The organism is Paraburkholderia tropica (assembly GCF_900109265.1).
Lineage (GTDB): Bacteria > Pseudomonadota > Gammaproteobacteria > Burkholderiales > Burkholderiaceae > Paraburkholderia > Paraburkholderia tropica.
Genome location: NZ_FNZM01000012.1, coordinates 171,283 through 286,625, shown reverse-complemented (window position 1 = coordinate 286,625; position 115,343 = coordinate 171,283). Strand labels below are relative to the sequence as shown.

Below are 115,343 nucleotides of genomic sequence, written 5' to 3'. Positions count from 1 at the left end.
TGGCCGGGCAGACCCTTGGCGCGCGCGGTGCGGATAAAGTTGCCGGATAGCACTTCGATCAGGCTGCCGCGCATCACGCGCGCGATCGACGCCATGTTGACGACCACCAGCAGCGCGATGGGCAGCACGCGGTAATGCCACTCGCCGTCGCCCCAGCCGCCGGCGGGCAGCAAGCCGACGCCGTCGTGCGATTTGATCAGGATGGCGAAACACAGCACGAGCACCGGACCGAGCACGAACGGCGGCACCACGTTGCCGAGATTGCCGAGCAGCATCACCGCATGGTCGATCAGGCTGTTGCGGCGCACGGCGGCCAGCGCGCCCAGCGCCACGCCGAACAGCACGGCGAGCGGAATCGACACGCCGCCGATGCCGAGGCTGATCGGCAGCGCCTTGCGCACGAGTTCGTTCACGGACCAGTCGGCGTACCGGAACGAGCTGCCGAGATCGCCGTGCAGCAGCGCGCCCAGATAGCGCAGATACTGCTGCCAGAGCGGTTCGTCGAGGTGGTAGCGCGCGTTGAGATTCGCGAGCGCCGCCGCCGAGAGCGGCTTGTCGGTGTCGAACGGGCCGCCGGGCGTGCAATGCAGCAGCAGGAAGCAGGCGGTCACGACCGCGAGCACGGTGGGGATCGCCCAGAGCAGGCGGCGCAAGGTATAGGCGAACATGGCGAGGCGCGGATCAGTGCTTGAGGATGTACATGTCCTGCGTGGCGCGCTGGTCGATGTAGTTCGTCAGCGAATAGCCCGCGACATAGGACTTCACGAGACGCGCGCTCGCGTACTGAAACAGCGGCAGCAGCGGCGTGTCGGCCATCGCGCGATTGAACGCCTCGGTGAGCATCGCTTCGCGTTTCGTCTCGTCGGTCTGGCGATTCGCCTGTGCGACGTCGGCATCCACTTTCTGATTGCAGTAACGCTGATCGTTCTGCGGGCTGCCGCATTGAATCAAGCCGAAGTACGACATCGCGTCGTTGTAGTCGACATACCAGCCGTCGCGCGCGATCTGATATGCCGCGTCGTGACGTTGCTTGAGCAGCACCTTGAATTCGAGGTTCTCGATCGTCGCGTTCACGCCGAGCTTCGTGCGCCACTCGCTCGTTGCGAACAGCGCGACCTTCTTGTGCATCTCGTTGGTGTTGTAGATCAGCTTGAAACTCAGCGGCTTCGCATCGGAATAACCGGCCGCTTTCAGCAGACCGCGCGCGGCTTCCACGCGTTTCGCCATCGGCCACGCGGCCCAGTCGGGCGCATACGGATGCGCGCCTTTCGTGCCGTTCACGATCAGGCCATAGGCGGGACGCTCGCCGTTCTGCGTGATCTTCGCGGTGAGCAGGTCGCGGTCGAGCACCATCGACAGCGCCTGACGCACACGCGCGTCGCGCAGCGCGGGATCGGTGTTGTTGAGCGCGTAGTAGTACGTGCCGATCTGCGTGCCGGCGCGCAGATCGGGACCGAACTGCTTCTGGATCTGCGCGTACTGGCCGGACGGCAGTTGATACGTCATGTCGATCTGGCCGGACTGGAACATGCGCATGGCGGTTTCGTCGCTCTCGATCGGCAGATACGTGACCTTCGAAATGGCGACGCGCGCGGCGTTCCAGTACTGCGGATTCTTCATCAGCACGATGCGGTTGTTCGGCTGCCAGTCGGCGAGCACGTACGGACCGTTGCTGACGAGATTGCCGGGACGCGTCCAGCTCGCGCCATACTTCGCGACGGTCGCGCGGTCGATGGGCGCCATGCTCGCACTGGCCGTCAGTTCGGGGAAGAAGGGCGCGGGCGCTTCGGTCTTGACTTCGAGCGTGGTCGCGTCGATCGCGCGCGCGCCCAGACTCGTCGCGGGCGACTTGCCCGCGATGACGGCCTTCGCGTTCTGGAGGAATTCGATCGCGACGGTATAGACCGAGGCCGTCTTCGGATCGGCCATGCGCTGCCATGCGTAGACGAAATCGGCGGCGGTCACCGGATGGCCGTCGCTCCATTTCGCCTCGCGGCGCAGCTTGAAGATCCACGTATCGGGCGTGGGATGCGTCCACGATTCGGCCACGCCCGGCACCACGTTGCCCGCCGCGTCGATGCGCGTGAGCCCTTCATACACGTCGATGCCCACGAGATTCGCGCCAACCGATTCGATGCGTGCGGGATCGAGCGACTCGATTTCGGCGAGCAGTTGCCGCGTGATCTCCTGCTTCTGCGCGAGCGCGGTGCCAGCCGGAATCGTGACGGCGAACACGCCGCCGCTTTGCGCGACGCTGAACGTGGTGATCGCGGCGAACGCAGCGGCGCGGAGTAAAAGTCGGGTACGGTAGCTCATTCGTGATCCTGATTAACTGTTCTTTGACATTGACGTGCCGGTCGTCCGCTTGTCGTTCGATGACGCGAGGCGATTAACGCGCGCTGCCGCGTGAAAATTCGAGAATTAGCCTGCTCTGGCGAGCCGGGGGCGATTATTGAAACCGCGCCAGGGCTTGTCAATCCGGAGGGATGCGCCGCAAGAATCGGAGTTATCTGATAGTGGGGCGTTGGCGGCGTGTGCGCGCTTCGAGCGTGCGTGATGCACGCGAATGCGTAAGCCGTTGATATTGAGTGACTTATTTTGCGCGATGTCGGCGGCGATCCGGGCGATGCCGCGCGCGCTTTGCGCAATGGGTTACACGAGCGCGCCGCGCGATGTTTCGCGCCGTGACGGCGCGTTGCGTTTAATCAATCGCGCAAGCGCTCACATCGCGGCGGCGATCTGCTCGCGCAGCCAGCGATGCGCCGGATCGCGATGCACGCGCTCGTGCCACAGCATGCACATCTCATAACCGGGCACCTCGACGGGCGCTTCGACAAGCCGCAGCGCCGGATTGCCGCGCACGAGCCGCCACGGCAGCATCGCGACCAGATCGGTCTGCGAGATCGCGGCGATCACGAACAGAAAATGCGGCACCGAGAGCACCACGCGGCGCGCGAGTCCCGCTTGCGCGAGCGCTTCGTCGGTGACGCCGCGAAAGCCGCCGCCGTCCGGCGAAACGATTACGTGTTCGAGTTCGCAGAACTGCTTCGCGTTCGGACGGCGCTTCAGGCGCGGATGTCCGGCGCGCCCGGCCAGCACGTAACGCTCCTTGAACAGCAGTTTCTGGCGCAGCGTGTCGGGCGCGCCGCTGACGATATGCATCGCGAGATCGATCTCGCCCTGTTCGGCGGCCCTGGCGAGATTCGCGGGCGGCAGTTCGATCACGGCGAGGCGCGTATGCGGCGCGGTCGCGCGCAGCGCGTTGAGCGCGGGCAGCACGATGGTCGATTCGCCGTAGTCGGTGGCGGACACGCGCCAGGTGTGTTGCGCCGCCGACGGATCGAACGGGCCTTCGGGCGCGACCGCACGCTCCAGCGCGTCGAGCGCTTCATGCAGCGGTTCGCGCAAGGACTCGGCGCGCGCCGTCGGCCGCATGCCGCGCGGGCCGGGCAGCAGCAGCGGGTCGCCGAGCAGGTCGCGCAGACGCGCCAGTTGCACGCTCACGGCGGGCTGCGAAAAGGCGAGCCGTTCGGCCGCACGCGTGACGTTGAGTTCGTCGAGCAGCACGTCGAGCGTGACCAGCAGATTCAGATCGAGACGACGGAGATTATTCACGGTAATACCTGCCATTGCCGATATTCATTTCCACTATAGCAGAGCGGCCACTAAGCTCGACCTCACTTACCCAAACGGAGTGTCGTCATGAACGTGCTGCTGGTCTATGCCCATCCCGAACCGCGCTCGCTGAACGGTTCGCTCAAGAACTTCACCGTCGAGCGTCTCGAACGCGCGGGCCATACGGTGCAGGTCTCGGATCTCTACGCGATGAACTGGAAAGCCACGCTCGACGCCGACGACGCGCCCGCGCGCGATCTCGCCGAGCCGTTTCGTCCGTCCGCCGATTCGCGCCACGCATTCGAAGGCGGCACGCAACCCGCGGATATCGCCGCCGAGCAGGAAAAACTGCGCTGGGCCGACGCCGTGATCCTGCAATTTCCGCTCTGGTGGTTCACGATGCCTGCGATCCTGAAGGGCTGGGTGGAGCGCGTGTATGCCTACGGTTTCGCGTACGGCGTGGGCGAGCATTCGGATCAGCGCTGGGGCAGCCGTTACGGCGAAGGCACGCTGGCCGGCAAGCGCGCGATGCTGATCGTGACCACGGGCGGCTGGGAGTCGCATTACGGTCCGCGCGGCATCAACGGGCCGATCGACGACATACTGTTTCCGATCCAGCACGGCGTGCTGTATTACCCCGGTTTCGACGTGCTGCCGCCGTTCGTGGTCTATCGCACGAGCCGCATGGACGACGCGCGTTTTGCGCAGACGCGTGCGGCGCTCGGCGAGCGGCTCGACCATTTGTGGGAGACGGCGCCCATCGCATTTCGTCAGCAGAATGCGGGGGCTTACGAGATTCCCGCGTTGACCTTGCGCGACGAGATCGCGCCCGGGCGCACGGGTTTTGCCGCGCATGTCGATGGCGCGGGCGCGGCTTCCTGAGCGTGTGGATCAGTCGTCGCGCGGCAGCACGAGTTCGGCGTCCAGACCGGCGATGCGGCCCTGTTCGATGCGATTTACGAGCGTGAGGGTGCCGCCGTGCGCGGCGGCCACGCTGCGCGCGATGGTGAGTCCGAGGCCCGTGCCGCCTGCCTGCGCTTCGCCTTCGCCGCCGTCATCGCGCCGCAGCGAGGCAATGCGGAAATACGGCTCGAACACGCGTTCGCGCAACGCGTCGTCGGCGATACCGGGGCCGTTGTCGCTCACGGTCACGTGCACGCTGTCGCCATCGTCGCGCACCGCGATGTGCGCCGCGCCGCCGTAGCGGATCGCGTTGTCCACGAGATTTTGCAGACCGCGCTTGAGATTGCGCGCAAAGCCGCGCACGGGCGCACGCGTCGCGCCGGTCACGCTGACGGCCTGACCGGCCTCGCGCGCGTCGGCGGCGAGGCCTTCGAGCATCGAGTCGAGATCGATTTTCTGATGCGCCTCCGTGACTTCCACGCCTTGCACGACGTCGAGCGTCGCGCGCACCATCGCTTCCATTTCATCGAGGTCGCCGCGCAGCCGCTCGCGCCACGCGGGATCGGGCAGCATTTCCGCGCGCAGCCGCAAGCGCGTGAGCGGCGAGCGCAGATCGTGCGAAACCGCCGCGAGAAAGCGCGCGCGCTGCGCGAAGCTGTCGATCAATTGCTGCTGCATCGCGTTGAATGAATGCGCCGCGCTGCGCACTTCCTGCGGCCCGGTTTCGGGCAGCGGTGCCCGATGGATGTTGCGGCCGAGCGCCTGCGCCGCACGCGTGAGTTGACGCAACGGCGCGAGCGCGAAACGCACGCCGACGAACGCAATCGCGCAGACCGCCGCGAAGCGCAGCAGATAAATCCGCAGCAAATAATCGAACACGAGTTCGCCGCGTTCCGAATGCATGCCGGCCTGGCCTTCCTTCGATTGAATCTCGAGCCAGCCTTGCTGCGGAATATTCAGGAGTACGTGGAAATCGCCCGTCGGCATGCGCGAGTCGAACAGGCTGAGGATGCCGCGATGACGGCCGTCGTCGTCGCGCAGATGCGCATCGAGCAGACGCACTTCGATGAGCGTGCCGAGGCGTTTGCGGATCACGCCTTCGATCAGCCCGCCCGTCGCGCGCAACGTGAGCGAGGGCGCGGGCGGCGCGGCGGGCGGCGTGCCCTGCACCCAATGCAACTGGTAGCGGTCGTCGCCGAGTGCGCTCAGCACGCTCGCGCGCGCGGCGGCGTCGGGCGCGCGTTCGAGCAGGCGCACGGTATCGGCGAGGCGGCTCGCGAACAGGCGCGCGGGGATTTCGAGCGTGCGGTTGTCGTGCGTGTCGAACCAGATCGTGCTGGTGAGCAACTGGCCCGCGAACATGCCCGCCGCGAGGATCAGCACGAGACGGCCGAACAGCGTGTCGGGCCAGAAGGCGCGCTTCACGCGCTGCCATCCGCGTTGCAGACCCCGTTGCAAGCCACACGTCGGGGCGTCCGGCGTCGTCACGCTTCGTGGCTCACATCGGCGACCAGCATGTAGCCCTCGTTGCGCACCGTGCGGATCAGCGCGGCATTGCGCGCCGAATCCTTGAGGTGATGGCGCAGACGGCTCACGCACACGTCGATCGAACGGTCGAGCGGCGTGTGGTCCTTGTCGAACACCTGTTCGAGCAGAAATTCTCGCGACAGCGGCCGGTTCGGATGATCGAGCAGCGTGCGCAGCGTGCGGTAATCGGAGCCGCCAAGCGAGACCACCACGCCGTCGGGCGAGAGCATCTGCTTCATGCGTGTGTCCAGACGCCAGCCCGCGAAACTCACGAACGCGCTGGCGTCGCCGTGGCGTCCGTGCTGGGCGTGCGGCGCAGGGTGCGCATGCGCCGCGTGGGGCGAACCCGAACCCGGCACGACGCGCGCACGGCGCAGCACGACCTTGATCTTCGCGACCAGTTCGCGCGGATCGAAGGGCTTGGGCAGATAGTCGTCGGCGCCCATTTCGAGGCCGAGAATGCGGTCGAGCAGGCCGCCGCGCGCCGACAGCATGATGATCGGCACCGCGTTTTCGCGGCGCAATTCGCGCGTGAGATCGAGGCCGTCCTCGCCGTCGAGCATGAGGTCGAGCACGATCAGGTCGATCTTTTGCTGGCGCAGCGTCTGCTTCATCTGCGCGCCATTGGTGGCCGCGCTCGCTTCGTAGCCCATGTCGCGCAGATAGTCGCGCAGGAGCGTGCGGATATTGGGGTCGTCGTCGACGACGAGTATGTGGTCCATCGCTGTTCTTTTTCCGCTGCGGGCGGCGCCAACACATTCCATTACAAAAGCGCCGCTTCTCAACACATTGCCATTACATCGCGCCGCTAAAGTGTGGCCTGCAAATAGCAATCGTTCTCATTTATGAACTATATCACGCCCGTTTCCCGCGCCGCGATTGCGTCGCACGCCGAACCTTTCGCCCGCCTTGCACGCACGGCCGCCGCCGCGGCCACGCTGGCGATGGGGCTGTGCCTGAGCGCCTCGCAGGTGTGGGCCGCCACGCCTGCTGCACCCGCCACGTCGAGCGCGGCCGCCACGGTCAATGCCGCGGCCGCGCCCGCCGCGCAGACCGTCACCGACCTCGCCGGCCGCACGGTGAAGATTCCCGCCAATCCGCACCGCATCCTGCTCGGCGAAAGCCGTCTGCTGTCGGCGCTCGCGCTGCTCGAAGGCCAGCAGCCGCTCGCGCGCATCGTCGGCTGGCAGGGCGATCTGCCCGCGATGGACCCGCAGACCTTCGACGCCTACGCGCGCAAGTTCCCGCAGATCCGCACGATTGCGCTGATCGGCAAGGCGACCGAGGACAGCATCAGCGACGAAAAGGCGCTCGCGCTCAAGCCCGACGTGGCGATTTTCAGCGTCGCCGGTCACGGCCCGAGCCGCTACAACGCGCTCGTGAAGCAACTGGAAGCGACCGGCACGACGGTGGTGTTCATCGACTTCCGCGTGCACCCGATGCAGAACACGCTGCCGAGCATCAAGCTGCTCGGCCAGGTGCTGCACCGCGAGCAGCAGGCCGATGCGTATATCGCGTTCTACCGGCAGCATCTCGCGGCGGTCGAGAACGTCGTCGACAAGATTCCGGAGAACCAGCGTCCGAAGGTGTTCGTCGACATGCTCGCGGGCGTGTGGGACGCGGGCTGCTGCCACACGGCGGGCAAGGGCAATTTCGGCGAGTTCGTGCAGGCCGCGGGCGGCCGCAATATCGCGGCGGATCTGCTGCCGGGCGTGCTCGGCGACATCAGCATGGAGCAGGTGATCGCCTCGAAGCCCGATGTCTATATCGCCACCGGCAGCCGCACCAAGCCGGGCCTCGCGTCGCTGCGCGTGGGCGCGGAAACGAGCGAGCACGATGCGCAGGCGAGCCTCGCGCAACTGGTGGCGCGTCCGGGCTTCGACACCATCAAGGCGATTCACGATGGCCGCGTGCACGGCATCTCGCACAACTACTACGACTCGCCGTACAACATTCTGGCGATCGAGGCGTTCGCGAAGTGGTTCTATCCGCAGCAGTTCAAATCGCTCGACGTGAAGACGACGCAGGAGGAGTTGTATCGACGCTTCCTGGCCGTGCCGGTGAGCGGCACCGATTGGGTCGATGCGCCGCTGCAAACCCAGGCCGGCGCGCAGAACGAGGCCGCGCGATGAGCGACGCGCGCCTGCCGGCCGGTTCGGGCTGGCGCGCGCACCCCGAAGCCGACGCCGATGCTGATGCCGAAGCGAGGCGCGCTGCGCAAGGCGAGGAGGCCGCGCGGCAGTTGCGCGCCTACACGCGGCTCACGCGCCGGCGCGCGCTCCTGCTGGTGGCGGTCGCGCTGCTGATCGCGGCGTCGCTGCTCGTCGATCTCAGTTCCGGGCCGTCGGGCCTGCCGCTCGCGACGCTGCTGCGCACGCTGTTCGAACGCGCGTCCGCCGATCCGGCCAACGCCGTGATCGTCTGGCAGATCCGCTTGCCTTACGCGGTGATGGCGCTCGCGGTCGGCGCGGCGCTCGGCCTCTCGGGCGCGGAGATGCAGACCATCCTCAACAATCCGCTCGCGAGTCCGTACACGCTGGGCGTGTCGGCGGCGGCGGCGTTCGGCGCGTCGCTGGCCATCGTGCTCGATCTCGCGATTCCGGGCGTGGCGCAGACGTGGATCGTCTCCGCCAATGCGTTCGTGTTCGCGTTCGCCTCGGCGCTCGTGCTCGATCTGGTCGCGCGCTGGCGCGGCATGAGCACGGCGGGCGTGGTGCTGATGGGCATCGCACTGGTGTTCTCGTTTCATGCGCTCGTCGAGCTGATGCAGTTCATCGCGTCCGCCGACGCGCTCCAGGGTCTCGTGTTCTGGACGCTCGGCTCGCTCGCGCGCGCGGACTGGCCGAAGATCGGCGTGCTCGCGGCGGCGCTCGCGATCGCCTTGCCGCTCTCGATGAAAAACGCGTGGGCGCTGACCGCGCTGCGTCTCGGCGAAGACCGCGCGGCGAGCTTCGGCATCGATGTGAAGCGGCTGCGTCTGGGCACGCTGCTGCGCGTGGCGGTGCTCTCGGCGCTCGCGGTGTCGTTCGTCGGCACCATCGGTTTTGTCGGGCTGATCGCGCCGCACGTCGCGCGCGCGCTGTTCGGCGAGGACCATCGCTTCTATCTGCCGGGCAGCCTGTTGCTCGGCGCGCTGATGCTGTCGATGGCGTCGATCGCCTCGAAGCTGCTGATTCCGGGCGTGCTGATTCCGGTCGGCATCGTCACGGCGCTGGTGGGCATTCCGCTGTTCCTCGGCATCGTGGTGCGCTCGCAGGGAGGCTCGGCATGAACGGTCTCGCGATTCACGACCTGAGCGTGCGGTATGGCCGCCGCGACGTGCTGCGCGGCCTGAGCGCCGGGCCGCTGCCGCGCGGCGAGATCACGGCGCTGCTCGGGCCGAATGGCAGCGGCAAGTCCACGCTGCTGCGCACGCTCGCGGGCCTTGCGAAACCGGCGGCGGGTTCGCTCACGCTCGATGGCGCGCCGCTCGCGCTCACGGCGGCGAGCGCGCGTTCGCACAGCGTGGTCTATCTGCCGCAGGCCTTGCCGGCGGGCGTGCGGCTGCAGGTGCTGGAGTCGGTGCTGGTGGCCGCGCGCGCGGGCCGCGATCCGGCCTTGCGCGAGCGCACCGGAACCGCCGCGCAGCGCGATCTCGCGACGGCGCACGCGACGCTCGAACGGCTCGACATCGCGACGCTCGCGAACCGCTCGCTCGACGAACTCTCGGGCGGCCAGCGCCAGCTCGTCGGCATTGCGCAGGCGCTGGTGCGCGAGCCGCAGGTGCTGCTGCTCGACGAGCCGCTCTCGGCGCTCGATCTCAATCACCAGTATCAGGTGATGGCGGTACTGCGCGACGTCACGCGCGAGCGCGGCATCGCCACCGTAGTCGTTCTACACGACATCAACGCGGCGTTGCGCGCCTGTGATCGCGCGATGCTGCTGCACGACGGGCACATCGCGCACTTCGGCCCGAGCGCCGAAGTCGTCACGCCCGCCAGTCTTGCGCAGGTTTTCGGAGTCCGCGCACGCATCGAGCCTTGCTCGCGCGGTCTTCATCAAGTGCTGATCGACGGCATCGCCGATCGCCAGGGCATCGCCAGTCGCCACACGCGTTAAGCGTGCCGCGCGGCCCAGCCAGCCCACCCTCCATCCGTTTGTTCCGCTGTGCCGATGGCGCGTCGTTTCGCGACGCCGCGCCATCGCGCGCACGCGCGCGCATCGGACAGGCACGCGGCCACGCCGCGAACGACAACTCGAACCAACACGACATACAACAGGGCATTATGAAAAAGACATTCCTGGTCGCCGCGTGCGCGGCGGCATGGACCTGCGCGGCGCATGCGCAGGACAGCGTGACGCTGTACGGCATCATCGACGCCGGTCTTTCGTTCAACAGCAACTCGGGCGGGCACAACGTCGTGGCGGCGGGCAGCGGCAACGTGACCGGCAGCCACTGGGGCTTCAAGGGGCGCGAGGATCTGGGCGGCGGCACGGCCGCGATCTTCCAGCTCGAAAGCGGCTTCTCGGTGATGAACGGCACGCTGCGCCAGGGCGGCCGCATGTTCGGCTTCCAGTCGTACGTCGGGCTCGAAAACGCGCGCTACGGCGCGCTGACACTCGGCCGCCAGTACGACTCGGTAGTCGATTACCTCGCGCCGCTGAGCTTCACGGGCCAGCACCCCGGCGGCAACAACCTGAGCGCGCACCCGTACGACAACGACAACCTCAACAACTCGTTCCGCGTGAACAATGCCGTCAAGTACGCGAGCGCGAACTACGGCGGCGTGAAGTTCGGCGCGCTCTACGGTTTCTCGAACGAAGCGGGCGGCTTCGACGACAACCGCGTCTACAGCCTCGGCGCGTCGTACGACACGGGTTCGCTGCTGTTCGCGGCAGGCTATCTCCAGGCGAACAACGGCGGCAGCAGCAACACGAATGGCGCGATCACGCTGACCGAGCGCACCTTCATCGCCGCGCAGCAGCGCATTTACGGCGCGGGCGTGAACTGGCTCGCGGGCAACGCGCGCGTGGGTTTCGTGTGGACGCGCACGCAACTCGGCGGACTCGATACGATCAACGGCGCGAACAGCCTCGGCATCGCGGCGAACGGCGAGGGCGCGAACTTCTCGAACTACGAGCTGAACGCGGTCTATCACTTCACGCCCTCGTTCAGCCTGGGCGGCGAGTACACGTATACGCAGGCGACGATGTCGAGCGCGAGCGGCCAGCATCATCCGCGCTGGCATGAAGTGTCGGTGGAAGCCGATTACTACCTCTCGAAGCGCACCGATCTGTATACGCAGGTGAGCTGGCAGCATATTGCCGCCGACGGCTCGGGCCTGGGCGCGGACGTGAGCGGCCAGTCGGCGTCGAGCAGCGATCAGCAGACGGTCGTGGGCGTGGGCATCCGGCACCGGTTCTGAGCGCGCGGCCGCGCGCCCGCCGATGGTGCGCCGCGTCGTGGCGGTGCACCAGCAGCATTCATCGCAGGCACACGAATGCGGCGCTGCGTCATGCACGCGGCCCGCGCATGGTTTCCCCGCCTGAAACGGGGTCTCTTGCCAAAGCCTTACGCCATCGGCGTTTTCGCGCGCATCATGCGGTCGGGCACGCAGTTGGCATACGTATTGCTAAATAGGCTCGGGGCCAACGATGGCTCCAATGAATTGACGTGACTCCCGCATGAGCGGGGGTGAATCCGGCAGGCGGGGCAACGGCGTCCCGAAGCGATAACCCGACACGCGGCTCGGCTCAGGCCACGCGCGTGAAGGCAACGCTTCGGGACGCTTTTTTATTGGTGCTCGCGCCTGGTGACTGTTCGAGCCGCATCGCTCGTCAATCACGCTTGTTATCCATTCTGTACTCCTGACGATGAAGCACGAAACCAGCGAAGCGGTATCCGGAGAAGTGGTGGGCGAGCTGATCAACCTCTCGGGGCGTCAGCGCATGCTCTCGCAGCGCATCGTGCTGTACGTGCTGCTCGCGACGCAGGACGGCGCGCAAGGGCAGGAAGCGCTCGGCGTCGCGCGCGGCTGCCTTGCCTCGTTCGCCGACGCGCACGCGCAACTCGTCGAAGGCGACGGCCATTTTCCGGGCGTATTCTCGGACGCGCTGCGTCAGCTTTACTTCGGCTCGCGCCGCGCCGACGAGCGCATTCGCGCGTTCATGAAGCTCGCAGGCGACGCGATCGCGCAGCTCGAACGCGGCGGTATCGACAAGCGCGGCGGTGCGACCAGCACGAACGCCACGAACGTTGCGAACGCCACGACTGGCATCCACGCCATCGACGCGCTCGCGAAACTCACCGCGGAAGCCACGCCGCTGCTCGATCTGCTGCAGACGCTCACGCTCGCGTATCAGGACGCGATGCGCGGCGTCGAGGCCCAGACGCAGCGCCGCGAAGCCGAAGTCGCCGACCAGCTCGCCACTATTTCGATGCGCGCCAACATCGTCGCGCTCAATGCACGCGTGGCGGCGGCGCGCGCGGGCCAGTACGGACGCGAATTCGCCGTGATCACCGCCGAGCTGGCCAATGTGATCGGCGAAATGGACCGGCTGATTCAGGGCGTGGTCGGCGCGCGCGGCGGGCTCGATACGCGTGCGGGCAGCCCGGCGCGCAGCGGCGCCGGACAGAACATCGGAGTACGAAATCATCGGATTCACGCGCCGCTGGCGTGCTGACCGTTTTTACCTGGGGAGAGCCTCGTGAAAGACCTGCTGAACTCGCTGAAGAGCGGTAACTGGCGCGCGCTGGTCGCGTGTTTTCTGTACTTCGACACCGGCTTCACGGTGTGGGTGATGTTGGGGCCGCTCGCGCCGTTCATCCAGAAGGACATCAAGATGACGCCGGGCGAACTCGGCCTGCTGGTCGCGGTGCCGGTGCTCGGCGCGGCGATCCTGCGCGTCACGCTCGGCAATCTCTATCAGGCCTGCGACGGCCGCAAGGTCGCGCTGATGGGCATTGCGCTGTCGGCGATTCCGGCGCTCGTGCTGCTGCTGATGCCGGGCACGCCGTCGTACACGCTGCTGCTGGTGCTGGGCGTGCTGCTCGGCGTGGGCGGCGCGAGTTTCGCGGTGGCGCTGCCGATGGCGGGCAGCAACTATCCGCCGAAGGTGCAGGGTCTCGTGCTCGGTCTCGCGGCGGCCGGCAACATCGGCGCGGTGCTCGACGGCTTCCTGTTCCCCGGTCTCGCCAACAGCTTCGGCTGGGCGCGCGCGACGGGCGCGGCGCTGCCGTTGCTGGCGCTCGCGGCGCTCGCCGTGTGCTTCTGGGCGCGCGATCTCGGCCCGAAATCGGGCAGCGCGCCGAAAGCGATGCGCGCGTTCTTCATCACGCTCGCCGGTCTGATCGCGCTGGTGCTGGCCGTGCACGACGGCGTGTTCGGCGCGGGCAAGACCGGCGTGCTGCTGCTGCCGGTGCTCGGCGCGCTGCTCGCGATCGCGGTGCTGCCGCGTCACTATCGCGGCGTGCTCGCGGAAGGCGATACGTGGGTCGTGATGCTCGTGTACAGCATCACGTTCGGCGGTTTCGTCGGCATGTCCTCGTATGTGACGACGCTGCTGATCTCGCTCTATCAGGTGCCGAAGCTCGAAGCGGGCGTGATCATGTCGCTGCTGGCGCTGACGGGCGCGATGGTGCGTCCGCTCGGCGGCCTGATCGCCGATCGCATCTCCGGCGTGCGCGCGCTCGTGCTGCTGCTCGCCGCGATCTCGCTGTGCGACTTCGCATTCGCCGCGTGGATGCCGCCGTTCGCCGCGGGCATCGCGCTGCTGCTGTTCACGTATGTCTGCTTCGGTCTCGGCAACGGCGCGACCTTCCAGCTCGTGCCGCGCCGCTGGACCGGCCGCACGGGTCTGATGTCGGGTATCGTGGGCGCCGCGGGCGGCATCGGCGGCTTCTATCTGCCGGTCATCATGGGCATTGCGAAGGAAAGCACGGGCAGCTATCAGATGGGTTTTGCGACGTTCGGCGCGATCGCGGCGCTGGCCTTCATGCTGGTGGTGGCGCATCGCGCGCGCTGGCTCGAATGGGCGCTGCCGCAGGAAAGCGTCATGCCGCAAGCGGCTGTGCAGACTGTCGAGGTGCGTGCGGGCAACTGAGTTCCGTCACTGCGTCACGCGTAAAAAACGCGCTCCGGTTTCAGGCCGGAGCGCGTTTTTGCTTTCTCGATGACGGCGCGTATGCCGATCCCTGCGCGCGAACGCTACGCGCCCATCAACTTCAACCCCGCGGGCAGCGCTTCGCCGAACACGCGGCCCGTATCGGCGTTATCGAGCGTGACGACTTCGCGCACCATCTCGATCCACGCGGGCGGCGCATTGCCGTGTTCGAGCCGACGCAGCACCGTGTCGCGCACGCCAGGATCGAGATCGCGCGAGCGGTCGCCGGTCATACGCGCGATTTGCGTGGCGGCGAACATTGCCGGTTCGACCTTCTTCCAGTCGAGCGCGAGGATCGCGTCGAGCCAGCGCGTGGCGACCTCGGGCGGCACGACGCCGTGCGCGCTGCCATAGAAGGGCAGCCGCGCGCCGATACGCCCGACGGCCCACCAGCTCTGATGATTCTCCGCAGGCTTCTGCAGCCGCGCCAGCAGCCGCTCGCCAATCTCGATCTTGCGATCCGCGCCGATCCGTTCGAGCGACGCGTAAAGCCGCGTCATATCGGCGTTGCCGAGGCGCGCGGGATCGAACGGCAGCTTGTGCTGCTTCGAACTGGCCGCGTCTTCGAGCCAGCGCATCGCTTCGAGCACCTGCTCCTGCGCGGCCTCGTCGAGACCGCCGGCCGCGCGCCGCCAGAGCGTCCACCATTCGGACCAGACCTGGCTGTCGTTGATGTGCTGGATGCCGTCGTCGAACAGCGTCCACAGTTGTCCGACGCGCCATTCGTCGAGCGGATAGCCGAACCCGGGCCGCACGCAATAACCGGCGAGATTGAGCCACAGGCGCTCGTGGTCGGGCGAGCGGCGGCGGCGCGCGGCGCGTTCCCAGAGCGCGCCGAACAGTTCGCGCAGCAGCGGGCTGTCCCAGTTCTGGCGCGCTCCGAGCGTGTGTTCGAGCTGCGCGCGCAGCCGCTTCACTTCCTTCGGATCGACCTTCGACGACTTCGCGCCGAACACGCGCTCGATCAGTTCGATGGCGTGATCGAGCGAAGCATGGCGGACGTCGTCGCCGGTGTTCGCGGCGTGAGCGGCTTCGTCGCGGCGCAACTGGAATTCGAGCAGCCAGCGCTGCGACGCGTCCTCGGTCGCGATACAGCGCACTTCAAGCGTGCCGACTTCGGTCAGTTGCGCCGTGAGCCGCACGGGCCTTTCGTCGCGCTCGTTGCGCGCCTTGTTCGCGCCGCGCTCGCGCGCGACCACGGTCGCGAGCGGAGGCAGACGCACGAAGTCGGCGGCGTCCTGATCGAGATCGACGATCTCGCCCGGCTGCCACGCCGTTTCCGCGACCGTCGAGACCAGATGGAACTGCACGGGATGGCCCAGACGCAGCGCGAACACGCGCTCGTCGAGCTGCACTTCGTGGCCTTCCTCGGTGCCGCGCGGCAGCAGGCAGATGCCGCGCCGCGCGTCGCCGCCCTCGTCGAGCACCAGAAAATAGCTGCGCGGCGAGCCGCCGCCGATACGCGGCGCGTGACCCGCGCGCGCCAATGCGAACGCGACCGCGCCGCGCGCGACGGCCACGTCGGGCTGATCGTTTTGCAGCACGGTGAGCGGCGCTTGCCGCCAGTTGCCCAGCGTCTCGCGCAGACGCGCCGACAGCGCGGGCGCGCGGAACACGCCGCCGTTGAGCAGCAGCGTGTCGGGCATCGGCGGGGCGGCGGATTCACCGTTCGAAACGGCATCGGCATGATGGGCGGACACACCGAGCGCCTCGCGCGACTGCGCGGCGAAGCGTTGCAGGAAGGACGCGATGTGACGCGTGATGCCCGCATCGGCCGCATAGGGCAGACCGAATTCGACGATCGCCGCACGCGAGCGGCGCGGCAGATCGCGCGGGCCGACCGCCGGAAAGAACCCGTCGACGACGATGCGCTCGGCCTCGTCGCGGCCCAGTTGCGTCGAACGCGCGCCGCCGATCAGCCGCGCGCCCGCACCGAGCAGCGTGATGCCGACCGACTCGGGCGCGGCGTCGCCGAGCAGTTGCTCCTTGGCGACGCGGCAGCGCTCGACGAGCTGCGACAGGCTGGCGGCCGAGAGCCGCGCGTCCTGCGTCGCGAGCCGGCTTTCGGCCAGGTGGGCGAGCGCGAGGTCCATGTTGTCGCCGCCCAGCATCAGATGGTTGCCCACGCCGATGCGCGTCAACTGCGGCTCGCCGTCCTCGAAATGGACCTTGATGAGCGTGAGGTCGGTCGTGCCGCCGCCCACGTCGCAGACGAGCACGAGACGCGTCTGCGCGAGTTCGGCTTGCAGCGCGTCGCGATGATGGAACAGCCAGTCGTAGAACGCGGCCTGCGGTTCTTCGAGCAGGCGCAGCGTGGGCAGTTGCGCGCGCCGCGCGGCTTCGAGCGTGAGCGCGCGCGCGCCGTCGTCGAACGAGGCGGGTACGGTGAGCACCACGTCCTGATGTTCGAGCGGCGCGTGCGGAAAACGGTGATGCCAGGCTGCGCGGACGTGCGCGAGATAACTGGCGCTCGCGTCGACGGGCGAGACCTTCGCGACCTCGTCGGGCGCGCCCCAGGGCAGGATCGGCGCGAGCCGGTCGACCGAGGCGTGCGAGAGCCAGCTTTTCGCGCTGGCCACGAGCCGCCCCGGCACCTGCGCGCCGAGCGTGCGCGCGAGCTTGCCGATGACGGGCGCGGGCGTGTCGGCCGTGGAGGCGGCGGACGAAGCGGCAGACGAAGCCGTGGCGTCGGGCCACGGCAAACGCAGCGCGTCGGCAGCGAGTTCGCCGGGCGCGGGGTGATAGCGCGCCGAAGGCAGCAACGGCTGCGCGCTCACTTCGCCGAGCCCCGTCAGTTGCTCGATTTCGAACACGCCGATGTTGCCCGCAGCGGCCCCGCTCGCGCCGGCTTCGGCCCAGGCCACGACCGTGTTGCTCGTTCCCAGGTCGATGCCGACGACGTATTGCTTCATCGCGTTCTCAGGCGGATCGGACTTCAAGCGTGCGCTCAGAAGCTCGCGCCCTGGCCCGCGCCTTCGCCCGCGCCGCCGCGCACGTCGAACTCGACTTTCCAGCGCTCGTCGCTACCCGACGGCACGGCTTCGAGTTCGAGCGTGCCCGCTTCGGTCACGCGCGCATGCAGCCGGACCGCGACGACTTCGCCCACGGTACGGCCCGCGCTGGGCAGCGTGGCCTGAATTGATTCGAGTTCCTGTAGTTCCTCGGGCGACCAGAAGTCGAGCATCGTGCCGACCTGATCCTGACGGCGCACCGACGAGCCGAAGAAGCGGAATTGCACCGGCTCGCCCACGACGAGGCCGAATTCCTGCGGCGGCAAGGCGGCGTCGCTGCCTTCTTCCATGCCGAAGGGCGCGACGCAGAGCGCCGAAATCGGCGGTTCGAGGCCCGGCACCGCGGGCATGGCCGACTCGATCGCCACGTAGTACGCGCGCGCCGTGCCGCCGCGAATGCGCACGCCCTTGCCGCGCTTCACATAGCCGTAATAGGCCGCGCCGCGCGCGACCGCGAGATCGAGGTCCGCGCCGCCGAGCAGACGCGCGGGGGCCGCGCCTTCCGCCGACAGCCAGCCGTTGATGATCTCGAGCACACGTCCGGCGAGCAGCGACGACTTGAACACGCCGCCGTTGAACAGCACGGCGGTGGGATGCAGGAAGCTCGTGCCCTCGGCGGGCGCGCCGAAGCCTTCGACTTCCGCGAGCGCCGCGACCTGGCGGCCGAGGAAGGCCGCGAGATGGCGCGTGACGCCCGCGTCCTGCGCGTAGGGCAGGCCGAGTTGCGTCAGGCCGGCACGGGTGCGCACGACCGGACGCGCCGCGGCGTCCACGCGCGGGAAGAAGCCTTCGAGGATCGTGGCCGTGAGTTCAGCGCGCGTGAGTTCGGTGCGGATCGAGCCGCCGATCAGCTTCGAGCCGCGGCTCGGCACCACCAGCGGCACCGCTTCGAGGCCGGCGTCGGAGAGCAGTTGCTCCTTGGCCGAACGGCAGGCGTAGGTGAGCGCGCGCAACTGCCACGGATCGGCCTGCGTGCCTTGCTGGGCGAGCTTGCGCGCGACCACGTGCGCGAGCGCGAGGTCCATGTTGTCGCCGCCGAGCAGGATGTGTTCGCCCACGGCCACGCGCAGCAGTTCGAGATTGCCTTCGCGCTCGACCACGGCGATCAGCGAGAGGTCGGTGGTGCCGCCGCCCACGTCCACGACGAGGATGATGTCGCCGACCTTCACGTCCTTGCGCCACGCGCCGCCGCTCTTCTGGATCCAGCTATAGAGCGCGGCCTGCGGTTCTTCGAGCAGCGTCATGCTGGTGTAGCCGGCGGCCTGCGCGGCTTCGGCTGTCAGCTCGCGCGCGGCCGGATCGAACGAGGCCGGAATCGTGACGGTGACGTCCTGCTGCGCGAACGGCGCATCCGGATGCGCGTGATCCCACGCCTCGCGCAGATGCGTGAGATAGCGGATCGAGCTTTCGAGCGGCGAGACGCGCGCGACTTCGGGCGGCGCGTCGTTCGGCAGGATCGCCGCGCGGCGGTCCACGCCCGGATGGCAGAGCCAGCTCTTCGCGCTCGACACGAGACGGATGGGCGTGCCCGCACCACGGCTGCGCGCCATTTCGCCGACGGCGTACTCGCGCGAGGCGGTCCACGGCAGCGTCAGGTCGCCGGGCGTAAGTTCGCCCGCGTTCGGCAGATAGAGAAACGAGGGCAGCAGCTCGGGCGACTCGATCGCGCCCGGCGCGGTGAGTTGCGTGACGGGCAGTACGCCCTGCACGGTCTTTTCGCCGTCACTGGCGGCGAGGTCGACGTAGGAGAGGGCGCAGTGCGTCGTGCCCAGATCGACGCCGATCGAAAAACGCGGATCGCTCACAGTTCCACCTCGGCCGGTGCGATGACCTTCGCGTCGTGCGACTTCACGAGCTTGGGCAGTTTGACGTCTTCGACGCGCCAGCCGCGATGGCTGACGGTGCCGTTGAACGGCGCGGAGCCGACCACGTTGCCGGTCAGGCGGATGGCGGTGGCGTCGAAGCCTTCCGCGATGGTCACGCGGCTGCCTTCGGCCTCGCTGCGCACCGGGCGGATCGTGAAGTGCTCGCGCAGCGTGGCGCGGCAGCCTTCGTGGACGAGACGCGCGGCCGCGCCGATGTCGGCGTCGTTGTAGCCGGCGATGTCTTCCTCGACGAAGTCGACGAAGCGCGCATTACGCTGCAGCAGGCCGAGCAGTTGCAGCGCCGATTGCGGGCTGGCTTCCTCGATGGCGGCGACCGGCGCGGGAGCGGGCGCAGCGACGGGTGCAGGCGCGGCCACGGGTGCGGCGGCAGGCACGGGCGCTTGCGGCGCGGGCGCGGCGGCCTCGCCGTTACGCAGACGGCGCACGCCGGCCGCGAGGTCGGCGTCGCCGAGAATGGCGAAAAACGATCCGATGGCCAGCGAAAGGCGGCCAGCGAAGGAAATCTTGGCTTCGGTCATCAACTACTCCAGTGGTCTCGCACGCGCGGGCGAGCGTCCGGCCGGGCCGGGCGCCGCTGCGTCTCTCGCGCGGCTTCGCCGTGTTCGGGCCCCGTGTGCGGAGCGGCCGGCGGGAAAAAACATGAGCCCGTGCGGGCTCGAAACCCGTATTTTGCCTTGTCGCGGGCGCTTACCGGACAAAAAGCGGGCAAATTGGCCGTTCGGAGGAGGGAAAGCGGCGTGCGAGCCCGGTTTGGCGGGCATCGGGCGAGGCGATCGAGGTCGCGTGATGCCGTCGCGCAGTCATGGCGGCGCACGAGACGCACGCGCCCGGGGTGAAACCGACGGCGTGTCGAATGAACACGCCGTCGTGTACGCGCCGGAAGGGGATGCGAAGACTTTAAGCGTCGTCCTTGCCCGGCGCATCGTCCTTATGGAACACGCGTTTCGTGGTGCGCTTGGTGGCGTCCCAGCCTTCGTGCGTCGCGTGCTTGGTGGCGTCCCAGCCTTCGCGCGTGCCGTGCGCGATGCCGTGGCCGACGGTCTTCGCCGCGCTCGCCGTCGCGTGGCCGAAGTCGCGCGCCGCGTGGCCGGTCGCTTTCGCCGCCGACTTCGTGTCGTGCTTGATGTCTTCCTTCACTTCGTGCACGTCGGCGAACGCGGCCGAACTGGCCAGGCCGAACGCCAGCGCGGCCAGCAGGATTCGATGGGTTTTCATTGTGGTTCTCCCTTCAGCAGTTATCGATGGCGGGACGTCGCAGCGTCCCCGCCGCGGACGCGTCGAGCATGACCGCCGCGCGTCCCGTCAGCAGCACGCGGGCGTCGCAGCGCAGCGTGAAGCGGTAAAGAATCGTGGTGCCGTCGCCGCCGATGCGCTCGGCCTCGACGATGAGCGGCGCGTCCAGCGTATCGAGCCGCGCGACCTGCGCCTCGACGCCGCGCACGCTCGCGAGAAAGCCCGCGCGCGGACGCTGCGCCGTCGCGCCGATATCGGCGAGACTGCCGAGCGCGCCGTGCACGGCCATCGCCTGCGCCGCGTATTCGACGCCGCAGACCGAGGCGAGCCGGCCGTTCGCGCGCAGCGGATTGTGCGCGTCGAGATGGCTGGTCGCGAGGCAGCGGATCTGCGCGTCGTCCCAGGCTTCGACGCTGTCGAGCAGGCACATCGCGCCGCTGTGCGGAATGTGCGCGGCGATCCAGGCGCGGTCGAGCGGCGCGGCGAGCGTCGGCGCGTCGGGCGTCATGGCGCGGCCTCGCGCGGTGCGCCTGAAGCGACGCCCGACGCGGCATCAACGTCGGCATCCGGCCACGACACATCGAGCCGCACGCGCGTTTCCGGCAGATAGTCGATCACCACGCTCGCCGCCTGCCGCGTCGCGAGCGCGTGCAGCAACGGCAGCACGCGCGCGGCCGGGTTGTTGGCGCGCAGCGTTTCGAATTCGGGCGCGTCGAGTTGCGTGGCGGGCGCATCGGTGAGCTTCGCTTCGATGCAGGCCAGCGCGCGCGGACGCGCCGCGCCGTCGACATGGATATCGACATCTCCCTGCGCGGCATCGCCGACGGGCGCGAGCACCAGCGCCACGCCGAACGCATCGGCGATCGGGCGCACCGTGCGCAGCGGCTCGGGATATTCGCAGTCGTAGGCGACCAGCAGCGTCGGCACGCGGTCGACGGCCACCTGGGCGAGCGCTTCGAGCAGGCCCGCGCCGAAGCTCGCGTCGTGCGCGCACAGCACGTTTGCCGTCGCGCGCGCGTGCGACGCGATGCTCCAGTAACCCGCCGCCGCGTTGTGCACCGAGTTGTGAAAGCGCGTCGGCGAAAGCTGGCGGTCGTCGGTGGAGAGCGTTTCGCAGATCGCGTGGCAATTCACGCCGTCGCCGCCCGAGGCCGCGAACACGGACGCGAGCGTGGCGGCGTCGCGCCCGCTGGCGTCGACCGCTTCGTGGCCCACGGCGAGCGCCGCGCGCACGACCGGGCCGGTGCGGCGCCGCTCGGCGCTCGGCAGGCTCGCGGGCGCGGGCAGCACGGTGCGCGCGGCTTCGTACGGCGCGCGTTGCGCGAGCACGTCGGCGGCTTGCGTCCAGTTGGCGAGGCCCGGCCCGATCACGCCGATCCCTTCGATCCACGCATGCAGTTTCACGATTGCACCTCGTTCTTTGCAGCGCCGTTTTTGCGGCTCAACGCGAAATCCGCGCGCCCCAGCAAGAGGCTGCAATTCGTGCCGCCGAAGCCGAACGAATTGCTGAGCGCGGCGCGCACGTCGGCGTCGCGATTGGTCAGCGCGTAATCGAGTCCGAGCGCGTGATCGACGACCTGCGTGTTGACGCCCGCGGGCACGAAGCCGTGGCGCAGCGCGAGCGCCGCCGCGATCGCTTCGAGCGCGCCCGCCGCGCCGAGCGTGTGGCCGGTCGCGCCCTTGGTCGAGCTGCACGGCGTCGCGCCGAACAGCGCGCCCACGGCGCGGCTTTCGGAGGCGTCGTTGCTCGGCGTGGCCGTGCCGTGCAGATTGATGTAGTCGATCTCGTCCGGCGCGAGGCCCGCGCTCGCGAGCGCCTGTTCGAGCGCGGCGCGTGCGCCCAGTCCCTCCGGATGCGGCGACGACATGTGATGCGCGTCGCTCGATTCGCCGATGCCGAGCAGCAGGATCGCGTCGCCCGGCAGAGCATCGGCTTGCGCGGGCAGGCGTTCGAGCAGCGCGAACGCGGCCGCTTCGCCGATCGAAATGCCGTCGCGCGCCACGTCGAACGGGCGGCACGGCTGGCGCGAGAGCAGTTCGAGCGAGTTGAAGCCGTACAGCGTGGTGAGGCACAGCGAATCGACGCCGCCCACGACCGCCGCGTCGATCAGGCCCGCTTCGATCATGCGCCGCGCCGAGCCGAACACTTTCGCGCTCGACGAGCACGCCGACGAGATCGCCGTGGCCGGCCCGCGCGCGCCGAAATAGTCGCGCACGAACGCGGCCAGCGCGTAGGGATTGTGGGTGCGCGCGTAGTCGAAGCCGGGATGCAGCAGGCCGGTCTCGCGGTCGCGCTCGCGATAGGCGTTTTCGGTTTCGAGGATGCCGCTCGTGCTGGTGCCGACGAACACGCCGACGCGGTCCGCGCCGTAACGCGCGACGGCGGCGTGCACGCGTTCGGCGAAACCGTCCTGTTCGAGACCGAGTTGCGCGAGGCGATGATTGCGGCACGCGTAGGCGGCGAGATCCGCGCGGATGTCGACGGCGTCGACGTCCTGGACCGCGCCGATCCATGTGTCGAGATCCGCGCGTTCGAAGTCGCACGGCGCGAGGCCGCTGCGCCGCTCGCGCAGCGCGTCGAGCATGGCGTCGAGCCCGCGGCCGAGGCAGCTGGTGGCGGTGAAGTGCGAGACGAGAAGGGGATTCACGGAGTTCGGTCCTGGGGCCGGCGCGCGCGCCATTTAGGGGCGAATTTTACCAAACGGGGCGGCGTTGCCGCCGTGTCCGACTGGCGTGACGGGCGCGGCGTCGAGCGCCGCGCGCAGGGTGATCCAGTGATAGTGCGCCTCGGCGGCGGCGCGCAGCACCTGCGGCAGCACCGCGAGCACGACCGGCTGGCCGAGCGCGTCGCGCGCGCTGTTGGCGTCGTGCAGCAGCAGGATGTCGCGCGGCGCGAGACCGGTCAGCAGACGCCGCGTCACGATCTGCGGATCGCGCTCGCGCGTGTCGAAACCGCGCCGCGTCCAGCTCGCCAGTTGCAGGCCGAGCGCACAGAGCACCGGTTCGAGAAACGGATTGCGCAAGCCGGCGGGCGCGCGGAAAAAGCGCGGACGCGTGCCGCTGATGTCCGTCAGCGTGCGCTGCGCGGTTTCGATTTCGCGCCGCAGCGCGCCGGGTCCGCTGACCGAAAACGTATGCCGATGGCGCTGGCTGTGGTTCTCCACGGCGTGGCCGCGCGCGACGATCGCCTCGATCCACTTCGGATGCTGGCGCGCGCGCTCGCCGATGCAGAAGAAGGTCGCGTGCGCGCCGTATTCGTCGAGCAGATCGAGCACGCGCGGCGTGATCTCCGGATCGGGGCCGTCGTCGATGGTGAGGGCGAGGCGGCGGTCGGCGCCGGGCACGGACGTGACGGAGGCGGCAGACGCTGCGGGCAGGCGCGTCCAGTTCGGGCCGAGCAGCGCGCTCCTGGGCCAGAGGCCCGCCGCTGTCAGCGCGAGATGCGAGGCCGCGACGCTGCCGACGGCCCATGGCCACGTCGCGGGTTGCGCGATCAGCGCGGCGGCCGCGCCCGCATGCAGCGCCGCCGCGCCCGCGATGAACGGCGACGGCGCCCAGCGGCGCGCGGCGTCGGCGTGGCGCGGATTCGGCTGCGCATGTGTGCGGTCCGCTCCCGGTGGCGTGGGCCCGTTCATGCTGGGTTTCCTTGTCGATGGGATTGCGTGTCGGCGTGTGCGCCGGCTTCCACTTCCTGCGCGGCGGACGTGGTCCCGCTGCGCGGCGCGAGGATCGCCGCGAACGCGAGCGCGAGCATCGCGCCGGGACCGACGGTCAAGCCGAAGGTTTCGAGCAGCGGCACATGCGAGAGCGCGAGCAGCCCGAACCCGGCGACGGTCGCGAGATTCGCCACCAGCAGCGAGACCAGCGTGTGCGGTGCGATGGTCGCCGATTCGTCAGCGGATTGCCCATGCCGCGTCGCGCCGCGCTTGCAGAAAAACAGCGCATAGTTCGAGCCCACCGCCACGATCAGCAGCATGCCGACGAGGTGCAGGATCGTCATCGGCACGCCCGCGAGCGCGAAGCCCGCGATGACCACCAGCACGGCGGCGACGAGCGGCGCGAGCGCGCGCGCGGCCAGACGCAGCGAACGCAGCGCGAGCGCGAGCAGCACGCAGATCGCCACGAAGCCCGCGAGCGAGAGCCGGATGTCTTCGTGCACGTAGTTCACGTAGAGGCGGTCGGCTTCCGTTTTGAGGTCGACGAACAGCGCGCCCGGCACGCCCGCCTGCGCGACGGCGGCGCGGATCGCGTCGGCGTCGAGGCTCGACGTGTTGGCGGCGCTCGCTGCGTTCGCGTGCGCGGGCGCGCGCAGCGCGAGCATCGCGTTCCAGTGGCCGTCGCGTTGCGTGAGCAGCGCATCGACGGCCAGCGCCATCGAGGTGCCGTTCAGGTCCGCACGCGTGATGAGCGGCGCAACGCGCGCGGCCTGCGCGTCGGCGATGAACGGCGCGAACGCCTCGGGTTTCACGCGGATGCTCTGGTTCGCGACCGCTTCGCGTAGACGCGCGCTCAGCGTCGCGGCGTCGGGCAGGCTCGCGAGGCGCGCGCGCTGCGCGGCGTCGCTCGGCAGATAGCGCGCGGGACTTTCGAAGCCCGCGAGCGTGCCGCGCGCGACGAGCGGCTGCAACTGCGCGCCGACGCGTTCCGCGCCTTCGAGCGCGGCTTGCGCGCTGGCGGCGGGAATCTCGACGAGATAGCGCACGTCGGGCGCGCCGAGGTCGGCGCGCAGGCGCGTGTCGAGCGCGAGGCTCGCGGCGGGCACGGGGCTCAGCGCGGAGAGTTCGCGGCTCCACAGCGAATCGCGATGCAGCGCGACCAGCGCGACCGCCGCGAGGGCGAGCGCGGCGAGCGGCCAGCGCAGACGCGGCGCGTAAGCGGCGGCGCGCGCGAGCGCCGCGCCGAGGCGCGAGACATCGCGGATCGCATGCGCGCCGCCTTGCAGATGCGGCAGCACGTAGCGCGTGACGAGCGCGGCCGTCACGAGCCCGGCGATCGAGTATGCGCCCAGTTGCACGAGGCCCGGAAAGCCCGAGAACAGCATCGACGCGAAACCGCACACGGAAGTCAGCACGCCGAGGCGGATCGTCGGCCACCAGTTCGCGATCCACGCGCGCAGGGCGGCGGCGCGCTGCGCCTGCGTCGATGCCGATGCCGACGAAGATGCCGAAGACTGCACGAACAGATAGATCGAATAATCGACCGCCTCGCCGATCAGCGTGGTGCCGAAGCCGAGCGTGATGCCCTGCACGGTGCCGAACGCGAGACTCACGGCCGCGATGCCCGCCGCCACGCCCGAAAGCACCGGCAGCAGGCCGAGCACGAGCGTGCGCGGCGAGCGATAGAGCGTGAGCAGCAGCGCGACGATCAGCACGAGGCTCAGCGCCGAAATGCGCTCGACGTCATGGCGAATCGCGTCGCGCGTCTGCACCGAGAACACGCCGGGGCCGGTCATCAGCAGGCGATACGCGTCGGCGTGAGCGCCGTCCGGCAGCGTGCGCGCGGCGGCGTCGAAGGCGCGCTGCACGGCCTCGATCGCGCGCGCCTGGGCGTCGGTGTCCGAGCCCGAGGCGGCGGTCTGCGCGACCAGCACGGCGCGCGTGCCGTCGCGCGAGGCCCATACGCCGTCGCGCGTCGCGGGCTGCGCGGCGCTGTCGAGCTGATCGACGAGCGCGGCCACTTCGCCGGTCGGATCGTGCGGCAGCAGGTCTTTCGCCACGAGTCCCGCCGACGAGCTGAGCAGATCGAGACTCTCGCCGAGCGCGTCGTGCAGGCCCGCCACGCTGAAGCGCTGCGGCGTGACCGCCGGACTCAGCGCGTAGCGATGCGCGTAGACGAACTGCTGGTCGCGCGCGTCGTTGACGGCCTCGCCGTTATGGACCGCCGCGAATTGCGGATCGGCGCGCAGCGTCGTGCCCATCGCGCGTGAAAGCCGCGCGCGCGACGACGCATCGCCGCCTTCGATGCCGACGAGAATCAGCCGAGAAACCAGTCCGTCGCGCAGTTGCTCGATCAGCACGCGCTGACCCGCGCTCGGCGCGCGCGGCAGGAACGCGGAGAGGTCGGTGTTGAACTGCGCGCGCGCGATGGCCACGGCGCAGCCGAGCAGAAACAGCAGCCACAGCAGGACGGCGGGCTGCACGAATCCGGCACTGCGGGCGGAACCTGGCGCGGGGGCGGTCTCGGAGTCGGGGCGGGTGTGGTGGTCCATCGGCGCGTCCCTTATGTCTTGTTGGTGTTGTTCGTGTGGACAGGGCGATGCCGGGCGCTCAGCCCGACGTGGACGCCGAACCCTTTGCCGCCGTGGCCGACGAGGTCGACGAAGCCGCCGTCGCCGCGAGCGGACGCAGCTTCATCAGCGAATGATCGCCGCCCGCCTGCTGGATCGCCACGCTGCGCAGCTCGCCGCGCGAACCTTCTAGCGTGATCGTGTCGACGACCTTGCGCATGCGCGAATCGAGCGGCGTGAGCGTGAGCGTCCAGTCTTCGCCGTGACCGGCGAGCGCGACCTTGTAGGTCTGTTCGAGCGCGTAGCGATTGCCCGTGAGCGTCGCGCGGATGCTCTCGATGAACGCGCCCACTTCCGGATAATGCGCGAGCGCGAGCGTGTATTTGCGGTTGTTGCGATCGACCGTGAGCATGTCGCCGTCGACGACGAGATGCTCGGGCTTCGGGCTCAGCGTGTTCTTTTCCAGATGATCGGGCGCGGCGAACGCCAGTTCACCCGACGATTCGACGGGCTCCGAGGCGATCGCGAGCCAGCGCGTTTCGGTGAAGGCCGCGCGGCCGGTCTTGTGCTGCGCCAGCGTGGCCATCAGGCGGTCGAGCGTCCAGGCGGGCGCGGCCTGCGCCGGCGTCACGGGCGCGAGCGTGCCGATGGCGCTCAGTGCGGCGCCGCCGCCGACGAGGGCGATGGCGGCGAATGCGCGCGCGATCAGGCGGCGCGAAAGAAGGTGAGTGCTCATACGTGGGGTGGTGCTCATGCGTCGGAAGTCTCCTGGGCGGTCAGGCTGGCCGAGGCGCGGCGCGTGGCGCGCGTGGCGTGCGCGTCGCGTGCGACGGCGCTGTCGGCAGAAGCAGGCGCGGACGCAGCCGCATCGGCCGCAGGCTTGACCGTTTTCCAGAAATCGAAATAGTTGAACCAGTTATAGGGCGCCGCGCGCGCGTACCTGTCGAGCAGCGAGACGTAACGCGCGAGCGCGGCGTCGATGGCGGCGCGGCGCGCGTCGCGCGGCGTGTGGGTGAAATCGGCGACCACTTCGAAGTGCACGTCGTAGCGGTTGCCGCCGCGATAGAGCCCGGTCATGAACAGCACCGGGCGCTTGAGCATCGCGGCCATATAAAGCGGGCCGAGCGGGAACGGGGCGGGTTCGCCGAGAAACGCCATGCGGCGCATCGTGGCGGCGTCGTCGGCGAGCAGCGTGCGGTCGGCCAGCATGCCGACCATGCAGTTTTCGTCGAGACGCTGCTTCACCTTGAGCATCGAATCGATCTGGCCGAGGCCGATCACTTCCGGGCTCGCGGCGGGATTCACGGCGGCCAGCGTCGCGTTGATCTTGCGCGCGTTCTCTTCGAACATCGTCACCACCACGCGCAGGCGCGGGCGCGTGCGGCCGAGCGCGCGCACCACTTCGAAGCTGCCCAGATGTGCGCCCATCAGGAACGCGCCGCGTCCGCCCGAGAGCGCTTCGTCGACGAGCTGCTGGCCGTGCGGGCGGATGTCGAACAGGTCGAAGCGCCCGTGCATCAGATAGATGCGATCGTGGATGGTGGTCGCGAACGTGAAGACGTGACGCCAGCAATCGCGCCATCGCGGCGCACGGTTCAGCGCGCGCCGCAGATAGTCGCGCGAGGCGCTGCGCGCGCGCGGCGAAAACAGCACGTACCAGGCGGCGCACAGATAGAGCAGGGCGCGTCCGGCGGGGCGGCCGAGGCGCAGCGAGAGCCACGTCATCACGCGCAGCAGCAGCGCGCTGCCGCGCTCCTCGCGTTGTGCCCAGTCGGGGCGCGCGGGTTTGGCGGTCGCGTTCGGGGCGGCTTGATCCGCTTGCTGATCCGCTTGATTCGATGCAGCGGATGCAGGCGATGCGGTCGATGCGGTCGTTGCGTTTGCGTCCGGCGGCAGGTTCGGCGTCATGGCGCGGCCTCCGCCTGGACGGACGGCACGGCCAGCGTGCCGCTTGCCACATCGCGCTCGCCCGCGCGCACGGTGAAGCGGATCGCGCCGCTCGCGGCGGCGTCGAAGGCGAGGTCGAGCGCTTCGCCGGGCGCGGCCGGGCTCAGGAACTTGGCCGCCGAGAGACGCCAGGTGTCGAGCGGCTGGTCGAGCGCGGCGCCGATGGCGTCGATGGCGCGGTCGAGCAGCACCACGCCCGGCACGATCGGCTGGCCCGGAAAGTGGCCCGGCAGCGCGGGATGATCGGCGCCGATCGTGAAACGCAGCGCGTGCGCGCGCGTTTTCGCGGGCGCGGATTCACAGGTCGATGGCGACGGAGACCCCGACGCCGCAGCGCGCGTATGACGCGCGGCCAGCGCCGCGAGCACGTCGCGCGGCAGCTTGCCGGTTTCGTTGCGCGGCAGCGCATCGACGAACACGAGCGGACGCGGCAGGAACGCGGCGTCGATCCGTTCGCGCAGCGCGCGCTGCAACTCGGCTGCGTTCAGCGAAGGCGCGACTACCAGCGCGACGAGGCGCGTGATTGACGTGTCGGCAGTGTCGGCGGCGTCGCCGGGCATGAAGAACACGCCGTCGCTCACGCCGGGAATCGCGTTGAGCTGATGATTCAGATACGCGAGCGAGGTGCGCTTGCCCGCGATATTGACGAGGTCCTGCTTGCGCCCGTGCAGCAGGAAACGCTGCGCGTCGAGCAGTTCGAGCGCGTCGCCCATCGGCACGGGTTCGTCGAGGTGGCCGCCGCTGGCCCAGAACGTGGTGCTGTCTTCCTGATCTTGCTGTTCGTCGTCGCGCGCTTTCAGGGCGTTCAGCCGGATGCGCGGCAGCAGTTGCCAGACCGCGCCGCGCGCGGTGCGGCGCGTGGCGATCTGGCCGGTTTCCGTGCTGCCGTAGATTTCGATCAGCGGCGCGCCGAGCCGCGCTTCGGCTTCGCACGCGAGCTTTTCGGCGAGCGGCGCGGTCGCGCTGAGCACCAGCGCGGCGCGCGGCAGCGGCGCGTCGCTGGCGAGCAGCGTGCGCAGATGGATCGGCGATGTGACGAGCACGCGCGGCTGCGGCACGGCGTCGAGTTCCGCGCGGATGTCGGCGGCGTAGAACGGCTGGCGGCTGCTGAAGGCGAGGCCGCCGATCAGCGCGAGCAGCACCGTCGATTCGAAGCCGTACATGTGCTGCGCGGGCACCGTGCCGACCAGCGTGTGGGCGGCGGCATCGTCGCCTGTCAGACCGAGACTCTGCGCGGAGGCGCGCACGCCGTCGACGAGGCAGCCCCATGTCTTGCGATGCGGCACCGGCGCGCCGGTCGAGCCCGAGGTGAAGACATAGGCCATGACGCGCGCGGCGTCGATCTGCGGGACGACGAAGGCGTCAGTGCTGTCGCGGCAGTCATGGTTAGTCAGATTTGCTGCGGCCGTGTCGGGGTATTGAAAGCGCGGCAGGTCGATCGCGCAGTCGGGCGAGTCGTGCAGGCAGAAGGTATCGGGCGCGAAGGCCGCGAGCTGACGGACCGTTTCCGGCGTGTGGTTCGAAGGCAGCAGACTGATGCGCCGCGCGACGAGCGCCGCGCACAGGCTCACCGCGAAGCGGTAGCGGTCGCGGCAGACGTTGAACACGTGGCCGCCCGGCGGCAACGCGGCGGCCACGCGTGCGACGTCGGCGAGAAAGCCGCGCACGGTGACGGGCGCACCATCGCGCCAGGCGATGACCTGGCGGGGCGAAGCGTGAAACAGCAGCGGATGAGTCGGCATAAATCGGTTGATGCGAAAACTTCGGCCAGCAGCGCGGCTGCCGGCCCGTCGTTCAGGGCGTGGCGCGCGCGCGGTACGCCCGCACCGCGTCGAGCATGCGGGCGCGCGGTTCGTGCGGCAGCGCCAGCGCGCGGCAGGCGTGCTCGGCGGCGAACATCGCGCCCACCAGGGGCAGCGCGACGTAGTTGGCGAAGGTGGCCCAGGCGACGATCGGCGCGAACGCGAACATCAGCGTCGACACAGCGGCGATCGCCACGAAAAACAGCGTCCACGCGAGCGTGATGCGGCGCGTGTAGCGCACGATCGCACGCGGCAGCGGACCGCCGCCGCGCATCGTGCGCGCGAACTGCGTGCACAGCGGCTCGCGCCCGGCGGCCAGCGTGCGCCCGAACAGCAGCGCCAGCCCGAGGTTGAAGCTCACGTGTTCGAGATACAGACCCCATTCGAAGTGATAAGCAAGCGGCGTGCGCGCGCTCCACAACGCCCCGACGGTCAGCGCCCAGAGCGGCAGCAGCCAGGCGCGGCGCGGCGATCCGGCGGCGGCGCCCAGCGCGAGCACGAGCGGCGGCAGCAGCGCCATCGCGAGGCCGAGACCCGCTTCGCCGGGCGTGGCCACCGCTCGATGCGCGAGCAACTGGTACGCGATCACGCCCGCCACAGCCAGACCCGCGCGCACGACGCCCAGCGCCGCTTCCCTCGGGGAGCGGGCGCTGTCCGGACGGCGGTCCGGCGAGGGCGCGGCAGGCGCGGCTGGCGCGTCGGTGCGGCGTGACATCGGGTTCCTTATCTTCAAATGGTAGTGGGCGGCGGCTTCGGCGGCGCTATTTTCCATGCCGGAAGCCGTCATAGATATGACAAAAACGGGCCGCAAACAGCCTGCAGGCGGGTGGCAGCCGTATTTTAGGGTGGCGGCGTAGCGCCGTCCGACAAGGCACCGGCAGGTTTGTAACCGTTTGTATGCCTCTGTGCAAGCCGCGACCCCGCTCCGATCGGCGCGCGTCCAATGCCGTGCAAGCGTCTGCGGCGGTCGTGTCCCAAAATTGCGGGCGAGACGGTTCGGAACGTCTGTAACCTTTCGGCGGGCGACACCGTATACGCCCCGATACCCATCGTCTAGAATCCGCGTAACTTTTACCAAACGATCCCTAAATCGGGCAGGCAGAGCGGGGTGAACGCGCCTGCGAGGCAAGCGGCGGCGTGGACGATGTCCCGTCCGGCGCGCCCCCGACGGGACGCAACCGCGGTACGACCGCGACACGATACGCACGCCTATGAACGCTCTCGAACATGAACTGGCCGCGCTCATCGTCGGCGAACTGAATCTCGAAGACGTCTCGCTCGACGACGTCACGGCCGAAACCCCGCTCTATGGCGAAGGCTTCGGGCTCGACTCCATCGACATTCTCGAAATCGCGCTGCTGATCTCGAAGAAGTACGGTTTCGAGCTGCGCTCGGACAACCCGGACAACGAAAAGATCTTCGCGACGCTCGGCGCGCTGGCGGCCTACGTCGACGCGCATCGCGTGCGCTGATCGCACGCGCCACGCGACCGACGAACGACAGGAGAGAGCCGATGCGCGCACTCGTGACCGGCGGCAGCGGAGTGATCGGCCAGGCGATCTGCGACGCCCTGGCCGCGGCGGGGCATGAAGTCTGGGTGCACGCGAACCGTCAGCTCGCGCAGGCCGAGGCCGTGGCGCAGCGCATCGTCGCGGCGGGCGGGCAGGCGCGCGCGATCGCGTTCGACGTCACCGACGCCGACGCCACCGAAGCCGCGCTCGCCCCGCTGATCGACGACGCCAACGGCGGCCCCGTGCAGATCCTCGTCAACAACGCGGGCATCACCGCCGACGCGCCGATGGCCGGCATGTCGCGCCAGCAGTGGCGCAGCGTGATCGACGTGTCGCTCAACGGCTTCTTCAACGTCACGCAGCCGCTTCTGCTGCCGATGATCCGCACGCGCCACGGGCGCATCGTGAACGTCGCGTCGCTCGCGGGCGTGATGGGCAATCGCGGCCAGGTCAACTATTCGGCGGCCAAGGCCGGGCTGATCGGCGCGACCAAGGCGCTCTCGCTCGAAGTGGCGTCGCGCGGCATCACCGTGAATGCGATCGCGCCGGGCGTGATCGAGTCGCCGATGGCCGAGCGCGCGTTCCCCGCCGAGCGCCTCAAGCAGATCGTGCCCGCGCAGCGCGCCGGCAAGCCGGAGGAAGTGGCGGCGATGGTCGCCTATCTGGTCTCCGAAGCCGCCGCCTATGTGACCGGCCAGGTGCTGTCGATCAACGGCGGTCTCGCCTGATCCGGCGCGCCGTCCCAACCACTCCGTTCCCGTTCCATGCAAGCCGACGTTACTTCCACCCCGCCGCGCGCCAGCGCGACGCATCTCGTCCTGATTCCGAGCTACAACCCCGGCATGAAGGTCGATGAGACGGTGCGCGCCGCGCGTGCGCACTGGAATCCCGTGTGGGTGGTCGTCGACGGCAGCACCGACGGCAGCGCCGAACGTCTGCAGGCGATGGCCGCGCAGGACGACGGCCTGCGCGTGATCGTGCTGCCCGTCAATCGCGGCAAGGGCGGCGCGGTGCTCGCGGGCATCGAGGCCGCCGCGGCGCAGGGCTTCACGCACGTGCTCACGATGGACTCCGACGGCCAGCATCCCGCCGACCTGATCCCGCGTTTCATGGCCGCTTCGCAGGCGAATCCCGAGGCGATGGTGCTCGGCCGCCCGAAGTTCGATGCGAGCGCGCCGCAACTGCGCGTGCAGGGCCGCCGCGTGTCGAATCTGCTCGCCGACGTGGAAACGCTGTGGGCGGGCATCGGCGATTCGCTGTATGGATTCCGCGTCTATCCGATCACGCCGCTGCGCACGATCATGACGCGTCTGCCGTGGATGCGCCGTTTCGACTTCGATCCCGAAGCCGCCGTGCGGCTGTGCTGGGCGGGCGTGCGGCCGATCCAGATCGAAGCGCCGGTGCGCTATTTCAAGGCCGACGAAGGCGGCGTCTCGCACTTCAACTATGCGCGCGACAATCTGCTGCTGTCGTGGATGCACCTGCGGCTCGTGGCCGGATTTGGCTTGCGTCTGCCGGGGCTGGTGGCGAAGCGCGTGGTGAGCGGCGGGCGCTGATTTTATTCGGCATGCTGACTAATTGATTCGCGACGGTTTTGCGTTGACCGTGCGTTTCATGCGCGCGCAACTGTGCTGGTCCGCGCGCACGCACTGTCACTTTCCGTGAAGGGCCGCTTGCCTGAGAATCGGCGCACGAGATCATTCGATCGTCGTCCGATAACAACATCAGGAGCACCCCATGAGCCGTCCTCAAGCCGTCCCCACCGTGCAGGTCTCGAACGCGCGCGCCATCGTCACCGAATGGCGCTTCGCGCCCGGCGCCGAAACCGGCTGGCACGTGCACGGTCACGATTACATCGTCGTGCCGCAAACCGATGGCGTGCTGCTGATCGAAACCCGCGACGGTCCGCGCGAGAAACCGCTCGTCGCGGGGCAGAGCTACGCGGGCTTGCAGGGCGTGGAGCACAACGTCGTCAATGCATCGCCGCGCGAAGTGGTGTTCGTCGAAGTCGAGATCAAGTAAGCGTCGATGTCGCGCTTAGTGGCGATGCTCACGCGCGGCGCAATTGCGGCAGCGTCGCCGCAGCATTCGGCGCTGCAACATCCGCTTGACGCGGCGCGAAAGCCAGCGCCTCGCCAATCGCCTCGCCGACCAGAATGATCGCCGGACTGCCGAGCCCGGCGTCGCGCGCGAGCGCCGCGATCGTGCCGAGCGCGCCCGTCACACGGCGCTCGTTCGCGCTGCCCGCCCACTGCACGACGGCGGCGGGTGTGGCGGGCGAGAGCGCCTGCGCGAGCGTCGCGCACAAGCCCTCGATGCGGCTCATGCCCATGTAGATCGCGAGCGTCATGCCGGTGGCCGCGAGCGCGCGCCAGTCGGGCTCGCTGTGATCGCGCAGATGCGCCGTCACGAAGATCACGCCCTGGCAATGATCGCGATGCGTGAGCGAGACGCCGAGTCCCGCCGCCGCCGCGAACGCCGACGAAATCCCGTTCACGATCTGCACCGGAATGCGCGCGCGATCGAGCGCCGCGAGTTCCTCGCCCGCGCGCCCGAACAGCAGCGCGTCGCCGCCTTTCACGCGCACGACATGCGCGCCTTTTTTCGCGTAACGCTGCATCAGGCGCTCGATAAACGCTTGCGGCGTCGAGCGGCAACCGCCGCGCTTGCCGACCTTGATGACGCGCGCCTGCGGAGCGAGCGTGGCGATCTCGGGATTCACGAGGTCGTCGATCAGCACGACGTCCGCGCTCGCGAGCGCCTTCGCCGCTTTCAACGTCAGCAGGTCGAGGTCGCCCGGACCCGCGCTCAATAAAGTGACCTTGCCCATCGTGCCGATGGCGTTACGGTTCGTCATGTCGATCATCTCGATTGCCCAATAAAAAACGGCGTCCGCTCGTCGTTGATGACGAGGGGACGCCGTTGTCCTGAGTTCTGTCCATCCTGCGAGGGCGATGCGTCGCGTGCCAGCATCGCGCGACGCGCCCGGCATCGTTGCCGTTCGTATCGACTCGCACGCGCTGATCACGCAAGTTCCAGACCAGCGCGCGGTGCGCTGCGCGCGCCTGTCTCGTCGATGCCTTTCTGCGCGCATCGCACGCGCCCGAAACCTTATGCGCGGCATCGACAGCGCACTAACGCGAAGCCGGCCCATTCATGGCGACAGCGCACAGCGACTGTGCTGCACGGCACCAAATCTGTGCTCCGCTGCATCACGACGCGTCAGGCCGTTGCGGTGCGCCGCCCGCGAGCGATCACGTGAAAAGCCCGCTGCACGGGGCTTTCGCGCCGCGCGCACGAATTGGCACAGCGCTTGCATAACGATCGTCGACAGGATCAACGGCGATCCGGCTGCGCAGCAGCAGAGCAGTGCAAATCGATTGAATTCAGGGCAACGGCGTCCCCCGAGTCTGGCTTATTGCAAGCTGGCTTCGCGGGACGCCTTTTTATTTGGTGCACAAGCATGACGCAAACTTCGCTCGCAGTGAACGGTCTGAACGTCGTCGTCATTGGCCACGGCATGGTGGGCCATAAATTTCTCGAGAGCGTGCTCGCCGAAAGCGCGAACGTGCGCGTCACGGTGCTCTGCGAGGAGCCGCGTCCGGCCTACGACCGCGTGCATCTCTCCGAATTTTTCGCGGGCAAGAGCGCCGACGATCTCTCGCTCGTCGCGCCGGGCTTCTTCGAACGCGACGACGTGCGCGAACGCGTGCGTCTCGTGCTCGACGCGAAGGCCGTGTCGATCGATCGCGAAGCGCGCACCGTGAGCGTGTCGAACGGCGAAACGCTCGCGTACGACAAGCTCGTGATCGCCACCGGCTCGGTGCCGTTCGTGCCGCCGATCGACGGCAACGATCGGGCGGATTGCTTCGTCTATCGCACGATCGACGATCTCGAAGCGATGCAGGCCCGCGGCGCGAGCGCGACCACCGGCGTGGTGGTGGGCGGCGGCCTGCTCGGTCTCGAATGCGCGAAGGCGTTGCGCGATCTCGGCCTGCAGACGCATGTGGTGGAATTCGCGCCGCGCCTGATGGCCGTGCAGGTCGACGACGACGGCGGCCGCGTGCTGCGCGCGAAGATCGAGGAACTCGGCGTGACGGTGCACACGCAGAAGAACACCACGGCGATCGTCGATGGCGAAAGCGCCGCGAATCGCATGGTGTTCGCCGACGGCACGCACCTCGACACCGACATGATCGTGTTCTCGGCGGGCATCCGTCCGCGCGACGAAATCGCGCGCGCCTGCGGGCTCGACGTGGGTCCGCGCGGCGGCATCGCCATCGACAATGAGTGCCGCACGAGCGATCCGCATATCTACGCGATCGGCGAATGCGCGCTGTGGCAAGGGCAGATTTTCGGCCTCGTCGCGCCTGGTTACGACATGGCGCGCAACGTGGCGAAGACGCTGGCGGGCGAAGCGATGGGTGAAGCGGCGGCGGCGTGCTTCGCGGGCGCGGACATGAGCACCAAGCTCAAACTGATGGGCGTGGATGTGGCGAGCATCGGCGACGCGCACGGCAAGACGCCGGGCAGCCGCGCCTATCGTTTCGCCGACGAACGCCGCCAGGTCTACAAGAAACTCGTGGTGTCCGAATGCGGCACGAAGCTGCTCGGCGCGGTGATGGTCGGCGACGCCAGCGAATACGGCACGCTGCTGCAAATGATGCTCAACGGCATCGCGCTGCCGGAAGCCCCCGAATTCCTGATCCTGCCGCAAGCCGACGGCAGCGCCAAGCCCGCGCTCGGCGTGGAAGCGCTGCCCGACGGCGCGCAGATCTGTTCGTGCAACAACGTCTCGAAGGCGCAGATCTGCGCGGCCGTGCGCGATGGCGCGACCAGCATCGGCGCGATGAAGGCCACGACCTGCGCGGGCGCGTCGTGCGGCGGCTGCGTGCCGCTCGTCACGCAGATCATGAAGTCGGAGATGAAGCGTCAGGGCCTCAGCGTCAACAATCATCTTTGCGAGCACTTCCCGTATTCGCGCCAGGAGCTGTATCACATCGTGCGCGTCGAGCAGATCAAGACCTTCGGCGCGCTGCTCGCGAAGCACGGTCACGGTCTCGGTTGCGATGTCTGCAAGCCCGCGGTGGCCGGCATTCTCGCCTCGTGCTGGAACGAATTCGTGCTCAAAAAGGAGCACGCGAGCCTGCAGGATTCGAACGATTACTACCTCGCCAACATCCAGCGCGACGGCACCTATTCGGTCGTGCCGCGCATGCCGGGCGGCGAGGTCACGCCCGAAGGGCTGATCGCCGTGGGCATGGTGGCGAAGAAGTACGGCCTCTATACGAAGATCACGGGCGGCCAGCGCGTGGACCTGTTCGGCGCGCGTGTCGAACAGTTGCCACTGATCTGGGAAGAACTGATCGACGCGGGCTTCGAATCGGGACACGCCTACGGCAAGGCGCTGCGCACCGTGAAGTCGTGCGTCGGCTCGACGTGGTGCCGCTACGGCGTGGGCGATTCGGTCGGTCTCGCGATCGGCCTCGAGAACCGCTACAAAGGCCTGCGCGCGCCGCACAAGATCAAGTTCGGCGTCTCGGGCTGCACGCGCGAATGCGCGGAAGCGCAGGGCAAGGACGTGGGCGTGATCGCCACGGAAAAGGGCTGGAATCTGTATGTGTGCGGCAACGGCGGCATGAAGCCGCGCCACGCCGAACTGCTCGCCGCCGACCTCGACCGCGACACGCTGATCCGCTACATCGACCGCTTCCTGATGTTCTATGTGCGCACGGCCGACCGCCTGCAACGCACGAGCGTGTGGCGTGACAACCTCGAAGGCGGCCTCGATTATCTGATCGACGTGGTCGTGCACGACAAGCTCGGTCTCGCCGCCGAACTCGAAGCCGAGATGCAGATCGTGGTCGACACCTACGAAGACGAATGGAAGGTCGCCGTGACCGATCCGGCTACGCGCCGCCGCTTCCGTCACTTCGTCAACAGCGATGCGGGCGACGCGAACGTGACCTTCGTCGAAGAACGCGGACAAATCCGTCCGGCCACGCTCGAAGAACGCAAGGGCATGCCGGTGCGTGCGCAGTACGAAGGGCTGGCGGCGATTCCCGTCGTCGCCGAAACGATGTGACGTGGCGGTTTTCGATCAACAAATAACGAGGAATCCGAAATGAATGCCATTCTTCAGCAAGACGAAACCTGGGTGTCGATCTGCCAGCTCGACGACATCGTGCCGAATACCGGCGTGTGTGCGCTCGTGAACGGCGAGCAGGTCGCCGTGTTCCATATCGACGACGGCGCGGCGCGCGTGTTCGCGATCGGCAACTACGATCCGAACTCGAACGCGGCCGTGCTCTCGCGCGGTCTCGTCGGCAGCCTGGGCGAGCGCATCGTGGTGGCGTCGCCGATCTACAAGCATCACTTCGATCTGGAAACCGGCGAGTGTCTCGAAGTGCCAGGCAGCTCGGTGAACGCATTCGCCACGCGCGTGGAAAACGGCCAGGTGTGGATTTCGGCCTGATTTTCACGCAGTTTTTCTGATTCGCCTTTTCACTCACCAAGCCGATCCGAATGCGCATGAGCAGCCCGAAGTCCGCGAAATCCGTCAAGACCGTGTGCCCCTACTGCGGTGTGGGCTGCGGCATGATCCTGCAGGTCGAGGATGGCGCGGTCACGAAAATCGCCGGCGACGCCGAGCATCCGACCAACTTCGGACGGCTCTGCACGAAGGGTTCGTCGGCGCACGTGGCGCTGCGCAATTCGGGGCGTCTCGAACGCGCGTTCGTGCGTCACGCGCGCGACGCGGACCCCGTGCCGCTGCCGATCGCGCAGGCAATCGCCGACACGGCCAGGCGGCTGCGCGCCACGCTCGACGCGCACGGCCCCGACGCGCTCTCGTTCTACGTGTCGGGCCAGATGTCGATCGAGGCGCAGTATCTCGTCAACAAGCTCGCGAAGGGCTATGTCGGCACCAACAACATCGAGTCGAATTCGCGGCTGTGCATGGCGAGCGCGGGTAGCGGCTACAAGCTCTCGCTCGGCGCGGACGGCCCGCCCGGTTCGTATCAGGACTTCGACAAGGCCGATCTGTTCTTCGTGATCGGCGCGAACATGGCGGACTGCCATCCGATCCTGTTCCTGCGCATGATGGACCGCGTGAAGGCGGGCGCGAAGCTGATCGTCGTCGATCCGCGCCGCAACGCGACCGCCGATAAAGCCTCGCTGTTCCTGCAGATCAAGGCGGGCACCGACCTCGCGCTGCTCAACGGCCTGCTGCATCTGCTGCACGAAAACGGCCACACGGATAGCGATTTCATCGCGCAGTACACGCAGGGCTGGGACGAGATGCCCGCGTTTCTCGCCGATTACACGCCCGACAAAGTCGCGGACATCACCGGCATCGCCGCCGACGACATCCGCCGCGCCGCACAGATGATCGGCGCCGCGCCCGAGTTCATGACCTGCTGGACGATGGGCCTGAACCAGAGCACGCACGGCACGTGGAGCACCAACGCGATCTGCAATCTGCATCTGGCGACGGGCAAAATCTGCCGTCCGGGCAGCGGGCCGTTTTCGCTCACGGGCCAGCCGAACGCGATGGGCGGGCGCGAGATGGGCTATATGGGTCCGGGCCTGCCGGGCCAGCGCTCGGTGCTTTCCGAGGAAGATCGCGGCTTCGTCGAGGATGCCTGGTCGCTGCCGCGCGGCACGCTCACGACGAAGCTCGGCGGCGGCACCATCGACATGTTCGAGCGCATGGCAGCGGGCGAGATCAAGGCGTGCTGGATCATCTGCACGAATCCGGTGGCCTCGGTCGCGAACCGCAAGACCGTGGTGGCCGGTTTGCGCGCCGCCGACCTCGTGATCGCGCAGGACGCCTTTCTCGACACCGAAACCAACGCCTACGCCGACGTGCTGCTGCCCGGCGCGCTCTGGGCCGAGGCCGAAGGCGTGATGATCAATTCCGAGCGCAACATGACGCTCATGCAGCAAGCCGTCGAGCCGCCGGGCGAGGCGTTGCCCGACTGGGAGCTGATCGCGCGCGTGGCCTGCGCGATGGGCTATGAAGACGCATTCGGTTACGCGAGCGTGGCGGAGGTTTTCGATGAAATCGTGCGGTTCTCGAATCCGAAGACCGGCTACGATCTGCGCGGCGCGAGCCACGCGAAGCTGCGCGAGACGCCGCTGCAATGGCCGTGCGCGCCCGCCGATGCGCAAGGCGCGCACAACGAGCGCAATCCGCTGCGTTATCTGAACGACGGCGTGAGCCAGACCTTGCGCGAAAACGCCGACGGCACGCGTCCGCGTCTCGCGTTCGCCACGCCGCATGGCAAGGGCGTGTTCTTCGCGCGCCCGCACGTCGCGCCCGCCGAACTGCCCGACGGCACTTTTCCCATCGTATTCAATACGGGGCGATTGCAGCACCAGTGGCACACCATGACCAAGACCGGCAAGGTGGCCATGCTCAACAAGCTCAATCCGGCGCCGTTCGTCGAGATTCATCCCGAGGATGCGAGCGCGCTCGGCATTGCCGCGAAGGATCGCGTGGAAGTGCGTTCGCGGCGCGGCCGCGTCGTGCTGCCCGCCGTCGTCACCGATCGCGTGATGCCCGGCAACTGTTTCGCGCCGATGCACTGGAACGACGTGTTCGGCGACGAACTGTGCGTGAACGCTGTCACCAACGACGCCATCGACGCGATTTCCCAGCAGCCCGAACTCAAGTTTTGCGCGGTCGCACTGACGCGCGTCGAAGCCGAACCGGCGCCCGCGCCCGGCACCGCTGCACCCGACGCCGAACCGACTCCCGAGCGCGCCGCCGCTCCACTGCTCCAGGAAAGCACCATGTCCCGCGAAGTGACTCACGACGGCGCGCGCCTCGACGCGTTTGCGAATCTGTTTGGCCTCGGCGAGCTGGCCGCGCCGGCGCTGAACGAAACGGAGCGGCTCTGGCTGGCGGGTTTCGTCGGCGGCCTGCGTGCATCGCAAGCGCGCGGCGAGGGCGTGCCGTCCTTGCCCGCGCATGCGCCGTTCGCGCCCGCCACGCGTGCGTGGGTCGACGGCACGCTCGCGGGCTTGTTCAGCGGCGGCGCGCCGGCCGAGCTGGAATCGGCACACACTGCGCACGCGCAGAGCGGCCTGCACGCGCTGCAAAGCGACAAGAGCGCGGCCGTGCGCATCGCGCATGCGCGTCCGAAAGTGACGCTGCTCTGGGCGTCTCAAACCGGCAACGTCGAGTCGCTGGTCGAGCGCTACGCGATGCAATTGATGGAGTCGGGCTTCGAGATCCGCGCGACCTGTATGGCCGATTACGCGCCGGAGACGCTGGAGAAAGCGCAGTACGTGTTGCTGATGACCAGCACCTTCGGCGACGGCGACGCGCCCGACAACGGCGAGTCGTTCTGGGCGGCGCTGAAGGCGCTGAAGGCGCTGAAGGCGGATAGCGCGCCGCGCCTCGCGTCGCTGCGTTATGCGGTGCTCGCGCTCGGCGACCGCAATTACGATCAGTTCTGCGGTCACGGCCGCAATCTCGATGCACGTCTGGATGCGCTCGGCGCGCAACGTCTGATGGCGCGCGTGGATTGCGACAGCGAGTATCAGGAAGCCGCCGACGCGTGGCTCGAACGCGTGGTCCAGCGCATCAAGGAAGAGGACGCGGCGCTGCACGCGGTGCCCGCGGGCGGCGCGATTCCCGAGGCGCTGCCCGGCAGCGCGCCGACGAAGGCGCGGCCCGCCGCGTCACGTTTGATCGGCAACGTGCGGTTGAACATGAAGGGCGCGTCGAAGGATACGCGCTACTTCTCGCTCGCGACCGCCGAAGCGGGCCTCGAATACGAAGCGGGCGACGCGCTCGGCGTGTGGCCGACCAACTGCCCGGCGCTCGTCGACGAACTGCTCGATCTCACGCATCTGCACGGCGACGCCTCGGTGGACGTGCCGGGCGCGGGCACGATGCGTCTCGCCGATGCGCTCGCCACGCACTACGAAATCGCGCGTCCGGGTCCCGATGCGCTGGCCTTCGTCGCCGCGCGTGCGAAAGACACGGGACTCGCGGCGATGCTCGGCGAGGAGCGCAAGGGCGACCTCAAGCAGTGGCTCTGGGGCCAGCAGCTCGCCGACGTGTTGCACGAATATCCGGTCGAACTCTCGGCGCCGGAACTGATCGGCATGCTCAAGCGTTTGCAGCCGCGTCTCTATTCGATCTCGTCGAGCCCGAAGGCGCACGCGGGCGAAGTGCATCTGACTGTTTCGGCCGTGCGCTACAACAATGGCCGACGCGAACGCAAGGGCGTGGCGTCCACCTTCCTCGCCGATCGCGTGGCCGAAGGCAGCGTGCCGGTGTTCGTGCAGAAGAGCACGCACTTCCGCCCGCCGCGCCACGGCGATACGCCGATGATCATGGTCGGCCCCGGCACGGGCGTCGCGCCGTTCCGCGCCTTCCTGCACGAACGGCGCGCGCGGGGCGACTCGGGCCGCAACTGGCTGTTCTTCGGCGAACAGCACGCGGCCACCGACTTCTACTACCGCGAAGAACTGGAGCAGATGCACGGCGACGGTTTGCTCAATCGCCTCGATCTGGCGTTCTCGCGCGACCAGCAGGACAAGATCTACGTGCAGGACCGCATGCGCGAGCAGGGTGCGCAGATGTGGGCGTGGCTGCAAGAGGGCGCGCATCTCTATGTTTGTGGCGACGCGAGCCGCATGGCGAAAGACGTGGATGCCGCGTTGAAGTCGGTGGTTGCGCGCCATGGCGGCATGAGCGATGAAGCCGCCAGTGAATATGTTGGACAGATGGCGCGCGAGAAGCGTTATGTGCGGGATGTGTATTGAAGGGGGCGCGCCTGAGCAACGCCGTCGGGGCGCATCGCCCGTGCGCCTGGCCCCCAACTTTGTGGTGCATCAATTCGCCGCCGCCTGGCTTCGTGTGCACCAGATTAGCCCACACGTGATCGTGCGGCCCGATGCCGGGGACATCGTGCCCGAATTCGCAGAGGGCGGTGCATTCGCGGCTGTGGCGCGCAAACATCGCACGCTTCGTCAGCGTGCCGCTCGCACTCGCGCGGTCACACTGCATGGCGGCGCGCGCGCCAGCGCTCAAGCAGGCGGCTCGCACATTCACGCGGCGCCTGCTGGCGACGATGGAGGAAGCGGGCCTGAAGCGCGCAAAAGCCGGTATTTGCGCGCTGCAAACGCGGATTAGCGCGCGCGGTTACGCCAGATTTCGTGACCCGCGCAGATGGCGACGAACACGCCCAGGAGAATAGCGCCCACCGAAGCCGACTGAACGTCGGCATTCGCGGCGCTGTCGTTGCCGAGCGCGCGCAACCAGAGTCCGGCGCCCGCCGCCGTGGCGGCGAGTCCAACGGCCAGGCCGGTCGCGGCCAGCATCGTGCGCTCGCGCGCTTCGTGTAGTGACTTCATCATGTCGATCCCCGACTCACGTACTCAGTAATCACCGAGAGCAAGCAAGTAGCGTGCCCCGTGTGATGACGATACGCCGTCGGAAATCGCACGACATCTGCAAACAAAAATAGCGCCAGCGAAAAACATGCGAAAAACGCATGAAGGGCGAGCGACGCGATTAGCGACGCTCGCTGCCCGTCGCGCGCTTCTGCTGATACATGGAGGTGTCGGCGCGCACCAGCAAGTCGTCGATCGAGCCGTCGAAGTCGCCGCCGCCCGCCGCGTTGCCCACGCTGCAGCGCAGTTCGTAGGGCTTGCGCGCCGTGCGGTTGAACACCTCGAGCTGCGAGCGGATGCGTTCGATGGCGTGCAGCGTGCCCGCTTCGTCGGCGTCGCCGAGCAGGACCGCGAACTCGTCGCCGCCGAGCCGCCCGATCACATCGCCTTCACCCAGTGCGGTCAGCATGATCGTTGCGAACGCAACGAGTGCGCGATCGCCTTCGGCATGACCGTAGGTGTCGTTGATCTGCTTGAAGCCGTTGAGGTCGAGGTAGAGCAGCGAGACCGGCTGCTGCGCGCTGCGGCGCATGCGCAGCGATTGCTCGGCGAGTTGCTTGAAGCCGCGCCGGTTCGAGAGACCCGTAAGCTCGTCGGTGGTCGCGAGCTGCGTGGCGGCGATTTCTTCCTGCGCCATGTCCGCGAGATCGCGCAGCACGATGCGTTCTTCGTCGTCGAATTCGCGTGGCCGGTCGTCGATCAGGCAGAGCGTGCCGATGCGCATCTGATGCCCTGCTGACAGCGGACAACCTGCATAGAAGCGGATGTTCGGCGCACCGGTGACGAGCGGGTTGTCGGCGAAGCGCACGTCCGTTCGCGCGTCGCTGACGAAGAAGAGGTCGTCGCCGAGAATCGCGTGGCCGCAGAACGAGACGTCGCGCGGCGTTTCGGAAACGTCGAGGCCGGGATGCGACTTGAACCATTGACGCCGCGTATCGATGAGCGTGACCGCCGCGATGGGAACGTTGAACAGGCGTCGTGCGAGGCGCGTGATGCGATCGAAGCGTTCCTCGGGCTGGGTGTCGAGTAACTGGAACGACCGCAGAATTTCCACACGCTCGGCTTCGTTTTCCGGTGCAGAAGGTCGAAGCATGGATGAGGGCGAAGTGAAGAAAAGGGAGTTTCGATTCTAACGCCAGGCGTACGCGGGACGCGCGTTATGTGCCGGCGCGATGTTCGCATGATGCGCGGATCGGGTGCAGCGCGGCCTTTCGAAATGACTGCACCACGGCTGCATCCGCAAGCAGGATCGAATGCTGGACGAATCGCTTAAATCGCGTTGTTCGCACCGCTAGGCCGCGGCCGTGGCGCGAAGCGATTCGCAGGTTTCGAACAGCAACGCGCGTGCCCAGCGCCGCGCCGGATCGCGATGCGTGCGTTCATGCCACGCGGCGGTCTTGGTGAAGCCCGGAATTTCCAGCGGCGCGGGCAGCACGGCGAGACCTTCGGCGCGTTGCGCGAGCCGCTGCGGGACCACGGCGATCAGATCGCTTGCGCGCAGGATTTCGGGCAACACGAGAAAACTCGTGACCGAGAGCGCGACGCGGCGCGCGCGGCCATGCTGCGCGAGCGCTTCGTCGGTGACGCCGTGAAAGCTGCCGCCCGTGTACGACACCAGGGCGTGATCGAGCGCGCAGAAACGCGCGAGCGTGATGCGTCCGCGCGCGGCATCGGGATGATCGGCGCGCATCACGCAGACGTAGCGTTCGTCGAACAGACGCCGCGCGTGCAGATCGGCGGGCGTGCTCTCGGGCGTGACGAGCGCCACGTCGACATCGCCGCGCGCGAGTTGCGCATGCAGCGACGGATCCTGCACCGGCACCACGGCGACGCGGATGCCCGGCGCTTCGCGACGCAGCACTGCGAGATACGGCGCGACCACGGCTTGCAGCGCGTAGTCGGTGGCGGCGAGCGTGAGCGTGAAGTCGGCGCTCGCGGGATCGAAGGCTTGCGGCGTGAGCAGCGTTTCCACTTCGCCGAGAATCTGCTTGAGCGGCGCGACGAGTTCGAGCGCGCGCAGCGTCGGCGCGATGCCGCGTTGCGTGCGGATGAAGAGGGGATCGTCGAAGGCTTCGCGCAGGCGCACGAGCATGCCGCTCACGGCGGGCTGCGTGAGCGCGAGACGGCGCGCGGCGCGCGTGACGTTGCGTTCGTCGAGCAGGGCGTCGAGCGCGCGCAGCAGGTTCAGGTCGATTGTCCTGATATCGGCGGGCATGATTTCAGATTGAGGAAGTCATCGGAATGAATGATTTCAGCATAGCGGCTTGCGCGGCTGACGTCCAGTGCGAGGCGTCGGCGGCATCGTTAATCGATGGGTTACGATGAAGGCCCGCCGCCCGTGTTTTCCATCACCAGGAGCCCGTTCGTGCCGTCCGCCGATTTCGCCATCCGTCCCGTCGAGGCCGCCGATCACGCCGAGTGGCTCGCGCTCTGGCAGGCCTATTGCCGCCACTACGAGGTGACGCTCGACGAGCGCGTGAATGCGCGCACGTGGGCGCGTATCGCCGATCCGGCGGAACCGATTCACGCGCTGATCGCGCACGGGGAGGACGGCGAGCCGCTGGGTCTGTGCAACTACGTGCTGCATCCGAACACCTGGAGCGATCAGACGGTCTGCTATCTGGAGGATCTGTACGTGGCGCCGCAGGGACGCAGAAAGGGTGTCGCCACGGCTTTCATCGAACGTCTGCGCGAGATCGGCGAGCGCGAGAACTGGTTTCGCATTTACTGGATCACGAACGACGCGAACGAGGCGGCGCAGGCGGTGTACGACCGGATCGCCTCGCGTAGCGGTCATATCCGCTATGAAATCGCGCTGGCGAAAAAATAAGCATCGCGAACGAATTGCCGAGGCATAAAAAAACGCCCTTGCAGCGTGAGGCTGCAAGGGCGTTTTGCGTGAAACTCACGACGCCCCACGAAGCGCGGGGCGCATGAAATCACTTACTTTGCTGCGGCTGCGAGCGCGTCGTTGAACGTCTTGCTCGGGCGCATGACTTCCGCGAGCTTCGCGAAGTCGGGCTTGTAGTAGCCGCCGATGTCGACCGGCTTGCCCTGAACCGCGGCCAGTTCGGCGACGATCTTCTGCTCGTTTTCGGCCAGTGCCTTCGCGAGCGGCGCGAAGTGAGCAGCGAGTTCCGCGTCGTCCTTCTGCGCGGCCAGTTCTTGCGCCCAGAACAGCGACAGATAGAACTGGCTGCCGCGGTTGTCCAGCTCGCCGGTCTTCGGCGACGGGCCCTTGTTGTTGTCGAGCAGCTTGCCGGTTGCGGCGTCGAGCGTCTTCGCGAGCAGCTTGGCGCGCGCGTTGTTCGTCTTGATGCCGAGGTCTTCCAGCGAGACGGCCAGCGCGAGGAATTCGCCGAGCGAGTCCCAGCGCAGGTGGTCTTCCTGAACCAGCTGCTGCACGTGCTTCGGCGCCGAACCGCCCGCGCCCGTTTCGTACATGCCGCCGCCGGCCATCAGCGGAACGATCGAGAGCATCTTCGCCGACGTGCCCAGTTCCATGATCGGGAACAGGTCGGTCAGGTAGTCGCGCAGGATGTTGCCGGTGACCGAGATCGTGTCCAGGCCGCGGATCACGCGCTCAAGCGTGTAACGCATCGCGCGGACTTGCGACATGATCTGGATGTCGAGGCCGGTCAGGTCGTAATCCTTCAGGTACGTTTCGACCTTCTTGATCACTTCGTTTTCGTGCGGACGATACGGGTCGAGCCAGAACACAGCCGGCGTGTTCGAGTTCTTCGCACGCGTGACGGCGAGCTTGACCCAGTCGCGGATCGGCGCGTCCTTCACGAGGCACATGCGCCAGATGTCGCCTTGCTCGACCGGCTGCGTGAGCGCGTCGAGCACTTCGCCCGTGGCGTTGTCGACGATGCGCGCCGTGCCGTCCTGCGGGATTTCGTAGGTCTTGTCGTGCGAACCGTACTCTTCAGCCTTCTGCGCCATCAGACCGACGTTCGGCACCGTGCCCATGGTCTTCGGGTCGAATGCGCCGTTGGTCTTGCAGAAGTTGATGATTTCCTGGTAGATGCGCGCGAACGTGCTTTCCGGAATCAGGCACTTCGTGTCGGCCGGACGGCCGTCGGCGCCCCACATCTTGCCGCCTGCGCGGATCATTGCGGGCATCGAGGCGTCGACGATCACGTCGTTCGGTGCGTGCAGGTTCGAGATGCCCTTGGCCGAATCGACCATCGCCAGCGCCGGACGGTGCTCGTGGCACGCGTGCATGTCGCGGATGACTTCTTCGCGTTGCGATTCCGGCAGCGCTTCGATCTTCGTGTACAGATCGACGAGACCGTTGTTGACGTTCACGCCCAGTTGTTCGAACAGCTTGGCGTGCTTCGCGAACGCGTCCTTGTAGAACGTGCGCACGGCGTGGCCGAACACGATCGGGTGCGAGACCTTCATCATGGTCGCCTTGACGTGCAGCGAGAGCATGATGCCCGTCTTGCGGGCGTCTTCCATCTGGTCTTCGTAGAAAGCCAGCAGGGCCTTCTTGCTCATGAACATGCTGTCGACGATTTCGCCGGCCTGCAGCGCAACCTTCGGCTTGAGGACGATGGTCTCGCCGCTCTTCGTCACGAGTTCCATGCGCACTTCGCGCGCCTTGTCGGTCGTGATCGACTTTTCGCCGTGGTAGAAGTCGCCATGCTTCATGTGCGCGACGTGCGTGCGCGAAGCCATGCTCCACTCGCCCATGCTGTGCGGGTGCTTCTTCGCGTAGTTCTTGACGGCCAGCGGCGCGCGGCGGTCCGAGTTGCCTTCACGCAGGACCGGATTCACGGCCGAGCCGAGGCACTTCGAATAACGCTTCTGGATCGCCTTTTCTTCGTCGGTCTTCGGATCTTCGGGGAAGTCGGGGATCTTGTAGCCCTTGCCCTGCAGTTCCTTGATCGCGGCGACGAGCTGCGGCACCGATGCGCTGATGTTCGGCAGCTTGATGATGTTGGTTTCCGGCAGTTGCGTCAGACGACCCAGTTCAGCCAGGTTGTCGGGCACGCGCTGGTCTTCCGTGAGGAATTCCGGAAACTCGCCGAGGATACGGCCCGCCACGGAAATATCGCTGGTCTCGACGTTCACGCCGGCCGGCGCAGCGAAGGTGCGGATGATCGGCAGAAACGCGCTGGTGGCGAGCAGCGGCGCTTCATCGGTCAGGGTATAGATGATGGTGGGTTGCTGGGTACTCATCGGCTTCTTGGCGGGTTCTCAAACAGGGTGGTGACACCACCGGCTGCGCGCAGTCGGCGAAACACCTGGATTTTGCCTGATTTTGGAGCGGTCCGGGGGCCAATCGAACAAGGATTTCATATCGTGAAATTGCGTTGCGTGGCGTCCTTTCGTCGCGAAGTCGTCGCGTTTGCCGCCTTCGGGCGGCATCGGCGCTGAAAACGTTATCTCGCCAAATGGCCGTCGCATAAGGGAAATCGGGCTGTTGACCGCCCTCTGGCGACCCTGCGAGCCCTTTTTCGTTTTGGCCCCCGATTCTCTGTCAAGCTGGTAAAGACCCTTGCGAAAAGCCGACCGAATCGATGAGTCTTATAGAAGAATTTTTTTCCGGGACAGATCATTTGCGGCGTCGTTTTCCTGGTCGTTTAGTGGGATATTCGAAGGGTGTTGGTCGTGTTGCGGTGCGGAAAAATTATTGGGGTAGATCGATGGGGCGATTCGACGGCGGTTGTTCGTGAATGCCGAATTGCTCAGGTGGGGCGCGGCGCGAAAGCCGAACTCAACCTCGGCTCCCCTCAAATGCCGCAAAAGGCGAGGGCAGCGGCTGTCCGACCGAACAGGGTCGTCCCGCCCAACACGCATGCCACTGCGGATTTCACCAATGCCTCACGCGACGGCCAATTCACCAATGTCGAATGGTCGGAAGCCGATCTCTCCGACGCGGTTTGGCAGGACGGCCGACGGTGTGCGTCGCGCTCGTCAGGTCGTTGTCGGTAGTCGCGTTTTGTTCCCGATCAGACGGTCGTGGCAGCGTGAGCGGCCTGATTGCCAGCCGATCGTATGCAAACGTCGTACTACACTCGATGCCGGCGGTCTCGCCCGCATGCCGCAAGCGCGGGCCATGGCGATCGGTCGGGAGGTCTGGATGCGAAAAAGCGGCCGCCGCGAGGCGGCGCGCCTGTTTCGTCGCGGCCGCTGAGCAGCACGGGGGCGTCAGGCCGCACGGATAAACCGCGCTTTCACCCGCGATTCAAAAACGCCAGCAAATCCGCGTTGACCTTGTCGGCTTCCGTCGTGCACATGCCGTGCGGCGCGCCTGGATAGATCTTGAGCGTGGCGTCCTTGACGATCTTCGCCGAGAGCTTGCCCGCGTCGTCGATCGGCACGATCTGGTCGTCGTCGCCATGCAGGATCAGCGTGGGCACGTCGAACTTCTTCAGATCCTCGGTGTAATCGACTTCCGAGAATTCGTGCACGCATTCATAAAGCGCGAGGATGCCGCCCCACATGCCTTGTTGCCAGAACGAATCGATCGTGCCTTGCGAGACTTTCGCGCCTTCGCGATTGAAGCCGAAGAACGGCACCGCGAGATCCTTGAAGAATTGCGAGCGGTTGTCGACGACGCCCCTGCGGATGTTGTCGAACACTTCTTTCGGCAGGCCGCCCGGATTCTTCTCGCTCTTGATCATGATCGGCGGCACCGCGCCGATCAGCACCGCGCCTGCCACGCGCTTCGTGCCGTGACGGCCGATGTAATGCGCAACTTCGCCGCCGCCCGTCGAATGGCCGACGAGCGTGGCGTCCTTCACGTCGAGCTTGTCGAGCAGCTCGGCGAGGTCGTCGGCCCAGGTGTCCATGTCGTTGCCCTTGGCGGGCTGGTCCGAGCGGCCGTGGCCGCGCCGATCGTGGGCGATGGTGCGAAAGCCTTTCTGCACGAGAAAGAGCATCTGCGCGTCCCACGCATCGGCGGACAACGGCCAGCCGTGCGAGAAGACGACCGGGCGTCCGCTGCCCCAGTCCTTATAAAAAATCGACGTGCCATCGCGAGTGGTGAACGTGCTCATCTGCGGCTCTCCTGGTTCAAGCAGGGAAGAAAAACAGCGAGAAAGTCACGCCGCAGCCGCGGGGTCTCGCGCGCCGCTTGGCGGCGTGGCGAAGACGGCGACCGGTGACGGAACTCTGCGTGATCAGACGGATGCATACGTGCGCGGCAGACTGGCCCGGACACGCGCACGAGTATAGAGAGGATGCGAAAGCGATGGCGCCATCCTGCGCAATTGACGTCCGCGAGCTGTGCATGTGCACATTCGCGAAACAAACGCGCGAGACGTTTCAGTTCGCGTGATGAAAATGGCGGAAGCGTGACGCAATGAAAGACCTGAATCACGACACTGAATCGCGACACCGAACCCTCACGCGAAAGGCTGCGGATAGCCGTGCGCGGAAAGCCAGTGGCGCACCATGCGCGCCTGCTCCGCATCGAGCGATTTGAGAACCTGTTCGGCGGGCTGTTTGCGCAAGGCTTCGACGATGGGCGCGAGCGGCACGCCTTGCAAATGCCAGACGCCGAGCGGCTGATCCGGCGTGACGACCACCTCGGCTTCGGCGATCAGATCGCCGTCGATCACGGGCGCGCGTTCGATCACGAGCTGGCTGAAATCGGCGCTCGATTGCGAGGGTTCGTCATCGGGCCAGATGCGGCGCGTTTCCCAGAACGGGCGTAAGGCCCAGCGCCGTTCGAGTGCGTAGATGTCACGTCCGGCGCGCGCGAATCGCGTGAACAACTGTTCGATACGTTGCTGATGAAAGCGCAGCGCAAGCGGCGCGCGTTCGGGGCAGCGCAGCAGCGTGTGGATCACGGCGGGCGCCTGCAAGGCCGTGGACAGCGACTGGAAGATGCCGTTGCCCGCGAGCGGATCGACGGCCATGGCCGCGTCGCCGACGCGCAGCCAGTTGCTTGCGGCCGTGCGTCCGCAGAGCGTGGCCGTGCTGCTGCGCGCGTAGAGACGCGCGTCGGTGTCGGTGTCGCCCGCGAAGAAGTCGCCGGCGAGCGGCGCGTGGCGCATGCGCGCGCAAAACGCGAGCAACTCGTCGCGTTGCGGCAGTTCCGCGCTCGCCACGTCGAGCGTCATTTGCCAGTAACAGCGGCCGTCGGGCAGGCGCGCCATCCACGCCCAGCCGTCCTGGAGACTTTCGACGGCGCAAGCCGCGCGACCGGGCTGGCCGTCCCAGCTATTGAGCAGGCTGAGCGTTTGCGGGCCGCGCGTGGCGTCACGCATGAGGGGCGCGAGTCGCCCGCGCGCTTCGACGAGAAAATCGGCGCGCAGCGAAAGCGGGCCGTCGGCGGTATCGATCATCAGATCGTGGCCGCTCGACGACGATTGCAGCGTCCGCACATTCGCTTCGATCACGTCGACGCCTACGCTGCGCAGGTCGTCGCGCAGCGCCCGGTCGAACGCGCGGCGCTCGACGAGAAACTCTGCGTTAAGCGTTTGCAGGGCACCGTTCCAGAGCGTGGTGCGCGTGCAAGGTCCGATCGCGCAGCTGGCGGCGCGATGCAGATTCGCGTGACGCAAGCCTTCGATGACGCGTGCAGACAGCGACTCGACCGCATCGAAACGGCGCCAGTCGCTGACCACCTGCACAACATAGCCGAGCGTGGCGAGTGCGCGCGCGACGGCGGCGCCCGCGGGCCCCGCGCCGAGCACGACGATGCGCGGCGGGCTGGCGCAATCGATGCTCATCGTCATTCAGCCTGCGTGGGCAGGGGCGTCGACGAAAGGCTGCACACTGTCCCCCGTTGTGAGTGAAGCCGCGCGCCATCGTCGTGGATGGCGCACATGAAAAGGCAATCTGGCATGGATGCCGCGATAAGTCCATCCGGGCAAGGACGCATTTTTTCCCGTGGATGCGCGATACATGTGCCGTCGATGCGCGATGCGTATGAACGATCGTGCTCGCACGATTGATGCGTGCTGCTGAATGTTTGCGTCCAATGAAAAACGCATCGCCGCCCGGGGAAAGGCGGCGATGCGTATTCTTCAGACTTCGTGTTGTGTGATACGTCGCGCTTAAAGCGCCAGTTTCAATGCATTCGCACGCGCCACGCCGTGGTTGTCATCAACGGTTGACGACCTGCTTCGGATACGAAAGCGCAAGCGCGCAGCCGATCACCATGCACAGGGCGAAACCATAGAGCCCCGCGCTTTGCGAATGGAACGTATCGCGCAGCCAGCCGATGAAATAGGTGCTGCCGAAGCCGCCCAGATTCGCGATCGAGCATGCAAACGCGATGCCGCCTGCCGCCGCCGAGCCCTTGAGAAACGTCGAGGGCAAAGACCATACGACCGGCATGGCCGCCGCCGCGCCCGCGTTCACGAGCGAGAACAGCAGCACGGTCGACAGCGTGCCGTGCGAGCCGCCCGCCGCGACGGCCAGCGCCACGGCCGAAACGAGGAAGGGCACGACGATATGCCAGCGGCGTTCGCGCAGACGGTCCGAACTCGCGCCGCACCAGAGCGTGGCGATCACGGCGGCGGCGTTGGGCACGGCCATCAGCCAGCCGATCGTGTAGGTGTCTTTCACGCCGGTGTCGCGCAGGATCGTCGGCAGCCAGAAACTCACGGCGTAGAGGCCGAGCAGCACGCACAGATCGATCAGGCCGAGCGCCCACACTTTCGGATCGACGAAGGCTTTGCCGAGCGCGTGACTCTTGCCGCCGGTGGGATCGGCATCGAGATTCGCGCGCAAGGTCTTCTTTTCCTGCGCGTCGAGCCATTTCGCCGATTCGATGTTGTTGGGCAGCCAGCGCAGGATCGCGAGACCGAGCAGCACCGAAGGCAGCGCCTCGATGAAGAACAGCCATTGCCAGCCGCCGAGACCGTGTGCGCCGTCGAAGAAGCGCATGATCCAGCCCGAGATCGGGCTGCCGATCATGCTGGAGAGCGGCAGGCCAACCATGAACAGCGCGACGATGCGCGCGCGCCGTGCATCCGGATACCACTGCGTGAGGTACAGCAGCACGCCGGGCAGGAAGCCCGCTTCGGCCACGCCCAGCAGGAAGCGCACGATGTAGAACTGCATCGGCGTGGTCACGAACATCGTCGCGCCGGACAGAATGCCCCACGTGATCATGATGCGCGCGATCCACAGCTTCGCGCCCACGCGCTGCAGAATCAGGTTGCTCGGCACCTCGAAGAGGATGTAGCCCGCGAAGAACAGGCCGGCGCCGAGACCGTAGATCGTGTCGCTGAACTTGAGCGCGTCGAGCATCTGCAGCTTCGCGAGGCCGATGTTGATCCGGTCCAGGTAGGCCGCGAAATAACACAGACAGAAGATCGTGATGAGGCGGAACGTGACCTTGCGGTATAGCTCGCCGTGTTGGGCGCCGGCAGGTGAAAGTGTGGCGCTGCCGGATTGCACGGTTGACATGGAAGGCTCCCTGGTGGGATGAAGCGGATGGAAGTTAGTCGTCCGATGCGTGCACACATCGAGCGCTCACAGATGACTGTATAGCATGTCAAAATATAAGCGTATACGCTCTAAATATTCTTGCCGATGAAAGCGGATAGGCATTTTCATCAGGCGTGTCGCTGCGAGAATTTCAGCCTGTAAATAAGGTGATTTCGTGCCTTAAAGGTAATCATGTTCGTGCCGGAAGATGGTGCTCGTTCAGCACTAAATTTGTGCGAATACGCTCGAATTAGTAGCGTTGACGCTGGATCGAATCGGGCGCGAATCCTGCGTCTCGCGCGCCTTCTGGAACGTTCGTTCGTTTCCGACCCTGCGTCGGCGCGACGAATGCGCGGATGATCGAACGCAAATGGCGAGAAGGTGCGCGTATCGGGCGTGAATGTCTAAGGTGTACACTACATTTTTTCGCCAACAAGCCGTTTCGGGCCGAACCTTCATGCCGTCTCCCAAGGACTCATACGACTTCCACGATCAGGTGGGCCATCTGCTGCGCCGCGCCTATCAGCGTCACGTTTCGATCTTCCAGGAAGCCATTCCCGATTCCGACCTCACCGCCGCGCAGTTCGTCACGCTGTGCGCCGTGAAGGAAAAGCAGGGCTGCTCGCTCAACGACATCGTCAAGACCACGGCCATCGACCAGGCCACCATTCGCGGCGTGGTCGAGCGCCTGAAGTCGCGCGCGCTCATCGAAGTGCTGCCCGACCCCAACGACGGCCGCAAGCTGCTCGTCCGCGCCACGCCCGCCGGGCTCGCGCTCATCGAGCGCACGGTGCCGTTCGCAAAGCAGGTGACCGAGCGCACCTACGGCGAACTCAATGCGGGCGAGCGCGTGGCGCTGCTGTTTTTGCTGCGCAAGATGATGGAGTCGGACGGCGAATAAGGTTGTAAATAGCGCGCGATAAGCGGGCGCACGATTAACGCGCGCTCACCGCCTCCGCGTGGCGCGCGTCGAGTAACTGGCCCGCCGCGCGCAAGCCTGCGCGGATCGTGTCGGGCGTGAAGGGCGGCGCGTAGAAGCGCACGCCGGTCGCATCGAAAATCGCATTCGCCAGCGCGGCCGGTCCCGGCACCGAGGCCGACTCGCCCGCGCCCATCGGCGGCTCGCCCTGGCGCGGCATCAGCACCACGTCCACGGCGGGCAGTTCGGGGAAGGTCAGGATGGGGTAGCTGCCCCATTCGCGGCTCGCCACCTTGCCATCGGCGAAGCGTACGCGCTCCTTCAGCGAGCGGCTCAGCACCTGAATCACATTGCCGTGAATCTGATGACGCACGCCGTCCGGATTCACCATCGTGCCCGTGTCCTGACCCACGGTGAGACGCTCCACGCGCACCTCGCCGGTCACGCGGTCCACCACGAGATCGACCACCCACGCCGACCACGCCGCGCCGAAGCCCGGGAAGCGGCTATGCACGTAGCGCGCGTAAGCGATGCCGCGTCCGCGTGCGTGGCGCTCGGTGTCGTTCGGCAACGCGGCGCGTGTCACGCGCGCCTTCCAGCCCGCACGTTGCGCAACCGCTTCGAGCAATTCGGCGGCGCGCGCATCCTGGAGATGACGCAGCCGGAAGTCGAGTGGATCGACGCCGGCTTGCGCCGCGAGTTCGTCGGCGAACGCATCGTGCGCGAATGAATTAGGCAGCGCGGAGACGCCGCGAAACCACGACGAGCGCACGAGCGGCGCGAGATCCTCGCAGACAAAGCGGCGGTTCTCGCTCACATACGGCGAGACGGCCGTGCGATCGCCCATTTCGAACACGCGCGGCTGCTCGCCCGGCACGACGCCCGTGAGCAGCGCGGCGAGCAGCGGCGCGTCGTTCGACGGATAGCGCGTGCGAAAGTCGTAGCCCGTCATGCGGCCTTCGCGCGAGACCGTGCCGGTCACTTCGACTACCTGACCCGTACCCTTGGGTTCCCACGCGTGTTCGTCGGCGCGCGTGAGCTGCACGCGCACGGGCGCCTGTACCGCGCGTGAGAGCAGCAGCGCGTCGCCGCAGACGTCGTCGGCGCAATTGCGGCCGTAGCAGCCCGCGGCTTCCATGCGGACGATGTCGATGTCGGCCTCGTCGCGGCCCACGAGCGTCGCGAGGTCGTAGCGCAGCGAGACCGGATTCTGCGTGCCCGACCACACGGTGATGCGCCCCGCGCCCGGCTCGCGATAATCGGCGAGCGCGCACGACGGTCCGATCGAACCGTGCATCTGATACGGCCACACGTAAGTGCGCGTGAGGGTGAGCGCGCCGGGCGCCGTGCGCGCAGCGTCGACATCGCCTTCTTCGAGCAGCGGGCGGCGCGTGGCGGGAGCGGCGAGGATGGCCGCGCCGGGATCGTCGAGCGAGGGCAGCGCGGGCATCGGCTTCCACGTCACGCGCAGCTCGCGCGCCGCGCGGATGGCTTGCTCCTCGCGCTCGCAGACCACGCCGACGAAGTCGCCGCTCACGACCACGGCGCGCAACCCCGGCACATGTGCCACCGATTCGCGATCGACGTGCTCGAGCAGCTTGCCGACGAACGCGCCGCTGTCGAGGCCGTGATAGGGCGGGCGCACGACGCGGCCGTGCAGCATGCCGGGCACGCGCATGTCGTGCACGAAGGTGAGCGCGCCCGTGGCCTTCGCGGGGATGTCCACGCGCGGCGACGACTTGCCGATCACGCGATACGTCGACGGATCCTTGACCGCGACCTTGAGGTCGAGATCGAGCGCGATGCGGCGGCCCGCGACGAGTTGCGCGAAGCTCACGCGGCGCGTGTCGCCCGGCTTGTCCCCGGTGTTGGCGTGATCGGCATCGGCGAAAAAGACTTCGGCGTTGTCGGTCGCGAGGGCGTCGACGGGCGCGCCGAAGTGCTGCGCCGCGAGTTCGAGCAGTGCGAGGCGCGCCTGCGCCGCCGCGCAACGCAGCGGCGTCGCCGAAATCTGGATCGAGGCGCTCGCGATGGTCGGCCCCTGATTCGGCGTGGCGGCGGTATGACCGAGCTGCATCACCACGCGCGCGGCGGGCACGTCGAGTTCCTCGGCGACGATCTGCGCGAGCGAGGTGCGGATGCCCGTGCCGAGATCGACGTGACCGTTGAACGCGAGAATGCGGCCGTCGTCGAGCACGGCGACGAACACTTCCGGCACCTCGGGCACGAACGACGAGAGGCTGCCCGGCTGGCCGGGCGCGGGCTTGACGGGCGGTGCGGGCTGGCGCACGACAGTGAGGCAGCTCGCGCGCGCGAGCAGTTCGGAGCGGTTCACGGCAGAGAGTTCCTGTGGCGGCGCGCGTGACGTCGGGCGGGACTTGCGTTGATCGCGTCTTCGCGCGAGCGCGTGTACGTGACGCTACGTCGCCAAAAAACACACGTCAAACGACGAGCGGCGAATGCACGACCAGCGAGCCGCGTTCAGCGCCGCGCGGCCTCGATCGCGGCAATGGCCTCGTCGAGCGGCATCACGGCCGCGTACTTCTGCTGCATGTCGAAGAGGTTGGCGTTGTGCGGCTCGATCGCGCGGTCGCCCACGCAATCGGAGAGCACGAGCGGGCGGAAGCCATGCGACATCGCATCGACGACGCTCGCGCGCACGCAGCCGCTCGTCACCGCGCCGGCGACCAGCAGCGTCTGCACCGCGCGCTGCGCGAGCCACGGCGCGAGTTGCGTGCCGAAGAACGCCGAGGGCACGGTCTTGCGCACCACGAGTTCGCCGCGCGCGGGCGTCAGCTCGGGCACGATCGCGCTGTTCGGATGGTCCTCGGTGAGCGTGGCCATGCCCGGCACTTTCAGCGAGAACACGTTGTCGTCGCTGCCGTCCGCCGCGTAGACGATGCGGCTGTGCGCGACCGGCCAGCCGTGCTCGCGTGCGAGCGCGAGCGCGGTTTGCGTGCGGGCGATGGCGGGCGCTATATTGCCGCCGCCGAAGGTGTTCGGGTCCGCGAAACCCACCACGAAGTCGATGATGAGCAGGCCGATGTTGCCCTTCACTGGCAGCGGCGTGCCGAAACCTTGCTGGCGATAGACGGCGGCTTCGGCGTGATCGCCGTGATGTGCGTGATCGTTCATGTCAGATGTTCTGCGTATGAATGGGCGCTCAGCGCACGATGCGGCCGTCGCGCACGACGGTGTCGTCGTCGAGCTTGACGGTGCAGTTGCGCAGCGGAATGTCGATATGGCAGGTCGTGGTGCGCGAGCCGCCGCCTTCGTTGTTCGGCCCGAGCGAGAACAGGAAGTTGCCTTCGAACGCGCGCGCGTCCATGCCGATGGTCGCCTCGCGATCGTAGAGGCCGAGCGTCGACCAGCGCGCGCGCGGCTGCAATCCCCAGCCGATGTGCGAGATCGCATAGCCTTCGGGATCGTTGAACGTTTCCATGTAATCGCGCAGCAGCGCGGCGTCGACGCCGCCTTCGATCTTCGTCGCGTAGCCGCCTTCGACGGTCAGCACGATCGGCTCCGTCACGTAGCGCTTTTGCGGCAGCAGGATGTCGCCGCGATCGATCACGATGGTGCCGCGCGCGGTGCGGTCGTCGGGATACGTGAGCGCGAAACCGCTCGGCCAGTGATCCCAGCGGCCCGGTTCGTCGACGAAGCCGTATTCGGCGGTCGGACCGAACTCGCCGAGCGGACACACGAGCGCCGTGCCCGCGGGCGAACTCACGCGCATCTCGCGCGCCGCGCCGATTTTTTTCGCGGCGGCCAGCACGCGCTCGCGATCCTCCAGCGTCGGCACGAGACGCGCGAGCACTTCGGGCGGCTCGACGGCGAGCAGGATTTTCGTGCCCGACTTGAGGATGTCGTGCTGCTCGGGCGAAAAGAGCAGCGTCATCAGATCGAGCACGAGATCGCTTGCCTTGAGCGCCGCGATGGCGGCGTGATTGCCCGTGAGCGGCGTGGTGCCGAGCCATGCGAGCGAGTCGCGGCTGAAGGCTTTTTCGCCGTTCACGGGCGGCAGGTCGAGCCGGTTGACGATCGCGCCCATCGACTGCGTGGCGATCAGCGCGCACGCGAGTGTTTGCGCATGCGTGGCGACGCTCGTGAGGATCGTGACGGTCTGGCCGGCTTCGAGGCGCGAGAGCGTGAGCACTTCTTTCCACGCTTCGATCAGTTGATGGTCGCTGACGGGCATCGTGCGTTCTCCGGTGAGCGTTGCGGTTTAAACAGTAACGGCGGCGGTAACAGATTCGGCTTGCTGCGCGAGCGGTGCGCCGAGAAAGTCGCCGAATGCCGCGTAGAAACCGGCGGCGTTGTCCCACGGAATCATGTGGCCCGCGTCGGGCACGCGCACGTGCTGCAGCGCGGGCGTGGCGCGCTGCAAGTCGGCGACGTCTTCGTCGCGCACCACGTCGCCGCGCCCGGCGGTGATGAGCAGCGCGGGCAGCGTCAGTTGCGCGGCGTCCGCGTGGAAGTCGTCGGTATGGAAGCCCGCGTACGAGGCGAGCACGGCGCGCTCGTCGCAGGTATGCAGCCATTCGGCGCGCAGACGCAATTCTTCGTCGGTCCACGTGGGGCAGAACGCGCGCATGCCTTCGGCGTCGATGCCCTGACGCGCGAGCGCCATCGAATCGACATACCACGGCAGCTTGCCCGGATAGTCGCGACGTCCCGGACCCGAGACCGGCGGATCGACGAGCACTACCGATTCGAGCGCGCCGTTCGCCTGCAACGCGGCACGCGCGGCGATGCGCGCGCCCATCGAATGACCGACCAGCGCATAGCGTTCGAGCCCGAGCGCGGCGGCGAGCGCGACCACGTCGGCGGCTTGCGCATCGAGACCGTAATCGAGCGTGGCCGATGCTTCGGAGAGGCCGCGTCCGCGCACGTCGATCACATAGGTGTCGAACGTCGCGCCGAACACCTCGCCGACGAAGCCCCACGTGATGGCCGGACTCGTGATGCCGGGAATGACGATGACCGCGGGCCGCGCGGCGCGTTCGCCTTGCGCGCCGCCGTAGCGCAGATAGTGCTGGCGGATGCCGTTCGCGTGAACGTTCGCGCCGTAGAGAAACGTGCTGGACATGAGGGCTCCGGTTGCGTTACTGCGTGACTACGTGACGGATCGATAAAAGACGGCCGCTCAATACGCGCCCGAAAGCAGCGCGCCCGCGCCCGGTACGATGGGTTCGAGATCGAGTTCGCGCAGCATCGCGTAGGTGGTGGCGATGGCGGCGGTGATCACGGGCTTGCCGGTCATCGCTTCGACTTTCGCGACGGCGGCCAGCGACGGCATCTGCACGCAGGCGGACAACACGATCGCATCGGCATCGGCGTAATCGAGCGTCTTGACGATCTCGGGCAGGCGCGCCGGATCGTGACGGCCGACTTCGAGGTTGTCGGGGATTTCGAGCGCGCGCCAGTCGAGCACTTCGTAGCCTTCGTGCCGGATGTAATCGACCACGAGTTCCGTGAGCGGCTTCATGTACGGCGCGACCACCACGATGCGTTTCGCACCGATCACCTTGAGCGCGTCGACGAGCGCGCCCGCGCTCGTGAGCACCGGCGCGGCCGCGCCGTTCTCCGCCGTGTGCTTCGTGAGACGCGCCTGCGAAACGCGGTGATAGCCGCGGCCCATCGCCATGATCGCGACGAGGCACGCATAACCGAGCACGTCGACGCGCGCATCGGAAAGCTCGACGGCGCAGCGGTCCGACTCCGCATCCATCGCGGCCAGCTCTTCCTTGACGACCTTCTTCATGCGCATGCGGCTCGAATGGAACGTGAAGCGCTCGGGGCGGATCGCTTCGCGCAGACGCAGCATCGCCGGAATCTCGGTTTCCATCGTGGTGTTCGAGCTCGGCACGATCTGGCCGATGCGGTAGGTCTTGCTCATGACGCTCACTCCATTGCAGTTGGGCGGCGACGAAACCCGGCGGGCGCAGGCGTCGTCGAAATCTTGGCAAAGTCTAGTGTGTACGTTTTAAATGTGCAACGTGGAAAATTAATCGTTCACGTGCATTGCTTCATATATAGCGATTGAATGCTGTTTCAGTCCGCGATACGGCCAGGGAAAGTTTCCGCTTGCCGATTTATTTTCTAATGTGTACGCTACATTTCACCTCGGCAGACCTCGAACTCAACCCGACCCGGCGGCGCGTTTGCCGCGTGGGCGCACGACCTGGAGAAATCATGAGCAAACCCCGTATCGCCATCATCGGCGCAGGCCTGGGCGGCGTGGCAGCCGCCGCGCTGATGCAGCGCCGCGGCCACGACGTCCGCCTTTACGAGCAGGCACCCGCGTTTTCGCGTCTCGGCGCGGGCATCCACCTCGGGCCGAACGTCATGAAGATCATGCGTCGCATCGGCTGCGAGGACGCGCTCAACGTCATGGGCTCGCACCCCGACTACTGGTACAGCCGCGACTCGAAAACGGCCGAAGCGATTTCGCAGATTCCGCTCGGCGACTACGCGCTCAAGACCTATGGCGCGAGCTACCTGACCGTGCATCGCGGCGACTTCCACAAGCTGATGACCGACGCCGTCGCGCCGGGCACGATCGCGTTCGGCAAGTGCCTGAGCGCGGTGGAGGATACGGGCAGCGAAGTGCGCCTGACGTTCGCCGACGGCAGCGTGGAAACCGCCGACATCGTGATCGGCGCGGACGGCGTGAACTCGAAGATCCGCGAGCATCTGCTGGGCGCGGAACCGCCGCGTTATACGGGTTATGTCGCGCATCGCGCGGTGTTTTCCGCGTCGCTGCTCGGCAATCGCGCGTACGACATGTGCGTGAAGTGGTGGTCGGAAGACCGTCACATGATGGTTTATTACGTGACCGAGAAGCGCGACGAGTACTACTACGTCACGGGCGTGCCGCAAGCCGAATGGCCCACGGGCGTTTCGATGATGGAAAGCAGCCGCGAGGAAATGCGCGAGGCGTTCGACGGTTATCACCCGGACGTGCTGAACTTGATCGACGTGTCGCCGTCGATCACCAAGTGGCCGCTGCTCGAACGCGATCCGCTGCCGCTCTGGAGCCGTGGCCGTCTCGTGCTGCTCGGCGATGCCTGCCATCCGATGAAGCCGCATATGGCGCAAGGCGCGGCGATGGCGATCGAGGACGCGGCCATGCTCACGCGCTGCCTCGACGAAGTGGGCACGACCGATTACGCGGGCGCGTTCGCGCTGTACGAGGCGAACCGGGCCGAGCGCGCGTCGAAGGTGCAACTCGTCTCGCACAACAATACGTGGCTGCGCACGAACGAAGATCCGGCGTGGGTGTTCGCGTACGACGTGTTCAACACGCCGCTCGTTGCGCCGCAGGCGAAGCGCACGCCGAGCGCCAGCGAGGCCGCCACGGCATAGCGTGCATCGCGCGCGTGCGCGCCGAATTTCGGCGGGTTATAACGTCTTGTGCGCGCGTTCGTCGAACGCCGCGCAGGGCGGTGGAGCGGGTTGTAGCCAGTCATGCCCTGTGCCACGCAGCCCGTGCTCACCTTAAATTCGAGTCAGTTCATGTTGCATTCCGCTTCCTTCGCGGGGCCGCTCACGCTCGGCGTGAACGGCACGACGCGCACCATCGAGGGCGCTACGCCCGACACGCCGCTGCTCTACATCCTGCGCAACGACTGCGAACTCAACGGCCCGAAGTACGGCTGCGGGCTGGGACAATGCGGCGCGTGCACGGTGCTCGTCGACGGCCAGCCGACGCGTTCGTGCGTGGTGCCGGTGGCGGCAGCGCGCGAGCGTGAAGTGACGACGCTTGAAGGACTCGGCACGCTCGACGCACTGCATCCGGTGCAGCGGGCGTTTATCGACGAACAGGCCGCGCAGTGCGGCTATTGCCTCAACGGCATGATCATGAGCGCGACCGCGCTCCTCGCGCGCAATCCGTCGCCCGATGAAGACGCGATACGCGACGCGCTGCGCTTCAATCTGTGCCGCTGCGGCACGCATCTGGAGATCGTGCGTGCCGTGAAGCGCGCGGCGCTGTATCTGCGGCAGGCGGATAAGATAGAACACGATCCGGAACACGAGCAGGGAAGCGAAGCGCAATGAGCGAGGACGATCCGCAAGGGCTGGCCTTGCGCGCCGATGCGGCGTTGATGGCGATGAACACGGACGCGAGCGCGCAGGAATCGGGCACGCTGCGTCGCGCGGATTACGCGTGGCCCGCGCAAGGTCGCGATGCCGATGCGCAACTGGCCGTCGAAGCGCGTCTCGCCGCTGATGGCACGATGACGAAGTGGCATTACCGCGCGCGTCTCGACGCGCAGGCCGAAGCTGAAGCCGTGCGGGCGGAAAGCGCGGCGCTGCCGCCGTTGCTGTATCGCCATGTGCAGGCCAGCATCGCCGTGGACGATCCCGCGTGCGCGATTCCCTCGCAGGCGCATGCGTTCGCGCGCGAATCGTTTATCGACGAAATCGCGCACGACGCGCAACGCGATGCAGTCGCGTTGCGTCTCGATCATCTCGACGCGAACCGCGACGCCGGTGCGCGCGAAGTCATTCGCATGGTCAGCGAGCGCGCGGCGTGGGGCGCGCCAGTGGCCGCGGCGGCTCAACCCGACTCGCCGTGGGTGCGCGGGCGCGGCTTTGCCTTCGATGGCGAACGTGCCGACGATCACGCACCGCCTTCAACGCCTGCGCTCGATTACGCGGATAAGAGCACGTCGGCGCAACCAGTGAAATCGGTGAAACAGGCGGCAAGCTGGTCCGCATGGGTCGTCGATCTCGACGTCAATCGCGCAACCGGCGATATCGCCGTGCGCCGCGTCGTAGCCGGTCAAGGCGCGGGCACGCCGGATCAGACTGCGCTTACCGGCATGCCCGCCTGGCAGATCGAGGAGGCCATCGCGCGCGCAACCGGCGTGCGTCGCCTCGCTCGCGCCACGCACGACGAAACCGGCTCGTCAGAAGGCAATCCGACTTCGGTTTCGCACGACCTGATCGATTCACCAATCGATTCGGAATCCGGATTAATTCAGCGTCGCAACGATCAAGACGAAAATCGTATCGATCAGATGAGCGCGCCCGCGGCCGCCGCCATCGCCAATGCGCTCTATGACGCCACGGGCGTGCGCTTTCGCGCGCCGCCGTTCGATCCCGACACGCTGCGTCGCGCGTTTGCGGCGGCGGGTCCGGCCGTGGCGCTCGATGCGCCCGCCGCGCAACGCCGTCCCTCGCGCTGGAAGCGCTGGCTCGCGGGCGGCGGCATCGGCGGCGTGGCGGGCGGGCTGATCGGCCTCGCGTGCTCAATGCTGCCCGGTCCTGCGTCCATCGCGCCCTTGCCCGCAGGCGCGAACGCCGACGCCTCGGCATGGAGCGCCGCGATGCTCGAACGCGGGCGGCAGATCGCCATCGCGGGCGATTGCGCCGTGTGCCACACGGCGCCCGGCGGCGCGACCAACGCGGGCGGCTTCGCGCTGGAGACGCCGTTCGGCACCGTCTGGTCGACCAACATCACGCCGGATCGCGAGACCGGCATCGGCGCGTGGACTTACGAAGCGTTCGCGCGCGCGATGCGTCAGGGCATTGCGCGCGACGGCCGTCATCTGTATCCCGCGTTTCCGTACACGTCGTTCGCGCGCATGAGCGACGCCGACATGATGTCGCTCTACGCGTGGCTCATGTCGCAACCGGCCGTGAAGCAGGCCGCGCCCGAAACGAAGCTGCCGTTCCCGATGAATCAGCGCCGCCTCGTGGCGGGCTGGAACTGGCTCTTCCACGACGACGCGCAGTACGCGCCCGATCCGCAACGCTCGGCGCTCTGGAATCGCGGCAAATATCTCGTCGACGGCGCGGGCCATTGCGGCGCGTGCCACACGCCGCGCAACGCGCTCGGCGCGGAAAAGGGCGGTTTCGCGTATCTCGCGGGCGGCAGCGCGGAAGGCTGGGCCGCGCCGTCGCTCGTGGCCGCGCACGCGGGCACGAACAGCAAGGCCGGCAAAAGCGGCGCGCCCGTGCCGTGGACCGAAGACGCGCTGTTCGCCTATCTGCGCACGGGTTTTTCGCCGGAGCACGGCGTGGCGGCGGGGCCGATGGCGCCCGTCGTCGCGGGGCTCGCCGATTTGCCGGAATCGGACGTGCGCGCCATCGCGCATTACATCGCGTCGCTGTCGCCGCCGGTCGAAGCGGCCGCCGCCGCGCAGGCCGCCGCTGCACGCGCCTCAGGCGCGAATGCCGATGCGCTCACCACGCTCGGTTTCCAGAACGGCCAGCGCATGTTCGAAGCGGCGTGCGCGGTGTGCCACGCGGCCTCGGGCGGCGTGGGCCACTTCGGCGTGCGTCCGCTGATGGGCCTCAATACGAGCGTGAGCCACGCCAGCCCCGACAATCTGCTGCACGTGCTGATGAATGGCATCGAGCAGCCCGCGACCGAAGGGCTCGGCTACATGCCCGGTTTCAAGGACAGTTTCGACGATCGCCAGATGGCCGAACTCGCGAGCTATATCCGCGCGCGTTATGCGCCGGACGAACCCGCGTGGCGCGATCTGGAAAGCGCGTCGGCGCGCGTGCGCGCACAGACGCATTGAGCGGCGCGATCGTCAACGCGCGCAGTATCCCGTGACGGAGGCAGACGTGAGCATGCAGGACGCGGATCGCGAAGTGCTGGAAACGGCGGCGCGCTGGCTGGCGGCGGGCCGCACGGCGTGGCTCTACACGGTGGTGCGCACGTGGGGTTCGTCGCCGCGTCCGCTCGGCTCGCTGATGGCTTTGCGCGACGACGGCCACCTCGTCGGCTCGGTGTCGGGCGGCTGCATCGAGGACGATCTCGTCGAGCGTCTGCGTGCGCAAGGGCCGCCGCGCGCGCGTGCATCGACGCTCGAATATGGACTGAGCGCCGACGAAGCGCATCGCTTCGGCTTGCCTTGCGGCGGTACGATGCGCCTCGCGTGCGAAACGCTTGGCGCGCACAGCCGGCTCGATGCGCTGCTCGCGGCGTTGCGCGAAGGGCAGTTGATGCGCCGCACGCTCGACATGCGCAGCGGCGCGGTGACGCTCGTGCGCGTGCAGTCAAGTACACAAGCGGACGCATTCAGCTTCGACGGCGAGCGCCTGACCACGATGCACGGGCCGTCGTGGCGCCTGTTGCTGATCGGGGCGGGCCAGTTGAGCGAGTACGTGGCGACGATGGCGCTGCCGCTCGGCTATGCGGTGACGGTCTGCGATCCGCGCGAATCGTATCTCGACGACTGGCGCGTGGCCGGCGTCGCGCGCGTGCGCACGATGCCCGACGACACCGTGCTCGCGATGCGCCCCGACGCGCGCATGGCCGTGATCGCGCTCACGCACGATCCCAAGCTCGACGACCTCGCGCTGATGGAAGCGTTGATGACGCCCGCGTTCTACGTCGGTGCGATCGGTTCGCGGCGCAACAGCGCGGCGCGCCGCGAGCGCCTGCAACTGTTCGGCGTGACGCAAGCGGCGCTCGACACGCTGCACGCGCCGGTCGGTTTGTATCTCGGCGGCAGCACGCCGCCCGAGATCGCGCTGTCGATCGTCGCCGATCTCACGGCGCGTCGGCATCGCGTGCCGGTCGATCGGCTGGCGGATGTGGAGGCGGGCAAGGCGCTGGTTTGAACGGTGCGCGAACGTTTTCGAGCGTAGTCGCGTGCCGTCACTGGCACGGCGTTACGCGCCCTTTGTCTTCGCGTTCTTCTTCAAATGCGCGCGGTTGTATTCGATGGCGGCGCGCACGAGCCGCTTGAGCGCGCGGGCGTCGACCTTGTCGCCTTCGGCATAGTCGATGGCGCGCCGCGCGTTGCCTTCGAGTCCCGCATTGAACAGGCCGTCCGGATCGGCGAGGCCCGCGCCGTGCGCGAACGTCACCTTCACCTTGCCCTTGTGCGCGTTCGCGACCGCGATGAGTCCGTCGCACGACCAGGTCGGGCTGCCCATCCATTTCCATTCTTCGACGATGGCGGCGTCGGCGCCGCGCATGCACGCGCGCACGGCGGCGAGCGTGGCGCCGCGCCAGTCGTCGATGCCGGCGATCAGTTCGTCGATGCGGGCGGAGGGGTTCGTCGGCGTGGTGGTCATCGCGTGCGATCCTCGGGCGGATGGAGGTGCCAGTATGCCGCGAAACGCGTTAGCGCTTGCGCCGGGTTTTACGGCGCGGCGCAACATACGTGGCCGCCGCGACGGTCGAGGCGGCCGTCAGCAGAATCAGGCTGCCCGCGATGAACGGCGCGAGCTGCGCGTGCACGGCGTCGGGCATCGGCGGCCCGGCGAGTCGTTCGACGCCATAGAGCACGGTCGGAATTTCCCACAGTAGAAACAGCGCGAGGCAATGCACGGCATAGGCCTTGAGCGGCGCGCGGCTCATCAGATAGAGCGAGAACGTGGCGAGCACGATCACGGTCGTGTCGCCCCAATGATGCAGCCGATACCAGTCGGGCAGCCAGTCGATCGCGCCGACGACGCGCAGGCCGAGCAGCCACGTCACGGTGTTGCCCGAAGCGAGGGCGAGGGCGGTTAGAAGCGGGGCCTTCATCGGGCGAATGCGCGAGTGCGGAAATACGAAAAGGCGACGATGTTAGCGGTTCGGTGCGCTCGCCGCCAGCGTAGTCGGCATCGCAACGCAGATAAAGTTGTTAATGCAACTAACGAAGTGAATGAGCTTAAATAAACGCACCTAACGCTACGTTCGATGCGCTCGCCCATCCGTATCAGCGAAGATTGGGTGGATTGGATATTAATCTGGATGCCGAAATAAATTAGATGATCGATGCGTTTGTTATGTCCTTGTAACCTGGCACTGTCCTGGCGTCGTTCAAGCGATTCGCTTCACGCGCTCAAGTTTTCCGCGAACGTGCCGTAGAGCACGGCGTAGCGGCGCGCGGGCTGAAGGATGGCGAGCGTGAAAGCGGCGAGTCCAGCAGCGCCGCGCGCAGCCCGTTCTCGAACCCGATCCACCATGACGTCACGCCTGAAATTCACGGTTTCCCTCGTTCTGATGGCTTTCGTTTGTCTTGCGACGCTGGCGCGCGCCGCGTTGCCGACCTACGACCCGGACGTCGAGCCCGCCGCGCCGCTCAATGAAAAGATCCTGCGCGTGCCCGTGCAGGCTTCGCCGCGCGTCAATCTCGAAGTGACCGTGTATATGCCCGCGCAGGGCGGCCCGTTTCCGCTCGCGCTCGTCAATCACGGCGCGTCCGACGATCCGCCGAATGCGCCGCGCGTCGCCGATCAGTTCATCCCGTGGTACTTCCTGTCGCGCGGCTACGCCGTCGCCATGCCGATGATGCGCGGCTTCGCGCAATCGGGCGGCCATATGACGCCGCACGGCTGCAACGTGCTCGCCATCGGCGCGGATGCCGCGAGCGATATCCGCAAGGTGCTCGACGTCGTGAAGACGCTGCCGGGCGTGGACGCCACGCGCATCGTCGTCGCGGGCAAGAGCATGGGAGGCTGGAACACGCTGGTGTTCGGCGCGGCGAATCCGCCTGACGTGAAAGGGTTGCTCAATTTCGCGGGCGGCGTGAAGGAGAGCGATTGCAGCCAGCCGGACGCGAGCCTGATCGCGAGTGCCGCCGAACTCGGCGCGCGCACGCGGCTGCCGTCGATCTGGTTTTACGGCGACAACGACCAGATCTTTTCGAGCGCGACGTGGCACGGCATGTTCAGCCGCTACACGGCGGCGGGCGCGCACGCCGAACTCGTCGATTACGGCGCGTTCCAGAAAGACGCGCACGCGATGACGGCCTCGGGCGCGGGCCTGCCGCTGTGGGTCGAAAAAGCCGATGCGTTTCTCGCGGGCATCGGTCTGCCGGGCCGCGAAGTCGCCCCTGAATATTTGCCGCGCGCGGCGCCGCGGCCGAGCGGTTACGCCTCGCTCGACGACCTGGCGGCCGTGCCGTTCCTGAGCGCGCAGCAGAAGGCGAAGATCTATGCGGGGTTTCTGGCGGCGCCGCTGCCGCGTGCGCTGGCGATCGGCAGCACGGATGCGATCTGGGCGTCGGGCGGTTTCGATCCGGCGCGCACGGCTCTCGCGCGCTGCTGGCAGACCTCGCAGTACTGCCAGATCTATGCGATCGACAAGACCGTGGTCTGGCCGCGCCAGCCGGATGCGCCGCCGCGCACGCAGTTCGCCGCGTTGCAGAACGTGAATGCGGTGCCGTTTTTGCAGCCGCCCGGGCGGCGCGCGTATGAGCAGTATCTGGCGACGGTCCGTCCGCGTGCGTTCGCGATTGCGCCGGACGGCGCGTGGGGCGCGGCCTCGGGCGTCGATGCGATCAGCGAAGCGCTGGTGCGATGCGGCAACGCCCACGAAGGCTGCCGGATCTATTCGGTCGATGGCGACGTGGTCTGGGCGGGAAAGTGATCGTCGCGTCAAAGTGCAACTAACTGCCAGTCCCGTCCCGCACCACCGAATCGGGCGCGCGTGGCGCGGTTATGTTCCACGCGTCGTTTTTGATCTTGTTATTCAGGGTGGAATCGGCGAGAGCTTACTGCGGCAATGCGTCTCTGGAGTGCTTTTGCAGGCGGACTATATTGATTTTTATATCGTCTGGATTGTTTCACGCACCGTCATGGCCAGGAAATTCCCGCTGCATCCCTCGCATCCCGAGCGCGTCTGCTGGGGTTGCGACCGCTATTGCCCCGCTGCGTCGCTCAGTTGCGGCAACGGCTCCAGCCGCACCCAGCATCCCGTCGAATTGCTCGGCGACGACTGGCTCGAATACGGCGATTGGGGCTTTGATACGTCGGACGAGTCGCCTGCAAGTCCATCCACCTTCGAAGCCGCCGCTTCGCGCTGAATCTCAATCTCCCACGCTGGCTGTTTGCGCGCGATTTCACGCGCCTGCGCTCAATGCGAATGCCGGTGATGCACGTCGGGGAAATGCGCGTGCGTATGCGTGAGCGGCAGATGCCGGTGCGCGTGCGTATGCGGCTCGGTGCCGTCCCAGTCGAAATCGTGATCGTGCTGATGATGCGCGTCGTGACGATGCCGATGCGTGTGATCGAGCATGTCGTGCGTGTGTTCGTGCTCGTGGCGCTCGCGCACGTGCAGCCAGACGCCGAACGCCATCAGCGCGAGCGCGAGCCAGAACGTGACGGCGGGGCGCTCGGGCCAGATGCCCAGCGAGAGCGCGACGCCGAACAGCGGCGCCACCGAAAAATACGCGCCGGTGCGCGCCGAGCCGAGATCGCGCAGCGCCACCACGAACAGCACGAGACTCACGCCGTAGCCCGCGAAACCCACGGCCATCGCGCCCGCGACGCGCGCGGCGTCGGGCCAGTGCGCGCCGAGCCAGAACGCCACGCCCAGATTCACCGGACCCGCCACGAGGCCCTTGATGCACGCGATCGTCATGGCGTCGTTGGCGGAGACCTTGCGCGTCAGATTGTTGTCGATGGCCCAGCACAGGCAGGCCGCCGCCACGAACAGCGCGCCGGGCGCGACGCCCGGCGAACCCGCTGCATGCGCGCCCGATCCGGTCCACGACAGCAGCACGCCGCCCGCGACGATGGCGGCCATGCCGAGCGCGATCGGCGTATCGAAATTTTCGCGAAAGCACAGCCAGGCGATCAACGCCGTGAGCACGCCTTCGAGATTGAGCAGCAGCGAACTCGTGGCGGCAGGCGTGCTGACGAGCCCGAGCATCAGCAACGCGGGCCCGGCGACGCCGCCCGCGGCGATTGCGCCCGCGAGCCACGGCAGTTCGGCGAGGCGCAGCGGGGCGTGGTCGGGCGGGGCGTCGGCGGTCCGGCTCAGTCGACTCAAGCGGCGCACCAGCATCGCAACGGCGAGACCCGCGCCGCTGCCGAGATAGAAGAGGCCCGCCACCATGAACGGCGGCATGGCGCCGAGCAGCGCCTTGGCGAGCGGCGTGGCGGCGCCGAACAGCGCGGCGGCGAACAGCGCCGTGGCAATGGCGCGATGATGCGGTTTCATGGTCGGGCGAAGGTCGGGACGAGCGGTGCCGGGCGTGTTCGTCCCGCTGAATGTGCGCGGTGGGAGGGGAATTATCGCGCGATTTGCGGGGCGTTGCGTATCGTGGGGGCTTCAAGTCTCACGAATGCACCATGCGGGAATATCGCGAAACGCGCGTCCGCGATGAGCGGCGACAAGCTTCGATAACCCGCGATAAACCTCGCACGGCATACCCGCACACTCACCCGAACAGCGCCTCGCGTCCCGCGGGCGAACCGAAAATCGCGTCGGCGTCGTGACCCGCGCCCGCGATTTCGTGCGTGGTATGCGTACTCGCGTGCGGATGCCGCGCGCGCATGTACTGCGCCCAGGCGCGGCCGCGCGCGAGACGATGTGCGCCTTGCGTCATCGCTTCGCACGAACGGTCGAGCGCCGGATGCGCGGGATCGCAATCGCGTTCGCCGAGCAGCAAGATCACATGACGGCGCGCGTACTGCGCTTCGAGCACGCGCGGATCGAGCGTCGCCGTGTCGTTTGTCTGCATCGCGCGCGCGTACGGCGGCAACGCGTCGAGCCCGTATTTCCAGCGATTGAAACCAGGACAGCGCGCCGCGTCGAACGGCGCGAATCCGCCCGCGCCATCGGGGCGCTGCGCATCGAAATACACATACGACGACGGATTCGCGATCACATAACGCAGCGCCACGCCGCGCGCGGCGAGCGCCGCTTCGCCGGCCGCGAGCACCGCGTAACGCTGCACGACCTGCGCGCCGCCCGAATGCCCGGCGATCACGACTTCGCGCAGCACCGGAAAGCGCACCGTGTCGGCGAGCGCGGCCAGCAGCGCATCGACGACATCGAAGGAACTGAGCGGCGCGGGACCGTGCGCGTCGTCGCCGCCCATCCAGTTGGTCCAGTCCCAGCGCAGCGTGGAGGGCGGCAGGCGATGCGCGTCGATGTCGGCGTCGGCGAGAAACTGCGGGACGAGCAGCAGCGTGTCCTGCGCGGCGCGATTGCCCGCGGCGTGGGCGCCGTCGCGCGCGCGTTGCGCGAGCGCGAAGTAGGCGTCGGCGTTGCGCAGCCGGCCGTGCAGCAGGATCACGGCGCGCGTGGCGTCGTTGCGCGGCGCGTTCCAGCCGCTCGACGTGTAGAGCGGAACCGTGCCGCGTCCGCGCGCGGTATCGACGGCGAATCGCTGCGGCGCGACTGCGGCGACGGGCCGTTCGTTGGGCGCGCGTTCGTCGTGGACGCTGTCCTGCGCGCTATTTTGGGCGCGGTCGTCGGCGTGACGATGAGGCGTGGTCGACGAGGTCATGCTGCGGGGCTCCGTGGCGAGGCGAGGCGGCGGTCGTCGGCGTCGCGGTGGCCGCGTCGCGTCGCAGCCACCAGCACGAGCGAGAACAGCCCCGCGAAAATCAGATAGAACGCGGGCGTGAGGCTCGAACCCGTGAGGCGCGTGAATCCGGTGATCGTGAACGGCGCGAGTCCGCCGAACAGCGTCACCGCGACGTTGTACGAGAGCGCGACGCCCGACGAGCGGCTGCGCACCGGAAAGAGCGTCGCGAGCATGCCGGGATGGCCCGCCGACATCGCCGCGAGAAAGACCGTGGCGATCACCTGCGCGACGAACAGCCGTTCGGCCGAAGGCGCGGCGACCACGTAGACGAACAGCGGATACGCGCAGGCCATCCACGCGATCGTCACCGGATAGAACAGCCGGTACGCGCCGTAGCGGTCCATCAGGCGGCCCGCGAGCGGAAACAGGAACAGGTTCAGCACGCCGCAGAAGAACGCGCCGCGCAGCGCGACCGCGAGCGGCAGGTGCAACTGGCGCTCGACGTAGACCGCCATGTACGAGTGCCACACGTAGTTGGTCGCGGCGCCCACGGCGATCACGCCCATCGCGCAGAGCGCGGCGCGGCCGTTGTCGCGGAAGAACTGGCGCAGTGAAACGCGCGGCGGCTTGCCTTCGTGCGCCCGCAGTTCGACGAATTCCGGCGATTCGGCCACGCGATGGCGGATATAGAAGCCGATCGGGCCCGCGAGCGCACCGCAGAGAAACGGCACGCGCCAGCCCCACGCGACGAGTTGCGCGTGCGTGAGCTGCGTCGTCAGCAGATAGCCGGTGCCCGACGAGAGCAGCAGCGCGAACGACTGCGCCGTCATGTTGAAGCTGCCGTAGAACATCTTGCGGCCTGGCGGCGCGTACTCGACGAGCATCGCCGAAGCGGTCGCGAACTGGCCGCCCACCGACAGCCCTTGCAGCAGCCGCGCGAACACGATCAGCGCGGGCGCGGCGAGGCCGATGTGCGCGTAGCCGGGCGTGAGGCCCATCAGCAGCGTGCTGGCCGCCATCGACATGATGATGAGCGAGAGCGCGCGGCTGCGGCCCATGCGGTCCGCGTAGAGCCCGAGCAGAATGCCGCCGAACGGCCGCACCACGAAGCCGATCGCGAAGGTGGCGAGCGTGAGCATCAGCGAAAGAAAGCCGCTGCCCGCCGGGAAAAAGACCTGCGCGATGATCTTCGAAAAGTACGCGTAGATCAGAAAGTCGAACCATTCGAGCCCGTTGCCGAGCACCGAGGAGAAGATCGCGCGACGGACCATCGCGGGAGAGAGCGACGACGGGTTCGGGCTCATGGTCATGGCGCGCACCCCGCCGTGTCGAACATCGCGGCGAGCGCGCACGCGGACGTCAGCATGCGCGCGCCGTTGTGACCGACGCCCGGCACCACGTGCAGCGTCTGATCGAGGCCTTGCGGATGGCGCGCTTGCAGATAACGGAAGTACGCGTGCGCGCGCGCGACGCGCTGCGGGCCTTGCGCCTCCGCGGGACAACTGCGGTCGAGCGCCTTCTGTTGCGGATCGTCGTCGTTGCCGCCGACCAGATAGGTCACGCGACGCCGCGCGTAGGCGGCTTCGAGTTGCGCGGGCGTGCGGTCGGCGAGATAGGCGGGGCGTTGCTGCATGCCGTATTTCCAGGTGTCGAAGTCGGGGCACGCCTGGGCGTCGACGGGCACGGGGCGTTCGGCGTCGAAATACGCATACGACGACGGGCTCGACACCACATAGCGCACGTCGATGCCGGCCTGCGCGAGCGCGCCGAGATCGCGCGCCGCGACGGCGTAGCGCTGCACGACCTGGCCGCCGCCCGAGTGGCCCGCGAAGATCACATGGCGCAGATTGGGAAAGCGCGTGCGGTTGGCGAGCCGTGCGACGATCGCGTCGAGCACCGCGTACGAACTCACGGCTCGCGGCGCGACGGCGGCGTCGCCGGCCATCCAGCCGTTGGCGTCCCAGCGCAGCAGATCGGCGGGTTCGTCGCGGCCCGCGAAGTCGAGCGTCGCGAGGAATTGCGGCGCGATCAGGAGCGTGCCCGATGTGTCCACACCCGAGCCCACACCCGTGTCCGCGCCCGTGTTCGCACCCTCGGCAGCGGCGGCGTCGCGCGCGGTTTCGGCGCTGTGGAAATAGGTATCGGCGTTGCGCAGCTTGCCGTGAATCACGATGATCGCGCGCGTCACGGCGGGCTGCGGGCGGTCCCAGTCGCGCGAGACGTAGAGCGCGAATTCGGCGGGACCGCCAGGCGTGTCGATGCGCATGCGCGTATCCGAAATGTGCGAGACCGGACGCAGATGCGGCGAGTAGACGTGCGCGGCATCGCCGGGCGCGGCGTGCGCGGGCGCGCCGATGCACGCGAGCGTCATGGCGATGGCCGATGCAGTCAGCGATGCCCTGCGCGCGAACGCCGTGCGCCTGACCGGCGATTGTGCGTTCGCCGCGCGCGACGGCGGCCCTTCGGGATTGCGTGTCATGCGTACCACTCCATCAAACGGATGCGTGCGAGGCGTCGGTGTATCGGTGTATCGACGTCGGCGCTCAAAAGCGATGAAACATGCCGAGCGTCACGCCGGTCTGGTTCGGCCCGTAGGCCGTGCTGTCGGTCGTGCCGACGGGCGTGTATGTGCTGCTCGTGCCGTTCGCGTAACGCGTCGCCTGGGCGTAGGCCACGGTCGCGTAAAGCGACGTGCGCTTCGACAGATCGTATTGCGTGCTCAGCACGCCCATCCACGTATTCGATGCGCCGGGCGTCTTGTTGAGGTCGTAGTAGTACGCGGCCGTCAACTTCAGATGACGCATCACCGGATAACGCGCGCCCGCGAACAGCAGCGCCTGCGATTCCGATGCGCTCTTCGTCGGGTTGTACAGATAGTGTTCGTAGCCGCCGAGCAGTTCGAGCGCGCCGAGGCTCTGGCGCGCCGATACGCTGTAGTTGCGCGATTTCGTCCACTTGCCGCTCGAATTGATCGCCCCGTTGCGGTAGTCGTAGGCGATGGCGACGCCGAAGCTGCCGCCATCGTAATCGAGCCCGCCGCCGTAGGCCGCGCTGCTCTGGAACGAGTCGGCGTCGCCGCCGAAGCTGTAGTCGGCGATCGCCGTCAAACCGGCGAGGCGTCCTACGTACTTGACCGAATTGCTGTTGCGCGCGCGAAAGGCGAAGTCGTCGGACGAGCCGGTCGTCGGGAACCACGTGTACTGCTGCGCGAACGACATCGGATCGTAGCGCAACAGAATGTCGTACATCGCCGTGTATTGCAGGCCGAACGACAGCGAGCCGAAGCGCTCGTTCGACAGACCGACGGCGGCCGTGCGGTTGAACAGCGTGTCCGCCGTTGCCTGGGTGCCGTCGTTGCTGTTGAAGCCCGACTCCAGCACGAACCATGCGCTGTTGCCGCCGCCGAGCGGTTCGCTGCCGCGCACGCCGAAGCGCGAGTTGTGAATGCCGCCCGAGTTTTCGCGCACCAGCGAGCCGCCCGTGGCGCTCGCATGCGAGAGGAACTCGACGTTCGCGTCGATCACGCCGTACAGCGTGACCGAGCCCGTGCTCGCGCCCGCGCCGCCGGTCGCCAGTTGCAGCGCCTCGTCGATTTCGCCTTGCGCGTGGGCCGCGCTCCAGCTCGAAATAAGAATGGCTGCCGCGGCGGTGTGCTTTTTCATGGTGGTCTCCGATTGTCGTTTTTGCGTCGTTTTGTGCTGCGCTTCGCTGCGCCGCAAGGGCGGTCGGGCGAAGTCCACGCATCGTAGGGTTGCACGCGATAGATGTAAAATATCGATTCGATGACCCTCCCATATGTTGAAAATATGGGAGCCGCGTAACCGATCCAGGAAGCCAGAAACGATGGAGCTACGCCATTTGCGGTATTTCCTCGCCGTCGCCGAAGAGCGGCAGTTCACGCGCGCCGCCGAGCGGCTGGCGATGCAGCAGCCGCCGCTTTCGCAGCAAATCCGGCTGCTGGAGGAAGAAGTGGGATGCGAGCTGTTCGTGCGGATGCCGCGCGGCGTCGAACTCACGCCCGCCGGCGAGGCGTTCGCGCAGACCGCCACGCTCGTGCTGGAGCGCTTGCAGCAGGGCGTCTCGCACGCGCGTCGTATCGCGCGCGGCGAGCTGGGGACGATCTCGATCGGCTTGACGAGTTCGGCGGGTTTTCATCCGCTCACGACGCAGATCATTCGCGCGTTCGGGGCCGCGCAGCCCGGCATCGAAATCGAACTCGCCGAACTCAACGCCGCCGAGCTGATCGAGCGTCTGCTCGCGCGGCAAGTCGACGTCGCCTTTCTGCGCAAGCCCGTGGAAACGCCCGCCGATCTGTCGTTCGTGCAACTGCTCGACGAACCGATGGTGGTGGTCTTGCCGCTCGGGCATGCGCTGCTCGGGCGCGACCGGGACGGCGACGGTGATGGTGGCGGTGATGGCGAACCGCCCGCGCTGCCGCTCGAAGCGCTCGCCGGCGAAGATTTCATCCTCGTGCGGCGGCCCGGCGCGCCGGGCATGTACGCGGATTTTCTCGCCGCCTGCAAGCGCGCGGGCTTTCTCCCGCACGTCGCGCGCGAAGTGCCGCGCATGCTCACGGGCATCCACATGGTCGCGGCGGGGCTGGGCGTGACGCTGGTGCCGGCGTCGATGCGCCACTACGACCACGGTAATGTGGTGTTTTGCCCGCTGAGCCGCGCGCATGGACTCAGCGCGCCGCTGCATCTCGCACATCCGGCGACGATGCACAATCCGGCGGCCGAGCGCTTCGTGGAATTTGCGCGGGCGAGTCAGGTGCAAGCGCGCGCGGGCTGAACCGGCAGGACGAACGCGCGAACTTCAGCCTTCGAGTCGATTTCCCGCCGCGCCAAACAGCCGGGCGACGACCGAGCGCAGCCAGCGGTTGCCCGCCTCGTGATGGTAGCGCGCGTGCCAATGCTGCCGCACGGCGAATCCGTCGACGGGAATCGGACACGCATGCACCGCGAGATCGCTCGCCTGCGCCAGCGTCTCGCCGATATGACGCGGCAGCGTCGTGATCAGATCCGTGGTCTGCACGATTGCGCCCAGCCCCAGAAAACCCGGCAATTCGAGCGCGATCTGCCGTTCGATACGCTCGCGCACGAGCGCCTGTTCGAGCAGCGCCGTGCCCGTTCCCGCGGTGATCGCCACGTGTCCTTCGCTGCGATACGCCTTCACGCTGAGCCGCTTGCGAATGCGCGGATGATGGCGATTCGCGAGGCAGACCCAATCCTGCTCGTAAAGCTGCTGCTGATAAATGCCGCCGCTCAGCCACGGCACGTAACCAATCGCGAGATCGGCTTCGCCCGATTCCAGCGCGCGCTCCGTATTGCCGTCGATGCGGGCGGCTTCCAGCCGCACGCCCGGCGCCTGCGCGCGCACATGCGCGAGCAGACGCGGCAGCAGCGTGACGTGGCTCGCATCGGTCATGCAGATGCGAAAGCGCCGCTGCGCCGTGGCCGGATCGAAGGCGATTTCCCAAGCCGAAAAGCGCCGTAACGATTCGAGGATTTCGCGGCACGGACCGATCAGCGCGTCCGCCTGCGGCGTGGGCGCCATGCCGGCCGGCGTGCGGATAAAGAGCGGATCGTGCAGATGCTCGCGCAACCGCGCGAGCCAGATGCTGACGGTGGGCTGGCTCTGACCGAGTTGCTCGGCCACGCGCGTGACGCTGCGCGTGTCGTAGAGCAGGTCGAACAGTTGCAGCAGCTTGAGGTCGGGGAGTTCGGTCGGGGTCGTCACGATGCACCATTATTGCGTGAGGCAATGACGACATTGTAGCCATTGCATTGCGACATTGACCGGCGGCTCTTATCGTGGCGTCACACGTTAAGGAGACGCTCTTGAAAATTGCCATTCTGGGAGCCGGCGCGCTGGGCTGCGCGATCGGCGCCACGCTGACCGAAGGCGGCCACGAGACCTGGTTGATCGACCGTTCGCCCGCGCATGTCGAGACGATGCGCACGCACGGATTGCGCGTCGACGACGCGCGCGGCTCGCGCCAGGTCGCCGTGCGCGCGACCACGCAGGCCGCGGAGGTGGGCGTGGCCGAAGTCGTCATCGTGCTCGTCAAATCGTTTCATACCGACGCGGCGATTCGCGGCGCGCTGACGCTCGTCGGGCCGGAAAGCGTCGTGCTGTCGCTGCAGAACGGCCTCGGTCACGAAGACATTCTGGCCGATGCCGTGGGCCGCGAACGCGTGCTCGCGGGCAAGACCTATGTGGGCGGCGTGCTGCGCGGCGCGGGCCATATCGAGTCGGGCGTCGTGGGCAAGCACACGGTGATCGGCGAACTGGATGGACGCGTGACGGCGCGCGTGCAACGCATCGCCGCAGCGTTCGATCAGGCGGGTCTCGCCACGCAGGTCAGTGACAACATCGTCGGCGCCATGTGGGACAAGCTGCTCGTGAACGTGGCCACGGGCGCGCTCACGGGCCTCACGTCGCTCACCTACGGCCAGCTTTACGAGGAGCCGCTGCTCAAGGCCGCGTCGCTGGCGGCGGTGGCCGAAGCGATCGCGGCGGCGCAGGCCGCGGGCGTCACGCTGTCGATGACCGATCCGGAGCAGGCGTGGACGCTGGCGGCCGACGGTCTGCCCGCCGCGTTCAAGACCTCGATGCTGCAGAGCCTCGAAAAAGGCTCGGTGACCGAGATCGACTTCATCAACGGCTCGGTCGTGCGCTGGGGCGCGCGTCATGGCGTGCCGACGCCCGTCAACGCGACGCTCGTCGCCTGCATCAAGGGCGTGGAGCGCGCGATGGCCGACCGGCGGCAAGCGCAGGCGCGGGCATGAGCGCGCCGAAAGCCTATCTGGAGCACGTCGCCCTTTTCGTGCGCGACATCCACTGGCATATCCGCTTCTTCGAGGACGTGTTCGGCATGACGATGCGCGAGGTCGACGGCACGCTCGACGCGCCGCGCCAGTTCTGGACGCTCGGCGGCATGCAGTTCATCCAGATGGCGGATTTCGCGGGCCCGGAAGGGCGGCTCGGTCATCTCGGCATCATGTGCGAGGACGTCGACGCGGCGCTCGCGGCGGCGCGCCGTTACGACGTGCAGCCGATGCCGCAAGGCGCGAACTGGCTGCGTCTGCCCGATGGTCTCGCCATCGAATTCATTCAGGCGAAGCCCGCGCGCTGTGTCGCGCAGGCGCTCGCCATCGATCCGCGCGCGGAGGCATGACATGAGCATCATCGAAAAAACCTGGGACGACGCGCGCGAAGGCGACGAATGCGTGAGCCCGACTTACGTCGTCACAAAAGAGCGCATTCTCGCCTACGCCGATCTCACGGGCGATCACACGCCGGTGCATGTCGATGAAGACTACGCGAACGCCAGCCATTTCGGTTGTCTCGTCGCGCATGGGCTGTTCGGTCTGTCGATCGCCGACGGCCTGAAAACGCAGAGCGATTATCGTTTTCTGCCGGGCATGTCGCTGGGCTGGAGCTGGGACTTTGTTTTGCCGATCAAGGTGAACGACGTGCTGCACGTGAAGTTTCGCGTCGGCTCGATGCGGCCTAGCCGAAGCCGTCCCGATTGGGGCATCGTCGTGCTGCCTTCGGAACTGATTAACCAGCACGGCGACGTCGTGCAGCGCGGCGAGCATCGCCTGATGGTGCCGCGCCGTCCCCGAGGTGCGCGATGAAACAGGCGCGTCCACTCGAAGGAATTCGCGTTGTCGATTACAGCCACTTTCTCGCGGGTCCGTATGTGGGGCGCTGCCTCGCGGCGCTCGGCGCGGAAGTGATCAAGGTCGAGCGCCCCGGCGGCGGCGACGCCGGACGTCAGCATGCGACCGTGCTCGACGCGCGCAGCAGCGGCTATTTTCTGCAGCTCAACATGGGCAAGCGCGGCGTCAGCGTCAATATGAAAGACCCGCGCGGCAAGGCCTTCATGGAGCGTCTCTGCGATTCGGCGGACGTGTTCGTGGAGAACTATCGTCCCGGCGCGCTCGACAAGCTCGGGCTCGGCTATGAGGCGCTGTCGACGCGCAATCCAGGCCTTGTTTACTGCTCGATTTCGGCTTATGGACACACGGGACCGGACGCGCATCGCGCCGGTTTCGGTCTGATCGCCGAAGCGAAGAGCGGCATCATGCAGATGGTCGGCACGCCGGGCGAGCGCCCGCCCTTGCTGCGCATCTCGCTCGGCGACATGTACACGGGCATTCATGCGGTGGCGGCGATCAATGCGGCGCTGCTCGGCCGCGTAAAGAGCGGTCGCGGCCAGCATATCGACATGGCGCTGTACGACACGCTGGTGTCGATGCACGAGTACGCGGTTCAGTGCTATACGCTCGCGGATGTGCTGCCCGAACAGACCGGCCACGATATGCCGGGCTCGACGCTCTACGGCGTGTTTCGCGCGACCGACGGCGATCTCGTGATCGCGGCCCAGGTGGACGACGCGTGGAAGCGTTTCGCCGCGCTGATCGAAGCGAGCGGCGGCCCGCGCGGCTTTGGCGCCGACGCGCGCTTTCACGACAGTGTGGGGCGCAACACGCATCGGCTCGATATTCTCGCCGTGGTCGAACCGTGGGTGGCGGCGCGCACGGTGGCGCAGATTCTCGCTCTGCTCGATGGCATCGATGTGCCTTGCGCGAAGGTGCAACGCATCGACGAAGTGATCGCCGATCCGCAGATTCAGGCGCGCGGCATGATCGTCGAACAGGAGCATCCGCGTTACGGCACGCTGCGTCTGCCCAATCTGCCGTTTCGTTTTTCCGCGTGCGATACGACGATCTGCGAAGTCGCGCCCGATCTGGGGCAGCACAACGCGGAAATCGCGCAATCGCTCGGCTTCACGCCCGCCGAGATCGATGCGATGCAAACCGATGGCGTGCTGTTCGAACAGTGAGGCCGCAATGAAGGATGCATATGCAGTCATTGGCCATCCGGTCGGCCATACGAAATCGCCGCTGATTCACGGCCTGTTTGCCGAAGCGACGCAGCAGGCGATGCACTACACCGCGATCGAAGCGCCGCGCGAACCGGCAGGCGCGTTTGCAGCGACGGTGCGCGAATTCATCGCGGCGGGTGGCAAAGGGTTGAATATCACCGCGCCGTTCAAGCTCGCCGCATTCGAAATGGCCGACGCGCGCAGCGAACGCGCGACGCTCGCGGGCGCGGCGAACGCATTCAAGTTCGAAGACGGCAGGATTATCGCGGAGAACTTCGATGGGATCGGTTTGCTGCGCGATATCGAGGTGAATCTGCGCACGCCGCTCGCCGGGAAGCGGGTGTTGCTGCTCGGCGCGGGCGGCGCGGCGCGCGGTGCGTTGCTGCCGTTTCTGGGCGCGCGGCCCGTTGAACTGGTGATCGCGAATCGTCATGTCGAGAAGGCGCGGGCGTTGGCGGCGCAACTGGCCGCACACGGCCGGATCAGCGCCTGCGCCTACGGCGAACTCGAACGCATGGGGCGTTTCGATCTGGTGATCAACGCGACTTCCGCGAGCCTGACCGGCGATCTGCCGCCGGTGCCGCCGGGCGTTTTCAGTCCGCATGGCACGGCTTATGAGCTGGCTTATGGCAAGCGACTGACGCCGTTTCTGCGGCTCGCGCGCAATGCGGGCGTGGCGGGTGTGGCCGATGGCGTCGGCATGCTGGTGGAGCAGGCCGCCGAAGCGTTTGCATGGTGGCGCGGCGTGCGCCCGGAGACGCAGGCGGTCATCGACCGGCTGACGGTGCCGCTCGATTGAGCGCGAACAAGGAGACGAAGTGAAGACGATTCTGATGTTGCACGGCATTAATCACAACATGTTCGGCAAGCGCGATCCGCGCCAATACGGGACCATCACGCTCGAACAGATCGACGCGCAATTGCAGGCGCTCGCGCGCGAACTCGACGTACGCGTGGAGTCGTTCCAGACCAATAGCGAAGGCGCGATGTGCGAGCGCATTCATCGCGCTTTCGAAGACAGTGTCGATGCGGTGCTGATCAATGCAGGAGCGTGGACGCATTACAGCTACGGCATTCGCGACGCGCTCGCAATCCTGACCTGTCCCGTGGTCGAACTGCACATGTCGAACATTCACGCGCGCGAGGCGTTCAGGCATCGATCCGTGTTCGCGGAAATCGTGACGGGCCAGATTTGCGGATTCGGCTCGCAGAGCTATTTGCTGGCGCTGCGCGCGGCCGCGGACGCGGCATCGGTGCAGCAGGCTGAGCGTGTTCAACCCGCAACTTGATCCATCACTCGTGACGCAAGGCGAATGATCCCAGATCGTCAAGATGCCTAAGCAATGCCTCGACGTCGTTCGGTGCATGAGCGAAACCTTCGACTTCGCCGTCCCGCAGACTGATCTTGCGGCTCGCATGTCCGTGAAGCCAGCCGCACAGCCCCGCGCCGAGCACCGGCCATACCGCCTGACTTGCCGGCAGCGCGAATTGCAGCGCGGTCGACGGCGCTTCGCCGTCACGGGGCGGCCTTTGAGGCGCGGGCGTCAATCCCGTTCCGCCGTCCAGCCGGATCGTTCGCGCCGCGCGCCGCGCATCGTATAGAAACGCGAGCGCCGCTTCATGGCTGGCGGGATGCAACACCAGATGAACGAGTTTCGTATCCACTTCGCTGGCTCGTCAATGCAGGGTTGAGAACAGGGGATCGACAGCGGTCGTCGCGCCGACGCGCGAGCATCGACGCACGCGACCCTCAAAATTCCACGGCATGCCTGAGCTGGACGCGCGCGGTCAGGCCGGAAGGGCGGCGATTGAAGAGCGTGAGATGGCCGTCATGCGCGCGCACGATGTCGCGCACGATCGCGAGTCCGAGCCCGACGCTGCCCGGCTGGCTGCCGCGCGACGGATCGAGACGCACGAACGGTTCGAGCACGTCGCGCAGTCGCGTTTCGGGAATGCCCGGACCGTCGTCGCTGACGTCGATGAGAATCGTGTCGTCGCGCACCGAGGCCACGACCACCACGGTCTCGCCGAATCGCAAGGCGTTGTCGATCAGATTCGCCATCACGCGCTGCATGCCGTCGGGGCGGCAGAAGTAGCGGATCTGGCGCGGGCCGTCATAGCGGATCGCCGCGCCCGCTTCCTCGTACTCGTCGCACACGGTCGCAATCAACGCGCTCAGATCGAGCCATTCCTTGTTTTCGTTGTCGTTGCCCGTATTCAGATACGACAGCGCCGAGGACACCATCGTCTGCATCAGGTCGATGTCCTTGCGCACTTTGTCGCGCATGGACGGGCTTTCGTTGGTGTCGATCTGCAGACGCATGCGCGTGAGCGGCGTACGCAGATCGTGGCTCACGGCCGCGAGCATGCGCGTGCGGTTGTGCAGCGACTGCGTGATGCGCTCCTGCATGAGGTTGAACGCATGCGCGGCGCGGCGGATTTCGAGCGGCCCTTCTTCCTCGATCGGCGCGAGCGCGATGTCGCGGCCGAACGCGTCGGCCTTGTCGGCGAGACGGCGCAGCGGACGCACCACCAGCGACACGGCCCACACCGACATGCCGAGCACGCCGACGCACATGAACAGAATCGCGCCATAGAACGGGAAGCGCAGGCGCGGCGGCTCGGGGCCGATGTGCTGCGTGCGGACTTCGAGTTGCGCGTCGTCGCCAGGCAGTTTGACGAGCACCTGGATCGTGCCGCCGGGATCGGTCTTGTCGCAGGAATGCACGCTGACCGTCGCGCCGATGTCGCGCAGTTCGTCGCGCAGCGTGTGATACAGCTCGCCGTTGTCGAGCGTGTTGACGGTGCAGCGCGCGGGCGTGGTCGTCATGCCGAGCACGTAGTCGGGCGTCTGCATGACGGCCGCCGTGTGTGCGCGCGCATCGACGGGCAAGCGCGCGAGCACGCGCGCGAAGTTCGCGATGCGGAAGGTCGGCTGCCACGGCCACGGCGGTTTGGGCGGGCCGCTCGGGTTGAGCAGCAGCAGCGTGAAGAGCGCGAACGTGACGCTCGACGAGCACACGATGATCGCGAGAATCTGGCCGAGCGTGGTGGAGAAGAAGCGGCGCATCACGCGTGCATCACTCGAAAACGACGTCGCGCTGGAAGGCATAGCCGTCCGCGCGCACGGTGCGTATGGTTTCGTCGAGCGGATCGTCGCCGCTGAGCTTGCGGCGCAGGCGGCTGACGAGCAGATCGATCGAGCGCGCGGCGATCGGGAAATCCTTGCCGCGCGTGAGGGCGATCAGCTGTTCGCGCGAGAGCACCTGGCGCGCGTGGCGGCAGAACACGAGCAGCAGATCGGTTTCCGCGCCCGTGAGCGGAATGCGCAGGCCCGTGGGCGAGCGCACGAAACGCCGGTACGGATAGAACGTGTGTCCCGCGAACGCAGCCACGAGCTCGGCGCCGGGGTCGCGCGCGGCGTCGCCGGGCGCGGCGCTCTGGCTGGTCTGGGCGGGCTCCGCGCCGCTCGGCGGACGCCGCAAGGCGGAACGGATGCGCGCGAGCAGTTCGCGCAGATCGAAGGGCTTGGAGACGTAGTCGTCGGCGCCGAGTTCGAGGCCGATCACCTTGTCGGTGGTCTCGACGAGCGCGGTCAGCATGATGATGCGCGGACCGCCTGAGGCGCGCAGACGGCGGCACAGCTCCAGCCCGTCCATGCCCGGCAACATCACGTCGAGCAGCACCAGCTCGACGCTCTCCTGCGCGAGCATCGCGAGACCCTGTTCGGCGCTCCCGGCCACCCGCGTGCGATAGCCTTTGCCGCTCAGGAATTGAGCCAGCGGCGCACTGATGTCGGGGTCGTCTTCGACGATGAGAATGGGAACGTTGTTCAAGGGAGGGCGGCAGCGGAGAGGCGTGTGGAGTTCGCTTTCATTGTCCGATAATTCGCTGACGATCGGGCTGCATATCGTGTGTCAATCTGGCTACATTGTGTTGATTCCATTAAAAATCAACAAGATATGAGCGTCATGCCGTATCGTTCGCGGCTTCATTCACGTATTGCGAACGGCATGGACAAGCGCGTAGAGCCCCCCCGAGCACCCGATGAAACCCCCGTGCGCGAGCCGCACGAAACACGCTCGCAGCGGCGTCGCCGCGTCTGGCCGTGGGCGCTGCTGCTGCTCGGCGTCGCCGCGGGCGCGCTGTTCGCGCTGCGTCCCCACGCGCCTGGCGCGGGCGGCCCGCCGGGCTTGCCGGGCGCACCCGGCGGCCCGGGTGGCCCCGGTGGTCCGATGAGTGGCATGGCGCAGTCGGTCGGCGTCGCCACCGCCGCGACGGGCGACGTGCCCGTGCGCCTGAGCTCGCTCGGCACCGTGACGTCGCTCGCGACCGTCACCGTCAAATCGCAGATCAGCGGCTATCTCCAGTCGATTGATTTCCGCGAAGGCCAGCACGTGAAGAAGGGCGACGTGCTCGCGCAGGTCGATCCGCGCCAGTACGAAGTGCTGCTCAAGCAATATCAGGGGCAGGTCGTGAAGGACAAGGCGCTGCTCGACAACGCGCGCCTCGATCTCGCGCGCTACCAGCGCCTCGCGAAAACCGACTCGGTTTCGCAGCAGACGCTCGACACCGCCGAGGCCACCGTGCGCGAGTACGAAGGCACGGTGCTGACCGATCAGGCGCAGGTCGACGCCGAAAAGCTCAATCTCACCTATTGCCGCATCGTGTCGCCGGTCGACGGACGCGTGGGGCTGCGTCAGGTCGACGTCGGCAACTACGTGACGGCGTCGGACACGGACGGCGTGGTCGTCGTGACCGAGACCGATCCGATTTCGGTCGTGTTCACGCTGCCCGAGGACGATCTGGGCCGCCTCAACAAGCGCCTCGCGAGCGGCGCGCGTCTGCAGGTGACGGCCTACGACCGCTCAGGCGAGGAGAAGATCGCGGACGGCGTGCTCGACACCGTCGACAACCAGATCGACACCACGACCGGCACCGTGAAGCTGCGCGCGCTGTTCAAGAACGCCAACGGCGCGCTGTTCCCGAACCAGTTCGTCAATATCTCGCTGCTGCTCGACACGCTGCACGGCGCGGTGACGATTCCGTCCGAGGCCGTGCAGACCGGCACGCCGGGCACCTTCGTCTATCGCGTCAACGACAATCAGACCGTGTCGCTGCGCAAGGTGCGCGTGGGCGCGTCGGCCAACGGCCGCACCGCCGTGCTCGCGGGGCTGGCGGCGGGCGATCGCCTTGTCGTCGACGGCGCCGATCATCTGAGCGACGGCGCGAAGATCCGCGAGCCGAAGCAGGGCGCCAGAAACGTCACGAAGGACGCGGGCAACGACGCAGGTAAAAGCGCGGGCAACGACGCGGGCAATAACGCAGGCAACGACAGCGCCGGCGCAAAGGCCCGCCCGCAGTCATGAATCCGTCGCGCCTCTTCATTCTGCGGCCGGTCGCGACGACCTTGCTGATGGCGGCGCTGCTCGTCGTCGGCCTCGTCGCCTGGCGTTTTCTGCCGCTCTCCGCACTGCCCTCGGTCGAATACACGACGATCCAGGTGCAGACCTTCTATCCGGGCGCGAGCCCGGACGTGATGACGTCCGCCGTCACCGCGCCGCTCGAAGATCAACTCGGCGAAATGGCGGGCCTCAAGCAGATGGCCTCGCATTCGTCGGCGGGCGCCTCGGTCATCACGCTGCAATTCGATCTCGCGGTGTCGATGGACGTCGCCGAGCAGGAAGTGCAGGCCGCCATCAACGCGGCAGACAGCCTGCTGCCGAGCGATCTGCCCGCGCCGCCCGTCTACGCGAAGGTCAATCCCGCCGACGCGCCGATCCTCACGCTCGCGATCACCTCGCCGACGATGCCGCTCACCGAGGTGCAGGCGCTCACGAACACGCGCATCGCGCAGAAGATTTCGCAGATGGCGGGCGTGGGCCTCGTCACGCTCTCGGGCGGCCACAAGCCCGCCGTGCGCGTGCGCCCGAACATTCGCGCGCTGGCCGCTTACGGCCTGAACGTCGACGACTTGCGCACCACGCTCACGAACGTCAACACGAATGCGCCGAAGGGCTCGCTCGACGGCCCGCATCGCGCGTGGACGATCGACTCGAACGACCAGATCGAAGATCCCGAGCAGTATCTGGATACCGTGATTGCGTATCGCAGCGGTCGTCCCGTGCGTCTGCGCGATGTCGCCGACGTGGTGGCGGGCGCGGAAAACACGCAGCTCGCCGCGTGGAGCAACGACACGCCCGCGATCTTGCTGAACGTGCAGCGCCAGCCCGGCGCGAACGTGATCAAGGTCGCCGATTCGATCAAGGCGATGCTGCCTGCGCTCACGCGCGATCTGCCGTCGTCGGTGCATGTGGCGCTGCTCACGGACCGCACGACCACGATTCGCGCCTCGGTGAAGGACGTGCAGTTCGAACTCGCGCTCGCCGTCGCGCTGGTCGTGATGGTGATCTTCGTGTTCCTGCGCAACGTGCCCGCGACGCTGATTCCGAGCCTGTCGGTGCCGCTCTCGCTGGTCGGCACGTTCGCGGCGATGTATCTGTGGGGCTTCAGTCTCGACAATCTTTCGCTGATGGCGCTGACGATCGCGACCGGCTTCGTGGTCGACGACGCGATCGTCGTGATCGAGAACATCAGCCGCCACGTGGAAGCGGGCATGGAGCCGCTCGACGCCGCGCTGAAGGGCTCGCGCGAAATCGGCTTCACGATCATCTCGCTCACGGTCTCGCTGCTCGCGGTGCTGATTCCGCTGCTGTTCATGGGCGACGTGATCGGGCGTCTGTTCTACGAGTTCGCGGTGACGCTCGCGGTGGCCATCGTGATCTCGGCGCTCGTCTCGCTCACGCTGGTGCCGATGCTGTGCGCGCGGCTGTTGCGCGCCGCGCCTCATGGCACGCACGGCACGCATGCAGCGTCGAAAGCACGCAAAGGCCGCGACTGGTTCGGTCCGATCATGGCGCGCTACGACCGCGCGCTGACGTTCGCGCTCGATCACGAAAAGGCCACGCTCGCGGTCGCGGTGGGCACCTTCGCGCTCACGGCCGCACTGTACGTGCTGATCCCGAAGGGCTTCTTCCCGACGCAGGATACGGGCGTGATCCAGGGCATCACCGAAGCCTCGCAATCGATCTCGTTCGAGCGCATGAGCGCGCTGCAAACGCAGCTCGCCGACGTCGTGCTGAAAGATCCGGACGTGGTGAGCCTGTCGTCGTCGGTGGGCGTGGACGGCAGCAACATGACGCTCAACATGGGCCGCATGCAGATCAACCTGAAGCCGAAGGACGAACGCAGCGCCTCGGCGAGCGAGATCATCCGCCGCCTGCAGAACGAAACCGCCGACGTGACGGGCATCGCGCTGCATATGCAGCCCGTGCAGGATCTGAGCGTGGATACGCAGGTGAGCGCGACGCAGTATCAGTTCATGCTCGACAACCCGTCGATGGACCAATTGAGCGTGTGGACGCCGAAGCTGGTGGCCGAACTGCGCAAGCAGCCCGAACTCGCCGACGTGACGAGCGATTTGCAGGACGCGGGTCTCGCCGCCACGGTGCAGGTCGATCGCGCGACCGCCGCGCGCTTCGGCATCACGCTCGCGACCATCGACAACGCGCTCTACGATAACTTCGGCCAGCGCATCGTCAGCACGATCTTCACGCAGTCGGACCAGAAGCGCGTGATCATGGAGATCGATCCGAAGCTCGCGCGCGGCCTCAATGCGTTCGATTCGGTCTATCTGCCGTCGTCCACGGCGACCGATGGTCAGGTGCCGCTCTCGGCCGTCGCGCGCATCGTCACGAGCAAAAAACCGATCCAGATTTCGCACCTCGGCCAGTTCCCGGCCACGACCATTTCGTTCAATCTCGCGAAGGGCGCGTCGCTCGGCGCGGCGGTCAAGGCCGTCAAGCGCGCGGAAGCGTCGCTCGCGATGCCGGACAGTTTCGAAACGCGTTTCCAGGGCGCGACGGATGCGTTCCAGTCGTCGCTGTCGAGCGAGCTGTATCTCGTGCTCGCGGCGGTGCTGGTGATGTACGTGGTGCTCGGCGTGCTCTACGAGAGCTTCGTGCATCCGCTCACGATTCTCTCGACGCTGCCTTCGGCGGGCGTCGGCGCGCTGCTGGCGATGGCGCTCACGGGTGCGGATCTCGACATCATCGGCGTGATCGGCATCGTGCTGCTGATCGGCATCGTCAAGAAGAACGCGATCATGATGATCGACTTCGCGCTCGTGGCCGAACGCGACGAAGGCCTCACTCCGCGCGAGGCGATTCATCGCGCGTGTCTGCTGCGTCTGCGCCCGATTCTCATGACGACGATGGCCGCGCTGATCGCCGCCGTGCCGCTCGCGCTCGGCACCGGCAGCGGTTCCGAATTGCGCCATCCGCTCGGCATCGCGATGATCGGCGGGCTGGTGTTCAGTCAGGCGCTCACGCTGTTCACGACGCCGGCCGTGTATCTCGCGATGGAGCGCATGGCGGCGTGGCTGCGCGCGCGCGGCTGGACGCTCAACGGCGCACAGCGAGGCGCGTCATGAATCTGAGCGCCGTTTTTATCCGGCGGCCGGTCGCAACCATTCTGGTGACGATCGCGATTGCCGCGGCGGGCGCGCTGGCGTTCGGCCGTCTGCCCGTCGCGCCGCTGCCCGCCGTGGACTTTCCGACCATCCGCGTGCAGGCGCAGATGTCGGGTGCGAGTCCCGAGACGATGGCGGCCACCGTGGCCGCGCCGCTCGAACGCCACCTCGGTCAGATCGCCGACGTCACCGAAATGACCTCGCAGAGCAGCGTCGGCTCGACCGACGTGATCCTGCAATTCGGTCTGGACCGCGATATCAACGGCGCGGCGCGCGACGTGCAGGCGGCGATCAACGCCGCGCGCGCCGATCTGCCGAGCGCGCTCAAGTCGAACCCCACCTATCGCAAGTTCAATCCCGCCGACGCGCCGATCCTGATCGTCTCGCTCACCTCGAAGACGCTCACGCCGGGCCAGCTCTACGACAGCGCCGCGACCGTGCTGCAACAGCGGCTCATGCAGATCGACGGCATCGGCAACGTCGACCTGAACGGCAGTTCGCTGCCGGCCGTGCGCGTCGAGCTGAACGCGGGCGCGCTGTTCAAATACGGCATCGGCCTCGAAGACGTGCGCGCCGCGCTTTCCGCTGCGAACGCGGACAGCGCGAAGGGCATGGTCAGCGACGGCGCGCTGCGCTGGCAGCTCTACGCCAACGACCAGGCCGAACGCGCCGACGAATACCGCAATCTGGTGGTCGCGTGGCGCAATAGCCGGCCCGTGTTCCTGCGCGACGTGGCCGAGGTGAACGACTCGGTCGAGAGCCTGCGCAACGCCGGTTATGTGAACGGCAAGCCCGCCGTGATGCTGTGGATCTTCAAGCAGCCGGGCGGCAATATCGTCGACGTGGTCGATCGCGTGAAAGCCGTGTTGCCGCAATTGCAGGCCGCGCTGCCGCCGGGCACCGAAGTCACGGTTTCCGACGACCGCAGCAGCACGATACGCGCGTCGCTTTCGCATACCGAACGCACGCTCGTGATCGCCGTGGTGCTGGTCGTGCTCGTGGTGCTCGCGTTCCTGCGCAACGTGCGCGCGACGCTGATTCCCGCCGTGACGGTGCCGGTGTCGATCCTCGGCACGTTCGGCGCGATGAAACTGTTCGGCTACAGCCTCGACAATCTTTCGCTGATGGCGCTGACCATCGCGACCGGCTTCGTCGTCGACGATGCCATCGTGGTGCTGGAAAATATCGCGCGCCATCGCGAACGCGGCGCGTCGCGTCTCGAAGCCGCCTTCGCGGGCGCGAAGGAAGTGAGCTTCACGGTGATCTCGATGAGCGTGTCGCTGATCGCCGTGTTCCTGCCGATCCTGTTGATGGGCGGACTCGTCGGGCGGCTTTTCCGCGAGTTCGCGATCGTGCTGTCGATTGCGATTGCGGTGTCGATGATCCTCGCGCTCACGACCACGCCCACGCTGTGTGCGCTGCTGTTGCGCAGCGCCGAGGACGAAGCGGCGCAGCCGCGGCGCGATAATCGTTTCACGCGTTTCTTTGCACGCGTGAGCGACGCGCTGGGCCGCAGCTTCGACGCGGCGGAACGCGTTTATGAGCGCACGCTCGGCGCGGCGCTGCGTCATCCGCTGCTGGTGCTCTGCACCTTGATCGCCACGATTGCGCTGAACGTCGTGCTCTACGCCGTGGTGCCGAAAAGCCTGTTTCCGCAGCAGGACAGCGGCATGATGGGCGGCGGCATGATGGCCGACCAGAGCATTTCGTTTCAGGCGATGAGCGTGAAGGTCAAGCAGGCGCTCGCGATCGTCAAGGCTGATCCGGCGGTGCAGACCGTGGTGGGATTTACGGGCGGTCACGGCACCAATCAGGCCTTTACGAGCATCACGCTCAAGCCGCTCGACGAGCGCAAGGTGTCGGCGTTTACGGTGATGGCGCGGCTGCGCAACAAGCTCGCGTCGATTCCCGGCGCGCAACTGATGATGTTCCCGCGCCAGGATCTGATGGTGGGCGGACGGCAGAGCTTCGCGCAGTTCCAGTACACGCTGCAAGGCGACGACACCGCGCAGGTCCAGCAATGGGCCACGCGTCTGACCGAGGCGCTCAAGCATGTTCCCGCGCTCGCCGACGTCAGCTCCGATCAGCAGAACGGCGGTCTTTCCGCGAAGGTCGTGGTCGATCGCGCGACGGCGATGCGCTTCGGTCTCACGCCCGACACGGTCGACGCCACGCTGTACGACGCGTTCGGCGAGCGCGAGGTGTCGACCATCTACAAGGCGCAGAACCAGTATCACGTGGTGATGGAGATCGCGCCGAAGTGGTTGCAGGACCCGTCGTCGCTGAACGATATCTATGTGAGCACCTCGGGCGCGGCGGCAAGCGGCACGTCGACGACGAACGCGGTCTCCGGCACGGTGACGAGCGCTTCGACGTCGTCGTCATCGAGCACGAGTTCGAGCAGTTCGTCGAGCAGCACTACGTCGTCCAGTTCGGCCACCAACGCCTCGACCAATTCGATCGCGACCAGCAGCGGCGGCAGCGTTTCGACGGGCGCGGCCGTGAGCACGTCGAGCAGCACGATGGTGCCGCTCTCCGCGTTCTCGAAGCTTGTGCAGGCGCACACGCCGGTCTCGGTGAATCACCAGGGCCAGGCCGTGGCCGTGACGATCTCGTTCAACCTCGCGCCCGGTCATCAACTCGCCGACGCGACCGCCGCCGTCGATCCGGCCGTCAAGGATCTGAACATGCCGAACACCGTGCACGGCGCGTTCGCGGGCACGGCGGGCAGCGCGCTCGCGGCGGCCTCGGCCATGCCCTTGCTGATCGGCGCGGCGCTGCTGGCCGTGTATGCGGTGCTCGGCATGCTCTACGAGAGCTATGTGCATCCACTCACGATTCTGTCGACGCTGCCCTCGGCGGGCGTGGGCGCCGTGCTCGCGCTGCTCGCGACCAACACGGAGTTCTCGGTGATCGCGCTGATCGGCGTGTTTCTGCTGATCGGCATCGTCAAGAAGAACGCCATCATGATGGTCGATTTCGCGCTCGACGCGCAGCGCACGCAGAACCTCGCGCCCGCCGACGCCATTCGCGCCGCCTGCGTGATGCGCTTTCGCCCGATCATGATGACGACCTGCGCGGCGCTGTTCGGCGCGGTGCCGCTCGTGCTCGATCAGGGCATGGGCGCGGAACTGCGCCGACCGCTCGGCATCGCCATCATCGGCGGGCTCATCGTCAGCCAGTTGCTGACGCTCTACACGACGCCCGTCGTCTACCTCTATCTCGATCGCCTGCGCCATCGCGCGCGCGCCCTCTGGCGGCGCGTGCGTCCCGGTTCGTCCGGTGGCGCGATGACGGACACATCCGCATGAAGCTCGCACCTTTCCGTATCCGCAATTCTCTCTGCATGACCCTCGCCGTCGGCGTGGCGCTGCTCGCGCTGCAAGGCTGCACGGTCGGCCCCGACTATCGACGTCCCGACGTCGTCACGCCCGTCGCGTTCAAGGAAGCGCCTAAGGGCTGGAAGAGCGCGACGCCCGCCGACGCCGCCGCGCGCGGCGACTGGTGGAGCGTCTATCACGATCCCGTGCTCGACTCGCTCGTGCCGCAAGTGGCGATCAGCAACCAGAACCTGAAGGCCTACGAGGCCGCGTATCGCCAGGCGCTCGCGGTCGTGCGCGAGGCGCGCGCGAATCTTGCGCCGACCGTCGCGCTCGCGCCGGGCGTCACGCGTTCGCGCAGCAGCAACACGACGGCGACAACGGGCTCGCTGGAAGCCAGCGCGTCGTGGGATCTGGATCTGTGGGGCAAGGTGCGCCGCCAGGTGGAAAGCGACAAGGCGAGCGCGCAGGCGAGCGCGGCGGAACTGGCGGATCTGACGCTGTCCGCGCAGGAATCGCTGGTGTCGGATTACTTTTCGATGCGGTATCAGGACTCGCTCACGCGTTTGCTGAACGACACCGTGAAGGCCTATGAGCGCAGCCTCGATATCACGCGCAATCAGTACGAAGCGGGCGTGGCCGCGCGCTCGGACGTGGTGACGGCGCAGACCACGCTCGCGACCGCGCGCGCGTCGGCCATCGCCGCCGAAGCGTTGCGCGACCAGTACGAGCATGCCATCGCGCTGCTGATCGGCCGTCCGCCTTCGGGCCTGACGATCGCGCCCGCCGAACTCGCGAGCGAGGTGCCGGACGTGCCGCTCGTGGTGCCGTCCGAACTGCTCGAACGCCGCCCCGATATCGCCGAGGCCGAGCGCACGATGGCGCAGGAAAACGCGCTGATCGGCGTGGCCGTGGCCGCATACTATCCGACGATTTCGCTCTCGGGCGCGGCGGGGTATTCGGGCGTGCTGCCGCTGCTGAGCGCGGCCAACACGCTCTGGTCGATCGCGGCGAGCGGCAGCGAAACGCTGATCGACGGCGGCGCGCGCTCGGCGGCCGTCGACGCGGCGCGCGCGTCGTACGACCAGAGCGTCGCGAACTATCGGCAGACGGTGCTCACGGCGTTCCACGACGTCGAGGACGAACTGTCGAATCTGCGTGTGCTCGGCGAGCAGGCGGTCGCGCAGGACGAAGCCGTGAAGCTCGCGCGCCAGTCGGTGCAGATCTCGCTCGACGAATACGAGGCGGGCACCGTGACGTACACGACGGTCGTGACCGCGCAGGCGACGGCGCTCTCCAACGAGCAGACCGCGTTGCAGGTGCGTTCGAACCGGTTGATCGCGAGCGCCAGTTTGATCGAAGCGCTGGGCGGCGGCTGGGACGCGTCGCGCCTGGCAGGGACGGAGACGGCGCAAGCGCCGCAAGCGTCAGACGACCCGCAAACGCTGCAAACGGCGCAAGGTCGATGAGGTGCTTGACGTGTATGGCGGTATGACAAGCGAGGTCGGTGCGAAGGCGAAGGCGAAGGCGAAGATGCGCGCCGACATGAAGCCCGTGTCCGCCCGTATTCTCGTGGTCGATCCTGACCGCGCGCTGTGTGAACTGCTCTCGCATTTTCTCGTCGAGGCAGGTTTCGAGGTGTCGCTGTTGTCGACGCCGACGCAGTTGCCGCACGACGTGCGCGCCGCGTCGCCCGATCTCGTGCTGATGGAGCGCAGCTTTCCTGACGTCGATGGCTTTGCGTCGCTCAAGGCGTTGCGCGGACACGGCGACGCCACGCCGGTCATCCTGTTCTCGTCGCTCGCCGATGCGATCGATCGCGTGATCGGTCTCGAACTCGGCGCCGACGATTACCTCGCCAAACCCTTCGTGCCGTCCGAACTGCTGGCGCGCATTCGCGCCGTGTTGCGCCGCACGTCCGCTCGCGCGCAGATCGCGGTGCCGGAGGCGGCCGTTACGTGGAACGATGTGCGCGGCTTGCGCGATTGCTGCTTTGGCCCATTCCGGCTCGTGTTCGCGTCGCGTACCTTGCTGCGCGACGGCGAGCCGCAAAGCATGACGGACAGCCAGTTCGCGCTGCTCGCGGTGTTCGCGCAGCGGCCGATGGAAACGCTTTCGCGCAGCCGCCTCGTCACGCTCACGCGCGGCTGCATTCGCGACAGCAGCATGACGGTTGCCGTGGCGCGGCTTCGCACGCTGCTGGAGGCCGACCCCACGCGGCCGCGCTGGATACGGACGGTGCGCGGCGAAGGGTATTGCTTCGTGCTCGATCCGGACGGGCAGGCGTGAGGCGAGTCTGGCGGGGGAGAGGTCGCTTCGCGCCCGACGCGGCGCGCTGAAGCGCTGACACGGGGATGTCGATCAATAAGTCTTTGTTATCGCGGGAGAACGAATCAATCTTGGTGTTATCGCGGCCTCGCCTATAACGTGTGAATCAGCTCGCACGCGTCCCGTATGCGTGCTTCCCGCTGCTTCAACACATGGGGTTGGATCTCTACTATGTACAAGGCAATCAACAAGATTCCCTCGGCGCCACAGGCGACGCCTGCAACTATTGCGGCTTTGCGTGAACTTCCGGTTTCGACACTGAGCGACAGTATGCATCGCAACACGGGAACGTCAGGGCTCCGGCCGTATCATCGGCCGGGCAAGCTGACCATGGCGGGCACCGCGGTGACGGTGCGCTCGCGCGGCGGCGACAATCTGGCGTATCTGCGAGCGCTCGATTTTTGCCGTCCGGGCGATGTGCTCGTGGTCGACGCCGGTGGCGATCTGAACAACGCCGTGGTGGGGGGCATCCTGTCGTTCTACGCGGCGTCAGCGGGCCTGGCCGGACTCGTGGTCGACGGTGCGATCCGCGATGTCGCCGAAATCCGCGAGCGTGATTTCCCGCTTTATGCGCGGGGTGTAACGCATCGTGGTCCCTACAAGGATGGCCCGGGCGAGATCAACGTGCCGGTGTGCGTCGACGGCATGGTGGTGCATCCGGGCGACATCGTGGTCGGCGATCAGGATGGCTTGCTTGCCATTCCCCAGGCCGACGCGGAGTCCGTGATCGAGAAGGCGAGGGCCGTCGTGAAGGCGGAAGCGGAAACGATGCGCGCGGTGCGCGAGGGACGCTGGAGCCGTGAGTTTGTCGACGCGCTCGAAAGCCGCAGCAACAATTAAAGCCGTCTCTTCCGACGATCTGAACGCCGGCATTGAACGATGCCGGCGTTTTTTATGAGCACGTTTCTGCGAGGACTGTTGCGGGCAGGGAGGGCACGGCTGGAGGAGTCGGAGGTGCGTTCCCCATCGCGCGATGAACGAGGGAAACGCACGGGTCAAGCGATCAGTCGAATGTCATGACGACCTTCATCGAGGTCGAGCGATTGCCTGCGGTCTGGAAGGCGCTGAGCGATTCCTGATACGGAAAGATGTCCGAAATCAGCGGCCTGACGTCGATAAGGCGTTTGTTCAGCAATTCGACGGCGGTGGCGAATTCTTCGTGGAAGCGAAATGCGCCACGCAGATCGAACTCCTTGGCGACGATTACGTTGATCGGCAAGGTCATCTCACCGCCGAGACCAACCTGAACGATGATGGCGCGCGGCTTGAGCACGTTGAATGCGCCGCATAGCGCCGCAGCATTCCCGCTGGCCTCGAACAGCACATCGAACCAGCCTTTGCCGATTGCATAGCGATCGAGCGCGTCCGGCGTCTGCGCGATATTCACGGTGGCGTCGGCGCCCACGCGGCTCGCGCATTCCAGCGGGAGCGAGTTCATGTCCGTGACGACGATTTCCGCAGCGCCGGCGCGTCGCGCGGTCGCGACGATCAACGCGCCAATCGGACCCGATCCCGTGACGAGAACCCGCTTGCCGAGCAGCGGGCCCGCGCGGTTCACCGCGTGTAGCGCTACCGACAACGGTTCCGCCATGGAAGCTTCGGCGTCGGTCAGTTCGTCGGAGACGGGCCAGGCTTGCGAGCGGTCGATCACGATTTCCTGGCGGAATGCGCCCTGCACATGCGGGGTGCGCATCGCACTGCCGTAATAGCGCATATCGACGCAATGATTCTGCAGGCCTTTCTGGCAATATTCGCAGGCGCCGCACGGCCGGCTCGGGCTGATGGCGATGCGCGTGCCGGCCTGAATATCGCTGATATTGCGGCCCACGCGCGTGATAACACCCGAGACTTCGTGGCCGAGAATCATCGGCTCCTTGATGCGCACGGTGCCGAAGCCGCCGTGGTTGAAATAATGCAGGTCCGATCCGCAGATGCCGCCCGCGCGTATGCGGACGAGCAATTGATGATCGTCCGGCTCGGGCGTGGGAACGTCTTCGATCCGCAGATCGCGCGGGGCATGAATGATGAGTGCGTGCATGGAGATATCCGTTGAAATGGAGCGGGACCAGACAACTGGCGATGCCGCTTACGTTAATCGTCGAGCGGCACGCTGACAAATCGGAATCGCGTCTGATCCAATAGCGGACGCTTATGACGGCGCTAGTCGAGCGCTTTGGTGATGTTTTCGATGACCTTTTTCGCGTCGGCGAACACCATCATGGTTTTGTCCATGTAGAACAATTCGTTGTCGAGACCGGCGTAGCCCGAGGCCATCGACCGTTTGTTCACGATCACGGTGCGCGCCTTGTAGGCTTCCAGAATCGGCATGCCGGCGATGGGCGACTGCGGATCGGTGCGCGCGGCGGGATTGACCACGTCGTTCGCGCCGAGCACCAGCACGACATCGGTTTGTCCGAATTCGGGGTTGATGTCGTCCATCTCGAAGACCTGGTCGTAGGCCACTTCCGCTTCGGCCAGCAGTACGTTCATATGGCCCGGCATCCGCCCCGCGACCGGGTGGATTGCGTAGCGCACATCGACGCCCTTGCCGCTGAGCTTGTCCGTCAGTTCCTTGAGCGCGTGCTGCGCGCGCGCAACCGCGAGGCCATAACCCGGCACGATCACGACGGATTCGGCGTTGCCGAGCAGGAACGCGGCGTCGTCGGCCGAGCCGGATTTGACGGGGCGCTCCTCGCGCGCGGCGGCGCCGGCGGTTGCGGCCTGCGCACCGAAGCCGCCCAGAATCACGCTGAAAAACGAGCGATTCATGGCGCGGCACATGATGTAGGACAGGATCGCGCCGGAGGAGCCAACCAGCGACCCGGCAATGATCAGCATGGGATTGTCGAGAGAAAAGCCGATGCCGGACGCGGCCCATCCCGAGTAGGAGTTGAGCATCGAGACCACCACCGGCATGTCCGCGCCGCCAATCGGAATAATGATCAGTATGCCGAATGCGAGCGCGATGAGCGTCATGGCGATAAACGGTGCCCACGCCCGGGTGAGCACGAAGGCCACGCCGAGCGCCACGATCGCCAGGGCGAGTATCAGGTTGATCAGGTGCTGTGCAGGATAGACCACGGGCGCGCCCTGGAACAGCCTGAACCTGTACTTGCCCGAGAGCTTGCCGAATGCGATGACGGAGCCCGAGAACGTGATCGCGCCGATGAATGTGCCGACGAACAACTCGATGCGGTTACCGACCGGCAGCATCGTTTCAAGTCCGAAGGCCGACGGTTCCGACACGACGGCATACGCGATACACACTGCCGCGAGACCGATCAGCGAGTGCATTGCGGCGATCAACTCGGGCATCTTCGTCATTTCCACGCGGGCGGCAACGACGGAGCCGATCGAGCCGCCTATGAGGAGCGCAACGACGATGAGGCCCATGCCCAGCGACAGATTCGAGCCGAGCGTCGCCGCGCGGGCCGCGATGAGCGCAATCGTCGTCAGCATGGCAATCGCCATGCCTGCCATGCCGAAGGCGTTGCCGAGGCGCGCGCTCTTCGGATTCGACAGTCCCTTGAGCGCCTGAATGAAGCAGACGGAAGCGACGAGATAGAGAAGGGTGACGGCGTCGAGGCTCACAGTGCCGCTCCTTTGCCGGCATGGCGTGCCGCCTTGCCGCTATCCTTTTTGCGGAACATCTCGAGCATCCTGCGCGTGACGAGGAAGCCGCCGAAAACGTTGACGGCGGCGAGCGCGACGGCCAGGGCGCCAAACGTCTTGCCCGGTGCGCCGACAGTGAGCCCGGCGGCGAGCATCGCGCCGACAATCACGATGGCCGATACCGCGTTGGTGACGGCCATGAGCGGCGTGTGCAGCGCGGGGGTGACGTTCCACACGACGTGGTAGCCGACATAGATCGCGAGCACGAAGATGATCAGGTGCGTCGTGATGGGAGAGATAGAGTGCATCGCAGGATCCTTTACGCGGTTTTTTGCATCGACTGTTCGTGGCCGATCAGTGTTGCCGCAATGATGTCGTCGCTCGTATCGATGTTCAGTTGACCTTCCGGCCCGATGATCAGCTTGACGAAATCGAGCACGTTGCGGGCGTAGAGCGCCGATGCGTCGGCGGCCACCATGGCGGGCAGATTCGTATGGCCGGCGATCTGCACACCGTGACGCGTGACGACCGCGTCGGGTTCCGTGAGCGGACAATTTCCGCCACGTCGACCGTCGATCTCCGGCCCCCGGCCGGCGGCCAGATCGACCAGCACCGAACCGGGTTTCATGGCGTCGAGCGTGTCGGCGGGAATCAGCGTGGGCGCCGGGCGGCCCGGGATCAATGCCGTGGTGATCACGATATCGGCGAGCCTGGCGCGCTCGTGGACGAGCGCCGCCTGGCGCGCGAGCCACGACGCCGGCATGGGCCGCGCGTAGCCGCCGGAGCCCTGGCCCGCATCGCGCTCGTCATCCGTTTCGAACGGCACGTCGAGAAATTTCGCGCCGAGCGACTCGATCTGCTCTTTCACAGCGGGCCGCACGTCGGACGCCTCGATCACCGCGCCCAGCCGTTTGGCGGTTGCGATGGCCTGCAGGCCCGCGACTCCCGCGCCGAGAATCAGCACGCGTGCGGCTTTCACCGTGCCCGCGGCGGTCATGAGCGTCGGCATGAAGCGCGGATACAGGCTCGCCGCGAGCAGCACCGCCTTGTAGCCGGCGATGTTCGCCTGCGAGGAGAGCACGTCCATGCTTTGCGCCCGCGTGGTGCGAGGCATCAGTTCGAGCGCGAACGACGGCAGGCCGGCTGCGCGAATGCGGGCTAGCTGGTCGACGTCGTAGGGATCGAGCATCCCGACGAGCACCGTGCCGCGTTTCATGCGGCGAAGCTCGTCGTCAGTCGGCGTCCTGACTTTCAGGACCATATCGGCGTTGTAGGCCTCGCCGGCATCGACGAGCATGGCGCCCGCATTGGCATAGGCGTCGTCGGGAATATGAGCGCCCGCGCCCGCGCCGTGCTGCACGAGCACGGTCTGTTTTAACGCGATGAGTTTCTTGACGGTCTCAGGTGTGCCCGCGACCCGTGCTTCTGCGGCTCGGCTTTCGGCGGGAATGCCGATTCTCATGAATGTCTTCTCCTGAATGGACGTGGCGCGCCTCGGGCAATGCGTTGTCGATTGCCCGGCGTGAGGCGTTGCTGCCTCGTGGCGGCGCACGTAATGGGCAGCCGGGCGCGGATTGCGCCGGACTGGATTGAAAAGCGCCGTTTGTCCCGGCGATCAGAACTTGTGACGCAGACCGATCGCCGCTTCGAACACGGAGTTGTGACCGTAGAAGGGCTGGTTGCTTCCCGACGCGGACGCGAGGTTGATCCATGCGCCGGTCAGATGGTTGTAGTCGACGCCTGCGTAGACGTCGGTGCGCTTGCTAAGCAGATAGTCGAACGTCGGACCGCCTGTCACGCGCGTGCCGCTGCTGCCCGCGTGGTGAACGAAGTCGATGTAGACCGGCAGATCCAGCACGAGCGAGGGCGTGATGTAGTACTGAACGGCTGCGGAAAACGAGTCGTTGCGATAATCGGCGGGATAGACGTGGCTGTAGATGTACGAGGCAAACACCTTGGCCGCGCTGAACGTGTAGGTCGCGCCGACGGTGAAGATTTTCTGCGAGCTGTCGGGGATCGTCACGCCGAAATACGTGCTGCCGTATGCGGTCGTCGACGGTGTCAGGCCGCCGATGTTGTTGACCACCTGATACGCCGCGCCGATGTTCAGCGGACCGCGATCGTACGACATGCTCACCGCGGGCGACGAGTTCTGGTGAACGTTGCCCGCGACGCCGCCAAACGTATAGGCGCCTTTGAACGTGAAGCCATAAAGGACGGGCGAGGTGTAGCGCACGGTGTTGTCGAGACGGCCGCCGCCCGTCAGGCCGGCGCCCTGGAAGCCCAGCGTGCCGGTGTAGTTCGCCAGCGCGTAAATATCGTGGGTCCAGGCGGTCTCGTGCGCGAGCGTGTACTGGCGACCGGCCGTGAGCGTGCCATAGGGCGCGCTCAGGCCCACCATCGCGGTGCGGCCAAACAGACGCGGACTGCCCGAAGGGGTCGATTGCTGCGTGGCGCCGGTGTTGGGCGTAAAGCCGCTCTCGAGCTGGAAGATCGCGGCGTAGCCGCCGCCGAGATCCTCTTTGCCCTGCAGGCCCCAGCGACTGCCCTGAATTTCACCGCCGCTGCCCATGGTGAAAAGCTTGCCGCCGGCGGCGTTCTGATGCGTATCGAAACGCACGGCCTCGTCGATAATGCCGTACAGCGTGACATTCGATTGAGCATGGACTGCCCCGGAAGCGGCAAGACCTAATGAAATTAGCAATCCTGATTGACAAGCTTTCACGCTGGACCCCTTTCTGGTTGACGAAAGACGAAGAACTCCAAGGAGATCGCCGCATCCGGTATCCGGTGCGGCGTCTTTTTTATGGGTCGGGGCGCATGCCCCAACCGGATTCGTACTAGTCGAGAGCGGCGACGGCGGCGGCGATCTTCTTGCAGCCTTCGCCAATCGTGTCGATGCTGGTGGCGATCGACATGCGGAAAAACGGTGACAAGCCATAGGCCGCGCCCGCGATCACCGCCACGCCGGCCTGTTCGAGCAGATAGAGGACCACGTCGTTGTCGTCGGCCATGCGCTTGCCTTGCGGCGTGGTGCGGCCGATCAGTCCGCTGCAGTTCACGTAGAGATAGAACGCGCCCGCGCTCGTGCGGCAACTGATGCCGGGGATGTCGTTCAGGGCGGCCAGCGCGAAATCGCGGCGTTCGCGATACACCCGCACCGATTCGTGCACGAACGACTGGTCGCCGGTCAGCGCGGCGAGTGCGGCGGCCTGGCTGATCGAGCTTGCGTTGCTGGTCGATTGCGACTGGAGCTTGTCGAGCGCCGCGATCAGTTCCGCCGGACCCGCTACGTAGCCGATCCGCCATCCGGTCATCGCGTACGTCTTCGAAACGCCGTTGATTACCAGCGTGCGCGTGGCGAGTTCCGGCGCGACAGCCAGCAGGTGCGACGCGGCCTCGTCGGTGAAGCGGATGTGCTCGTAGATGTCGTCGAGCATGATGAGAACATGCGGATGACGCTGCAAAACGCCGGCCAGCGCGCGCCATTCGTCGGCGGAATAGGCCGCGCCGGTCGGGTTGGTCGGCGAATTGATGATCAGCCAGCGCGTGCGTGGCGTAATGGCGCGCTCCAGTGCGTCCGCGTTCAATTTGAACGCTTCGTCCTCGCTGCAGGTGACGATCACGGGCTTGCCGTCGTTGGCGAGGACCATATCCGGATACGAGACCCAGAACGGCGCCGGGATCAGCACTTCGTCGCCGGCATCCACGGTTGCCGAAAGCGCATTGAAGATGGCGTGCTTCGCGCCGCACGTCACGATGATCTGGCGCGGGTCATACGTCAGTTGATTCTCGCGCCGCAATTTATCTGCAATCGCCTGACGCAGCGCCGGCGTGCCGGCGGTCGCCGTGTATCGGGTTTCGCCGCGCTCCATGGCGTCGATCGCGGCCTGGCGAATATGCGCAGGCGTGTCGAAATCGGGCTCGCCCACCACGAGATTGACGATGTGCTTTCCCTGGCGCTTCAGGTCGGCGGCACGTTCGGCTGCCGCGCTGCTCGGCGAGGGTTTGATGCGCTTGATGCGATCGGCGATATGCACTGCACTCACAGTTGGCTCCTGAACGGCGTTGTACGTGGCGCTCACATTACGCGCCCGAAAATTTTGGAGCCAAGATAACTTTCCGCTGGTGCAATAACATTGACTTATGACGCGCCGGGGCCGCGCATGCGAGGGCGCAGCGGCGAACGCAGGCGTATTCCGATCGGTCGCGCGCTGCGCCGCACGGGCGGAAGTCTGTCCGTTATGGCGTTGTTGCCCTATCATTGCGGACATTGCACTGCTCCGGAGCTGCCATACCGTGAACCTGCGGCGTCTTAAATACTTCGTGAAAATCGTGGACATCGGCAGCCTGACGCAAGCCGCCGAAGTGCTGCATATCGCTCAGCCAGCACTGAGCCAGCAACTGATCACGCTCGAGGACGAATTCCAGCAGCAACTGCTGGTGCGCACCAAACGCGGCGTCACGCCCACGGAGGCGGGTGCCACGCTCTACCGCCACGCGCAACTGATTCTGCGGCAGTACGAGCAGGCTCAGGCCGACGTCAAGAGCGCGGGGCAGACGCTGGCCGGGCACGTCTCGGTGGGGCTCGCGCCCGGAACGGGCGCCTCGGCGCTTTCCTTGCCGCTCCTGCGCACCGTGCGGGCGCGTCATCCGGATATCCTCCTGTATATCAACGAGAACTTCGGCACGACGCTGAGCGAACTGATCATGAACGGCAGGATGGACATGGCCGTGCTGTATGGCGACAAGCCCGTGCATGGACTCGCGTTTCAACTGCTGATGAACGAGGAGCTTTACCTCGTCGCGCCTCGCAGCATGGGTATCGCGAAGGAGCAGATCGGCGTGGTCGATCTGCGCGATGTTCCGCTTCTGCTGCCGCGTCCGTACAACTATCTGCGCAAGTACGTCGACGAGGGATTCGCCCGCGTGCAGATGATTCCCAACGTGATCGCCGAAATCGAATCGGCGTCGACGCTGTCGGCAGCCGTGGGCGCCGGCATTGGCGCGACCATCCTGCCGGAATCCACGGCGCGCGTCGTGGCGGCGGCTGGCGATGTGGTCCAGTGCCGGATCGTCTCGCCGGTGATCAAGATTCCCCTGTCGGTTTGCCTGTCCGACCATCTCCCGCTTTCCGAACCCGCCGCGGCGGTTCGCGACATCCTGCTGGAACTGGCCAGCGACCTCGAATTCGACGCGCGTTCGCAACCGGCGTCCGAAACATAAGCGCGCCTTATCGCGGCAAAGCCAAACCGTCTTGGCGCGTTTTTTCTGCGCCGGATACATTGAGTCCATCTCCGATTGCCGGGCAGTCCAGGCTGCCACGGCAACGAAGCGCGCCGTTCGGCGGACGCGGCAGCCAGCAGGTTGCCCGGCCGCCGCGTCACTGCGGTGCTTCGCGTTCGCCGGCTAGCCGGCGGCCGTCCAACCGGTTACGGACCCAAAGATGGATCTCGAGAAGATAAAGGCGTTAATCGACCTGCTCGCGCAATCGCCGCTAGCGAAGCTGGAAGTGATCGAGGGCGATGAGCGCGTGAAGCTCATCAAGACGAAGCAGCGTCGCGCGCACAACGCGGCATCGGCGGCGCAAAGCGGTGTCGTCAAGGCAGCGCGCGACGAAGTGCGCGACGAAGTGCGCGAGGCAGTGCGCACGAATGCATCGTCGCAGTCCGCAGCGGATACGACCGGCGCCGCCGATGCGCGCGCTGCCGCGCCCGAGGTGGCCAAGGCGGTTTGCGCGCCATCGCCGGTCAAAACCCAAAACGTTCTCGCGCCGATGGCAGGCATCGCCCATCTGAAGCCGTCGCCCGATGAAGTGCCGTTCGTGGCAGTCGGCGACGCGGTGAGCGAGGGCCAGGTGCTCTGCACGATCGAGGCGATGAAGATGTTCATCGCGGTCGAATCGATGCACGACGGTGTGGTCGAGGCGATTCTCGTCGAGCCGGGCACCGAAGTGTCCGCAGGTCAACCGTTGTTCCGGATCGGCTGACCCACCATGTTCAACAAGGTATTGATCGCCAATCGCGGCGAAATTGCGCTGCGCATTCAACGCGCGTGCCGGGAACTGGGCGTGGCGACCGTCGCAATCCATTCGGAGGCGGATGCCGACGCGCGTTACGTGCGTCTGGCCGATCAGGCGATCTGCATCGGGCCGGCTGCGCCCGGGCGCAGCTATCTCAATCGCTCGGCGATCCTGCTGGCCGCGCATGCGAGCGGGGCGCAGGCCGTTCATCCGGGCTATGGTTTTCTGTCGGAAAACGCCGAGTTTGCCGAGCAGGTCGGCGAGGCCGGCCTCACATTCATCGGTCCCGATCCCGCGGCGATTCGCACGATGGGCGACAAGGTCGCGGCCAAGCGCGCGATGCGCGCCGCCGGTGTGCCCTGCGTGCCCGGACCCGACAGCGCGCTGCCGGACGATCCCGCCGAGATCGCGCGGATTGCGCACGACATCGGCTATCCGGTGATCGTCAAGGCCGCGGGCGGCGGCGGCGGTCGCGGGATGCGCGTGGTGCACGACCCCGAAAAACTGCTCGATGCGGTCACGGTGACGCGCGAGGAGGCGCGCCGCGCATTCGGCAAACCGGAACTGTATATCGAGAAGTTTCTCGAGCATCCCCGCCACGTCGAGATTCAGGTGCTGTGCGATGCGCACGGCAACGCGCTGTGGTTGGGGTCGCGAGATTGCTCGCTGCAACGGCGGCACCAGAAGGTGATCGAGGAGGCGCCCGCGCCCGGAATCGACGCCGAACTGATTCGCCAGGTGGGCGAGCGCTGCGCCGACGCATGCCGCCAGATCGGCTATCGAGGTGCCGGCACGTTCGAATTCCTGTTCGAGAACGGCCAGTTCTTCTTCATCGAAATGAATACGCGCTTGCAGGTCGAGCATCCCGTCACGGAGGCGACCACCGGCATCGACATCGTTCGCGAGCAGATTCGTGTCGCGCAGGGGCATGCGCTCGATCTGCATCAGGACGCTATCCGCACGTCGGGCCATGCGCTCGAATGCCGGATCAACGCCGAGGACCCGTTCTCGTTCGTGCCGTGTCCTGGGCGCGTGACGGTCTGGGAGCAGCCGGGCGGCAACGGCGTGCGGGTGGATTCGCATATGAGCAGCGGCGCGGTCGTGCCGCCGTATTACGACTCGCTGATCGCCAAGGTGATTACCTTTGGCGCGACGCGCGACGAAGCCTTCGCACGCATGCGCGTGGCGTTATCCGAGATGCGCGTGGAAGGGGTGAGCACGAACCTGCCGCTGCATCGCGCCATGCTTGACGACGCGGCGTTCCGTGCCGGCGCCGTCGATATCCACCATCTGGAGCGCTGGCTTGCTAAAGGAAAGGAACATGACGCAGATCGTTGAAGCGGCGTCGAGGCATCTCGCGATGGCCCCCGCGCAACCCGGCTCGCAACCTGGCTCGCAACCCGGCGCACGGCGCAGCGCCGATGCGGGCGTCCTGCGGGCAGAGGCGGCTCAGGCCGCTGTCCAGACGGGCGTTCAGGGTGCCGCGATCAGTCTGCTCGGCACGACCGCGATGCTTTTCGAAGCGCCGGGACTGCTCGAACTGTCCGTGCAGCGTCGTATCTGGGCGCTGGCGCGTGTTGTCGAAGCATGGCCGGGCGTGCGCGAAGCCGTGCCCGGCGTCACCAACCTCATGCTGACGTTCGCCGAACCGCCCGCCGATCCCGATGCCTTCTCGGCGGCGCTGCTCGACGCGTGGGAGGCCGCCGGCGAGTTGCAGGTGGAAGGGCGGCTCGTCGAATTGCCGGTGATCTACGGCGGCGAGTCGGGGCCGCATATCGGCGATGTGGTGGCGCACACGGGCTTGTCCATCGACGACATCGTCGAACTGCATTGCGCGCCGCTTTACACGGTCTATGCGCTCGGCAGCCATCCCGGCTACTGCTATCTCGGCGGCATGGATCCGAGGATCGCCACGCCGCGCCGCAAGGTTCCCGTGCTCGGACTGCCCGGCGGCGCAGTGTCGATCGGCGGCGTGCAGACGGGCGTTTCGGCTTCGGCGGGACCGAGCGGCTGGAACACCATCGGCCATACCTCGATGTCGTTCTTCGATCCGTCAAAGCCCAATCCCGCCACGCTCGCCCCCGGCGACATGATCCGCTTCAGGGTGGAAAGGATTATCCGATGATTGAGATCCTGTCTTCTTCCGCGCTCGCGACCGTTCAGGATCGCGGCCGCGACGGCTATCTGCGCTACGGCGTGGGCATGGCGGGGGCGATGGACCGGCTGGCGCTGGCGGTCGGCAACCTGCTGCTCGGCAATGCCGAGGACGCCGCGAGCATCGAGATTCCGGTGTTTCCGTTTCGCGTGCGCTTTCTCGACGATCTGTCCTTCGCGCTCACGGGTGCGGACGGCGCGGCGAAGCTGGGCGAGCGGCCGGTGCTGCCGTGGTGGACCCTGCACGCGAAACGCGGCGAGGTGCTGACGATCGGGGTGCCCGAGCATGGCGCGCGTTGCTATCTGTCGCTCGCGGGCGGCGTGGATGTGCCCGTCGTGCTCGGCTCGCGCAGCACGCAAATGCGCGGCGAATTCGGCGGCTTTCATGGCCGTCCGCTGAAAAAGGGCGATGTCGTGGCCGCCGGACAGATGCACGACGGCAGCGCCACCGGGCGTGTCACCGGCAATGCAAGCAGCGGTGCAAGCAGCGGTGCAAACTGCGGTGCAAACTGCGGCCCCGGGGCGGGCTTCGGCTCCGTCCCGCCCTGGCTCTCGCTACCCGCGCCGGCAGCCACGCCGGACGGCGAAGCCGCAGCCGACGGCGATACGGTCGTGCGCGTGTTGCCCGCAGCCGAATACGAGCGCTACACCGCGCCATCGCAGGACGCGTTCTGGCGCACGGCCTGGAAGGTGACGCCGCAAAGCGACCGTTACGGCTACCGCCTTGCCGGATCGACGCTCGCGACGGTGGAGACGCTGGAGATGCGCTCGCACGGCATCGTGCCGGGCGTGATCCAGGTGCCGCACAGCGGTCAGCCCATCATCCAGTTGCGCGATGCGCAGCCATCGGGCGGTTATCCGAAGATCGGCACGGTCATCGAAGCCGATATCTGGCGGCTCGCTCAGGCGCGCATCGGTACGCATCTTCGATTCGTCAGGACAACCTATGACGAGGCAGTCGCGGCTACGCGCGAACTGGACGGCTATGTGGAGAAGGTCAAGCAACTCGTCGGGCTGTTTCGCTCTTCCGGACATTGACACATGACATTGCAGAATCAGGCGGATATTCGCGAACTGCGGCAAATCACGACGTGGCTGGCCGACGCGGGCGTCGAATTCATCGAAATCGGCCGTGCCGGCATGCGGGTTCGGCTCACGCTGGAACCTGACGCGCGGGCCGCTGCCGTCGGCGCGCCGGTGCTGTCGGCGGCATCGCGCGACGTTGCGCTGCCGACCGATTCATCTGCAACGCGTGCGAGCGCCGACAGGATCGAGGTGCGGGCGCCGCTTGCGGGGCAATTCCTCGCCGCGCATCCGGCGCGCGTCGAGCCGCTGGCTTCGGCCGGCATGCCCGTGGCGGCGGGCGATGTGCTTGGGCTGGTGCGAGTCGCCGACCTGTGCGTGCCGGTCGTCGCGGCGGGGCCTGGCATCGTCGAAGCGTTGCTCGCCGAACCGGGCGCGGCGGTGGGTTACGGCGAGCCCTTGTTCGCGCTGTCGCCGGTCCAGGAGGCCGGCAGCGAACCGGCGGCCTCGGCGTATGAACGTCGGGCATGAACGTGTTTTGGCCCGTGCGGGCCAACCAGACAGGGAGCAGCGCAATTGGAAATCGATCTGAACGCCGATCTGGGCGAAGGCTTCGGCCCGTATCGAATGGGCGAGGACGAGGCGATGCTCGATATCGTGTCGTCCGCGAATGTGGCGTGCGGTTATCACGCGGGCGATCCGGTGATCATGGACCGGACCGTGCGGATGGCGAAACAACGCGGTATCGAGGTCGGCGCGCATGTGGGGTTTCCGGACCTGCTCGGTTTCGGCCGCCGCCAGATTCAGGCGGACCCGCAAGAGCTTGCCAACTACGTGATCTATCAGATGGGCGCGCTCGCGGGCATCGCCACGGCGGCCGGCTATCGCGTCACGCACATGAGCTTTCACGGGGCGCTCGGCAATATGGCGGCCGCGTCGTACGAACTGGCGGAGCCGCTCGTTCGCGCCGTCGCGGACTTCGACCGCGATCTCATCGTCAGCGTGTCGACCAACACCCAGATCGAGCGCGCCGCGCAGCGCTTCGGTCTGCGCGTCGCGAACACTTTTCTTGCCGATCGCGCCTATGACGACGAGGGCGCGCTCGTGTCCCGGCAACTGGCCGGCGCGGTCATCAAGGATCGGGAAGCCGTGCTTGCCCGCGTGCGCATGCTGCTCACGCAGGGCGAGATCCTGACCATTACCGGCAAGCGCCTGAAAGTGGCCGCGCAATCGATTCTGCTGCATGGCGATACGCCGGGCGCCGTCGATCTCGCCCGCACGGTGCGCGCGGAGATCGAGCGCGCGGGCGGACGCGTGACGCCCGTGTCGCAACTGGTGGGCGCGCCGCACTGAGCGCGCCGCGCGAGGCTCAACTGGGTTTGTCGCACGCCCGCAGGTGCGACGAAAGAGAATTTCATACCGAGGTCCATCATGCCGTTTTCAGACTACAAGACCGCGCTCGTGACGGGCGCTTCGACCGGAATGGGTGCCGCCATCGTCGAGCGTTTCTGCCGCGAAGGGCTCGAAGTGCACGCGCTGGCGCGCAACGCCGAGCGGCTCAATGAACTCGCGGAGCGCACCGGCTGCATTGCGCACGCGATCGACGTCTGCGACCTCGATGCCGTGACGGCGCTGACGAAGAAAGTGCCGTTCGATATCGTGGTGAATAACGCGGGCGTGTCGCGCAAGGGCTCGATTCTCAATGCAGAGGTCGAGGACATCGACGTGCAGGTGGAGGTGAATCTTCAGGCCGTGCTGCACCTCGTTCGATTGACGATGCCGGGAATGGTCGAGCGCGATCGCGGGCATATCGTGAACATCAGTTCGATCGCGGCGATCTACAACTTCGGCGGCAACTCGATCTATCACGCGACGAAAGCGGGCATTCACGCCCTCTCGCGCCAGCTGCGTGTCGATGCGACGGGCAAGCGCGTGCGCGTGACGGAAATCTGCCCGGGTCGCGTCGCGACCGATATTTTCGGCCACGTTCACGGCGATATCGAAGCGGCGCGCAAAGAGTTTATCGACGGTTTCGAATTGCCCCGTCCCGAAGATATTGCCGACGCGATCGCGTTTGCGATTGCCGCGCCGCTGGCGGTCAATATCAGCAATATGGAAATCCTGCCGACGCTCCAGGTCCCCGGCGGTCTGACGACCGTCAAGCGCGGACCCGCCGGGTCGAACGAGTAAGGCGCGACGATGCCCACCGAACTCGCGGGACAGCTGTTGGCGCACTCGGCGCACATTCGCGGGCGCGCGCAGGGCGATCCGTTCAGCAATCCCATCCTGTCGATCTCGATCGATATCATCGAACGGCTGGCGTCCGCGGAGCTCGATCACGAAGCGGTGATGGCGCTGATCGGCGAGTTGAGGGATGACGCTTTCTCCGCGCGCGCGGCGCGTATCGCACGCTACGTTGGCGGCGTCGAGATCGAGGCGAATGGCCGCGCGCTCGACGCCGTGGCGCAGGACCTGCTGAGCCCGTCGGGGGCGGCGCGCGCACCGGATTGGGAACATTACCGCTCGCAGGTCGAGCGCACGCGCCACGCGGCGGTGTTCACCGGGCATCCGACCTTTGCACTCTCGCCCGAGGTGGGACAGCATCTCGCCGACCATGCCTGCGGCGCGCCGCTCGACAAGCACCGCTCGCATCGCCCGCAGACGGTATTGCTCAACGACGAGTTCGCGCAGTCGGTCGCCGCGATCGAGAACGGGCGCGATGCGCTCGACCGCTTCAATGCGGCGTTGCTGACGGCCGCGCGCGCGACATGGCCGCACGACTGGACGCGCCTGGTGCCGCGTCCGCTGGTCTTGTCCACGTGGGTCGGCTACGACACCGACGGGCGCACCGACATCGGCTGGTGGGACACGTTGCGGCTGCGTTTGCGCATCAAGCAGCGACAGCTCGCGAGGCTGCGCGGCCAGCTCGATGCGTGCCGCAGCGCGCGAGCCGTGGTCGAGCGCCTCGACATTGCGCTGAACGCCGTGGAGCGGCAGATCGACGCCTGTCCTGCGCGCGCGCACGCGGGAGAAGTGTCGGCTTTCGCGCATGCGCTGGTCGGACAGCGCGAGGCGGCCTGCGTGTCGAGTGCGCCGTTGCGCGCATTGCTCGACGAGGCCATCGCGCGCGCTGACGACGACGAGCGTCTTGCGCTGTGCGTGGCGCGCGCCGGTTTGGTGGCGCATGGTCTCGCGCTGGCGCATACGCATGTCCGCTTGAACGCGAGCCAGTTGCACAACGCGGCACGGCATCGCCTCAATATCCTCGACGATATCGACTCGCCCGCCCGCCGCCGGGCCATGCTCGCCGCGATCAACGCCGCGCTCGCACGCGTCGAAGCCGCGCCGGTCGACTTCGGTTCGTTGCTCGACGAGCAGGCAACGGCGGCGCGCATGATGATGACCGTCGCGCAGCTGGTCAAGCATATCGACAGTTCCACGCCCGTGCGCTTTCTCATTGCGGAAACGGAGAGCGGCTACACGCTGCTGACTGCGTTGTGGCTCGCACGGTTGTGCGGCGTCGAGTCCCACATCGAGATCAGTCCGCTGTTCGAAACAGCGGACGCGCTCGAGCAGGGCGCGCGCGTGCTGGACGAAGCGCTCGCGAGCGCGCATTACCGCGACTACGTGCGCCTGCACGGCCGCCTTGCATTGCAGTTCGGTTATTCCGATTCGGGGCGCTATGTGGGGCAGCTCGCGGCGAGCTTCCTGATCGAGCGCCTGCGGCTGAAAATCGCCCAGACTCTCGCGAAGCACGGCATGCACGGTATTGAAATCGTGCTCTTCGATACGCACGGAGAAAGCATTGGCCGGGGCGCGCATCCCGGCTCGCTCGCCGACCGCCTCAAATATCTTTCGCCCACGGCGGCGCGCCATGCGCTGAACGACGGCGGGCATCCGGTGCGGGAGGAGTGCGCGTTTCAGGGCGGCGACGGCTACGTGCTGTTCGGCACGCCCGCGCTCGCGCTCGCCACGGTCGCGCGTCTCGCCGAACACGCCTTCCACCTGCCCGTGGGGCCGGTCGACGATCCGATCTACGCGGACCCCGACTTCGCCGCCGACTTTTTCGGCTCGGTGCGCACGACGATGGCTGACCTCGTCGACGATCCGGGCTACACGGCGATCCTCGGCGCGTATGGGCCGGCGCTGCTCGACCGGACGGGGTCGCGTCCGGCCGCGCGGCAGACAGACGGGGCGATGGTGCGCACGCGGATCCGGCATCCGCGCGAACTGCGCGCCATTCCGAACAACGCGATCCTGCAGCAGCTCGGCTGGTGTGCGAACACGCTGCACGGGCTGGGCGCGGCGGCGGCCCGTCAGCCCGAGAAGTTCGTCGGCATGCTGGCCGGCAGCCGGCGTTTCCGGCGCGCGCTCGACTTCGCGCGTCATGCGCTTGCGCATTCGGAGATCGATGTGCTGCGCGCCGTGGTCTCGCTGCTCGATCCCGGCACGTGGCTCGACCGCGCGCGTCATGCGGACGACGAATCGCGCCGTGGCGCTTTGCAGGGCGTCGCATCGGCGCTCGAACGCCTCGATGTGTCGGCGTCCCTGCGCGCGATGTTCCGGCGCGCGGTCGCCGACGATCTCGCATTGCGGGCGGTCTGGCCCGAACACACGTCGATGGGCGAGCGCGAGATTCTGCTGCACGCGCTGCGGCTTGCCCTGATCCAGCAGGTCTGGCTGCTGGCGGCCCGCATCCCGGCCTTCGCCGAGCGCGCGGGCGTGACGCGAGACACCGTGCAGGCGGCCATCATCAGCCTGGATCTGGCGGCGGCGCTGCCCGTGCTGGCGGAGATTTTTCCGGAAAGCGCGGACCACTGGGCCGCCCACGACTATGCGGAGCCTGCCGGGCTCCGGCCGGGCGGAACCTATGCGCGCGAGCACGCCGAGCTGTTCGCGCCGATGGCCGGGCTGTTCGACGCCATCCGGGAAATTTCCGTTGCGATTACCCATGAGGTCGGCGCATTTGGCTGACCGCTTCCGCCGGCCGCCGCGCCGGCGGACACCACCACCCTCGTGCACTACCAGGAGAACACACATGCGTCCATCGGTACTCGTTACCCGTGCGTCGTTTCCCGATATCGTCGATCGTCTGCGCTCTGCTTTTGACGTGACGGACAACCCCGGCGACGACATCTGGTCCCAGCCATCGCTGATCGAACGGCTGCAGGGCAAGACCGGCGCGATGACGGCGGGCAGCGACCGTATCGACGCCACGTTGCTCGATGCGTGTCCGCAACTGAAGGCGGTCTGCAACATCGGCGTGGGCTACAACAATATCGATGTGCAGGCGTGCACCGCGCGCGGCGTGCTGGTCACGAACACGCCCGATGTGCTCACCGAAACGACCGCCGATTTTGGCTTCGCGCTCATGATGGCGGCGGCGCGGCGCATGACGGAGTCGGAGCACTATCTGCGCGCGGGCGAGTGGGTCAAGACCGGACGCTACGACATGTTCGTCGGCCCGGACGTGCATGGCTCCACGCTCGGCATCCTCGGCATGGGGCGCATTGGTCAGGCGATTGCGCGCCGCGGCGCGTTGGGCTTCGGCATGCGGGTGATCTATCACAACCGTTCGCGCCTCGCGCCCGGGATCGAGTCGGAATGCCGCGCCAGCTACGTCGACAAAGACACCTTGTTACGCGAGTCGGATCATCTGATCATTGTGGTGCCTTACTCCGAAAGCTCGCATCATGCGATCGGCGCGGCGCAATTAAAGCAGATGAAATCGACGGCGACGCTGACCAATATCGCGCGTGGCGGCGTGGTCGACGACGACGCGCTGGCGGTGGCGCTTCAGGAAGGCGGTATTGCCGCCGCGGGGCTGGATGTGTTCGAGGGCGAACCCGCGATTCGCCCGGCGCTGCTCGCGTGCCGGAACGTCGTGCTCACGCCCCACATCGGTAGCGCGTCGGTCCGGACGCGCCGCGCGATGGCTTCGCTGTGCGTCGACAATCTGCTCGCCGCACTCGGTGAAGGGCCTTCGGCGGGGGCGCCGCCGACGCCGGTCAATCCCCAGGTGCTGGCCCGTCGCGTCGCGACGGCCTGAGCGTCGCAGTTGGCGGCGCCTCGCGCCGCGCAGGATCGCGCCCCGCGCTGCGGGCGCGCAGGTTGCCGGTGTATACCGGTGTACGCCGGAATATCCGGCGATAGCCCGGCACCGCTTCAGATGCAGGACCCACTTGAAACGACAATGCCGCCGCGTAGCGGCATTGCGAAAGGAGACATCTCTTCCCGCGACGAAGGGCCTTGCCCGCTCGTCCGTTCAAACGCCAGAACCGTCATTCCCTAAACTTATCGCACCAGAGGAAAGCACTCTGCAACAGCCAATTTTTGCGAGCTAGTATCGATTCAACAAAGATGTCACACACCGCAATGCAAGGCATCCGAGGAAACGATGGCATAGCAGGACACCCCACCTGGTAGCGCCGCGAAGCGCGCCGGCCATCATGAAAGGCATCATCTGGACACCGCGAAATGAAACTTCACTTTGACCTTGGAACTGTTCTGCAAGGCGACTACGGAGCGTTATTCCTGCATGGGATAGAGATGACGCTCGCCATGGCCGCGCTTGCCTGGCTGCTATCGCTGGTGGTGGGCGTGCTGCTGACGATCGTGCGCATGACGCAGTTTCGCGCCGCCGAAGCGCTGGTGGGCGCCTACGTTGCCTATCACCGCAATGTGCCGATGCTGGTGCAGATCCTGTTCTGGTATTTCGGCATTTCGAACATTCTTCCGCTTGCATTGCAAGACCTGCTCAATCAGTACAACAGCCAGTTTATTTTCGCCGTGATCGCAATTGGCCTGTGCAGCGCCGCTTACCTGACCGAAGACATTCGCAGCGGCCTGCGCGCGATTTCATACGGGCAGATCGAGGCGACGCGCGCGCTTGGCTTGAACTTCTTCGACGGTATGCGCTTTGTGGTGTTGCCGCAGGCGCTGCGCTACGCGATCCCGCCGATGATCAACAACGCGGTGGTGCTGTTGAAGAACACGAGTCTCGCCATGGCGATCGGAGCTGCGGAACTCACCTACGTCACGCGCCAGATCGAAAACGAAACCTTCCTGTCGTTCGAATCGTATTCCGTGGCGACGTTCGTTTATCTCGGGCTGTCCCTCGTCATCATGTTGTGCGGGGCAAGAATCGCCATGCACTACCGTACCCCGGGAGTCAAGTGACCATGCTGGATATTCTGCGAGACAACTGGACGCTGCTGCTGATCGGGCAGTACCCGCATGGCCCGCTGGGCGGCATCGTGCTGACGATCCTTCTGTCGCTGTCGGCGCTGGCGATGGCGTTTCCGCTCGGCATCCTCGTGGCGCTGGCCCGTATCAGCCCCTATGCGGTGTTTCGTACGCCGGCGACCGTGCTCGTCTACATGGTGCGGGGCATTCCGTTGCTGATGGTGGTGTTCTGGGTGTACTTCCTCGTGCCGGTGCTAACGGGTTTTCCGGTGACGGGTTTCGTCACCATGCTGTGCGCGCTCGTGGTGTACGACTCCGCGTATCTGGGCGAGATCATTCGCTCGGGCATCGAAGCGTTGCCCAAAGGGCAGGTCGAAGCGTCGCGCGCGCTGGGTCTGGGCTATCTGAGGACGATGATTGCCGTGATCCTGCCACAGGCGCTCTACAACGTGGTGCCGAGCATGATCACGCAGTTCGTTTCGACGATCAAGGAAACGTCGCTGGGCTACATCATCAATGTGCAGG

The 115,343-nt window shown here is 66.9% G+C and carries 95 protein-coding genes and 1 pseudogene (2 of these 96 only partly in view); 47 read left to right on the top strand and 49 right to left on the bottom strand.

The window, feature by feature from the left end; genetic code table 11:
• From BMY06_RS21715 to BMY06_RS21705, 3 genes are all read right to left on the bottom strand, one after another.
• Positions 1-668 carry the 5' portion of an ABC transporter permease subunit gene (locus BMY06_RS21715; protein WP_065059019.1) on the bottom strand. The gene continues 271 nt to the left of window position 1, outside the view, so only the first 668 of its 939 coding nucleotides appear in the window; its start codon is at positions 666-668; the stop codon falls past the left edge of the window.
• A gap of 13 nt (positions 669-681) precedes the next feature.
• Positions 682-2,316: a peptide ABC transporter substrate-binding protein gene (locus tag BMY06_RS21710; RefSeq protein ID WP_074985119.1), complete on the bottom strand. Its 1,635-nt coding sequence runs from the start codon at positions 2,314-2,316 to the stop codon at positions 682-684.
• Between the two features lie 405 nt (positions 2,317-2,721).
• Entirely contained in the window at positions 2,722-3,630 is a 909-nt protein-coding gene (locus BMY06_RS21705; protein WP_074985117.1) for a LysR family transcriptional regulator, read from the bottom strand.
• 72 nt (positions 3,631-3,702) lie between these two features.
• Between BMY06_RS21705 and BMY06_RS21700 the strand changes: the two genes are divergently transcribed.
• Positions 3,703-4,497 carry an NAD(P)H-dependent oxidoreductase gene (locus tag BMY06_RS21700; protein ID WP_074985115.1) on the top strand — a complete coding sequence of 265 codons (795 nt, stop codon included), beginning with the start codon at positions 3,703-3,705 and terminating at the stop codon, positions 4,495-4,497.
• 9 nt (positions 4,498-4,506) lie between these two features.
• On the opposite strand, the gene BMY06_RS21695 is transcribed toward BMY06_RS21700, so the two are convergent.
• Together BMY06_RS21695 and BMY06_RS21690 are read right to left on the bottom strand one after the other, a co-directional pair.
• Positions 4,507-5,943, bottom strand: a complete 1,437-nt coding sequence (locus BMY06_RS21695) for an ATP-binding protein (RefSeq protein WP_244144325.1) — start codon at positions 5,941-5,943, stop codon at positions 4,507-4,509.
• Between the two features lie 59 nt (positions 5,944-6,002).
• Positions 6,003-6,767 (bottom strand): response regulator, encoded by a 765-nt coding sequence (locus BMY06_RS21690; protein WP_074985113.1) that lies wholly within the window; start codon positions 6,765-6,767, stop codon positions 6,003-6,005.
• A 222-nt stretch (positions 6,768-6,989) separates the two neighbouring features.
• Between BMY06_RS21690 and BMY06_RS21685 the strand changes: the two genes are divergently transcribed.
• From BMY06_RS21685 to BMY06_RS21660, 6 genes are all read left to right on the top strand, one after another.
• On the top strand, positions 6,990-8,177 hold the full coding sequence (locus tag BMY06_RS21685; protein ID WP_390968429.1) for an ABC transporter substrate-binding protein: 1,188 nt from the start codon (positions 6,990-6,992) through the stop codon (positions 8,175-8,177).
• Entirely contained in the window at positions 8,174-9,316 is a 1,143-nt protein-coding gene (locus BMY06_RS21680; protein WP_080180456.1) for a FecCD family ABC transporter permease, read from the top strand. The genes BMY06_RS21685 and BMY06_RS21680 overlap by 4 nt, the downstream gene beginning before the upstream one ends.
• Positions 9,313-10,143, top strand: coding sequence for an ABC transporter ATP-binding protein (locus BMY06_RS21675; RefSeq protein WP_074985109.1), 831 nt, complete (start codon positions 9,313-9,315; stop codon positions 10,141-10,143). The genes BMY06_RS21680 and BMY06_RS21675 overlap by 4 nt, the downstream gene beginning before the upstream one ends.
• A 167-nt stretch (positions 10,144-10,310) precedes the next feature.
• Entirely contained in the window at positions 10,311-11,450 is a 1,140-nt protein-coding gene (locus BMY06_RS21670; RefSeq protein WP_074985192.1) for a porin, read from the top strand.
• Positions 11,451-11,898: 448 nt separating this feature from the next.
• Positions 11,899-12,708, top strand: a complete 810-nt coding sequence (locus BMY06_RS21665) for a type IV pili methyl-accepting chemotaxis transducer N-terminal domain-containing protein (RefSeq protein WP_065059024.1) — start codon at positions 11,899-11,901, stop codon at positions 12,706-12,708.
• Positions 12,709-12,732: 24 nt separating this feature from the next.
• Entirely contained in the window at positions 12,733-14,127 is a 1,395-nt protein-coding gene (locus BMY06_RS21660) for an MFS transporter (RefSeq protein ID WP_074985107.1), read from the top strand.
• A gap of 104 nt (positions 14,128-14,231) precedes the next feature.
• Here the strand turns inward: BMY06_RS21660 and BMY06_RS21655 are convergent, their stop codons facing one another.
• From BMY06_RS21655 to BMY06_RS21595, 13 genes and pseudogenes are all read right to left on the bottom strand, one after another.
• Positions 14,232-17,099: an Hsp70 family protein gene (locus BMY06_RS21655; RefSeq protein ID WP_074985190.1), complete on the bottom strand. Its 2,868-nt coding sequence runs from the start codon at positions 17,097-17,099 to the stop codon at positions 14,232-14,234.
• Between the two features lie 35 nt (positions 17,100-17,134).
• A complete protein-coding gene (locus tag BMY06_RS21650) occupies positions 17,135-19,003 on the bottom strand; it encodes an Hsp70 family protein (RefSeq protein WP_065059027.1) in 1,869 nt (622 codons plus the stop codon).
• Positions 19,000-19,602 (bottom strand): DUF2760 domain-containing protein, encoded by a 603-nt coding sequence (locus BMY06_RS21645; protein WP_065059028.1) that lies wholly within the window; start codon positions 19,600-19,602, stop codon positions 19,000-19,002. The genes BMY06_RS21650 and BMY06_RS21645 overlap by 4 nt, the downstream gene beginning before the upstream one ends.
• Before the next feature lie 379 nt (positions 19,603-19,981).
• Positions 19,982-20,299, bottom strand: coding sequence for a hypothetical protein (locus BMY06_RS21640; protein ID WP_065059029.1), 318 nt, complete (start codon positions 20,297-20,299; stop codon positions 19,982-19,984).
• A gap of 13 nt (positions 20,300-20,312) precedes the next feature.
• The gene (locus tag BMY06_RS21635; protein ID WP_074985105.1) at positions 20,313-20,825 is read right to left on the bottom strand and encodes a hotdog family protein; all 513 of its coding nucleotides are present in this window, start codon (positions 20,823-20,825) and stop codon (positions 20,313-20,315) included.
• Positions 20,822-21,721 (bottom strand): beta-ketoacyl synthase chain length factor, encoded by a 900-nt coding sequence (locus BMY06_RS21630; RefSeq protein ID WP_080180458.1) that lies wholly within the window; start codon positions 21,719-21,721, stop codon positions 20,822-20,824. The genes BMY06_RS21635 and BMY06_RS21630 overlap by 4 nt, the downstream gene beginning before the upstream one ends.
• Positions 21,718-22,965, bottom strand: coding sequence for a beta-ketoacyl-[acyl-carrier-protein] synthase family protein (locus tag BMY06_RS21625; RefSeq protein WP_074985187.1), 1,248 nt, complete (start codon positions 22,963-22,965; stop codon positions 21,718-21,720). The genes BMY06_RS21630 and BMY06_RS21625 overlap by 4 nt, the downstream gene beginning before the upstream one ends.
• Positions 22,966-22,998: 33 nt before the next feature.
• The gene (locus BMY06_RS21620) at positions 22,999-23,952 is read right to left on the bottom strand and encodes a polysaccharide deacetylase family protein (protein WP_080180459.1); all 954 of its coding nucleotides are present in this window, start codon (positions 23,950-23,952) and stop codon (positions 22,999-23,001) included.
• The gene (locus tag BMY06_RS21615) at positions 23,949-26,525 is read right to left on the bottom strand and encodes an MMPL family transporter (protein WP_074985103.1); all 2,577 of its coding nucleotides are present in this window, start codon (positions 26,523-26,525) and stop codon (positions 23,949-23,951) included. Before BMY06_RS21615 ends, BMY06_RS21620 begins: the two co-directional genes overlap by 4 nt.
• 58 nt (positions 26,526-26,583) lie before the next feature.
• Complete coding sequence (locus BMY06_RS21610) at positions 26,584-27,297, bottom strand: outer membrane lipoprotein carrier protein LolA (protein ID WP_074985100.1); 714 nt, start codon at positions 27,295-27,297, stop codon at positions 26,584-26,586.
• A gap of 80 nt (positions 27,298-27,377) precedes the next feature.
• Positions 27,378-28,268: pseudogene (locus BMY06_RS21605) on the bottom strand (LpxL/LpxP family acyltransferase); the annotation flags it as partial.
• Between the two features lie 179 nt (positions 28,269-28,447).
• Positions 28,448-30,232, bottom strand: coding sequence for an AMP-binding protein (locus BMY06_RS21600; RefSeq protein ID WP_074985098.1), 1,785 nt, complete (start codon positions 30,230-30,232; stop codon positions 28,448-28,450).
• 52 nt (positions 30,233-30,284) lie between these two features.
• Positions 30,285-31,007 (bottom strand): COG4648 family protein, encoded by a 723-nt coding sequence (locus BMY06_RS21595; protein WP_234774842.1) that lies wholly within the window; start codon positions 31,005-31,007, stop codon positions 30,285-30,287.
• A gap of 496 nt (positions 31,008-31,503) precedes the next feature.
• On the opposite strand from BMY06_RS21595, the gene BMY06_RS21590 reads away from it, so the two are divergent.
• The 4 genes from BMY06_RS21590 (at position 31,504) to BMY06_RS21575 (ending at position 33,825) form a co-directional block, all read left to right on the top strand.
• A complete protein-coding gene (locus BMY06_RS21590) occupies positions 31,504-31,764 on the top strand; it encodes a phosphopantetheine-binding protein (RefSeq protein WP_065059035.1) in 261 nt (86 codons plus the stop codon).
• Positions 31,765-31,805: 41 nt separating this feature from the next.
• Positions 31,806-32,531 carry a 3-oxoacyl-ACP reductase FabG gene (fabG, locus tag BMY06_RS21585; RefSeq protein WP_074985096.1) on the top strand — a complete coding sequence of 242 codons (726 nt, stop codon included), beginning with the start codon at positions 31,806-31,808 and terminating at the stop codon, positions 32,529-32,531.
• Positions 32,532-32,567: 36 nt separating this feature from the next.
• The gene (locus BMY06_RS21580; protein ID WP_065059037.1) at positions 32,568-33,359 is read left to right on the top strand and encodes a glycosyltransferase family 2 protein; all 792 of its coding nucleotides are present in this window, start codon (positions 32,568-32,570) and stop codon (positions 33,357-33,359) included.
• Between the two features lie 181 nt (positions 33,360-33,540).
• The gene (locus BMY06_RS21575; protein WP_074985093.1) at positions 33,541-33,825 is read left to right on the top strand and encodes a cupin domain-containing protein; all 285 of its coding nucleotides are present in this window, start codon (positions 33,541-33,543) and stop codon (positions 33,823-33,825) included.
• Between the two features lie 28 nt (positions 33,826-33,853).
• On the opposite strand, the gene cobA is transcribed toward BMY06_RS21575, so the two are convergent.
• Complete coding sequence (cobA, locus tag BMY06_RS21570; protein ID WP_080180485.1) at positions 33,854-34,633, bottom strand: uroporphyrinogen-III C-methyltransferase; 780 nt, start codon at positions 34,631-34,633, stop codon at positions 33,854-33,856.
• A gap of 663 nt (positions 34,634-35,296) precedes the next feature.
• Between cobA and nirB the strand changes: the two genes are divergently transcribed.
• Genes nirB through BMY06_RS21555 form a run of 3 tightly spaced genes read left to right on the top strand, consistent with a single transcriptional unit; the run spans position 35,297 to position 42,585 of the window.
• Entirely contained in the window at positions 35,297-37,888 is a 2,592-nt protein-coding gene (gene nirB, locus BMY06_RS21565; RefSeq protein ID WP_065059151.1) for a nitrite reductase large subunit NirB, read from the top strand.
• 39 nt (positions 37,889-37,927) lie between these two features.
• Positions 37,928-38,278 carry a nitrite reductase small subunit NirD gene (gene nirD, locus BMY06_RS21560; RefSeq protein ID WP_065059039.1) on the top strand — a complete coding sequence of 117 codons (351 nt, stop codon included), beginning with the start codon at positions 37,928-37,930 and terminating at the stop codon, positions 38,276-38,278.
• A 56-nt stretch (positions 38,279-38,334) separates the two neighbouring features.
• The gene (locus tag BMY06_RS21555) at positions 38,335-42,585 is read left to right on the top strand and encodes a bifunctional nitrate reductase/sulfite reductase flavoprotein subunit alpha (protein WP_074985091.1); all 4,251 of its coding nucleotides are present in this window, start codon (positions 38,335-38,337) and stop codon (positions 42,583-42,585) included.
• 366 nt (positions 42,586-42,951) lie between these two features.
• On the opposite strand, the gene BMY06_RS21550 is transcribed toward BMY06_RS21555, so the two are convergent.
• The 3 genes from BMY06_RS21550 to BMY06_RS21540 all read right to left on the bottom strand — a co-directional run bounded on the left by BMY06_RS21550 (position 42,952) and on the right by BMY06_RS21540 (position 45,430).
• Positions 42,952-43,179, bottom strand: a complete 228-nt coding sequence (locus BMY06_RS21550) for a hypothetical protein (protein WP_065059041.1) — start codon at positions 43,177-43,179, stop codon at positions 42,952-42,954.
• Positions 43,180-43,336: 157 nt separating this feature from the next.
• Positions 43,337-44,308: a GGDEF domain-containing protein gene (locus BMY06_RS21545; protein WP_074985089.1), complete on the bottom strand. Its 972-nt coding sequence runs from the start codon at positions 44,306-44,308 to the stop codon at positions 43,337-43,339.
• A gap of 198 nt (positions 44,309-44,506) precedes the next feature.
• Positions 44,507-45,430 (bottom strand): LysR family transcriptional regulator, encoded by a 924-nt coding sequence (locus BMY06_RS21540; protein ID WP_065059043.1) that lies wholly within the window; start codon positions 45,428-45,430, stop codon positions 44,507-44,509.
• 150 nt (positions 45,431-45,580) lie between these two features.
• On the opposite strand from BMY06_RS21540, the gene BMY06_RS21535 reads away from it, so the two are divergent.
• The gene (locus tag BMY06_RS21535; RefSeq protein WP_161495564.1) at positions 45,581-46,045 is read left to right on the top strand and encodes a GNAT family N-acetyltransferase; all 465 of its coding nucleotides are present in this window, start codon (positions 45,581-45,583) and stop codon (positions 46,043-46,045) included.
• A gap of 113 nt (positions 46,046-46,158) precedes the next feature.
• Here the strand turns inward: BMY06_RS21535 and BMY06_RS21530 are convergent, their stop codons facing one another.
• From BMY06_RS21530 to BMY06_RS21515, 4 genes are all read right to left on the bottom strand, one after another.
• Entirely contained in the window at positions 46,159-48,402 is a 2,244-nt protein-coding gene (locus BMY06_RS21530; RefSeq protein WP_065059044.1) for an NADP-dependent isocitrate dehydrogenase, read from the bottom strand.
• A gap of 998 nt (positions 48,403-49,400) precedes the next feature.
• The gene (locus BMY06_RS21525; protein WP_074985087.1) at positions 49,401-50,225 is read right to left on the bottom strand and encodes an alpha/beta fold hydrolase; all 825 of its coding nucleotides are present in this window, start codon (positions 50,223-50,225) and stop codon (positions 49,401-49,403) included.
• Between the two features lie 348 nt (positions 50,226-50,573).
• On the bottom strand, positions 50,574-51,905 hold the full coding sequence (gene qhpG, locus BMY06_RS21520) for a flavin-dependent monooxygenase QhpG (protein ID WP_074985178.1): 1,332 nt from the start codon (positions 51,903-51,905) through the stop codon (positions 50,574-50,576).
• Between the two features lie 376 nt (positions 51,906-52,281).
• Positions 52,282-53,592 carry an MFS transporter gene (locus tag BMY06_RS21515; RefSeq protein ID WP_065059046.1) on the bottom strand — a complete coding sequence of 437 codons (1,311 nt, stop codon included), beginning with the start codon at positions 53,590-53,592 and terminating at the stop codon, positions 52,282-52,284.
• A 478-nt stretch (positions 53,593-54,070) separates the two neighbouring features.
• On the opposite strand from BMY06_RS21515, the gene BMY06_RS21510 reads away from it, so the two are divergent.
• Positions 54,071-54,514, top strand: coding sequence for a MarR family winged helix-turn-helix transcriptional regulator (locus BMY06_RS21510; protein WP_065059047.1), 444 nt, complete (start codon positions 54,071-54,073; stop codon positions 54,512-54,514).
• A gap of 34 nt (positions 54,515-54,548) precedes the next feature.
• Here BMY06_RS21510 and BMY06_RS21505 read toward each other — a convergent pair whose 3' ends face one another.
• The 5 genes from BMY06_RS21505 to BMY06_RS21485 all read right to left on the bottom strand — a co-directional run bounded on the left by BMY06_RS21505 (position 54,549) and on the right by BMY06_RS21485 (position 60,428).
• Positions 54,549-56,867 (bottom strand): xanthine dehydrogenase family protein molybdopterin-binding subunit, encoded by a 2,319-nt coding sequence (locus BMY06_RS21505; RefSeq protein ID WP_074985086.1) that lies wholly within the window; start codon positions 56,865-56,867, stop codon positions 54,549-54,551.
• Positions 56,868-57,013: 146 nt separating this feature from the next.
• Positions 57,014-57,667 (bottom strand): isochorismatase family protein, encoded by a 654-nt coding sequence (locus tag BMY06_RS21500; RefSeq protein WP_065059049.1) that lies wholly within the window; start codon positions 57,665-57,667, stop codon positions 57,014-57,016.
• Between the two features lie 28 nt (positions 57,668-57,695).
• Entirely contained in the window at positions 57,696-58,727 is a 1,032-nt protein-coding gene (locus BMY06_RS21495) for a 2,5-dihydroxypyridine 5,6-dioxygenase NicX family protein (protein WP_074985085.1), read from the bottom strand.
• A 27-nt stretch (positions 58,728-58,754) separates the two neighbouring features.
• The gene (locus tag BMY06_RS21490; RefSeq protein ID WP_074985083.1) at positions 58,755-59,618 is read right to left on the bottom strand and encodes an alpha/beta fold hydrolase; all 864 of its coding nucleotides are present in this window, start codon (positions 59,616-59,618) and stop codon (positions 58,755-58,757) included.
• 57 nt (positions 59,619-59,675) lie between these two features.
• Positions 59,676-60,428 (bottom strand): maleate cis-trans isomerase family protein, encoded by a 753-nt coding sequence (locus BMY06_RS21485; RefSeq protein ID WP_065059052.1) that lies wholly within the window; start codon positions 60,426-60,428, stop codon positions 59,676-59,678.
• A 296-nt stretch (positions 60,429-60,724) separates the two neighbouring features.
• Between BMY06_RS21485 and BMY06_RS21480 the strand changes: the two genes are divergently transcribed.
• The 4 genes from BMY06_RS21480 (at position 60,725) to BMY06_RS21465 (ending at position 66,115) form a co-directional block, all read left to right on the top strand.
• Positions 60,725-61,897: an FAD-dependent monooxygenase gene (locus BMY06_RS21480; RefSeq protein WP_065059053.1), complete on the top strand. Its 1,173-nt coding sequence runs from the start codon at positions 60,725-60,727 to the stop codon at positions 61,895-61,897.
• 150 nt (positions 61,898-62,047) lie between these two features.
• Positions 62,048-62,590, top strand: coding sequence for a (2Fe-2S)-binding protein (locus BMY06_RS21475; RefSeq protein ID WP_074985076.1), 543 nt, complete (start codon positions 62,048-62,050; stop codon positions 62,588-62,590).
• 47 nt (positions 62,591-62,637) lie between these two features.
• Positions 62,638-65,067, top strand: a complete 2,430-nt coding sequence (locus tag BMY06_RS21470) for a c-type cytochrome (protein WP_390971112.1) — start codon at positions 62,638-62,640, stop codon at positions 65,065-65,067.
• A 52-nt stretch (positions 65,068-65,119) separates the two neighbouring features.
• Positions 65,120-66,115, top strand: coding sequence for an XdhC family protein (locus BMY06_RS21465; RefSeq protein WP_074985177.1), 996 nt, complete (start codon positions 65,120-65,122; stop codon positions 66,113-66,115).
• Positions 66,116-66,166: 51 nt separating this feature from the next.
• Here the strand turns inward: BMY06_RS21465 and BMY06_RS21460 are convergent, their stop codons facing one another.
• The 3 genes from BMY06_RS21460 to BMY06_RS40480 all read right to left on the bottom strand — a co-directional run bounded on the left by BMY06_RS21460 (position 66,167) and on the right by BMY06_RS40480 (position 67,453).
• Entirely contained in the window at positions 66,167-66,574 is a 408-nt protein-coding gene (locus BMY06_RS21460; protein WP_065059056.1) for a DUF1801 domain-containing protein, read from the bottom strand.
• A 49-nt stretch (positions 66,575-66,623) separates the two neighbouring features.
• A complete protein-coding gene (locus tag BMY06_RS21455) occupies positions 66,624-67,028 on the bottom strand; it encodes a hypothetical protein (RefSeq protein WP_065059057.1) in 405 nt (134 codons plus the stop codon).
• A gap of 293 nt (positions 67,029-67,321) precedes the next feature.
• Entirely contained in the window at positions 67,322-67,453 is a 132-nt protein-coding gene (locus tag BMY06_RS40480; protein WP_260696531.1) for a hypothetical protein, read from the bottom strand.
• Here BMY06_RS40480 and BMY06_RS21450 point away from each other — a divergent pair.
• Both BMY06_RS21450 and BMY06_RS21445 read left to right on the top strand, forming a co-directional pair.
• The gene (locus BMY06_RS21450) at positions 67,452-68,858 is read left to right on the top strand and encodes a dienelactone hydrolase family protein (RefSeq protein WP_074985073.1); all 1,407 of its coding nucleotides are present in this window, start codon (positions 67,452-67,454) and stop codon (positions 68,856-68,858) included. The genes BMY06_RS40480 and BMY06_RS21450 overlap by 2 nt on opposite strands.
• 208 nt (positions 68,859-69,066) lie before the next feature.
• On the top strand, positions 69,067-69,294 hold the full coding sequence (locus BMY06_RS21445; protein ID WP_065059059.1) for a DUF3079 domain-containing protein: 228 nt from the start codon (positions 69,067-69,069) through the stop codon (positions 69,292-69,294).
• Positions 69,295-69,344: 50 nt separating this feature from the next.
• Here BMY06_RS21445 and BMY06_RS21440 read toward each other — a convergent pair whose 3' ends face one another.
• From BMY06_RS21440 to BMY06_RS21420, 5 genes are all read right to left on the bottom strand, one after another.
• Positions 69,345-70,433 carry a DMT family transporter gene (locus BMY06_RS21440; protein ID WP_074985071.1) on the bottom strand — a complete coding sequence of 363 codons (1,089 nt, stop codon included), beginning with the start codon at positions 70,431-70,433 and terminating at the stop codon, positions 69,345-69,347.
• A 220-nt stretch (positions 70,434-70,653) separates the two neighbouring features.
• Positions 70,654-71,727: a hypothetical protein gene (locus tag BMY06_RS21435; RefSeq protein WP_074985070.1), complete on the bottom strand. Its 1,074-nt coding sequence runs from the start codon at positions 71,725-71,727 to the stop codon at positions 70,654-70,656.
• Complete coding sequence (locus BMY06_RS21430) at positions 71,724-73,058, bottom strand: MFS transporter (RefSeq protein ID WP_065059062.1); 1,335 nt, start codon at positions 73,056-73,058, stop codon at positions 71,724-71,726. Before BMY06_RS21430 ends, BMY06_RS21435 begins: the two co-directional genes overlap by 4 nt.
• A complete protein-coding gene (locus BMY06_RS21425; protein WP_244144324.1) occupies positions 73,055-74,227 on the bottom strand; it encodes an alpha/beta hydrolase in 1,173 nt (390 codons plus the stop codon). Before BMY06_RS21425 ends, BMY06_RS21430 begins: the two co-directional genes overlap by 4 nt.
• 64 nt (positions 74,228-74,291) lie before the next feature.
• Positions 74,292-75,410 carry a porin gene (locus BMY06_RS21420; protein WP_074985173.1) on the bottom strand — a complete coding sequence of 373 codons (1,119 nt, stop codon included), beginning with the start codon at positions 75,408-75,410 and terminating at the stop codon, positions 74,292-74,294.
• A gap of 181 nt (positions 75,411-75,591) precedes the next feature.
• Here BMY06_RS21420 and BMY06_RS21415 point away from each other — a divergent pair, with 181 nt between their 5' ends.
• Positions 75,592-76,539, top strand: coding sequence for a LysR family transcriptional regulator (locus BMY06_RS21415; RefSeq protein WP_065059063.1), 948 nt, complete (start codon positions 75,592-75,594; stop codon positions 76,537-76,539).
• Positions 76,540-76,563: 24 nt separating this feature from the next.
• Here the strand turns inward: BMY06_RS21415 and BMY06_RS21410 are convergent, their stop codons facing one another.
• Complete coding sequence (locus BMY06_RS21410) at positions 76,564-77,487, bottom strand: LysR family transcriptional regulator (RefSeq protein ID WP_065059064.1); 924 nt, start codon at positions 77,485-77,487, stop codon at positions 76,564-76,566.
• Positions 77,488-77,588: 101 nt separating this feature from the next.
• Between BMY06_RS21410 and BMY06_RS21405 the strand changes: the two genes are divergently transcribed.
• Genes BMY06_RS21405 through aroQ form a run of 6 tightly spaced genes read left to right on the top strand, consistent with a single transcriptional unit; the run spans position 77,589 to position 81,933 of the window.
• Positions 77,589-78,539: a ketopantoate reductase family protein gene (locus tag BMY06_RS21405; protein ID WP_074985068.1), complete on the top strand. Its 951-nt coding sequence runs from the start codon at positions 77,589-77,591 to the stop codon at positions 78,537-78,539.
• On the top strand, positions 78,536-78,928 hold the full coding sequence (locus tag BMY06_RS21400) for a VOC family protein (protein WP_074985067.1): 393 nt from the start codon (positions 78,536-78,538) through the stop codon (positions 78,926-78,928). The genes BMY06_RS21405 and BMY06_RS21400 overlap by 4 nt, the downstream gene beginning before the upstream one ends.
• Position 78,929: 1 nt before the next feature.
• Positions 78,930-79,391 (top strand): MaoC family dehydratase, encoded by a 462-nt coding sequence (locus BMY06_RS21395; RefSeq protein ID WP_074985065.1) that lies wholly within the window; start codon positions 78,930-78,932, stop codon positions 79,389-79,391.
• Complete coding sequence (locus BMY06_RS21390; RefSeq protein ID WP_065059068.1) at positions 79,388-80,602, top strand: CaiB/BaiF CoA transferase family protein; 1,215 nt, start codon at positions 79,388-79,390, stop codon at positions 80,600-80,602. The genes BMY06_RS21395 and BMY06_RS21390 overlap by 4 nt, the downstream gene beginning before the upstream one ends.
• 7 nt (positions 80,603-80,609) lie before the next feature.
• Positions 80,610-81,443 carry a shikimate dehydrogenase gene (gene aroE, locus BMY06_RS21385; RefSeq protein WP_074985064.1) on the top strand — a complete coding sequence of 278 codons (834 nt, stop codon included), beginning with the start codon at positions 80,610-80,612 and terminating at the stop codon, positions 81,441-81,443.
• Positions 81,444-81,462: 19 nt separating this feature from the next.
• Complete coding sequence (aroQ, locus tag BMY06_RS21380) at positions 81,463-81,933, top strand: type II 3-dehydroquinate dehydratase (RefSeq protein ID WP_074985062.1); 471 nt, start codon at positions 81,463-81,465, stop codon at positions 81,931-81,933.
• A gap of 4 nt (positions 81,934-81,937) precedes the next feature.
• Here the strand turns inward: aroQ and BMY06_RS21375 are convergent, their stop codons facing one another.
• The 3 genes from BMY06_RS21375 to BMY06_RS21365 all read right to left on the bottom strand — a co-directional run bounded on the left by BMY06_RS21375 (position 81,938) and on the right by BMY06_RS21365 (position 84,480).
• Positions 81,938-82,309 (bottom strand): hypothetical protein, encoded by a 372-nt coding sequence (locus tag BMY06_RS21375; RefSeq protein ID WP_074985061.1) that lies wholly within the window; start codon positions 82,307-82,309, stop codon positions 81,938-81,940.
• Between the two features lie 85 nt (positions 82,310-82,394).
• On the bottom strand, positions 82,395-83,756 hold the full coding sequence (locus BMY06_RS21370) for an ATP-binding protein (protein ID WP_231957490.1): 1,362 nt from the start codon (positions 83,754-83,756) through the stop codon (positions 82,395-82,397).
• Positions 83,725-84,480, bottom strand: coding sequence for a response regulator transcription factor (locus BMY06_RS21365; RefSeq protein ID WP_074985059.1), 756 nt, complete (start codon positions 84,478-84,480; stop codon positions 83,725-83,727). The genes BMY06_RS21370 and BMY06_RS21365 overlap by 32 nt, the downstream gene beginning before the upstream one ends.
• 222 nt (positions 84,481-84,702) lie before the next feature.
• Here BMY06_RS21365 and BMY06_RS21360 point away from each other — a divergent pair, with 222 nt between their 5' ends.
• The 6 genes from BMY06_RS21360 to BMY06_RS21335 all read left to right on the top strand — a co-directional run bounded on the left by BMY06_RS21360 (position 84,703) and on the right by BMY06_RS21335 (position 95,662).
• Entirely contained in the window at positions 84,703-86,013 is a 1,311-nt protein-coding gene (locus BMY06_RS21360; RefSeq protein WP_074985058.1) for an MdtA/MuxA family multidrug efflux RND transporter periplasmic adaptor subunit, read from the top strand.
• A complete protein-coding gene (locus tag BMY06_RS21355) occupies positions 86,010-89,135 on the top strand; it encodes a multidrug efflux RND transporter permease subunit (RefSeq protein WP_074985056.1) in 3,126 nt (1,041 codons plus the stop codon). Before BMY06_RS21360 ends, BMY06_RS21355 begins: the two co-directional genes overlap by 4 nt.
• Positions 89,132-92,485, top strand: coding sequence for an efflux RND transporter permease subunit (locus BMY06_RS21350; RefSeq protein WP_074985055.1), 3,354 nt, complete (start codon positions 89,132-89,134; stop codon positions 92,483-92,485). The genes BMY06_RS21355 and BMY06_RS21350 overlap by 4 nt, the downstream gene beginning before the upstream one ends.
• The gene (locus BMY06_RS21345; RefSeq protein WP_080180463.1) at positions 92,482-93,963 is read left to right on the top strand and encodes an efflux transporter outer membrane subunit; all 1,482 of its coding nucleotides are present in this window, start codon (positions 92,482-92,484) and stop codon (positions 93,961-93,963) included. The genes BMY06_RS21350 and BMY06_RS21345 overlap by 4 nt, the downstream gene beginning before the upstream one ends.
• 22 nt (positions 93,964-93,985) lie before the next feature.
• On the top strand, positions 93,986-94,783 hold the full coding sequence (locus tag BMY06_RS21340) for a response regulator (RefSeq protein ID WP_244144323.1): 798 nt from the start codon (positions 93,986-93,988) through the stop codon (positions 94,781-94,783).
• Between the two features lie 210 nt (positions 94,784-94,993).
• A complete protein-coding gene (locus BMY06_RS21335; protein ID WP_074985051.1) occupies positions 94,994-95,662 on the top strand; it encodes an RraA family protein in 669 nt (222 codons plus the stop codon).
• Between the two features lie 163 nt (positions 95,663-95,825).
• On the opposite strand, the gene BMY06_RS21330 is transcribed toward BMY06_RS21335, so the two are convergent.
• From BMY06_RS21330 to BMY06_RS21305, 6 genes are all read right to left on the bottom strand, one after another.
• A complete protein-coding gene (locus BMY06_RS21330) occupies positions 95,826-96,860 on the bottom strand; it encodes an L-idonate 5-dehydrogenase (RefSeq protein ID WP_074985050.1) in 1,035 nt (344 codons plus the stop codon).
• 122 nt (positions 96,861-96,982) lie between these two features.
• Entirely contained in the window at positions 96,983-98,413 is a 1,431-nt protein-coding gene (locus BMY06_RS21325; protein WP_074985048.1) for an NAD(P)(+) transhydrogenase (Re/Si-specific) subunit beta, read from the bottom strand.
• Positions 98,410-98,742, bottom strand: coding sequence for an NAD(P) transhydrogenase subunit alpha part 2 (locus tag BMY06_RS21320; protein ID WP_074985047.1), 333 nt, complete (start codon positions 98,740-98,742; stop codon positions 98,410-98,412). Before BMY06_RS21320 ends, BMY06_RS21325 begins: the two co-directional genes overlap by 4 nt.
• 11 nt (positions 98,743-98,753) lie before the next feature.
• Entirely contained in the window at positions 98,754-99,896 is a 1,143-nt protein-coding gene (locus BMY06_RS21315) for a Re/Si-specific NAD(P)(+) transhydrogenase subunit alpha (RefSeq protein ID WP_074985045.1), read from the bottom strand.
• A 153-nt stretch (positions 99,897-100,049) separates the two neighbouring features.
• On the bottom strand, positions 100,050-101,159 hold the full coding sequence (locus tag BMY06_RS21310) for a porin (protein WP_482052081.1): 1,110 nt from the start codon (positions 101,157-101,159) through the stop codon (positions 100,050-100,052).
• Between the two features lie 115 nt (positions 101,160-101,274).
• Positions 101,275-102,708: an aspartate transaminase gene (locus tag BMY06_RS21305; RefSeq protein ID WP_390971029.1), complete on the bottom strand. Its 1,434-nt coding sequence runs from the start codon at positions 102,706-102,708 to the stop codon at positions 101,275-101,277.
• A gap of 25 nt (positions 102,709-102,733) precedes the next feature.
• Here BMY06_RS21305 and nac point away from each other — a divergent pair, with 25 nt between their 5' ends.
• The 12 genes from nac to BMY06_RS21245 all read left to right on the top strand — a co-directional run.
• Positions 102,734-103,660 (top strand): nitrogen assimilation transcriptional regulator NAC, encoded by a 927-nt coding sequence (gene nac, locus BMY06_RS21300; RefSeq protein ID WP_074985040.1) that lies wholly within the window; start codon positions 102,734-102,736, stop codon positions 103,658-103,660.
• A 220-nt stretch (positions 103,661-103,880) separates the two neighbouring features.
• Entirely contained in the window at positions 103,881-104,423 is a 543-nt protein-coding gene (locus BMY06_RS21295; protein ID WP_074985039.1) for an acetyl-CoA carboxylase biotin carboxyl carrier protein, read from the top strand.
• 6 nt (positions 104,424-104,429) lie between these two features.
• Positions 104,430-105,794 (top strand): acetyl-CoA carboxylase biotin carboxylase subunit, encoded by a 1,365-nt coding sequence (accC, locus tag BMY06_RS21290; RefSeq protein ID WP_074985037.1) that lies wholly within the window; start codon positions 104,430-104,432, stop codon positions 105,792-105,794.
• Entirely contained in the window at positions 105,778-106,581 is an 804-nt protein-coding gene (gene pxpB / locus BMY06_RS21285; protein WP_260400248.1) for a 5-oxoprolinase subunit PxpB, read from the top strand. The genes accC and pxpB overlap by 17 nt, the downstream gene beginning before the upstream one ends.
• On the top strand, positions 106,578-107,648 hold the full coding sequence (locus BMY06_RS21280; RefSeq protein WP_074985036.1) for a 5-oxoprolinase subunit C family protein: 1,071 nt from the start codon (positions 106,578-106,580) through the stop codon (positions 107,646-107,648). Before pxpB ends, BMY06_RS21280 begins: the two co-directional genes overlap by 4 nt.
• 3 nt (positions 107,649-107,651) lie before the next feature.
• Positions 107,652-108,164 (top strand): acetyl-CoA carboxylase biotin carboxyl carrier protein, encoded by a 513-nt coding sequence (locus tag BMY06_RS21275; RefSeq protein ID WP_074985034.1) that lies wholly within the window; start codon positions 107,652-107,654, stop codon positions 108,162-108,164.
• A gap of 45 nt (positions 108,165-108,209) precedes the next feature.
• Complete coding sequence (locus tag BMY06_RS21270; RefSeq protein WP_074985032.1) at positions 108,210-108,986, top strand: LamB/YcsF family protein; 777 nt, start codon at positions 108,210-108,212, stop codon at positions 108,984-108,986.
• 78 nt (positions 108,987-109,064) lie between these two features.
• Positions 109,065-109,823: an SDR family oxidoreductase gene (locus BMY06_RS21265; RefSeq protein WP_074985030.1), complete on the top strand. Its 759-nt coding sequence runs from the start codon at positions 109,065-109,067 to the stop codon at positions 109,821-109,823.
• A 9-nt stretch (positions 109,824-109,832) separates the two neighbouring features.
• Positions 109,833-112,607 (top strand): phosphoenolpyruvate carboxylase, encoded by a 2,775-nt coding sequence (locus BMY06_RS21260; protein WP_074985028.1) that lies wholly within the window; start codon positions 109,833-109,835, stop codon positions 112,605-112,607.
• Positions 112,608-112,671: 64 nt separating this feature from the next.
• On the top strand, positions 112,672-113,682 hold the full coding sequence (locus BMY06_RS21255) for a 2-hydroxyacid dehydrogenase (RefSeq protein WP_074985027.1): 1,011 nt from the start codon (positions 112,672-112,674) through the stop codon (positions 113,680-113,682).
• 428 nt (positions 113,683-114,110) lie between these two features.
• Positions 114,111-114,812: an amino acid ABC transporter permease gene (locus BMY06_RS21250; RefSeq protein WP_074985025.1), complete on the top strand. Its 702-nt coding sequence runs from the start codon at positions 114,111-114,113 to the stop codon at positions 114,810-114,812.
• Positions 114,813-114,814: 2 nt separating this feature from the next.
• Positions 114,815-115,343: the 5' portion of an amino acid ABC transporter permease gene (locus tag BMY06_RS21245; protein ID WP_074985023.1), read on the top strand. Its footprint extends 221 nt past the window's final position; 529 of the gene's 750 nt are visible here — the first part of the coding sequence; the start codon lies at positions 114,815-114,817; its stop codon lies beyond the right edge, outside the window.

Coding starts and splice junctions, on each gene's coding strand:
- BMY06_RS21420 (WP_074985173.1), bottom strand. CDS start 75,410: ATGAAAAAGCACACCGCCGCGGCAGCCATTCTTATTTCGAGCTGGAGC.
- BMY06_RS21400 (WP_074985067.1), top strand. CDS start 78,536: ATGAGCGCGCCGAAAGCCTATCTGGAGCACGTCGCCCTTTTCGTGCGC.
- BMY06_RS21305 (WP_390971029.1), bottom strand. CDS start 102,708: ATGTCCGCAATGATAGGGCAACAACGCCATAACGGACAGACTTCCGCC.
- BMY06_RS21450 (WP_074985073.1), top strand. CDS start 67,452: ATGACGTCACGCCTGAAATTCACGGTTTCCCTCGTTCTGATGGCTTTC.
- BMY06_RS21340 (WP_244144323.1), top strand. CDS start 93,986: ATGACAAGCGAGGTCGGTGCGAAGGCGAAGGCGAAGGCGAAGATGCGC.
- BMY06_RS40480 (WP_260696531.1), bottom strand. CDS start 67,453: ATGGTGGATCGGGTTCGAGAACGGGCTGCGCGCGGCGCTGCTGGACTC.
- BMY06_RS21355 (WP_074985056.1), top strand. CDS start 86,010: ATGAATCCGTCGCGCCTCTTCATTCTGCGGCCGGTCGCGACGACCTTG.
- BMY06_RS21680 (WP_080180456.1), top strand. CDS start 8,174: ATGAGCGACGCGCGCCTGCCGGCCGGTTCGGGCTGGCGCGCGCACCCC.
- qhpG (WP_074985178.1), bottom strand. CDS start 51,905: ATGAGCATCGATTGCGCCAGCCCGCCGCGCATCGTCGTGCTCGGCGCG.
- BMY06_RS21465 (WP_074985177.1), top strand. CDS start 65,120: ATGCAGGACGCGGATCGCGAAGTGCTGGAAACGGCGGCGCGCTGGCTG.
- BMY06_RS21315 (WP_074985045.1), bottom strand. CDS start 99,896: ATGAGAATCGGCATTCCCGCCGAAAGCCGAGCCGCAGAAGCACGGGTC.
- BMY06_RS21435 (WP_074985070.1), bottom strand. CDS start 71,727: ATGACCTCGTCGACCACGCCTCATCGTCACGCCGACGACCGCGCCCAA.
- BMY06_RS21280 (WP_074985036.1), top strand. CDS start 106,578: ATGATTGAGATCCTGTCTTCTTCCGCGCTCGCGACCGTTCAGGATCGC.
- BMY06_RS21480 (WP_065059053.1), top strand. CDS start 60,725: ATGAGCAAACCCCGTATCGCCATCATCGGCGCAGGCCTGGGCGGCGTG.
- BMY06_RS21475 (WP_074985076.1), top strand. CDS start 62,048: ATGTTGCATTCCGCTTCCTTCGCGGGGCCGCTCACGCTCGGCGTGAAC.
- BMY06_RS21685 (WP_390968429.1), top strand. CDS start 6,990: ATGGGGCTGTGCCTGAGCGCCTCGCAGGTGTGGGCCGCCACGCCTGCT.
- BMY06_RS21430 (WP_065059062.1), bottom strand. CDS start 73,058: ATGACCATGAGCCCGAACCCGTCGTCGCTCTCTCCCGCGATGGTCCGT.
- BMY06_RS21640 (WP_065059029.1), bottom strand. CDS start 20,299: ATGAAAACCCATCGAATCCTGCTGGCCGCGCTGGCGTTCGGCCTGGCC.
- BMY06_RS21490 (WP_074985083.1), bottom strand. CDS start 59,618: ATGTCCAGCACGTTTCTCTACGGCGCGAACGTTCACGCGAACGGCATC.
- nirD (WP_065059039.1), top strand. CDS start 37,928: ATGAATGCCATTCTTCAGCAAGACGAAACCTGGGTGTCGATCTGCCAG.
- BMY06_RS21260 (WP_074985028.1), top strand. CDS start 109,833: ATGCCCACCGAACTCGCGGGACAGCTGTTGGCGCACTCGGCGCACATT.
- BMY06_RS21525 (WP_074985087.1), bottom strand. CDS start 50,225: ATGAGCACGTTCACCACTCGCGATGGCACGTCGATTTTTTATAAGGAC.
- BMY06_RS21615 (WP_074985103.1), bottom strand. CDS start 26,525: ATGGACCACCACACCCGCCCCGACTCCGAGACCGCCCCCGCGCCAGGT.
- BMY06_RS21705 (WP_074985117.1), bottom strand. CDS start 3,630: ATGGCAGGTATTACCGTGAATAATCTCCGTCGTCTCGATCTGAATCTG.
- cobA (WP_080180485.1), bottom strand. CDS start 34,633: ATGGGCAAGGTCACTTTATTGAGCGCGGGTCCGGGCGACCTCGACCTG.
- BMY06_RS21580 (WP_065059037.1), top strand. CDS start 32,568: ATGCAAGCCGACGTTACTTCCACCCCGCCGCGCGCCAGCGCGACGCAT.
- BMY06_RS21645 (WP_065059028.1), bottom strand. CDS start 19,602: ATGACCGAAGCCAAGATTTCCTTCGCTGGCCGCCTTTCGCTGGCCATC.
- BMY06_RS21395 (WP_074985065.1), top strand. CDS start 78,930: ATGAGCATCATCGAAAAAACCTGGGACGACGCGCGCGAAGGCGACGAA.
- aroE (WP_074985064.1), top strand. CDS start 80,610: ATGAAGGATGCATATGCAGTCATTGGCCATCCGGTCGGCCATACGAAA.
- BMY06_RS21670 (WP_074985192.1), top strand. CDS start 10,311: ATGAAAAAGACATTCCTGGTCGCCGCGTGCGCGGCGGCATGGACCTGC.
- BMY06_RS21600 (WP_074985098.1), bottom strand. CDS start 30,232: ATGCCGACTCATCCGCTGCTGTTTCACGCTTCGCCCCGCCAGGTCATC.
- fabG (WP_074985096.1), top strand. CDS start 31,806: ATGCGCGCACTCGTGACCGGCGGCAGCGGAGTGATCGGCCAGGCGATC.
- accC (WP_074985037.1), top strand. CDS start 104,430: ATGTTCAACAAGGTATTGATCGCCAATCGCGGCGAAATTGCGCTGCGC.
- BMY06_RS21530 (WP_065059044.1), bottom strand. CDS start 48,402: ATGAGTACCCAGCAACCCACCATCATCTATACCCTGACCGATGAAGCG.
- BMY06_RS21555 (WP_074985091.1), top strand. CDS start 38,335: ATGAGCAGCCCGAAGTCCGCGAAATCCGTCAAGACCGTGTGCCCCTAC.
- BMY06_RS21425 (WP_244144324.1), bottom strand. CDS start 74,227: ATGACACGCAATCCCGAAGGGCCGCCGTCGCGCGCGGCGAACGCACAA.
- BMY06_RS21335 (WP_074985051.1), top strand. CDS start 94,994: ATGTACAAGGCAATCAACAAGATTCCCTCGGCGCCACAGGCGACGCCT.
- BMY06_RS21655 (WP_074985190.1), bottom strand. CDS start 17,099: ATGAAGCAATACGTCGTCGGCATCGACCTGGGAACGAGCAACACGGTC.
- BMY06_RS21295 (WP_074985039.1), top strand. CDS start 103,881: ATGGATCTCGAGAAGATAAAGGCGTTAATCGACCTGCTCGCGCAATCG.
- BMY06_RS21460 (WP_065059056.1), bottom strand. CDS start 66,574: ATGACCACCACGCCGACGAACCCCTCCGCCCGCATCGACGAACTGATC.
- BMY06_RS21590 (WP_065059035.1), top strand. CDS start 31,504: ATGAACGCTCTCGAACATGAACTGGCCGCGCTCATCGTCGGCGAACTG.
- BMY06_RS21265 (WP_074985030.1), top strand. CDS start 109,065: ATGCCGTTTTCAGACTACAAGACCGCGCTCGTGACGGGCGCTTCGACC.
- BMY06_RS21445 (WP_065059059.1), top strand. CDS start 69,067: ATGGCCAGGAAATTCCCGCTGCATCCCTCGCATCCCGAGCGCGTCTGC.
- BMY06_RS21330 (WP_074985050.1), bottom strand. CDS start 96,860: ATGCACGCACTCATCATTCATGCCCCGCGCGATCTGCGGATCGAAGAC.
- BMY06_RS21540 (WP_065059043.1), bottom strand. CDS start 45,430: ATGCCCGCCGATATCAGGACAATCGACCTGAACCTGCTGCGCGCGCTC.
- BMY06_RS21320 (WP_074985047.1), bottom strand. CDS start 98,742: ATGCACTCTATCTCTCCCATCACGACGCACCTGATCATCTTCGTGCTC.
- BMY06_RS21675 (WP_074985109.1), top strand. CDS start 9,313: ATGAACGGTCTCGCGATTCACGACCTGAGCGTGCGGTATGGCCGCCGC.
- BMY06_RS21275 (WP_074985034.1), top strand. CDS start 107,652: ATGACATTGCAGAATCAGGCGGATATTCGCGAACTGCGGCAAATCACG.
- BMY06_RS21495 (WP_074985085.1), bottom strand. CDS start 58,727: ATGCCCGTCAGCGACCATCAACTGATCGAAGCGTGGAAAGAAGTGCTC.
- BMY06_RS21415 (WP_065059063.1), top strand. CDS start 75,592: ATGGAGCTACGCCATTTGCGGTATTTCCTCGCCGTCGCCGAAGAGCGG.
- BMY06_RS21370 (WP_231957490.1), bottom strand. CDS start 83,756: ATGCCTTCCAGCGCGACGTCGTTTTCGAGTGATGCACGCGTGATGCGC.
- BMY06_RS21250 (WP_074985025.1), top strand. CDS start 114,111: ATGAAACTTCACTTTGACCTTGGAACTGTTCTGCAAGGCGACTACGGA.
- BMY06_RS21485 (WP_065059052.1), bottom strand. CDS start 60,428: ATGAGCAAGACCTACCGCATCGGCCAGATCGTGCCGAGCTCGAACACC.
- BMY06_RS21500 (WP_065059049.1), bottom strand. CDS start 57,667: ATGAACGATCACGCACATCACGGCGATCACGCCGAAGCCGCCGTCTAT.
- BMY06_RS21575 (WP_074985093.1), top strand. CDS start 33,541: ATGAGCCGTCCTCAAGCCGTCCCCACCGTGCAGGTCTCGAACGCGCGC.
- BMY06_RS21550 (WP_065059041.1), bottom strand. CDS start 43,179: ATGATGAAGTCACTACACGAAGCGCGCGAGCGCACGATGCTGGCCGCG.
- BMY06_RS21690 (WP_074985113.1), bottom strand. CDS start 6,767: ATGGACCACATACTCGTCGTCGACGACGACCCCAATATCCGCACGCTC.
- BMY06_RS21595 (WP_234774842.1), bottom strand. CDS start 31,007: ATGTCACGCCGCACCGACGCGCCAGCCGCGCCTGCCGCGCCCTCGCCG.
- BMY06_RS21510 (WP_065059047.1), top strand. CDS start 54,071: ATGCCGTCTCCCAAGGACTCATACGACTTCCACGATCAGGTGGGCCAT.
- BMY06_RS21545 (WP_074985089.1), bottom strand. CDS start 44,308: ATGCTTCGACCTTCTGCACCGGAAAACGAAGCCGAGCGTGTGGAAATT.
- BMY06_RS21700 (WP_074985115.1), top strand. CDS start 3,703: ATGAACGTGCTGCTGGTCTATGCCCATCCCGAACCGCGCTCGCTGAAC.
- BMY06_RS21665 (WP_065059024.1), top strand. CDS start 11,899: ATGAAGCACGAAACCAGCGAAGCGGTATCCGGAGAAGTGGTGGGCGAG.
- BMY06_RS21470 (WP_390971112.1), top strand. CDS start 62,638: ATGGCGATGAACACGGACGCGAGCGCGCAGGAATCGGGCACGCTGCGT.
- BMY06_RS21390 (WP_065059068.1), top strand. CDS start 79,388: ATGAAACAGGCGCGTCCACTCGAAGGAATTCGCGTTGTCGATTACAGC.
- BMY06_RS21610 (WP_074985100.1), bottom strand. CDS start 27,297: ATGAGCACCACCCCACGTATGAGCACTCACCTTCTTTCGCGCCGCCTG.
- BMY06_RS21455 (WP_065059057.1), bottom strand. CDS start 67,028: ATGAAGGCCCCGCTTCTAACCGCCCTCGCCCTCGCTTCGGGCAACACC.
- BMY06_RS21515 (WP_065059046.1), bottom strand. CDS start 53,592: ATGTCAACCGTGCAATCCGGCAGCGCCACACTTTCACCTGCCGGCGCC.
- BMY06_RS21635 (WP_074985105.1), bottom strand. CDS start 20,825: ATGACGCCCGACGCGCCGACGCTCGCCGCGCCGCTCGACCGCGCCTGG.
- BMY06_RS21350 (WP_074985055.1), top strand. CDS start 89,132: ATGAATCTGAGCGCCGTTTTTATCCGGCGGCCGGTCGCAACCATTCTG.
- BMY06_RS21620 (WP_080180459.1), bottom strand. CDS start 23,952: ATGAACGGGCCCACGCCACCGGGAGCGGACCGCACACATGCGCAGCCG.
- BMY06_RS21255 (WP_074985027.1), top strand. CDS start 112,672: ATGCGTCCATCGGTACTCGTTACCCGTGCGTCGTTTCCCGATATCGTC.
- BMY06_RS21440 (WP_074985071.1), bottom strand. CDS start 70,433: ATGAAACCGCATCATCGCGCCATTGCCACGGCGCTGTTCGCCGCCGCG.
- BMY06_RS21345 (WP_080180463.1), top strand. CDS start 92,482: ATGAAGCTCGCACCTTTCCGTATCCGCAATTCTCTCTGCATGACCCTC.
- BMY06_RS21710 (WP_074985119.1), bottom strand. CDS start 2,316: ATGAGCTACCGTACCCGACTTTTACTCCGCGCCGCTGCGTTCGCCGCG.
- pxpB (WP_260400248.1), top strand. CDS start 105,778: ATGACGCAGATCGTTGAAGCGGCGTCGAGGCATCTCGCGATGGCCCCC.